The organism is Tessaracoccus terricola, from assembly GCF_054776555.1.
On sequence record NZ_BAAHBS010000005.1, the window covers coordinates 56,555 to 171,897 of the forward strand.

Genomic DNA, 115,343 nt, shown 5'->3' on the forward strand with positions numbered 1-115,343 from the left:
GCGGTCGCTCGGGTCCGGGGCGCGCTCCACCAGGCCCTTCTCCTCGAGCTGGTCCACCACCTCCGTCGCGGACCGGGGTGCGATTCGGAGCCGCTCGGCCACCACGCCCAGGCGCACGCCGTCGCCGATTCGCATGATGGTGTGGAGCGCCCGCCACTGGAACGGGGTGACCTCCCACGGGGCCAGCTGTTCCGTCCAGGAGTGGCGCAGGCCGCGGAAGGCGGCATGGAGCAGCGAGCCGAGGTCGGTGGGACGCTCGTCGTGGGCGTGGTCAGCGGGCATGGGATCACCCTACCAACTTGACCATCAGCCTCATTGTGAGGTAACCTCAGTAATGCATGTGAACCAATCCATGCCGATCTTGCAGGAGGTGATGCCTCATGGCAGCTCCTAACCACACTTCAGGCGAGGGCCGCGACGGCGGCGGGCGAGGTCCCGCACGAGTCAGCCAGGCCGACAAGCGCCAGCTCAAGCAACACCCCGTGGACCTGCGGCGCATCGCCGCACTCTTCGGGCCCCACAAGTTCACGATCCTCGTGGTCGTGCTCCTCATCAGTGCGTCGTCGGTGGTCGGCCTCGCGCAACCCTTCCTCGTGCGTGGCGTCATCGACGACGCCCTGCCCAACCAGGACGTCGGCCTGCTCGGCTGGCTCGTCGGCGCGATGGTCGCCGTCGCCGCCGTGACCGCCGTCATCGGCGTCGTCCAGACCTGGCTCGCCACCCGCATGGGCCAGCAGGTCATGCACGCCCTGCGCACCAAGCTCTTCACGCACCTCCAGCGCCAGTCGCTGGGGTTCTTCACCCGTACCCGCGGCGGCGACGTCCAGTCCCGCCTCACCCACGACATCTCCGGCATGCAGTCGGTGGTCACCAGCACCGCCACCTCGGTGGCCTCGAACCTGACGACGGCGGTGGCGACGGCCGTCGCGATGGTTGCGCTCTCACCCCGGCTGTCCCTGATCTCACTGGTGGTGCTGCCGCCGGCCATCTGGCTCAGCCGCCGCGTCGCCCTGCTGCGCCGCGACATCACCAGCAAGCGCCAGGCCGAGCTCGCCAACCTCCACACGCTGGTGGAGGAGGGGCTCTCGGTCTCCGGCATCCGGCTGGCGAAGACGCTGGGCACCACAGACCGAAACGCGGGCCTGTTCACCGACTCCTCGGACCGGCTGATCGGTCTCGAGATGCGCTCCCAGCTCGCCGGCCAGTGGCGGATGGCCACCATGGGCATCGTGTTCGCGGCCATCCCCGCCGCCATCTACCTCGCCGCCGGGTTCCCCGCCGTCTCCGGGGGCATGACCATCGGAACCCTGGTGGCGTTCACCGCGCTGCAGGGCACCATCTTCCGGCCCGTCATGGGCCTGCTCAACGTCGGCGTCCAGTGGGTCACCGCCATGGCGCTGTTCAGTCGGATCTTCGAGTTCCTGGACCTCGTGCCCGAGGTGCAGCCACCGGCCAACCCGGTACGCGTCGACCCCGCCACCGTGCGTGGCGAGGTCCGCTTCGAGGGCGTCCGGTTCTCCTACGGCGACGGCGCGCCCGTGCTGCGCGGCATCGACCTGCGGATCCCCGCCGGCACCAGCACCGCCGTCGTCGGGCCCACCGGATCCGGCAAGTCCACACTGGCCTCGCTGGTGCCGCGCCTGCACGACACCACCGCCGGCCGAGTCACCATCGACGGCGTCGACGTGCGGGACCTGCACCCCGAGGACCTCGCCGGCATCGTCGGCGTGGTCAGCCAGGAGACCTACCTGGTGCACGCCACCGTCCGCGAGAACCTCCTCCTCGCCGCCCCCGATGCTGACGACGAGCAACTCTGGGGCGCGCTCGCCTCCGCCCGGATCGCCGATCTGGTTGGCAGCCTGCCCGAGGGGCTGGGCACCATGGTGGGTGCTCGCGGCCACCGCTTCTCCGGGGGCGAGCAGCAGCGCCTCGCGATCGCCCGGACCATCCTGCGCAACCCGCGCGTCCTCGTCCTGGACGAGGCCACCAGTGCCCTGGACAACACCACCGAGGCCGAGGTTCAGGCCGCACTCGACCGCCTGGCCGAGGGGCGCACCACCCTCACCATCGCCCACCGCCTGTCCACCGTGGAGAACGCGGACCAGGTGGCGGTCCTCGAGGCCGGCACCGTCGTCGAGCGCGGCACCGCCGACGAACTGCGCGCCTCCGGTGGGGCCTTCGCGCGGCTGGCCGCCCGCCAGAGCGCCGACGACGAGGCACTGGCCGCAGCCTGAGCGGGCCCGAAGGGGTGTGACAGGGCTCCGCGACACGCCGTGTTCAGGCTCTCCAGAGCCTCGAAATCGCTTTCGTGCGGACTGTGGTCACGCCTGCCCCTTGCGGCCGGGCCCGGGGCGAGGGATCCTGAACGCAGCCCCCGAGAGGAACTGCGATGAAGAAGGTCCTGACCGTCCTGGTCTCGGTGTTGGTGCTGGTCACAGGCATCATCACCGCCCCGCCCGCCTCCGCCGCGACGGCACAGTGGCGCTCGTTCTGGGTGGACACCCTCAACCCGGGGCTCTTCAACGCCCAACAGGTGAAACAGGTGGTTGCCGACGCCAAAGCGGCCAACGCCAACGTCCTGATCGTGCAGGTGGTGCGACGCTACGAGTGCTTCTGCAACAGGTCCGACTTCCCCCGCGCCACCGACACCGGGCTCGCCGCCGGCTTCGACCCGCTCGCCGAGGCCATCAAGCAGGGCCACGCCGCCGGGCTGGAGGTGCACGCCTGGGTCAACGTCGGCACCATGTGGAGCGCCTCCGCCGCACCCGCCAGCCCCAACCACGTGTTCAACACCAACGGCCCCTCGGCCACCGGCGCCAACCGCTGGATGAACAAGCGCAACGACGGGGTGGAGCGGGTGGGTGGTTCGGCCGCATACCTGGACCTGGGCAACCCGGGGGCGCAGGACTACGTCGCGTCGAGGGTGGCCTCCATCGTCGAGAACTACAACGTCGACGGCATCAACCTGGACTACATCCGCTACCCGGACCACAGCACCGGGGGAGTGAACCAGTGGGGCTACTCCGAGACTTCGCTGCAGCGGTTCCGGGCCGCCAGCGGCACCACCGGCACCCCCGCCGCGAACAACGCGGCCTTCTCCAACTTCCGCCGAGACCAGGTCACCGCCACCGTCACCAAGATCAAGCGCGCCATCGACGGGGTGGCGCCGTCGACGGTCCTTTCCGTCAACGGCATCTCCTACGGCCACGGCCCCTCCAACACCCGTAGTTGGGAGTCGACCGACCCGTACGCGGCGGTCTTCCAGGACTGGCGCAAGTGGGCCCGGCAGGGGCTCGTCGACGTCGTGGTGCTGATGAACTACAAGCGCGAGGCGAACGCCACCCAGGCAGATCAGTTCCGCTCGTGGAACGAGTTCCTCGCCCGCGTGCAGCGGGACACGGGCCGCCTGATGGTCTCCGGCCCGGCGCTGTACCTGAACTCCGTGGCCGACTCGATCAAGCAGGCCAACGCCATCACGGCGCTCGGCATCGGCTGGTCCGGGTACAGCTACGCCAACCCCAGCGCCGCCGGGTATGCCTCCAACTCCAGCTCGGTGAAGGCCGCCGAGCGGCGCACCCTAACCAACGGATTGGTGGCGGGGCCGTTCAAGGAGTGGGCCGCAGTCCCGCTGATGGCCTGGAAGCCCGACGCGGCCCGCGACCTGTACGTGATCCCTGGCCACCACCAGGTCAACGGTCGGGAGTGGCGCACGGACTGCGAGCGGTACTCCCAGACCCGCCGCTGCCGCACGGACATCAAGGCCACCACGGTCACCTTCGAGGGCGGTCGCTACGTCAAGAAGTTCGACTGGGTGTTCAACAACCTGACGTACCTGCCGCTGATGACGCGCGCCCAGTGGGGCACCAACCCGCTGGCGAACAAGGGGGAGTTCACGTCATCGGGCCGGCCCTGGCGCACCGAGTGCGACACTCCCGCCACCGGCAGGGGAGGCTGCCGCAGCTACGTGCGGACCTACGGCATGGTGCACTCCGCCCAGAACGCCGACGGCACCTGGCGCTACTACCGCGCCGACGCGTGGGTGTTCAACAACATGGTGCGCTTCCTGGACGGCTGAGGAATCAGGCGCCGGTGACGAGCCAGGACCCGCTGCGCTGCCGCAGCCACAGCGCCAGCGCCCGGGCCCCCATGAAACCGAGGCCGTAGGCCGCCCACAGCCAGGCCAGGCCGGCGGCTCCTTCGGGACCGACGTAGGCGACGAGGATCGCCAGCGGGGCGTAGACCACCAGCGTGAACACACCCGCGCGGGCCAGGAACGGACCGTCGCCGGCGCCGATCAGGACGCCGTCCATCAGGCAGACGTAGGCGGTGAGGGTGAGGGTGGCGCCCACCACCACGAGGGACGCGGCGACGGCGTCGCGCACCTCCGCCTCGGGGCTGAAGAGCCGGGCGATGGGGTGGCGGGCGAGGATGGTCAGCAGGCCCAGCACCACGCCCGCGCCGAGCGACCACCACATCATCCGACGGGTCACCGCACGTGCCTCGTCGACGTCGCCCGCGCCCAGCGCCATCCCGATCAGGGTCTGGCCGGCGATCCCGAGCGCGTCGAGGGCGTAGGAGAGGAACCCCCACACGTTGTAGGTGACCTGGTGGCCCGCCAGCGCCACCGCGCCCTTGTTGGCGGCCACCCAGGTGGTCAGCACCAGGGCCAGCCGCAGCGTCAGCGTGCGCATCAGCAGGGGAGCGCCGACGGCGAGGCTGGAACGCATCCCCGAAGGGCTGGGGCGCAGCGACGCCCCCTCCCTACGGGCCCCGCGCGCCACCACCACGGCGGCGGTGGCACCCATCAGCGTCTCGGCGACGGCGGTGGCGAACCCGGAACCCGCCACCCCCATGTGCAGCCCGAAGACGAACACCAGGTCCAGCACCACGTTGATGGCCGCAGCGGAGACGGCCAGCACGAGCGGCGTCCGGGCGTCCGCGAGCCCGCGCAACGTGCCCGTGGCCGCCAGCATCAGCAGCATCCCGGGCAGCCCGGGAAGAGACCAGTGGGCGTAGGCGACGGCGTGCCCGTGCACCTCGCCGGTGGCACCCAGCCACGTCACCAGTTGGGGTGTCGCGAGCCACACCAACCACGCCACCGCGCAGGCCAGGACCACCGCCAGCCACATCGCCTGCACGCCCAGCTCGAGCGCACGTCTCCGGTTGCCGGCCCCGAGCTGGCGCGAGACCACCGCCGTGGAGCCGTAGGCCAGGAAGATGGCCAGCCCCACCACAGTCGACGTGATGGTGGCGCCCGCCCCGAGGCCCGCGAGGGGCAGCGTGCCGAGCCGTCCGACGATGGCGGTGTCGGCCAGCAGGAACAGCGGCTGGGCCACCAGCGCCGCGAACGCGGGCACCGCCAACGCCAGAATCCGCCGGTTGAGGCCCTTGGTTCCCATCACGCTCCGAATCTGCTCGACGGCGACGATTCTAGGCCGGGCGTCCGACGGCGGCCGCGCTAACCTGCGGGCATGAGCCTCGCAGCCGCGCCCGTGGTGGCGCACGTCATCCGCAGCGGCTTCCTCGAGTCCGTGCACCACGGACTCGCGGTGGTCACGGCCCCCGACGGGACCGTCGAGTTCGCCGTCGGGGACGCCGCCACCCAGGTGTTCCCCCGCTCGGCGAACAAGCCGATCCACGCCGTCGCGGCCCTACGGGCCGGCGCCGAGCCGTCCGCCGAGGCGCTCGCCATCGGGTGCGCCTCCCACATGGGCGCATCCGTCCACCTGAACGCCACCCGCAATGCCCTGGCCGCCGTCGGGCTCGACGAGTCGGCGCTGCGCAACGTGCCGGGGCTGCCGGGCGACGGCGAGTCCGCGGCTGGGTGGATCCGCGCCGGCGGCGGTCCCGCGAGCATCACCCAGGGCTGCTCCGGCAACCACGCCCTGATGCTGGCCGGGACGGTGGCCGGCGGCTGGGACGCCGCCTCCTACGACCATCCCGAGCACCCCTTCCAGGAACTCGTGCGCCGGACCACGCACGAACTCGGAGGCGAGCCGGTCACGGCCACCGGCGTCGACGGCTGCGGTGTTCCCGTGTACGCGTTCGCCATCGCGGGGCTGGCCCGCACCTACGGGCGGATCGCCGGGGCCGAGGACGGGCAGTTGCGACGGGTGGCCGACGCCATGCGCGCCAACCCCGAACTGGTCGCCGGCAAGGGGCGACGCAGTACCCAGTTCATGCAGCGGGTCCCCGGCCTGATCGCCAAGAGCGGCGCCGACGGCGTCTTCGCCGCAGGCTTGGCGGATGGCCGTGGCGTCGCAGTGAAGATCGCCGACGGCGGCGACAGGGCCGCGGGCGTGGTGCTCGCGGCCCTGCTCCTGCGCACCGGCGCGACGACGGCCGAACAACTGGGCGATCTCACCAGCGAGCCCGTGCTGGGCCACGGCGAGACCGTCGGCAGCGTCGTCGCCGCACCTCACAAGTTCGCCTGAGGTGCGGTGACGCAGTCCCAGTTCACCAGTTCCCCTGAGGTGCGGCGACGCAGTCGACGCCTCGAAGGGCCCCTCAGCAGCCGTCCCACAGCAGCGCGTCGTCAGCCTCCCGGACCAGGATCATCTGGATCGGGTCCAGGGCGTCGGGCTGTGCCGTGTCCTCGAACGAACCCATGAAGATCATCTCGTTGGGGCCCTGGTCCACCACGTAGGTGTAGACCGGCTGGTAGCCGTCCTTGACGTCGGCGTGGAACGGACCGAAGCCGTCGGCCGCGTCGTAGGTCACCTGCGCCTGCTCGAACGTGTGCCCCACCCGGGTGCCGAGCGTGGTGTTCACGTCCTCGGTCACCGCCATCACGATGTCAAGCGTGTCGCCGAAGGTGATCATGTTGATGCCGGCGTCCAGCACCTCGCCCGAGACCTCCCAGAAGTCACACACCTCCGAGGTGTTGTGCTGCACGTAACCGAGCCGCTCGAGGTCCACCAAACTGGTGCCCAACTGCAGCGGGCCGTACCCGGTGTGGCTGAGCTTCGCAGTCTCGATCACACTCGGCGGCACCTCCGTCACTGGCGGCCGGGAACCGGTGGAGAACACCACCAAGTTGTTGAACACCCACTTGGTCTCCACCGAGTACGCCCAGCCCGACGGGGTCGCCGTCGCCGAGGCCACCCGCGCCCTCACGAAGCTGCGGCACGCGTTGCTGCCGGTCTCCGCGGTGTCGCAGACCGTGCGCCACTGGCGTCCGTCCGCGGCGGTCCACTCGCCCGGGTTGCCCAGCGGGTTGTCGGCCCACTGCGTCCGTGGCGACGGCAGGTAGGTGAGGTTGTTGAACGCCCAGTCCGTCACGCGCACGTAGCGCCCGTCGACGTACTTGACCTGCGTGGCCCAGATCTCCGTGCGGCAGCGCACCACACTGGTGGAGTACATGGAGCACTCGGTCTGCCACAGGCGCCCGTTGACGATGTGGCCGCCCGGTTCGGTGTAGACGTCGGCCCTTGCGGTGTTGACCGCGCCCAGTGTGAACAGGGTGGCGGCGGTGGCGAGGATCGCCAGGATGGTTCGCGAAATCTTCACAGTCATCCTCCTCGATGCTGTGGGGACCCACGGCCGCGGACCCCCGAATCCTTTCAATCACGCTACGTCGGCCAACCGTGGGTGGCAATAGGTGGATGGCCTCTGCGTGAATTCGACGGGTAGTCTTCGCCCATGCCCGACCGCCTCGTCCCCGACGACACCGTTCCGGGAGCCTTCGCCGTCAGGTTCGGCGACACCTCGCAGTCCTGGGTGGACCCCGCCCGGCCAGACTTCCTCGCGTTCGAGTACGTCCAGCACATCGCCATGGTGCTGGACCACACCATCCTCGACGCCCCCGCCGACGAACGCCTGCGCGTCATCCACGTCGGCGGCGCCGGCATGTCGATTCCCCGCTGGGTGGCGCACCGACGCCCCGGCACCGCCCAGATCGTGTGCGAGCCCGACGCCGAACTCACCGCCGAGGTGCGACGCAAGGTCCCGCTCCCGCCCCGCTCCGGGATCAAGGTCCGTGACGTCGATGGCCGCACCGGCGTCGCCGCCATGCCCGAAGGCTACGCCGACGCCGTCATCCTCGATGCCTTCGCCGGCTCCCAGGTGCCCGGCGAACTGTTCACCGCGCAGGCCTTGGACGACCTCCGCCGCATCGGCCGCGGCCCCGAGGTGCTCGTCGCCAACGTCACCGACCGCGCCCCCTTCCACTGGGCCAAACGCGCCGCCGCCGGGATCGCCGAGCGCTGGCGGCACGTGATCGTCGGCGCCGAAGCCCCCGTCCACAAGGGCAAACGCTTCGGCAACCTGCTCATCGTCGGCTCCACCAAGCGCGCCGACCTGTCCGGCATCCGTCGCGAGTCCGGCAAGCTGCCGTTCGGGTACCGGTGGTTGGATGGGCGTGAGCTGCGCAACTGGATCAGCGACGCCGAGCCCTTCACCGACGCCGACGCCGAACCCTCGCCCGAGCCGTCGGGGAGCAAGTTGTGGTTCTCGTAGTTGCTGGGTTGGTGCGGGTGCGCGGAGTTGGGGTTCAGGGGCCCTGTTGTTGCGTTGCTGGGGAGTCTGCGTCGGGGGTTTCCGCAGTTTCAAGATCTTTAGGCCCATGAACCCCAACTCCGCGCACCCGCTTCGTGACCAGTCGCCATGAGCCTCGAAGGGGCCTGCGGTCAGGCTCGCTGTAACCGAGGGCTGGGACAGCCAAGTCCTCGGTTGCACCGACGTCAGTTGGTCTGAGGTGCGAGCGGCAGCGAGCCTCGAAGGCCCCGGCACGCCCGCCGGCGGGTGCAGGGGCGGGACCCGCTCCAATATGGTGGGTCCATGACCCGAGCGCGCCGCAGCAGCCCCCGCGGTGTTTCGCCGTTGCTGGTGCTGGGCATCGCGCTGCTGGTGGCAGTGCTCGGTGTGGCGGGTTGGGGCACCTGGCTGTACTGGGGGAGCACGTTCCCGGCGCAGGCTGCGGCCGACGATGCGGTCGCCGAGGTGCAGCAGCGCTGGGAGGCCGCCGAGCCGCCCGTCGATCCGGAGACCCCGACCCTTGTCGCCAACTCGGCACCGGGGGAGGCGCACTGGCTGATGCGGATCCCGGCGCTGGGTGAGGTGTGGCAGTGGCCCGTCGTGGTGGGCGTCGACGACGAGGCGCTCGGCCACGCCGTCGGCTGGTACCCCGGCACGTCGCAGCCCGGGCAGGTGGGCAACTTCGCCGTCGCCGGTCAGTGCATCACCGGAGCGCAGCCCTTTCGTCAACTGCACCAGCTGCAGGTGGGCGACGAGGTGCTCGTGGAAGGCGTCCACCAGGTCTTCACCTACACCATCAACTCCGCCCCGGCGGACCTGACCGTCGCGGCGGGGGACGCCTGGGTGCTGGACCCGGTGCCCGGCCGCGACGACCTCGAACCCACGCAGGCGCTGATCACCCTCACCACCTGTGAAGACCTCTACCCGACGCCGGACCGCTCGGTCGGATTCGGCGTCCTGACATCCATGGAGAACAAGACAGATGACTGACAAGCAGACCCTCATCGATGCCGTCGGCGAACTCGCCGTCGTCCGCGGCCGCGTCACGCTGGCCTCCGGCAAGGAGGCCGACTACTACGTCGACATGCGCCGCGTCACCCTCGACGGCGCGGCCTCGCCCGTCGTCGGCCGGGTCATGAACGAATTGGTGGCCGACCTCGAGTTCGACGCCGTGGGCGGGCTCACACTCGGCGCGGATCCCGTCGCCACCGCCATGCTGCACGCTCGCGCCGCCGCCGGGGGCCGGCTCGACGCGTTCGTCGTGCGCAAGTCCGCCAAGGAGCACGGCCTGCAGCGCAAGATCGAGGGCACCGACGTCGCCGGCCGCAAGGTGCTCGTGGTCGAGGACACCTCCACCACCGGCGGCTCCGCCCTCACCGCGGTCGAGGCCGTCCGTGAGGCTGGGGGCGAGGTGGTTGCCGTGGCAGTGGTGGTGGACCGGGACACCGGCGCCGCCCAGAAGGTGGCCGAAGCCGGCCTCGAGTACCGCTACGCCTTGGGTCTGGAAGATCTCGGGCTGTGAACCGGTGCTCCCAGTACGCTTGCACTGATCCATCCGTTAAGGAGTTGTAATGGAAATCATCTTGGGCATCCTCGCCGTGGTCGTGATCATCGGCCTCATCGGAGTGTTCTGGGGATTCAGCGTCTACAACGGCTTCATCAAGGGCCGCAACCTGATCCAGGAGTCCTGGCGCCAGATCGACGTCGAGCTGAACCGCCGCTACGAACTGATCCCGAACCTGGTGGAGACCGTGCGCGGCTACGCCGCCCACGAGCGCAACACGCTCGAGCAGGTCACCTCGCTGCGCAACAGCGCCGCCGCCCTGGCCAACCAGGCCCACGGCGCCCCGAACCAGCAGCGGGCCGCCATCGAGGGTGAGCTGTCCAACGCGGTGCGCAGCCTGATCGTGTCCGTCGAGGCCTACCCCGAGCTGAAGTCCAACGTGAACTTCCTTGAGCTGCAGCGCGAGCTGACCGACACCGAGGACCGCATCGCCGCTGGCCGCCGCTTCTACAACGCCAACGTGCGCGACTACAACACCAAGATCGAGACGGTCCCCAGCAACATCATCGCCGGCTTCGCCAACTTCGAGAAGGCCACCTACTTCGAGGTCAACGACCCGCAGGTGCGGCAGGCTCCCGGCGTCAACTTCGGCGAGATCTCCCAGCGCCCCGCCGGCCAGGGCCAGAACCAGCTCCCCAACCCCGGCCAGTTCCAGCAGCAGCCGTACTCCGCGCCGTCGGCCAACCCGGTGCCGCAGCCGCAGTACCAGCAGCAGCCCCAGTGGCAGCAGCAGCAGCAGCCGCAGCAGGGCCAGCAGCCCCCGCAGCAGGGCGGCTACCAGCCTCCCTACCAGCAGTGACCCACTGACCGACGGCCCGCTCCCTGGAGCGGGCCGTTCTGTTTGCTCCCGGTAGGCTGTCCGGGTCCGACAGCCCGCCCCGACCAGAGGTGCCATGACCGACGAGCTCACCCCCGCGCCGCCCGACCCGACGGCGCCCACGGTCGGCGTCGGACCGCACCCCGAGCCGTGGCCCGACGACCCCCGCATGGACCCGGACCTGCTGCGCGAAGGCGACCGCCGCAACGTCGTGGACCAGTACCGGTACTGGCGGCTCGAGGCAATCGTCGCCGACCTGGACACCCGCCGCTCCCCGTTGCACGTCGCCATCCAGAACTGGGAGCACGACTTCAACATCGGCTCCATGGTGCGCACCGCCAATGCGTTCAACGTCGCCGGCGTGCACATCGTCGGGCGGCGACGGTGGAACCGCCGCGGCGCGATGGTCACCGATCGTTACCTCCACGTCCACCACCACGAGGACGAGGCCGACCTGTTCCGGTGGCTCGCGGAGCGGGGGATCACGCCCATCGGTGTGGACAACCTGCCGTCCTCGGTCCCGCTGGAGGCGGCAGAACTGCCGCGCGAGTGCTGCCTGGTGTTCGGCTCCGAGGGGCCCGGCCTGACCGACGAGATGGTGGCCGGTTGCGAGCGGCTGGTGGCCATCACGCAGTCCGGCTCCACCCGCTCCATGAACGCGGGTGCCGCGGCCGCCATCGCGATGTACCACTGGGGACTGCAGCACCTGCCTCGCCCCTGACGGCGCTAGCATTGCAGCCATGCTGCCAGAGCGATTCACCGTCGGCCTGACCCCCCTGCCGACGGCCCAGCGGGTGGTGCGCCAGCGATCCGCGCTCCGGTTCCGGATCATCTCCGCCGTCATCTCGCTGGTCTTCCTCACCGCCCTGATCTACTTCTTCAACCCCGGCTGGAGCAGCGGCGTCATCGTCGGCGTCTACGTCGTGTGGGGCATCTCGACGGCGGTCTGGATGACCATCTCCGCCATCGGCCTCACCCGGGCCAAGAAGGACCTCGCCGCCATCGGCGACGGCGACGCGCTGCACATCGACGCCCGCGGCATCGAATTCGTGCACCCCAAGCCGGTACGCGCCGACTGGGCCGAGGTCAGCTCCCTGAAGATCAGTGGCTCCAGCCTCGGCGCCGGACCCAACCTGGTGCTGGAGGTGCGCGGGCAGGTGGCCGCGAAGGTCCCCATGAGCTTCCTCGACGCCATGCCGTCGGCCATCGACTCCGCCACCAGCGCCCGTTCGCTCGGACGGGTGCGGCTCGACGTCAGCGACATGGACCGCATGCTCTGAGCCAACCCGCACGCGACGCGCCCCGCCACCCGCGCCGTCGGCCGTCGCCGTCGACCAATTGGGGTTGAGTTGCGGGTACTCCAACAAAACGACCCCACTGAGCGCCGGGACGCCTGCATGCTGGCCCCGGAAACTCACCTTGAGCATGACGCGATAGGCTGGGGCCGACCCAGTCTCAGTCAAGAAAGAGGGCATCCATGCCAGTTGCAACTCCTGAGGTTTACGCCCAGATGATCGACTCGGCCAAGGCGGGCAAGTTCGCCTACCCGGCCATCAACGTCAGCTCCTCGCAGACGCTGCACGCAGCCCTCCAGGGCTTCACCGAGGCGGGCTCCGACGGCATCCTCCAGGTCTCCACCGGCGGCGCCGAGTACTTCTCCGGCCCCACCATCAAGGACAAGATCGCCGGCGCCGTCGGCTTCGCGGCCTTCGCGCAGGAAGTGGCGAAGAACTACCCGATCAACGTCGCCCTGCACACCGACCACTGCCCCAAGGACAAGCTGGACGGCTTCGTGCGTCCGCTGCTGTCCATCTCCGAGGAGCGCGTGAAGAACGGCCAGCTGCCGCTGTTCCAGTCCCACATGTGGGACGGCTCTGCGGTTCCCATGGAGGAGAACCTGGAGATTGCAGCTGAGCTGCTCGAGCGCTGCGCCGCCGCCAACATCATCCTCGAGATCGAGGTCGGAATCGTCGGTGGCGAGGAGGACGGCGTCGAGGCCGAGATCAACGAGAAGCTCTACACCACCGTCGAGGACGGCCTGCGCACCGCCGAGGTCCTCGGCCTCGGTGAGAAGGGCCGCTACATCACCGCCCTCACCTTCGGCAACGTGCACGGCGTGTACAAGCCGGGTGCCGTCAAGCTGCGCCCCGGGGTCCTCAAGGAGATCCAGGAGGCCGTCGGCGCCAAGTACGGCAAGGAGAGCCCGTTCGACCTCGTGTTCCACGGCGGCTCCGGCTCCTCCGCGCAGGAGATCTCCGACGCGGTGGACTACGGCGTCATCAAGATGAACATCGACACCGACACCCAGTACGCCTTCACCCGCCCCGTCGCCGAGCACATGTTCCGCAACTACGACGGCGTGCTGAAGATCGACGGCGAGGTCGGCAACAAGAAGCAGTACGACCCCCGCGCCTGGGGCAAGGCCGCCGAGAACGGCATGGCCAAGCGCGTGGTGGAGGCCTGCGAGCAGCTGCGCTCCGCCGGCACCTCCGGCAAGTGACGCAACCGCTGATCTGAACCGAACAACTGCGGCCCGCCCCCTGCGAAGGGGACGGGCCGCAGCCTTGTTCGGGGACTAGCTGAAGCGGACGATGTTGTTGAACACCCACTTCGTGGTCCAGCGGAAGCCACCGGCGGGGTTCACCTCGATCACCTTGGACTGCACGTAGCTGCGGCAGCCGTTGCCACCCGTGGTGGGGGTGTTGCACTCGGTGCGCCAGTTGCGGCCGTCCTCGGCGGTCCACTCACCGACGACGCCCAGCGGGTTGGCGCCCCAGAGGGACTTGGCCGAGGGCAGGTAGGTGAGGTTGTTGAACACCCAGGCGTTCTTCGCCACGTACTGGCCCTGCTCCTGCACCACGGTGGTGGCCATGATGCTGGTGCGGCAGCGCACGGTCTGCGAGTAGGGCTCACAGACCGTGAACCACTTGCGGCCGTTCACGTCGTGGTAGCCGGGCGTGGAGTACAGGTCCACCTGCGGGTTGGGCTTGGTGGGCTCCGGCGTCGGCTCCGGCGTGGGCTCCTCGGAGGGCTCCTCGGACGGCTCAGGCTGAGTGTTCTTGTAGCCGAAACCGGGCGAGGTCCACTCCTGCGTGCCACCGTCACCGTCGGCCTCGTGGGCGACGATGCGCAGGGCGTAGTCGCCCGGCTCCACCTCGACGACGAGACCGTCGGCACCCTGCACCCGGCCGTCCCACGTCCACAGGCTGAGCCCGGCGTCGCGGCCGAGGAGGTCTGCGGAGTAGGCCGGCAGGACACTGTCCTCCACCGGGTTGCCGGAGGCGTCGACCTCCAGCACCTGGACCTCGACCTTCAGCACCGGCACCGCCATGTGGAGGGCGATGGTGGGCAGGTCGCGGTCAGCCTCGCCGAAGACGTGGTCCTCGGGCGCGTATTCGAACAGCACCTCGGGATCGATGCACTGCTGCTCGGACCAGATGGTGCAGCCCTCGAGGACGACGATGGCCGGCAGGCCCATCTCCAGGTCCGGGAAGATCTCCAGGTTGCCGTAGTCACCGGCCATGCCGGCGAACGGGACGGTGAGGGGATCGCTGCCCTCGGCTCCCTGCAGCACGACGTAGCCGCTGTACTGCGTGCCCTCGATCGCCACGGCCTCCGGGTCCGCGTCGATGGTGACGTCCACCTGGGCGGTGCCGCCCGCGGGGACGGTGACCGACGGCGCGGAGAACGAGACCTGCGACTCGAACAGCGCGAAGCCGACGGCGTTCTGCGTCGCCTCCGGATCCGTCGGGTCCATGTAGGTGGAGACGGCGTCGACGTGGCTCAGGTCGTAGGTGACCTCGGCGTCGGTGTCGTTGCTGATGGTCAGCGTCTGGGTGAACGGACCGTCCGCGGACTCACCGGTGGAGATCTTGCCGGGGCTGACGCTGGTGGCGGCCTGGATGGCGCGGTCCACCTGGATCAGGCCGGCGCCCTGGTGGTGGGCGGCGTCGAGGATGCCGAGGTCCGGTGCGTAGGAGAACATCGTCGGGGTGGCGGTGTTCTGCAACGCGGTCAGTACCTGTGCGGGCTGCAGGTCCGGGTCGGCCTCGAGCATCAGCGCGATGGCGCCGGCGACGTGCGGTGCGGCCATGGAGGTGCCGGACTCGGTCTTGAAGCCGCCGCTCTCCAGCGGGTAGGTGGAGTAGATGGAGCCGCCGGGCGCGCCCAGGTCCGGCTTCAGCGTCAGGTCGGCCGCGAGGCCCCAGGACGAGAAGTCGGACACGAGCCCGCCGGTGGGGTTCGGGTGGAGGGTGTTGTCGCCGGTGACGGCCGCGGTCGGGACCACGCCGTCGTCGTCGGTGAGGGCGGCCTGGAGCAGGGCGCCCTCGGCCTGGGTGACAGTGACCACGGGGATGGTGATCTCGGTCTCGCCCTCGACGGTGGCGTTGATGTAGCCGGCGTCGTTGTTGGCGATGATCAGAGCGGACGCGCCGGCGTTCTGCGCCACCACCGCCTTCTCGTGGAAGGTGCAGGTGCCGCGGCTGGTGACCGCGATCTTGCCGGTCAGGTCCGCGGTGTCGGCCTCGCAGGCCTCCGGGTGGCTGGTCCAGGCCAGTTCCTGCCCGTTGACGGAATCGTCCAGGGCGGGGGAGCCGGTGGAGGGCAGGTAGCCGATGGACTCGGACTCGCCCTCCGCGTCGGTGACCAGGATCTCGGCGAGCGTGACCTGCGTGTTGTCGTAGGAGGCGACGCCGATCACTTTCTCCCCGACGCTGGGGGAGCCGGTGACCTGGGTGAAGTAGTCACCCTCGTTGCCGGCGGACGCGACGACGACGACGCCCGCGTCGACGAGGCGGTTGGAGGCGACGCCCGTGGGGTACTCGGGCCAGGTCTGGAACGCGGCACCGAGCGACATGTTGACGACGTCCATGCCGTCGGCCAGCGCCCGCTCGAGCGCGTCGAGGATGATCTGGGTGTCGGTGGAGCCGTCGCAGCCGAAGACGCGGTAGGCGCCGAAGGTCACGTTCGGCGCAATGCCGGTGAGTTCGCCGTTCGCGCCGACGATGCCGGCCACGTGGGTGCCGTGGCCGCCGCAGTCGTCGGGGATGGCATCGGGCTTGGGCACGGGTTGGTAGGTGGGGGAGGTGGGGTTGGCGTTGTAGTCGTCGCCGACGAAGTCCCAGCCGTAGGCGACCCGCTCGGTGGGGAAGGCCCCGCCGTCGGTGCCGGTGCCGCCGAGGTCGGGGTGGTCGAAGTCGATGCCCGAGTCGATGATGCCCACCTTGACGCCCTCACCCGTGAAGCCCAGTTCGCTGCGCACGGTGGTGGCGCCGGTCATGTCACCGGCGGAGTAGAGGTCCTGCGAGATGTCCTGGGGTTCGGGACGGTCCACCGGGAACACCGGGTAGACGGCGACGACGCCGGGCAGGTTCTGCAGCGCTGCAGCACCCTCGGCGTCGGACTCCACGGCCAGACCGTTGAAGAGGTCCTCGTACTTGCTGTTCACGGTGATCGGGATGGTCTTGCGTTCCACCTCCTTGAGGAACTTGTCCTGCTCCGCGCGGATGGTGCGCTCGGAGCCGCCCGAGGTGGTGGGCTCGCTCTCCAGTTCGACGAACCACTTCCCTGTGGTGGCGAACCTGGTGGTCAGATCGGGGGGTGTCACGTGGTCCCGGGAATCACCCAGGTCTGTGTCTGCGGCTGCGAACCCGAGGGGGGTCATCAGCGCACAGGCCGCGGCCACTGCCGCAACTCGACGCCATGTCTTGGGCATGTAGGTCTCCTCAACCTTTGAAGTAGATGGATTGGATACTAGGGCGGCATGGGGCCAGGCGCCGATGAACCAGAAAGGCCCGGTCCGCCGAGTTGGCGGCCGGGCCTGTTCGGCTCCGATCAGGCGATGCCCTCTCGCTGCAGCCAGGCGAGTTCCTCGGGGCTGTCCTCGAAGAGTTCGTCGCCCTCGAGCATGTAGGCCGACGTGTAGGCCTCCAGCGCCTGCGGGTCGCGACCCTCCGCCTTGTGGGCGTCGCCGAGCCGCAACCAGACGTAGCCGTTGCCGCGCCCGCCGGGGGACTGCAGCGCCAGTTGCAGCGCCTCGTAGGCATCCGCCCAGCGGTCCAGCGCGCCGAGGGCATCCGCGAGTGCCGTGTACAGCAGCGTCGCGGCCTCCCACTGGGTGCGCGGGGTGGGGAGCAGTTCGAGCGCCTTGGTGTGGCACTCGACCGCGGCGTCGGGGGCGTTCAGGTCCTCGTAGTTGGCGCCCTCCTGGAACAGGCGCGTGACCTCCGCGTGGACGTCGTCGGGGAGGTCGCCGCCGGTGGGGGCGCCGTCGCCGGCCTCCGGGACCGCCGACAGCGTGGTCCCGCCCGGTGCGGTGCCGCCGGTGGAGGCTTCGGGAGCGACGCCGCCCGCGGCCTTCGCGGTCTCGTAGAACTGCCAGTACTCGGCCGGCTCCTCCTTGAAGCTGCGTTTGCCGCTGGCCTTGTAGTCGGCGTCGAAGTAGGCGTAGGCCAGCTCCTGCTGGCCTGCGTGGTAGTAGAGCTTCGCCTTCTTGAACCCGATGAGTGCCTGCGATGCAAGGCTGCCTGAGCTGTAGGCCTTCTCCGTGCGTTCCAGCCAGGTGGCTGCCTCGGCCAGACGGCCGGCCTCGATGGCCCAGTCGCACATGTTCTGGGACAGGATCTCGGGGTAGTAGTCCCAGCCGAGCTTGGGCTCGGGCAGGCCCTCCCAGACCTCGTCACCCAGTGCCAGGGCTCCGGTGAAGTCACCATCGGCTGCGAGGTCCTCCGCGGAGTCCAGCTTGGCGTAGAGGACCTTGTCCAGTTCCTTGGGGATTTCGGGGCGTTGGTTCACGCTTCAGATCCTATCCGGGCTCATGGGACTGGGTCCCCCTTGAAGTTCTTCAGTTGTTCGAGGATGTCGGTCTCGAAGTCCTTGATGTCCACGCCGTCGGGCAGCGTCACCGGGGGTTGGTAGGTGAACCCCGAGTTGCCCATGATGCGGCCGTCGGCCTGGTTGATGTGGCTGGGCTGGAGCTCGTAGTTGTTCGGGTCCGTCATCCAGTCTCGGACCTCGTCGCTCTTCGGGCCGTGGTAGCGGCCCACGTTGTTCCAGTAGGTGACCGCATCGATGGGCACATGTCCCATGTCGCAGTCCTGCAGCTTGTACCAGTTGCCGTCCTCGCCCAACACCTTGACCTTGCTGAGCTCCGACGGGTTGTCAGGGTCCCAGCCCCTGATCTTGCCCTGGCCGTCCATCCTGCGGATGACGTCCTGGCCCACCTGCGACTTCTTGCTGGGCGTGGATCCGACGTAGGCGTTGCGGCGGCCCGTGATAGGGTTCTTCGCGGCCAGGTCGTCGCCCTTCTTGTGGGCCTTCTCGATGCTCTCCCTGGTGGCCTTGCTGAAGTGGAAGTGCTTGGCCACGACGCGCTTGAAGATGCCGCCGTTGGCGAGGTCCACGATCTTCTTCGGGTATTTCGCCATGTCAGGCCGCCAGGATCTGTTCGACTGCGATGTTGATGGCCGCCTCGATGGCCCACTTGGCAGCCTGTCTGGCGGCCAGCGCTGCCCCGGAGGCCAGCCCCGCAGTGGCGATGGCCGACGCGATGGCCGCCGCCAGGATCACCAACTGCGCAATGACTGCCAGCTTCATGGTGAGCACGATCCCGGCCGCGACGCCGTGGGCGCCGGCCACGTTCATCGCGCCCTGCCGGAAGTCGACGACGGCCTTGAGGTTGGTGTCCTCCCCGCCGAAGTGCGCGGCGAAGGCCTGCGCGGCCGGGCCCTGGTTGGCGGCGGCCACTACCTGGGTGCCCTGCTGCACCTGCGAGATCACCTGGGTGCACTCATTGGCGAGCGTGTTCCACTGCTGCGCCCAGTCCCACAGCACCGACTCGTCGGTGGCGGGCCAGTCGTAGCCGACGTACTCGAGGGCCTGGCGCAGCCAGCCCGGAAGTTGCATCCCCACCTCAGACTCCCTCGTTGATGGTTGCGGCGGTCGCGGTGTTGGTCTCTTCCACGGTGCGGTAGTTGGTGCCGGTGACCTGCATGTTGCCGGCCTCCTCGGTGAGCCCCTCGGAGATCCCGGCGACCGTCTCGGTCACGGCCTGGAACAGGGCGGGGAAGATCATGGACAGCGCCGCGTCGGCGAGGGTGCCGCCGTTGTTGCAGCCGAGCCGGCCCAGGTCCGTCACGCGCCCGAGGGTCGCGTTCGCCGTCGCCGCGAAGTCCTGGGCACCGGCGGAGACGCGGCGGGCGCCGTCGTCCCAGCTCTGGGGGTCGAATCTCACCTCAGTCACGGGCGATCCCCCTGGTGAAGTCCTCCAGTTTGGCCATCTCGACGCGGTAGGAGTCGAGGACCTCGCCCTGCAGTGAGCGCAGCCCCTCCTGCACCTCGGCCAGGTCCGGCATGCCTGCGAACTGCTCCATCGCCTGCTCCCGCGCCGCGGCGAGGGCCTCGTTGGCGGCCTCGGTGACCAGTGCGGCGAGTTCCGCGGCCGGGACGCGGATGGGTTCGGTGATCTCGATGGCGAGGATCTCGTCGGTGGCTGCCCGCACGACGACGGAGCGGTCGTTGCGGCTGGCCTCGGCCTCGACGGGTTCGATCTCGGCACCCTGCCTGATGGTGTTGCCGGACTGGGCGGTGAACTCGATGACGCGGGCGACGGTGTCAGACAGCGTGGCTCCCGCGGGGCGGTCAGGGGACTGGGACATGTGGCCTCCTCACAATCGAGAAGGTAGTGCCCGATGGGATCACGACACGCGGTGGTTCGCGCACGACCTTCCGGCCCCGGCTGAGGGCGTCAACGGCTGGTTGATGGCGGGCTTGCGGACCGGGTCCCGGGTCACAGTTTGGTAACCCCTACTTCCATCCGCGGAACCAGAGTGCTAGCGTTAACACCAAGCGATGGCAGCGTTAACACTGAGGTGGTGCTGCCGGAGCCGGACCAGCAGTGCAGCGGACGTACGAAGGAGTGCGAGTGACCAAGACTTTGCTCGAGCTACGTGACATCAGCAAGACCTTCCCGGGTGTCAAGGCGCTCCAGAACGTCAGCCTCGACCTGCGGGCCGGTGAGGTGCTCGGGCTGTGCGGTGAGAACGGCGCCGGCAAGTCCACGCTCATGAAGGTGCTCACCGGCATCTACACCCACGATCCCGGCGGCGAGATCTGGCTGGACGGCAAGCAGGTGGAGGTCACCGGCGTGAACCACGCCCGCGAACTCGGCCTGTCGATCATCCACCAGGAACTCAACATGGTCCCGGACCTGACCGTGGCCCAGAACCTGTTCATCGGCCGCGATGGCAGCCACAAGGGTGGCTGGATCAACGACGCCGCGCTCAACCGGCGCGCCTCCGAACTGTTCGAACGGCTCGGGATGCACATCGATCCGAAGACCCGCGTCGGGGATCTGTCCGTCGCCCGCCAGCAGATGGTGGAGATCGCCCGCGCCCTGTCGTACGACTCGCGGATCCTCGTCATGGACGAGCCGACGGCGGCGCTCACCGTCGCCGAGACCGAGGCCCTGTTCGGCATGATCCGGGACTTCATCACCCCCGAGACCGGCCTGATCTACATCTCCCACCGCATGCCGGAGATCGAGGAGATCACCGACCGCGTCACCGTCATCCGCGACGGCGAGTTCGTCGGCACCGTCAACACCGACGAGGTGGAGATGCGCGAAATCATCTCCATGATGGTGGGCCGCGAGGTCTCCGCCGAGGCGCGCCCCCGCAACGTGCGCCAGTCCGACGAGGTGGTGCTGAAGGTCACCGGGCTCAACACCCGCAAGCTCCTGCACGACATCAACTTCGAGGTCCGCAAGGGCGAGATCCTCGGCTTCGCCGGCCTGATGGGCGCAGGCCGCACCGAGGTGGCGCGCTGCGTGTTCGGAGCGGACCCGCGCACCAGCGGCGAGATCGAACTGCACGGCAAGCCCGTCAACATCCGCACCGCCGCCGACGCCGTGCGCAACGGCATCGGCTACCTCTCGGAGGACCGCAAGCACTTCGGGCTGCTGCTGGACCAGGACATCAAGGCCAACACCGTGATGGCCGCCATGAACGACTTCCACGTCGGCGGCTTCATCCTCGACGGCAAGATCAAGACGGTCGGCACCGAGTACTCGGACAAGCTGCGGGTCAAGACCCCCTCGGTGAACCAGCTGATGGGCAAGCTCTCGGGCGGCAACCAGCAGAAGGTGGTCATCGCCAAGTGGCTGGTGCGCAACTGTGACGTGCTCATCTTCGACGAGCCGACGCGCGGCATCGACGTCGGCGCCAAGGAGGAGATCTACGAACTCCTCGAGACCCTGAGCGCGCAGGGCAAGGCCATCATCATGATCTCCTCGGAACTGCCGGAGGTCCTCCGGATGAGCCACCGGATCGCGGTCATGGCCGCCGGACACATCACCGGCATCCTCGACAACGAGGACGCCACCCAGGAAAACATCATGGAGCTCGCCACCGTCGGCCGGGCCCAATTGGCAGGAGACGCAGCGTGAGCGAGAACAACAACACGGACACCAAGCAGGCAGCAGCGACGGCGGCCGCGCCGTCGGCGATCTCCAGGATCCTGCGTTCCTCGCTGCAGCAGATCTTCGTGTTCGCCGCGCTGGTGGGCATCTACATCTTCTTCATGATCGCCGCCCCCAACTTCGCACAGTTCGGGATCGCGCTGGACATCATCCAGCAGTCCGCCTACATCGGCGTGATGGCCCTCGGTGCCACCTTCGTCATCGCCACCAGCGGCATCGACCTGAGCTCCGGCACCGGCATGACGCTCGTCGCCGTGATGGCCGGCGTCTTCCTCTCGGGGGAGTGGCTGAACCTGCCCCTGGGCGGTGGGCTGATCCTGATCCTGCTCGTGGGTGGTGTCCTGGGCCTGGTCAACGGCGTGAACATCGCCTATCTCGGGCTGCCGCCGTTCATCGCGACGCTGGCCACCATGATGGTGGCCCGCGGCCTGGCGCTGATCATCTCCGACAAGGCGTCGATCTCCATCAAGAACCCGGGCTACGGCTGGCTCGCCAACGGGCAGTTGATCCCCGGCATCCCGAACGCGGTGCTGTTCTTCGTCGTGCTGGCCGTCATCGCGGCCGTCCTGCTGAACAAGACCCTGCTGGGCCGCTACGCGCTGGCGATCGGCTCCAACGAGGAGGCCACCCGCCTCTCGGGCGTCAACACCAAGCTGTGGAAGATGCTCGTCTACGTCGTCGCCGGCGTGTTCATCGCCTTCGGCGCCATCCTGTACTCCGCCCGCTTCGGCTTCGTCCAGCCCGCCGAGGGCCTGGGCTTCGAGTTGAACGTGATCGCCGCCGTCGTCATCGGTGGCACGTCGCTGGCCGGTGGCCGGGCCAACATCCTCGGCACCGTCGTCGGCGCCCTGATCATGGAGACCCTGAAGAAGGGCCTGCTGATGATGGGCATCGCCCAGGAGTGGCAGTTCGTCGTCACCGGCATCGTCGTCATCATCGCCGTGTTCGTCGACAACCTCCGCCGCCGCCGCGCCGCCGCGGCCTGATACCCCCCCGCACAACTGAATAGCCACCACGGAGCGCCTGCTCCCGGTAACCCAAGAGCATCGCTGCTCGAATGAAAGGAAGGACAAGAATGCGTCTTCTACGTACCGCCATCGCGGCCACGTCGCTGCTGGCCCTCGGCCTCACGGCGTGCAGCACGTCCACACCCACCGACACCGCCGAACCCGAGGACACCACGGCGGCCGAGACCACCGCTGCCGAGGAGACCACCGCGGCAGAGGAGACCACCGGAGCCGAGGAGACCACCCCCGCGGGGGACGGCGAGATCCCGATGGGCAACGGCGAGACCATCTACCTCGTCTCGAAGGGCTTCCAGCACCGCTTCTGGCAGGCCGTCAACGAGGGCGCCTCGCAGGCCGGCGAGGAGTTCAACTACGACATCCAGTTCGTCGGACCCGACGACGAGACCAAGGTCACCCAGCAGCTCGACCAGCTGCAGACCGCGCTGGACTCCAACCCGATCGCCATTGGCTTCGCCGCACTCGACACCGGCGCCGCCGAGCCGATCCTGCAGGAGATCGAAGCCGCGGGCATCCCGCTGGTGGCGTTCGACTCGGGCGTGGACTCCGACCTCCCCGTGACCACCATCCAGACCGACAACACTGCCGCTGCCGCCGAGGCAGCCAAGCACATGATCGAGCTGACCGGCGGTGAGGGTCAGGTGGGCGTCATCTGCCACGACCAGACCTCGCAGACCGGCAAGCAGCGCTGCGACGGCTTCGTCGACTACATCAAGGAGAACGCACCCGGTATCACGGTCCTCGAGCCCCAGGTTGCCGGCGAGGTGGGCCTCGCGGCCAACACCGCCAAGGCGATGATCCAGGCCAACCCGGAGATCGTCGGCATCTACGGCACCAACGAGGCCGCAGCCTCCGGCGCCGTCCAGGGTGTGACCGAGTCCGGCGTCGAGGACCTCGTGGTCATCGGGTTCGACTCCGGCAAGACCCAGATGGATGCCATCCGCGACGGTCGCATGGCCGGCGCCATCACCCAGTCGCCGGTGAAGATGGGCTACGAGACCGTCGTCGCCGCCATCAAGGCCGTCAACGGCATCGAGCAGCCCGAGATCATCGACTCCGGTTTCGCCTGGTACGACGCCAACAACATCGATGACCCGGAGATCGCCGCCAACCTCTACGAGTGATCCCCTGACGAACGCAGCGGCACCGTCCCACAAACCGGGCGGTGCCGCTGCCCACGCACCACAAGCCAAAGTTTTCTCCCCGACACGTGAGAGGTGTTACCTGCATGACCAACTACCCGAAGATCGGTATCCGTCCCATCATCGACGGCCGTCGCCGCGGAGTGCGTGAGAGCCTCGAGGCCCAGACCATGGGCATGGCCGAGCGCGTCAAGGCGCTGTACGAGTCCGAGCTGAAGTACCCCGACGGCACCCCGGTGCAGGTGGTCATCGCCGACTCCACCATCGGACGCGTCCCGGAGGCGCAGGCCGCCGCGGAGAAGTTCCGTCGCGAGAACGTCGGCCTCACCCTGAGCGTCACCCCCTGCTGGTGCTACGGCTCCGAGACCATCGACCTGGACCGCTCCATGCCGCACGCCATCTGGGGCTTCAATGGCTCCGAACGCCCCGGCGCGGTCTACCTGGCCGCCGCGCTCGCGGGTCACGCCCAGCTGGGCATCCCCGCCTTCGGCATCTACGGCGAGGAGGTGCAGGACGCCGACGACGAGACCATCCCCGACGCCGTGCGCCAGCGCCTGCTGGACTACGCCACCGCCGGCCTCGCCGTCGCGCAGATGAAGGGCAAGTCCTACCTGTCCATCGGCGGCGTCTCCATGGGCATCGCCGGTTGCGTGGTCAAGGAGGAGTTCTGGACCCCCTACCTGGGCATGCGCAACGAGTACGTGGACATGGTGGAGATCGAGCGTCGCATCAAGCTCGAGATCTACGACAAGGACGAGTACGAGGTGGCCTACAAGTGGGTCCGCGAGAACCTCGTCCAGGGCGAGGACTTCAACGAGGACCAGTTCAAGGCCACGGCGGAGGACCACGAGGAGTGGTGGCCCTACGTCACCAAGATGGTGCTCATCGGCCGCGACCTGATGGAGGGCAACCCCAAGCTGGCGGAGCTGGGCTTCGAGGAGGAGGCGCTCGGCCACGGCGCCCTGATCTCCGGTTTCCAGGGCCAGCGCCAGTGGACCGACTACCTGCCCAACGGCGACCTGATGGAGACCCTGCTCAACACCACCTTCGACTGGAACGGCAAGCGCCAGCCCAGCCTGATGGCCACGGAGAACGACAACCTCAACGGCGCATCCATGGTGTTCAACCACCTGCTCACCAACCGGCCGCAGATCTTCTCCGACGTGCGCACCTACTGGAGCGCCGACGCCATCGAGCGCGTCACCGGCCACCGTCCTGAGGGACTTGCTGCCGGCGGCGTCATCGACCTGCGCAACTCCGGCGCCACCACTCTCGACGGCACCCTCGCCGCCAAGGACGCCGACGGCAACCCGACGATGAAGCCCTGGTGGGAGGTCACGGACGAGGACATCCAGGCGATGATCTCCGAGACCACGTTCCACCCCGCCAACGGCGGCTACTTCCGTGGCGGTGGCTTCTCCACCCACTTCCGCTCCGCCGGCGACGTGCCCGTGACCATGACGCGCATCAACTGGGTGGACGGGCTGGGCCCGGTGATCCAGATCGCCGAGGGCCACACCGTCGAACTGCCCGACGAGGTGGCCAAGACCATCGAGCTGCGCACCGATCCCGGCTGGCCGACCACCTGGTTCGTCCCCACCATCACCGGTGAGGGCGCGTTCACGTCGGTCTACGACGTGATGAACGCCTGGGGCTCCAACCACGGCGCCATCTCCTACGGTCACATCGGCCACCAGCTGATCACGCTGGCCTCGATGCTGCGCATCCCGGTCAACATGCACAACGTGTCCAAGGAGCGGATCTTCCGCCCCAAGAGCTGGATGGGCTTCGGCACCTCCGACCTCGAGGGCGCTGACTACCGCGCCTGCGCCACCTACGGTCCGCTCTACGGCTGACCGTCCGTCCGTTGGTCTCGACCAGCGTGACAAACCGTTGGTCGAGTAGGACGCCCCGCGTCCGTGTCGAGACCTCCCTCACCGGTGGTCTCGACACGCCGGCTCGTTCCTCGCCGGCTACTCGACCAGCGGAACCACCCCGTTGGTCTCGACCAGCGGAACCACCCCGTTGGTCTCGACAAGCGGAACCACATCCATCCCCCGACCAGGAGTCCCCAGAACATGTCCACCACCGCACTCGCCGTCGACCTCGGCTCGTCGTCCGGCCGCGTGATAGCCGGCACGCTCGCCGACGGTGTGGTCACCGAGGTGGAGATCCACCGGTTCGCGCACCGCGCGGAGATGACCGACGGCCACCTGTGCTGGGACCTGGACCTGATCTGGAACCAGGTGGTGCTGGGGCTCAGGGAGGCGGTCCGCCGGTTCCCGGACGCGGCCAGCGTCTCGGTGGACACCTGGGGCGTCGACGTCGTCCCGCTCGACGCCGAGGGCCGCCGCCTCACCCCGGGCCGCGCCTACCGCGACGAGCGCACGGTCCGCACCTTGGACGCATTCCGGGAGCGGCTCTCCGACGAGCGGGCGTGGGCCCTCACCGGCATCGCACCCGCCACCATCAACTCGGCCAACCAACTCTTCGCGTTCCTCACCGAGGAACCCGAGGTGGCGGCAGCGACGGACCAGGTGCTGTTCCTGCCCGACTACTTCACCTTCCTGCTCTCCGGGCAGCGCCGCTGGTCCCGCTCGCACGCCTCCACCTCCGGACTGTGCGCGCCCGGCGCCGACGACTGGGCCACCGACGTGTTCGACACCCTCGGCATCCCGCGCACCTGGATGGGGGAGCTGACGGCCGAGCACGACGTCGTCGGCCCCTGCACCGTCGAGGGACTGGAGCAACTCACCGTCGTGCGCGCCGGCGCCCACGATTCGGCCTGCGCCGTCCACGCCCTGCAGCGCGCCGAGGAGGGCGAGACGTTCTTCCTGTCCTGCGGCTCCTGGTCCGTGCTCGGGGTGCTGCGCGACGAGCCGCTGCTCTCCGACGAGGCCCGCGCGCTGGGCCTCACCAACGAGGCCCGCGGCGACGCCGGCGTGCGGCCTCTGTTCAACATCACCGGCCTGTGGATCCTGCAGGAGTGCCAGCGCGACTGGGAGGCCGCGGGCCGGCCCAGTGACATCGTCGAACTGGTCGCCTCCGCGGAGCAGGCCGAGTCCCTGGGCCTGCTGATCGACCCGGACGAGCCCGGCTACGCCGAGCCGGGCGGGATGGTGGCCCGGGTCACGGCGGACCTCGTCGCCCAGGGCGGGCCGACGGAGATCAGCCAGGGGCAGCTGGTGCGCACGCTGCTGGAGTCGTTCGCCGCCCGCTACGCCCGCGGGGTGGCAGACCTGGCGGCGCTCACCGGCAGCCCGGCCAGCCAACTCAACCTCGTCGGGGGAGGCTCGCGCAACGAGCTGCTGTGCCGCCTCACGGCCGAGGCTCTCGGTGTTCCCGTGGTGGCCGGCCCGGCGGAGGCCTCCACGCTCGGCTCGCTGCTGGCGCAGTTCGAGGTGATGGGCCAGTTGGCGCCCTCGCAGCGAGGTAGCGTCATCGGCGCCACGGCCGCCACGAGGAAGTACCTGCCATGACCACGCAATCGCACCCGAAGCGGGCCAGCCTGGCCGACGTCGCGAAGCTCGCCGGCGTCTCCAGCCAGACGGTCTCCCGCGTGGTGCGCGGCGCGGGCGTGGTGGCCGACGACACCCGGCAGCGGGTGCTCGCGGCCGTCCAGCAGCTGGCCTACCAGCCCAATCTGGCGGCGCGCTCCCTGTCCCGGAGCCGCACCGGCGTGGTGCACGTCATCAACGCCACGCCCCTGTACCACGGCCACGCCCGCACGTTCCTGGAGATCGTCGGCGCCCTCGGGGAGCTGGGGTTTCAGACCTCGTCGTCGCTGGTGCCCTTCGACGAGGAGATCAATCTCAGCAGGCTGATCCCGATCGGCGTCGACGGCGTGGTCATCCTCGGCGGCCACAGCCGCTCCAGCCAGTGGGCCGAGGCCGCCCACGCGCACGTGCCCGTGATCTTCGTGGGGCAGCGCTACGGTCTGCCCGAGTCCGTGTCCACCGTCGCCGTGGACCAGCGCCACGGCGCGTGGCTGGCCACCCGCCACCTGATCGAGAGCGGCCGCAGCAACCTGCTGCACCTGTGCGGACCGGCGGACTGGCTGGATGCCCGCGAGCGGCGCGACGGCTTCCTGATGGCGTGCGCGGACGCCGAGATCGGGTACGAGAAGCTCTCCAGCCCGACGTGGGACGCCGAAGACGGACACGTCCTGGCCGCCGACGTCCCGGACCACATCGACGGCATCTTCGCCAGCAACGACCAGCTGGCGCTCGGCGTCATGCGCCGCCTGCACGAGCAGGGCCGCCGCATCCCCGACGACGTGGCGGTGGTGGGCTTCGACGACGCCGACGGCTCGTACTGCTTCTGGCCGCCGCTGACCACGGTGCGGCAGCCGTTCAGCGAGGTGGGCCACGCCGCCGTCGCCCAACTGAAGAACCTGATGGACGGCGGCGCACCGGACCACACCCTCATCAACCCCTCGCTGGTGGTGCGCTCCAGCACCCCCGCACCGCCGAAGACCCGTAGGGCATCGAAAGGAACGAAATGATCAACGGACCGATGATCCACCCCCCGCTGCTGCGCGCCCTCGCCGGCGCGGGGCACGGGGCGAAGATCCTGATCGCCGACTCCAACTACCCGCACGAGACCCTCGCCAACCCGCGCTCCACCGTGGTGTTCCTGAACCTCGCGCCCGGCCTCATCAACGCCACCGACGTCCTCGACGTCGTCAAGGCGACGGTGCCGATCGAGGCCGCCGAGGTCATGGTCCCCGCACCCGAGACCGGCATCACCGAGGTGCCCATCCTCGACGAGTTCCGCACCGCCCTCGACGGTGTGCCGTTCACCGAGCACGGCCGCTGGGAGTTCTACGACTCCGCCAAGGCGGACAACGTCGCCGTCGTCATCGCCACCGGCGAGGCCCGCATCTACGCCAACGTGCTGCTCACCATCGGGGTCCGCAACCCCGGCGAGTGAGCCGCACCCCGCCGGTTGAGCCGGGCCGGCGAGCTCTGCGAGCAGCCCGTGTCGAAACCATGGTGAGATTCCCTGCTGAACCTCACCATGGTCTCGACACGGTCCGGCTCGTTCCTCGCGCGGACCTGCTCAACCGGCGGTGGGAGGTGCGGGGACGCAGTCGCCGCCTCGAAGGGCCTGGTGAGGGTTACTGGGTGGCCACGGCATGATCCTTCGAGGCTCGCTGCCGCTCGCACCTCAGGACGACTGATTCGTCAGCGGCCGGCGACGGTGCAGACGCAGGCGCGGTTGCCGTCGGCGTCGGCCAGGACGGTGAAGGACGGCGCCTCGGAGTCGTCGACGATCTTCCCGCCGGCGGCCACCGCCGCGGCGATCCGGGCGTCGGCCTGCGCCGGCGGCACCCAAACGTCGAGGTGGAAGCGCTGGTGGGGCACGTCGTGCTCGTCGCTGTCCTGGAACCACAGCAGCGGCACCTGCCCGCTGGGGTCCACGACGTCGGGGCCGTCGACGTTTCCGGCGTCACCCGTCAGCAGCGCCGCCCAGAACGGGGCGATCCGCTCCTTGTCGCTGGTGTCCAGCGCGAGTTCCACCACCTGCGGCACGGCCGGGTCCGCGCTGATGCCGAGCTCGGCGGCGAGGTCGCTGATGCGGCGCGCCATGCGCAGGTCGCGGTCCGTCACGGCGCCGACGTCGTGGCTGATGAACCGGACGTCCAGGTAGCCGTAGCTGAGGCCCATGTCCGGGTGGTGGTTCGCCTCCTCGGCGGCCGCCCCGACCCGGTTCACCAGTTCGAGCCCGGACACGAAGTCCCCGCTCAGGTAGCGCGTGCGGATGCCCTCCGGCAGCACCTGCCAGTCGGCCAGGGCCGCGTCGGCGAGCGCGTCGAGTAGTTGCTGTCCGCTGTAACCGGTCATTCCTGCACACTACGCCGGGCCGGTGCCCGGATTGTGGGGAGTGCACAAACTTCTTCCGCCACCCTTGGACACCGGCCGGTTGATTCGGGGCGGTCCTCGGCGTGTTCGTCGTGGCGACTCGCCACAGGGCCCGGATCGGTGGAAGATTCATCGTTAGCCCTCGCGGCTGCAGTTTCGTCTGTCCACAGGAGGTCCACGTGTTCCAGCGCATCGCCATCGTCAACCGGGGCGAGGCCGCCATGCGGCTCATCCACGCCGTCCGTGACCTGAATGCGGAGCACCGGGACGCCGATCCAATCACCACCATCGCGCTCTACACCGACGCCGAGCGCTCGGCGATGTTCGCCCGCGAGGCCGACGAGGCCTACCCGCTTGGTCCCGCCTCCGAGCGCCCGTACCTGAACCACGAACTGCTCGCCCGCGTCCTCACCGAGGCCCGCGCCGACGCCGTCTGGGTGGGCTGGGGCTTCGTCGCCGAGGACGCCGCCTTCGCGGACCTCGTCGAGGGCCTGGGCATCAAGTTCATTGGCCCCTCCGGCGACGCCATGCGCAAGCTGGGCGACAAGATCGGCTCCAAGCTGATCGCCGAGGAGGTTGGGGTGCCGGTGGCGCCGTGGTCGCGCGGGGGAGTGGACACCCTCGACGACGCCCTCGCCGCCGCGGACCGTGTTGGCTACCCGCTGATGCTGAAGGCCACCGCCGGTGGTGGCGGCCGCGGCATCCGCAAGGTCACCTCCGCGGAGGAACTCACCGAGGCCTACCAGCGCACCCGCGACGAGGCCGAGCGCGCGTTCGGCTCCGGCGTCGTGTTCCTGGAGAAGCTCGTCACCGGCGCCCGCCACGTCGAGGTGCAGCTGATCGCCGACTCCCACGGCAACGCCTGGGCCCTGGGCGTGCGGGACTGCACCGTGCAGCGTCGCAACCAGAAGGTGATCGAGGAGTCCGCCTCCCCGCTGCTCACCCGCGAGCAGACCGACGAGGTCAAGGCATCGGCGGAGCGGCTGGCGCTGGCCGTCGGCTACGAGGGCGCCGGCACCGTCGAGTTCCTCTACCACCCGGGCGAGCAGCTGTTCGCGTTCCTCGAGGTCAACACCCGCCTGCAGGTGGAGCACCCCATCACCGAGGTCACCAACGACTTCGACCTGGTCAAGGCCCAGATCGCCGTCGCCGCCGGCAAGTCCCTCGAGGAGCGTCCCGTCGAGTTCGGCCACGCCGTCGAGGCCCGCCTCAACGCGGAGGACCCGGACCGTGACTTCGCGCCCGCGCCGGGCCTGATCGCACGCCTCGACCTCCCCACCGGCCCCGGCGTCCGCGTCGACACCGGCGTGGCCGAGGGCGACGTCATCCCCGCGGACTTCGACTCCATGATCGCCAAGGTCATCGCCTTCGGCCGCACGCGCCGTGAGGCGCTCGGCCGGCTGCGCCGCGCCATGGCGGACACCACCGTCGTCATCGAGGGCGGCGCCACCAACAAGAGCTTCATCCTCGAACTCCTGGACCGGCCCGAGGTCACCGGCGAGGGCGACGACGTGGCCTGGGCGGACACCGGCTGGATCGACCGCGCCCGCGCCGACGGCGGCCTGGTGGCCGACGAGCACGCCGGCGTCGCGCTGGTGGTGGCCGCCATCGAGGCCTACGACGAGACCACGGCGCGCGAGACCGAGCGGCTGCTCGACACCGCCCACGGCGGCCGCCCGCAGACGCAGCACAAGTCCGGGGTGTCGGTGGACCTGAAGCTGCGCGGCGTCGCGCACAAGGTCACCGCCTACGCCACCGGCCAGGACCGCTACCGCGTGGTGGTCGACGGCGTCACCGCCCTCGCGGAGGTGCAGCGGCTCGACGACGTCCACGGCCGCATCACCGTCAACGGCGCCCGCCACCACATCGTCACCGCCACCCACGGCCCCATCCACCTCGTCGAGGTGGACGAGGTGGCCCACCGCATCTCCCGCGACGAGGGCGGCATCCTGCGCTCGCCCGCGCCCGCACTGGTGGTGGCCACGCCCGTCGCCGTCGGCGACGAGGTGGAGGCCGGGGCACCGGTGATCGTGCTCGAGTCCATGAAGATGGAGACGGTCATCCCCGCCCCGTTCGCCGGCCGCGTCCGCGAACTGCTGGCGGTCACAGGCTCCCAGGTGGAGACCCTCGCGCCGCTGGTCCGGCTGGAGGCCGTCGGCAACGGCGGCGACGCCGGCCCGGTCTCCGACGCCGCCCCCGTGGAGCTGCCCGCGCTGCCCGCCGACGACACGGACCCCCTCGCCCGCATGGACCGGCTCCGCTCCGAGCTCTCGGCCACCCTGATGGGCTTCGACGTCGACCCCTCGGCCGCCGCCGTGAACCGCTACCTCGCGGCCCGCGACGACGCCCGCGCCGCCGGGCACGACGTCCTGGCCGGCGAGATCGAGCTGATGGAGCTGTTCGCGGACCTGGCCGAACTCAGCCGCAACCGCCCCTTCGGCGAGGACAGCCGCAGCGAGCTGCGCATCCACTCCGACAGGGAGCACTTCCACCGCTACCTGACCACCCTCGACGCCGAACGCGCCGGCCTCACCGAGAACTTCGAGGCCCGCCTGATGCGGGTGCTGCGCCACTACGGCGTCGACTCCCTGGACCGCACCCCGCAGCTCGAACAGGCCGTGTTCCGGATCTTCCTCGCGCAGAAGCGGGTGGCCACCGACGTCCAGATCGTGCTGGCCATCCTGGACCGCTGGATGTCCGAGCCCACCTGCGCCGAGGCCCTCGCCGGCCCCGCCCGGGCCCAGCTGGAGCGGCTCGTGCGCACCACGCAGCTGCGCTACCCGGCGGTCGGTGACCAGGCCCGCTCCGTGCGGTTCCGCTGGTTCGACCAGCCGCAGGTGGACACGGAGCGCACCTCCGTCGTCGCCGGCGTCGCCGACGAGGTGGACGCGCTGGCCGCAGATCCGGAGGCACCGGACTACGAAGAGCGGATCCGCGCCCTCGCGAACATCCCGGAGTGGACCGCGAACTTCCTGGCATCCCGTCTGGGCCGCGGGGTCCCCGCCGTCGAGCCGATGCTGGAGGTGCTGCTCCACAAGTACTACGCCGAGTACGGGCTTGAGAACATCGAGCGCTCCGTCGACGGCGGCCGCGCCGTCGTGACCGCCGACTACGTCCTCACCGGGCCCGAGCGCCCCACCCGGTTCATCTCCACCGTCGGCACCTCCGAGGAACTGGCCGCCGGCGGCGCCCTGCACCGCATCGTCGAGCGCGAGGTGGCAAAGCGCAGTGACTCCCAGGAGGCGGTGGCCGAGCTCTACGTCGCGTTCCCCGACGACGCCGACAACGACGAGGTGGGAGCGTCGCTGGCGGGCATCCTCGACTCGTGGCAGCTGCAGGGCAGCGTACGGCGCATCGCCGTGGCCATCTGCAAGGCCGACGGCAGCCTCGACTACCGGATCTTCCGCTTCCAGACCGGCAGTGCCGTCGAGGACGAGCGCATCCGTGGGTTGCACCCCATGTCCACGCGCCGCCTGGACCTGTGGCGGCTCGAGAACTTCGACATCACCCGCCTGCCCGCGCCCGCCGAGGTGCTGCTGTTCGAGGCCGTGGCGCGCACCAACCCCGAGGACCGCCGCCTGGTGGCGATGGCGCAGGTGCGGCAATTGGCCGCCGTCCACGACGCCGAGGGCCGCCTCGTCGGCCTCCCGCACGCCGAACGCGCCGTCGAGCGCTGCCTCGAGGCCATCCGCCGCACCCGCGCCGCCCGCGGCACCGCCGGCAGCAAGCTGGACATGAACCACGTCTGGATCCACGTCTGGCCGGAGGTGCGCCTCAATCTCGAGGACATCGTGCCGCTGAAGGACAAGATCACGCCGCTGTCCGACGGCGCGGGCATCGAGGAGGTCCTGTGCCAGGGCCGCTTCGCCCAGGCCGGCGGCACCCCCCGCGCGCTGGCCGTGCGCTTCCACGCCAAGGCCGGGGCCGTCACCGCCACCGTCTCCGGGCGGCCGGCCGAGCCGCTGCAGCCGCTGGACGACTACGCCACCAAGGTGCTGCGGACGCGTCGTCGCGGGCTGGTCTACCCGTACGACTTCACCGAGGCCCTCGCCGGCCCCGGCGGCACGCTGGTGGAGCTGGACCTGGACGACGACGGCCGCCTCGTCGACGTCGACCGTGCACCCGGCCGAAACCGGGCCGGCATCATCTGCGCCCGCGTCACCACCATCACCGACCTCCACCCCGAGGGCATCACCCGCATCGCCCTGTCCGGTGACCCCACCAAGGGGCTCGGTGCGGTGGCGGAGCCGGAGTGCGCCCGCATCATCGCCGCCCTGGACCTGGCCGAGGAGATGGGCGTCCCCGTCGAGTGGTTCACCGTCTCCTCCGGCGCCCGGATCGCCATGGACTCCGGCGTGGAGAACATGGACTGGGTGGGTGCGGCGCTGCGTCGTATCGTCGAGTTCACGCAGGCCGGCGGCGAGATCAACGTCGTGGTGGCGGGCATCAACGTCGGCGCGCAGCCGTACTGGAACGCCGAGGCCACGATGCTGATGCACACCAAGGGCATCCTCGTCATGACCCCGGACTCCGCCATGGTGCTGACCGGCAAGCAGTCGCTGGACTTCTCCGGCGGCGTCTCCGCCGAGGACAACCACGGCATCGGCGGCTACGACCGCGTCATGGGCCCCAACGGCCAGGCGCAGTACTGGGCGCCCAACCTCAGCGCCGCCCTCGGCGTGCTGATGGGCCACTACGCGAAGACCTACGTCGCCGCCGGCGAGGACGGGCCCCGCAAGGCCCCCACCTCGGATCCGGTGGACCGCGACGTGTCCAGCTTCCCGCACGAGGCGGCCGGCACCGAGTTCAAGACGGTTGGGGAGATCTTCTCCGCCCAGCACAACCCGGACCGCAAGAAGCCGTTCGACATCCGCACCGTGATCGCCTCCGTCGTGGACCAGGACCACGAGCTGACCGAGCGCTGGGCCGGAATGGCCGAGGCGGAGACCGCCGTCGTCATGGACGGCCGGATCGGCGGACACTCCGTGTCGGTGATCGGCGTCGAGTCCAAGCCCGTGCCGCGTCGGGGCTTCCCGCCCGCCGACGGGCCCGAGACCTTCACCGCCGGCACGCTGTTCCCGCGCTCCAGCAAGAAGGTGGCCCGCGGCATCAACGCCGCCTCCGGCAACCGCCCCGTCGTGGTCCTGGCCAACCTGTCCGGCTTCGACGGCTCACCCGAGAGCATGCGGAACCTGCAGCTCGAGTACGGCGCAGAGATCGGCCGGGCCGTGGTGAACTTCCAGGGCCCGATCGTGTTCGTCGTCATCTCCCGCTACCACGGCGGCGCGTTCGTGGTGTTCTCCAAGCGGCTCAACGAGAACATGACGGTGCTTGCCATCGAGGGCTCCTACGCCTCCGTGCTCGGTGGCGCCCCGGCGGCCGCGGTGGTGTTCGCGGGCGACGTGCGCCGTCGCACCGAGAACGACCCCCGCGTCGTCGAGCTGGACTCCCGCCTGCGGGGCGCCTCGCCCGAGGACCGCGGCGAGATCCAGCTCGCGCTCGCCGACCTGAAGCAGACCGTGCGTGCGGAGAAGATCTCCGAGGTGGCCGCCGAGTTCGACGGCGTCCACAGCATCCACCGCGCGGTCGAGGTCGGAGCGGTGGACCGGGTGATCCAGCCGTCGGAGTTGCGTCCCGCGATCGTCGAGACCATCGAGGCGTTCCGCCCCGGGCTCAGCTGAGGGCCCGGAATCCGGCGTCGACCAGCAGCACCAGTGCCGTCAGGATCGGGAACAGCAGCGCAGTGACCCACTGGGTGCGGCCACGTGGGGCCTTGCCCGAACGGGGGTCCTGCACCGGGTCGGGCCGTGACACGTACCGCCAGGTCCAGGCGACGCTCCCGGCCAGGAGCACCACACCCAGGGCAAGCACCGCCAGCGGGGTGATCCCCGCGACGACCTGGCGCAGCAGCAAAAGGGCCGGGACCAGTGCGGCAAGCAGGAGGACGCCGACCAGCCACACGAGCGAGAACTTGGCGCGGGCCAGCCACGGCAGCACCTTGCGTGGCAAGGCGAGCACGGTGGCGGCCAGACCCAGCGTGATGCCGAGTGCGGCGACGTCGCCGATCGTCACCGAGACGTCGGTGCCGGCGGACAGGGCAGTCACGGCGCGTGGCACAGTGAGCAGGCCGAGCAGCCCGGCGAAGATCCCCGCGGCGAAGGACATCTGCAGACCTTCTGCTGGTTCGGGCGCGAGCGAAAGGGCGTAGGCCTCCGGGTCGCCGAAGGACTCGGCGGCGGTCTCGCCGGCCTCGGCGCAGTGGGCATCGACGGTGGCGAGCGCGTCGCCGATACGCTCGCCCGGCACGTCGGCCATCCGCATCGCGAGGACGAAGTCATCGCGCCACTGCTGGTCGATGTTGGGGGTGGTGCTCTCGGCCATGGTTCAGGCCCTTCCTTGGTTGGGGGTGTCTTCGGTCAGTGATCTCGTGACGGCTGTGAACCGTGCCCACCTGCCTGCCTGGGCGGCGGCCTCGGCGCGGCCGGCGTCGGTGATCGAGTAGTACTTGCGCCCGGGGCCGCCCTCGCCGGGACGCCACTCGACGTCGACCCATCCCGAGTCCTCGAAGCGGCCCAGCAGTGGGTAGAGCGTCCCGCCCTTCACCGTGCCGAGCCCTCCCGCGGCCAGCCTGGCGGCGATCTCGTAGCCGTACGTGGGTCCGTCCGCGAGGATCCTCAGGATGCAGACCCCGAGCACGCCGCGCAGCCATTCACTGGGCCACGGCAAGTCAGTTTCCATACCTAGATCGTATGCCTGACTAGTCTGCGCGTCAACCTACTCGGCTGGTTGCGGGCGATCTGCTTCCCCGGGTGCACACCGCTCCCCAACATGGAAGACGCCCCGGATGAATCCGGAGCGTCTTCCAGCAAGAGGAGCGAGCTCCTGGTGGGACCCCTCAGTGCTCCGGGGCCGCGAGGTGGCTGGCGAACTCGACGTCGATCGCCTCCGACTGCGTCAGGGAGAACGGCGTGCCGGGGTTCCGGTACAGCGCCAGTGTCGCCTCGGCGTGGGCCTGGACCTTGGGGTCCGAAGTGCGTGCCACGACGGACTCGAGCATCGACTCGATCACGCAGGCGCCGGTGGCGTCGTCCCAGGCGGCGGCCCTGTCGGTGAGCACGACGACGGCCCGCGCCAGCGAGCGCATCGCGTCGTGGTCCGAGCGGCCCAGCTCCTTCAGCAGCTCCGTGGCGAGCCAGCGCACCTCCTCGTCCGGGACGACGGCCGCGGCGACCCGCCAGGCGGGCACGGCAACGACGTCGTCGGGATCGTGGATGTGGTCGAGCGTGATCCACTCCCAGATCTCGGGGTCACCGATCTTGGACAGCGTGTGCAGCGCCTGGCCGCGTGCCTGGGCGTAGCTGGAGCCGAGGTCGACGCGCAGCTGTGGCACGACGTCGGCGCGCGGCTGGTGGATCAGTGCCCACGTCAGCATGTCGCGGACGTAGAAGTCCGGCTCGACGCCACAACGCTCCAGCAGCAGCTCGATGAACTCCACCTGCGGGTGGGTGCCTGCCGCCAGCGCGGCCCTCAGGCGCACGGCGGTGTTCGGGTGTGCGAGCCCCCGGCCGAGCTTCTCGACGCGGTCAGTGGTTGTGGTCATGGCCATCTCCTTCCTACCGCACCAATTAGAGACCCTCACGCAACGTGAGGGTCAAACGAGTTCGTCGCCAGCAGAACCCCTCGCCGCCGGCTTCTCGGAGTGACGCCAGCGCGTTTGTGACGCGGAAGGCGGGGCAGTCGACCCCTTGCGCGTTACATAGGCGCAGGCGTCACGGCGTCCGGCTCACCCCTGGCGCGGTCGGAGCGCGATCATGCCGCCGTCCACCTCGATGTAGCTGCCGGTGGTGGAACTTGCGGCGGGGGACACCAGATAGGCGACGGCGGCAGCCACCTCGGCGGGGGAGACCAGCCGCTTGTGGGGCTGGCGGGCCTCGAGGGCGGCGCGTTCGGCGGCCGGGTCCGCTGCGGCGGCCAGCAGGCGGGAGACCCAGGGCGTGTCCGCGGTGCCGGGGTTCACGGCGTTGACGCGGACGCCGTCGCGCAGATGATCAGCTGCCATCGCCCGGGTCAGGGACAGGACCGCGCCCTTGGAGGCGGAGTACAGCGCGCGCTGCTCCAGCCCCGCGGTGGCCGCGATGGAGGACACGTTGCACACCGCCGCCGACGGCGAACGCCGCAGCCAGGGCAGTGCCGCCGCGGTGACGCGGGCGATGCCGGTGACGTTCACCGAGAGCACCCGCGCCCACTCGTCGTCGTCATTGGCCGTGACGTCTCCGGTGGCGCCGATACCGGCGTTGTTGACCACCACGTCGAGCCTCCCGAACCGTTCCGCCACCGCTGCGACGGCGGACGTGACACCGGCGCGGTCGGTCACATCGGCCTCGAAGGCGGGGTGCGGGCAGCCGTCGACGGAGCGGTCCAGGACGGCGACGGTGGCGCCGTCGGTGTGCAGGCGCTGCGCGATGGCGGCGCCCAGCCCGGAGGCGCCGCCGGTGACGACGGCCACCAGCGACTCCATTGGGCCGCCCATCACGCACGCTCCCAGGCGCGCAGTTCCTGACGCTGGCGGCCGAGACCGTCGATCTCCAGTTCCACGACGTCGCCGGCACTCAGGTACGGGAACCGGCCGGACAGGGCCACGCCCTCAGGGGTGCCGGTCAGCAGCAGGTCTCCCGGCTCCAGGGTCAGGTACTGCGAGAGGTGCCAGATGATGTGCTCGACGCTGAAGACCATGTCCGCGGTGGCGGAGTCCTGTCTGGGGGAGCCGTTCACCCAGCTGCGGAGGCGGAGGTTGCCGTGGTCCACCTCGTCGGGGGTGACCAGCCACGGCCCGGTGGGGGTGAACCCGGGCGCGCACTTGCCCTTGGACCACTGCCCGCCGGAGTGGTCGATCTGGAAGGTGCGCTCGGACAGGTCATTGACCAGGACGAACCCGGCCACGTGGTCGAGGGCCTGCGACGGCGAGTCCAGGTAGGCGGCCCGGGTGCCGATGACCACGCCCAGTTCCACCTCCCAGTCGGAGCGGGTGCTGCCGCGGGGGATGGTCACCGGATCATTCGGGCCGCCCACAGTGTTGGGGGTCTTGAGGAACATGATGGGGATCCGGGGCGGTTCTGAACCGGATTCCGCGGCGTGGGCGGCGTAGTTCATGCCGATGCAGATCACCGCACCCGGGCGGGCGATGGGCGTCCCGATGCGCAGGGAATGGGCGTCGGCCAGCTCAGGCAGCTGGCCGGCGTCGCGCGCGGCGGTGATCCGGCCGCGGAAGTCGTCGGTCAGGAGGGCGCCGTCGATGTCTGCGGTGAGGGGCCTCAGGTCAAGCGTCCGGCTGCCGTCCAGCAGGACGGGGATCTCAGCTCCGGCGGGTCCAAGTCTGGCGAGTCTCATGTTGCTCCACTTCGTCGAGGGCATTGCTAGCGATTATCGATTAGTGTAGCGTCGACGTCGTCCACCGGGTCAATCCCAGCGGAATCACCAACTCATCGAGTGCCACACCGATGTTGGCGCTCCGACGAAGATCGGAACTATCGCAATGAAGCGAATCCTCTCATTACTGGCAATCTCAGGGTTGCTGGCCGCAGGCGGCGCCGCTGTCGCACATGCGGATCCAGCTGCCCCCACACAGGCAGGCCTGGTCCTGCACGTCGCCCCCGGAGGCAGTGACTCTGCCCCGGGAACCCAGGAAGAACCGCTGCTCACCCTCGAGGGTGCGCGTGACGCCATCCGGGAGATCCGGGCCTCCGAGGGCCTGCCCGACGGCGGGATCACCGTTGACCTCCACGAGGGCACCTACCCGCGCACCAGCTCCTTCGAGCTGGGCGAGCAGGACTCCGGCACCGCCGACGCCCCCATCACCTATCGCTCCCACCCGGGGGAGACCGCCCACATCTCGGGCGGCGTCCAGCTGGCCCGCGACGAGTTCCAGCAGGTCACCGACGCCGCGGTCCTGGACCGCATCATCGAGGAGTCCGCCCGGGGCAAGGTGCTGGGAATTGATCTGGCGGCCGCCGGCGTCACAGACCTCGGCGAGGTCAGCCGCCACGGCTACTGGAAGGCCAACGACGTCAGCACCACCCCGCCGATGGAGCTCTACGTGGGCGGCCAGGGCATGACGCTGGCCCGCTGGCCCAACACCGGCACCGTCCGCATGGGCGAGATCCTGGATGCTGGCCCCACCGTCAAGGATCCGGACCTGCAGGAGCGCGGCGGCACCTTCAAGTACAACTACGACAGGCCCCAGTACTGGACCGAGGCCGACGACGTCTGGCTGGACGGCATCTTCGGGTACAGCTGGGAGTGGTCCTACAACAAGATCGCCAACATTGACACCGAGGCCCGCACCATCACCCTCGCCTACGGCGAGATGTCCGGCCTGATGACCACCTGGTTCGAGGACTTCCACTTCGCCGAGAACCTCCTCGAGGAACTGGACGCACCGGGGGAGTACTTCATCGACCGCGGCACCGGCATGCTCTACTTCATCCCCAACACCGCCTTCGCACTGGGGGAGGAGGACATCACCGCCACCGTCCTGGATGAGCCGATGGTGCGCCTCACCGAGGCCTCCCACGTGAACTTCGACGACCTCGTCCTGGAGTACGGCCGCGCCACCGCCGCCGTCGTCCTGGGCGGCAGCAACGTCACGTTCTCCAACAGCGACATCCAGAACTTCGCTGACGGCGGTGTGCTCATCAACTCGCCCGGCCGCTACACCTACGACGGCATCCCCGTGAACCGCGGCGGCCACGACCACGCCGTCGTCAACTCCCACCTGCGCCACATCGGCGGTGTCCCCGTGGTGCTGCAGGGCGGCAACGAGGAGACCCTCGAGCCCGGCAACAACCGGGTGGAGAACTCCCACATCCACGATTTCGCGTACTACCACAAGGCCTACAACCCGGGCGTGATGTTCGCCGGCGTCGGCAACATCGGCCGCCACAACGAGATCCACGACGCCCCGCACCCCGGCATCATCGTGCACGGCAATGACCACCTCATCGAGGGCAACGAGATCTACGACATCTGCAAGACGTTCCAGGACCTCGGTGCCATCTACATGAACGCCGGCAACACCCCGCAGCAGCGGGGCACCGTGATCCGCGGCAACTACTTCCACGACACGGGAGTGGGCCGCCTCGGCGTCGAGGGCATCTACCCGGACAACCTCACCATGGGCCTGACCATCGAGAACAACCTGTTCGTCCGCATGGGTAACGCCGCCATCAAGAGCGGCTCCGGTGACCGCATCACCACCACCAACAACGTCTTCGTGGACACGCACGTGCCCTACGACAACTACGAGATGTGGATGGGCGACGGGCCGGGCAACACCGTGGACACGAAGTACCTGCCCGGCTGGCTGGAACTGTTCGAGGAGAACAACGGCTTCGTGGACACCCCCTACGCCGAGCGGTACCCGGAACTGCTGGGCTTCCTCGACGAGAACCACTACTACCCGGAGCTCAACTTCTTCGAGCGCAACCTGGTGTGGAACCCCACCATGAACCGCTCCGGCGACGTCAACGGCCAGGGTGCCCGCGACGTGCATGACCTGATGAACTACACCGACAACTGGGTGGCTGACCAGGACCCGGGATTCGTGGACTGGCAGAACGACGACTTCACCCTCCGCGACGACGCCCCCGCGTTCGAACACATCCCCGGCCTGGAGGCGCTCGATTTCGCCAACATGGGCACCGTCGGGAAGGTGGGGCAGTCCAACAGCCCGGACAGCATCGCCCTCGTCGGGCTGAAGTTCCCGTCCTCGACCCTCACCATCGACATGGGCAAGCGGGCCGCGTTCGCGGCCGAGGTCCTGCCCTGGAACGCCACCCTCCAGGCCGTCACGTACGCCAGCAGTGACCCCGCCGTCGCCACCATCGACGCCGACGGCACGGTGGAGGCGCTCACCCCGGGTGAGACCACTCTGAGGGTCACCTCGACGGCGGACCCCACCATCACCGACGAGGCCGTGCTGGTGGTTGCCGACGGCGACGGCATCATGTACTTCACCGATTTCGAACAGGGCGGCAACGGCTGGGGCACGGACCCGTACCGCAGCATCGTCGCCGACGACGACGGAAACCACTGGTACCGGATCCGGGGCGGCGCCAACTCGCAGCTGGACCGGCAGTTCGGTGAGTACGAGCTGGAGTTCGACGTCCGCACCACCGACGACATCCCCGAGGGCGCCGTCATGCTCATCTACGACCGCAGCGGCGGCACCCCCGCCGGTCACATCGAGTACCGCGCCTCCGCGGCGGGTTCGAGGTGGACCATCTACGACGGCGTCTGGGGCACCGTGAACCGGGCCGACGCCACCGCCGCCACGCAGCTGCAGCCGGGCACCACCCACCACATCCGCATGGTGGTCTCGGGCTCCAGCATCAGCGTCTTCATCGACGACGAACTGGCCGTCGACGGCGCCAACCCCATGCCGGCCAAGACCGGCAAGGTGGGCTTCTACGTGAACAACTTCACCCACCTGGACTTCGACAACGTCAGCTTCGGGATCCTGAGCGTCCCCGTCGAGGGCATCGAGCTGAACGCCTCCGAGGCGCAGCTGGAGCCGGGCGAGCGCAGGCAGTTCGAGGCCCGGATCACCCCGGCCGACGCCACCCACCACAAGGTCACCTGGACCTCCGACAACCCGGACGTGGCCACTGTGGACGCCTCGGGAATGGTGCAGGCCGTGGCGCCGGGCATCGCCGTGGTGACCGTCACTTCGGCGGCGTTCCCGGAGCTCAGCGCCAGCGCCACGGTGGCGGTGGCAGAGGTGGAGCACCCCGTCATCGAACTGGGCGCCCAGCTCACTGAGGCCGCCGGCTGGCCGCAGGACCCCGCCGTCGACTTCGACGAGGGCCACGTGCGCATCTCCCAGGAGGGCGTGCGCGGCTACTCCGCCGAGCAGTTCGGCAGCGGTCTGCTGAAGTTCAAGGCCGATTTCGGTGCTTTCGACGGCGGCTGGTACGGCTTCTCCGTGCGCTCCGACGCCGCCAGCAAACCCACCTGGGAGGGCGGCAACAAGGGCTACCTGGTGGTCATCAAGGAGGACCAGATCGAGTTCCAGAGCTGGAAGCCCGGACAGACCATGATGGACATCATCCCCAACACCGTAATCGCGCCCGGATCCGAGCACGAGATCGAGTTCGGGGCGGTGGCCGTCGACGGCGGCAACCGGCTGGTGCTGCGCGTGGACGGCGTCACCGTCTGGAGTGGAATGGACGCCGACTCCGAGCGCAACGTCGCAGCGGAGGGCTACTTCAACGTCTACCACTATGGCCGGACCAACTCCATCTCGCTGAGCCCCGTTCAGGAGGACGACGGCGCCGTCGCGCCCCCGTCGAGGGCGACGCTCTCCAACACCAGCGGTTGGGCCCACGGCCTCCATGACGGCAATTACGATGTGGTGATGAACCTGTGGTGGGGTGTGCCCGGCAGTTCGCTGCGGCTGTACGAGAACGGTGTGCTCCTGGAAACCGTGCCGCTGACCGTGGACGGCTCCGGGCAGCAGCAGGCGAGGGTGGCGGTGGCCGGCAGGCCCAACGGCACGTACGTCTACACCGGTGAACTGGTGAACTCGAAGGGTGTCACCGCCACCAGCAGCACCACCGTGAAGGTGCAGCACGCCGCCCCCGCGGCCCCCGTCGTCAGCCACGACAACTGGGACCGGGACGGCTCCTTCACCGCCACCGCGAACCTGTGGTGGGGCACCAACGCCACCAGCTACCGGTTCGAGCTGGACGGCGTGGCCGTGGCGGACGGGCAGCTCACCGCCGCCAGCCCCGCCGCGCAGCGCGCCAGCGTGCAGCTCGACGGCGTGGCGCCCGGTCAGCACCAGCTCGTCGCGGTGTTCGTGAACGAGTTCGGCGAGACGGCCTCCAAGCCGGTGACCGTGACGGTGGCCTGACATGACCCAACCCCAGGGAACCAGGATGGTCTTCTTCGGTGACTCCATCACCGATTCTGGACGGGACCGGGATGATCCCGGTTCTCTGGGGGACGGGTACGTCCAACAGGTGGCCGCTGAACTGGCGGACCGCGGTGACCCGGCCCGGGTCACCAACGTGGGCATCTCCGGCAACCGGGCAGTGGACCTGGCAGCACGCTGGGACGCCGACGTCGAACCGCTGCTGCCCGACGTGCTCACCATCTTCGTGGGCGTCAACGACACCTGGCGCCGCTTCGACCAGGGGCTCCTGACCCCGGCCGACGCGTTCGCCCAGACCTGCCGGGGCCTGGTGGCGCGGGCCCGGGCCGTGGGTGTGGGGCGCCTGGTGATCATGGAGCCCTACCTGCTGCCCGTCACCGACGAGCAGTTCGGATGGCTGGATGACCTGGCCGGCAAGCGGGCAGCGCTGCGTGAGATCGCCGCCGAGGCGGGTGCGCAGTTCATCGGCCTGCACGGCATCCTCACCGCGGCAGCGGAAACAGCGGGCGCGGCAGCGCTGGCCCCGGACGGGGTCCATCCCAGCCGGGCCGCCGTCGATCTGATCGCCCGCAGCTGGCTCCGGTGCCACGACCAGCCAGGCCTGACGATTCTCGATTATTGATAGGCTTTCACCCATGAATGACTCACTGAGCACGGTCCCCGGGCTGCAGCACGGGCTGCTGTCAGACCAGATCTACGTGATGATCAAGGCGATGATCAAGGACGCCACCCTGTCACCGGGTGAGCAGCTCGTGGAGTCCAAACTGGCCAGACAGCTCGAGGTGAGCCAGGCCCCGGTGCGCGACGCGTTGAAGCGGCTCGCTCACGAGGGCCTGGTCACCCACAAACGGCACCAGGGCAACACCGTCGCCACCTACACGCAGGAGGAGGCGGAGCAGGCCAAGGTGGTGCGGGCCGAACTGGAGGCCCTCGCGGGCAAGCTGATCTGCGGGCATCTCGCGCCCGAGGCGCGGGAGCACCTGGCGGGCATCGTCGACGAGATGCACGCCGCGGCTGCCGCCGTGGATCTGGTGGCGTTCCGGGAACTTGACTTCGTGTTCCACCGCCGCGTCATCGAGGAGAGCGGCAACGACTACCTGCCCCGGATGTGGGACCTGCTGGAACCTAGCCTGCGTTCCCTGCACGTGCTGGGTGATCCGCTCTTCGACGGCGACTGGCACCAGGTGGCCGACTGGCACCTCCGGCTCCTCGAGGTGCTGGAGGGCGATGACGCAGCCGCGGCCGCAGACCTGTTCCGTTCGCACGCCGCCGGCACCCTGCTGCCGCCCGAGAACTGAGGGGCTACTTGGCCGGGCGTGACAGGGGGATCCGACACGCCTCGAGCCTGGCTCTCCAGAGCCAAAACCTCGGCGTGTCAGATCCTCTGGTAACACGGGCCCGAGTAGCCGCCGCTCAGATCCGGTAGATCCGCCTCGCGGTGCCGCCCCAGAACTGGGCCGCGGCCCAGCTGGTCAGGGGTGGCAGTGCTGCGGCGGTCCGCGCCAGCACGTCCTCGTAGGTCAGGCTCCTGACCGACATCGGCCAGTCGCTGCCGAACAGCAACCGGCCCGGGCCGAAGGCCTCGAAAGCCGCTCCCACAAGGGACGTCAGTTCTTCGGCGGCCCGGGTTTCGGGCGCCAGCCCGGAAACCTTGGCGGCCACTCCCGGCGCCTGCGACAGCTCTGCCAGCCCCGCCCGCCACGTGGCATCGGCGGGTCGGTTGCCCAGCCCCAGGTGACACACGACGACGCGGAGCCCGGGGTGCGCTGCTGAGAGCTCGGCCACGGCGGGAAGCTGCTCGGGACGCACCAACAGTTCCATGACCAGCCCGGCGCGGGTGAGGCCCTCGGCCAGCGCGGTCAGACCCGGGACGTCGGAGAGGTCCGTCGCGCCCGACGGCGTGGCCACCCTCACCCCGACGACGGGACCGGCGCCGGTGAGCAGTTCCTGGCTGGCGCCGCCCCAGAGCCCGGGGCGCGGTTCGTACTGCAGCACCAGCCCGCGGAGCAGCGCATGGCCGCGCACGTGGTGGGCCAGCCACAGGGCCTCCTCGACGGTGTCGGCGGCCTGGACAGCGAGGGCGCCCGTCACCGGCGTGGGCCGGGCGGCGTCCTCCAACGCCTCCACCACGGCGCGTTCCGGGAGGCCCAGCTCCGGGCGGAACCAGGACAGCCGCACCTGCGCCATGTCCCACAGGTGGGTGTGGGCGTCGATCACCTCGGGCGTCACGCAGGCACCGTGGCCGCGTGGACCGCCTCCAGTGAGGGCCACAGCTCATCGGGGAGCTCAACCATGAGACCCTCGACGAAGTCCCGCACCTCGCCCGGGGTGCGTGCCCCCACCACCACGGCCTCCACGCCGTCGCTCAGGAGGGGGAACCGGGTGGCGGCGTGCCGCAGCTCGACGCCGAACTCCCGGCAGACCCGCTCCATGGCGAGGGCTTCGGAGACCAGCCGGGGCTCGGCCGGGTAGTAGTCGAACAGGGGGCTGCCCTGCGGGTCTGCGAGGATGCCGGAGTTGAACACTCCCGCCGCGAGGATCCCGATCCCGCGCTCCCGGGCCAGGGGGAGGAGTTCGTCGGCGGCGGAGCGGTCAATGAGGGTGAGCCGCCCGGCCTCCATGATCACGTCGGGACCGGCCTCGCGCACATACCGGATCAGGGGAGCGGTGCGGACCATGCCGATGCTGATGGCGCGCACCACCCCCTGCTCGCGGAGTTCCGTCAGCCCCACCATCGCGCCCTGGAGCGCGGCGTCGACGTCCATGGCGTCGTGCAGGTGCAGCAGGTCCAGCCGGTCTGTGCCCAGCCGCAGCAGGCTCCCTTCCACGCTGCGCCACACCCCGTCGCGGCTCAGGTCCGCGACGGTGTCGGCGCCCACGGCCCCGGCGGGCGCTGGCCTCCCGTCAGCGTCGACGACGGCGCGGCCCACCTTGGAGGCGATCACCACCTCGTCGCGCGGGAAGCCCTGCAGCCCCAGCCCCAGCCGGCGCTCGCTGGCGCCCGCGCCGTAATGGGGCGCGGTGTCGAAGAACCGGATGCCCAGCCGCAGCGCCTCGCGGACGGTGGCGACGGCGTCCTCGTCGGCCACCGGGGTGTACAGGTTCCCGATGGGGGCGCAGCCCAGCCCGGCGACGGTGTTGTCCCCGGGGCCCGGGGTCAGCGGGCGGAGGCTCGGGCGGAGAGCCACGCTTGGTACTCCTCACGGGTGTCTGGTGTGAGTGGATAGTAGTCGCTCAACCGGGCCCCCTCGTCCAGCCGGAACCGGCTGAACTCCTCCCACGCCTCGTGGTCGCGGGCGGAGGTGGAGACGGCGTCGGCCATGTGCTGGGGGATGATGACGGGGCCGTCGTCGTCGGCCACCACCAGGTCACCGGGCATGCACAGGGCGCCGCCGACGGCCACCGGGACGTCGTAGGCCCAGGGGAACAGTTCGCTCTGGGAGGCGTAGTGCGGCGTGTAGCCGGTGGACCACACAGGCAGCCCCATGCTGATGATCCGGCCGGAGTCCCGGATGCGGCCGTCGACGACGATGCCGACGCCGCCCTTGCTGGCCAGGTAGCGGGCCAGGATGTCCCCGACGCAGCCGGAGAAGCGACTGCCGTAGGCCTGGACCACCAGCACGTCGCCGGGCTGGATGGTCTCCAGCACCGCCCAGAGCGCGCTGTGCCGTTCCGCGTACTCCTGGCCCTTGCCGGATGCGAGGTCCTCGCGCTGGGGCATGAACTGCAGGGTCACGGCGGAGCCGACGATGCGCTGCCCCGGCTGCAGCGGGCGGGGGCCCTCGACGAAGCTGCGGCGGATGCCCAGTTCGTGGAGTTTGGCGCAGGCGGTGGCGGCGGTGACGCCGGACATGCGTGCGAGGGTGCCCGCGTCAGCCCGCCTGAACTCGCCTCCCCTGACGGGCAGCTCGAACTGTGCGGCGGCAGGGCCGGCGACGGCGTTGGACATGGTGATTGCTCCTTGCTCGGGGTGGTTGGTGCTGCCGTTCCTGGTCATGGCCGGTTCCCCTTGCTGGCCGGCTGACCTTCGGTGTTGCGGGTGTGGTGTCTGGGGCGTTGGGTGGCGGGCACCAGGTGCAGCACCAGCTGGGTGCTGTGCGCGGGGGCCAGTTCCACCTCGAGTTCTCCGGCGTGCAGCGGCGAGGTGCGCGACGCTTCGGCGCCGGGGCCCGACGCGTAGGCGGTGGACGCACCGGGGTACTGCTCCCCGGTCCGGCCGCGGGACGTGACCTCGGAGATCTCCCACTCCCCGAACCGGCCCGCCCTGAGACGGACCCTCCGGGTTTCGGTGATGGAGGTGTTCACCAGTTCCAGGGCCACCGCGTTGGGCTCCAGCCCGGTCACCAGAGCGGCGACGTCGGGCGGCAGGCCGGGGCGGTGGGCGTCGGGGTCCTCGTAGCTGACCGCGGCGAACGGCAGGCCGCCGTTGTAGAGGATCTGCGGGGTGCCGGAGATCAGCTGTCCGAGCACCTCTGTGACCACCGGGTTCACGCGCTGCCAGAAGTGGAGGTGCACGTTGTCCGGGTCCTGGGCGTCGGCCGCCATCAGCGCCACCCTGCGGGCCACCTGCCCCAGCGCCATGGACAGGGCCTGGGTGGGGTAGTCGGGGAGGTCGCCGTGCAGGAACGCCAGCCAGGGGGCCTCGTGGCCTGCCTCTGCCTTGTCTCGGAACGGCATGACCTCGTGGGGGAGTTGGGGGAGGCCGTCGAGGACGCGCTGCACGCGCTGCCAGTCGGCGTCGCTGCGGGTCCACCACCACAACCAGACGGCCAGTTCCACGGGGACAGGCCCGTGGTCGAACCAGCCGTGCTTCCCGAAGCGGTGCGGCACCAGGGTCATCGGGGTGGCGGCGGCCTCGCCGAGCCTGCCCAGCGCCCCGGCGCGGAGGCTGAACGGGGTCTCGGTGACGGTGGCGGTGATGGCCTCGTCGAGCACCTTGTCCAGCATGGTGCGGGTGGCGTCGAGGTGGCTGTGGTCTCCGCTGAGGAACGCGGCGTTGATGCCCGCCACCAGGGCGCCCATTCCCACCGACGGCAACCCGTGCGGCCAGCTCCAGCCGTAGTGGCCGCCGAACCAGCGGCCGTCGTGCAGCGAGCCCACCTTCCCGTCGGGCCCGACGTTGTCCGGCAGCAGCCCGCCGTTGTCCCGGGCGCGCTGCCACCAGCCCTCGGCGTAGCGCAGCACCCAGGCGGCGGAGTCCTCGTCGCCGTCGTAGAGCCACCGGTTCACGGCGAGGCTGGTGGCGGCCAGGTTCACGGGCACGTCGCCGACGGCGCGGGCCTGCATCTGCTGGCCCATCAGGTCCGCGTTGGCGGGATCTGCCAGATCATCCCAGGACTCGATCCCGGGCAGGTATTCCAGCGGCAGCCCGTAGGGCCGCATCTCTGTCTGGGTGGGAAGGTAAGCCTGCCACTGCGGGCTCAGGCCGACGAGCGGCCCCTGCGCCCCGTTGTGCGGGGCCCGGATGATGTTGAGCTCGCCGTCGTAGTTGCCGGCAGCGGGGTCCGTGTAGAGCTGCGCGAACCTGTGGGCCCGTTCGGCGAAGGCCTCGTCGTCCGGGTCCGCCGCGCACAGGGCGTAGAAGAACAGCAGCGATTCCCCCTGGTGGAACCAGTCATAACCGTTCTCGTACTCGCCCGTGAGCATCCCGGCCTCGGTGAGCTGGGCGGTCACGCCCTCCCAGTGCAGCTTGGCCGCGTCGAGGACGTCGGCGCTGCCACCCAGGGCGTAGAACGTGGGCCAGTTGAAGAACGGTTCGTAGAAATCGTCCACGCCGTCGCGGTCATCCAGGCTGCCGCTGAACCGCAGCCGGCCGTCGGGCTGGGTGTAGCGCTCGGAGAACAGGCGCTGGGCCCGGTTGATCTCGTCGATGAGGCGTCGCTGGAGCACAGCCCAGGCGGGGATCTCCCGGAGGGCGCTCGTCAGCACTGTCGGGGGCACTTGTCAGCCTTTCGTGGCACCGGCGACCAGGCCGCCGATTATGTGTCGTTGCATGAGGATGAAGAAGATGACGGCGGGGGCCACGGCCAGCAGCAGCGTCGGGAAGACGGTGGTGTAGCTGGTGGAGTACTGCCCGACGGCGGCGTAGACGCCGGTGGTCACGGTGTAGATGCCGGAGCTGGGCCCGAGGATGATCTGCGGGCTGACGAAGTCATTCCAGACGCTGATGGAGTTCAGCACCACGATGGTGGCCACCACCGGCCGCATGATGGGGAAGATGCAGGACCAGAACGCCCGGATCCTGCCCGCGCCGTCCAGGGCGGCGGCCTCGTCGATGTCCCGCGGCACCGTGCGCAGGTACGCGGTGAACAGGAAGATGGTCACCGGCAGTGTGGCCGCGGTCTCGAACAGGATGAACCCGGGAATGGTGTTGATCAGGTTCAGCAGGCGCAGCACGAACACCACCGGGATCAGGGTGACCTGACCGGGGATGAACAGTCCGGAGACGAACGTGAGCAGCAGCAGGAGGTGCCATTTGGAGCGGCCGCGGGCGATGACGTGGGCCACCGGTGCAGCCAGCACGATGCCGAAGAAGTTCACCAGCAGCACGAACAGGAGGGTGATCCCGTAGGCGCTGATCACGTTGAACTTCTCGCTTGTGACGGCAGCCATCAGGTACTCCAGGGTGAACGTCTCCGGAGACACCGAAAGCGGGCTCCGGATGATCTCCTCCTGGGGCTTGAAGGCGTTGACCACCATGATGTAGAAGGGCACCAGCATCACGAGAGAGCCCAGCCCCAGCAGCAGCCACTTGGCCGTGAGGCCCGTCAGTGCCAGCGGGCTCCGGGGCGGACGGGGGCGACGGCGCTGCCGCGGCTTCGCCGTCGGATCAGCAGGGGCGACGGCGCCCTCAGCCTGTGCGGTCACGGCCGGGTGCCTGGTTTCCTGGGTGGTGGTTATCACTGGGTCACCTTCTTGTCTGCGTTCTGACGGGCCAGCGTGACGCCCAGCCCGAGGACGGCGGTGACGATCAGCAGGATCACCGACTGGGCCGCACCGAAGCCGAGCTTGGCCTGGGCGAAGGAGTCCTTCAGCACCTGGTAGACGATGGTCTGGGTGGAGCCCGCCGGGCCGCCGTCGGTGAGGGCGAGCACGACGTCGTACACCTTCAGCAGGCCCACAAGCGTCAGCACCAGGTTCACGGTGACCACCGGTGCGATCAGGGGGAGGGTGACGTTGCGGAACTGCTGCCAGCGGGTGGCGCCGTCGATGGTGGCGGCCTCGTAGTACTCTGTGGGTACTGACTTGATGCCGGCCAGGTAGAGGATCATGTTGAAGCCGAACTGGGACCACACGATGGTGGCGATGACGCTGGCCTTGGCGTAGTTCACGTCAGTGAGGAACGGGATGGTGTCGAACCCGATCTGTGTCAGCAGGCCGTTGATCACGCCCTGCGGGGCGAGCATCGCGGACCAGATGAACCCGATGATCAGCGAACTGATGATGTAGGGGTAGAAGAAGATGGTCCGAAGCACCGTGTTGGCCCTCCCCGGCGCGGAGATCAGCACCGCGACGGCGAGGCCCAGCACGTTGCAGGCGAACGTTCCCACCAGCGCCACCAGGCCGGTGAACACGGCCGCGTCGATGGTGCGGGGATTGCGGAACGCCTGCTGGTAGTTGTCGAACCCGATGAAGTTCAGGTTCAGGCTGTAGCCGTTCCAGTTGGTGAGGCTGAGCACGAACGCGAGGATCATCGGGACGATGAACATCGCCACGAACACCAGCAGCGCAGGCCCACCCATGAGCATCCCGGGCAGTCGACGGCGCCAGCGCACGGCTGCCGGCACCTTCCGGACGGACTGCGGGTGCCCGGTCCGCGTGGACACAGACGTGGACGTCATGGGGGGCCTCCATCTGGGGGGACTGGGTGGGAGGGGTCAGCTGATGTTTGCGCTGAACCAGGAGTCCATGGCGCTCAGCACGTCGGCGGGAGCCGCGCCCCCGAGCAGCGCCTGGGTCTGCGCGTTGATCTCATCGGAGTAACCGGAGGGGAGGGTGCGTTCGCCGTAGCCCTGACCGGTGGGGGTGTAGTCGGAGGCGGGGGTGTCCGCCACGATCTCGCCCAGCTCGTCGCCCAGCGCTGTGGTCTCGTAGGAGTAGCCGTCGCGGAAGTTGCCGTCCACCTTCAGCTGGTCCACGACGGCGGTCTCGTCGGTGGTGAGGAACTCCACCAGCTGCGCGGCTGCTTCCTGGTGTTCGGAGGACTTCATGATCAGGTACGGGCTGGCGATGTTGGCGCCCATTGCGGGGTTGCTGACGCCGTCGGCGGCGGGGGCCCGGAAGACGCCGATCTCAGGGGCGTCCGGGGTGTTGGCCTCGGTGCCCGCGAACCAGCTGCCCATCGAGTAGATGGCGCTGTTGCCGGCGAGGAAGTTCTGCTCCGCGTCCGGGTACTTCACGCCCAGATCGTCGGTGGGGATGTAGCCCTGGGCCACCCAGTCCGCGTAGCGCTCGACGGAGCTGCCGTAGGTCTGGCTGAACGTGAGTTCGCCGGAGCTCATCTTCGCGAACCAGTCCTCGTTCTCCGCGATGACGGTGGGCAGCCCGATCACTTGGAGGAGGTGGCTGGACATCCAGTCGCCGCCCGTCTGCAGTGGCGTCCAACCGGCGGCCTTCAGTTTCGCGAGCGCGTCGTCGAGCTCGTCGAGGGTGGTGGGCGGGGCGTCGATGCCGGCTTCCTCGAATGCGGCCTTGTTGTAGAACATGAGGCTCTGCAGCTGGATGCCGATGCCCGCCATGTAGTGCTTGCCGTCGATGGAGTACTGCTCGGACAGCGGACCGCTGCTGGCCCACTCGTAGCCGGACAGGTCCACCAGTTCGGGGGCCAGTTCCGTGGTGGGCGGCAGCGACTGGACGATGTCCGGGGCGTCACCCGAGGCCAGCAGGCGGGGGATGGCCGCGGCGACGCCCTCCGCGCCGGGGTTCTGGATGATCACGTCGATCTCGGGGTGGGCAGCCTCGAAGGGCGCCACCAGTTCGTTCCACCACTCCTCGGTGAGGTTGGGCGTGACGTTGACAATCATGCTGAGCTCGGTCTGCTGCCCGGGCTCATCGGGACTGGCCGGCGTGGAGCAGCCGGTGGCGAGCAGGCTGACAGCAGCGATGCCGCCGAGTGCCTTCAGGTAACGCTTTGCGATCATCTTCGATCCTCTCGTGGCCACAACAGTGTGGGTCAGGTGTAACTACGAGGCTACACTAATCGATAATCGTTAGGAAGGACAAGAGGTGGCCACTTCAGAGTTTCCCCGGGACGCCCACACGCTCCGGTACAGCACGCCAGCGGGCTCCTGGGACGAGGCCCTGCCCCTGGGCAACGGCTGGCTCGGGGCGATGGTTTCCGGCGACGTCGCGCGACTGCGGCTGCAGCTCAACGACGACACAGCCTGGTCCGGCTCCCCACTTTCCGAGGAACGTGACCCGGTGGTCTCCCCTGAGGTGGCGCGCGAGGCGCTGGCGACGGCGAGGGCTGCGGTGGCCGTCGGTGACCATGCGGAGGCCGAGCGGCAGGTGCAGCGGCTGCAGCACCGGCACTCCCAGGCCTATCTGCCGTTGGCCGAGCTGGTGCTGGGGGTTTCCGTGTCCGGTGGTGGCAGGGCCGGCGGGGACGGCCAGGTGGCAGGGTTCCGGCGTTCGCTGGATCTGGCCACCGCCACCCATGAGGCGGCCGGGCGGATGGGGCAGGTGACGGTGCGGCACACCACCTGGATCAGCGCACCGCACGGGGTGCTGGTGCATGAGATCAGTGCTGATGCGCCGGTGGACGTCGAATTCGGTCTGGGCACGCCGTTGCGCCTCATCGGGCAGCCGCGGTTCACTGCTGACGGCGAGGGGCAGTTGCTGCTCACGATGCCCACCGACGTCTTCCCGCCACACACTCCGTCGGAGGCGCCCGTCACCTGGGACGGCGGTCTCGCGCTGCGAGGGGCGGTGGCGCTCTCCGTGCGGCATGACGGCAGCGCAGCGGAGTCTCAAGGTGTCCTCCGGATCCTGCAGGCGCGCCGGATCCTGGTGGTGCTGTCTGCTGCCACCACGTTCCAGGGCATCGGCGTCCTGCCTTCCGGGGACGAGCGAGATGCGCTCGCCAAGGCTCGTCAGATGGTCCAGCGCGCCTTGTCAGAGCCTATCGAAAGTGTTCGCGCCGCTCAGGTGAAAGACCATGCGGGGCTGTACCGGCGCGTGGAACTGGACCTCCGGCCCGGCACCGGGGCCGCAGGGGACACCGCCGCACGGCTCAGCGCCATCAACGACGGCGAACGCGCCACCATCGCGCGGGACCCGCAGCTCGCAGCGCTGCTGTTCAACTACGGCCGGTATCTACTGATCTGCTCGTCGCGCCCCGGGACGCTCCCGGCAAACCTGCAGGGCATCTGGAACCAGGAGATCCGGCCACCTTGGAGCTCCAACTACACCACCAACATCAACACCCAGATGAACTACTGGGCCGCGGACGTGGCGGACCTGCCCGAGACCATCGAGCCGCTGTTCGACCTCGTCGACGCCCTCGCCACCCGCGGCACCGAGACTGCCCGCAGGCTCTACGACGCCCCCGGCTGGGTGGCGCACCACAACACCGACGCCTGGGCGTACACCAATCCCGTCGGCCACGGCTCGCACGACGCCAAGTCGGCATTCTGGCCACTCGCCGGTCTCTGGCTGGTGCACCACCACGTCGAACACGCCGGGTTCGTGGAGCCCGGTCCAGCACTGGCCCGCGCATTCCCGCTGCTGCGTTCGGCCGCCGAGTTCGCCCTGCACCTGCTGCAGCCCACATCCGACGGCGGTCTGGGGGTCTCGCCGTCCACGTCACCCGAGAACGAGTTCGTCGGCGCCGACGGCAGCCCGGGGGCGGTGGGGGCGTCGTCGACGGTGGACAACACGCTGGTGCGGATGGTGCTCGAGGACCTGTTGCGGGCCGCCGAGGTCACCGGGGCTCCTGAGGATGAGGTGCTGCGCAGGGCTGGGGCGGCGCTGCGACGCATCCCGGGGGTACCGATCGGCTCCGACGGCGCTGTGGCCGAATGGTTGGCAGACCCCGCCCTGGTTGACCGCGGTCACCGGCATCTCTCACCCCTGCTGTCCGCCTACCCGGGGACAGCGGAGTTGGGGCCGGGCGTGGAGCAGGCGGTGCGCCGGTTCCTCGAGAATCGCGGGGATGAGTCCACCGGGTGGTCCCTCGTGTGGAAACTTGCCCTTCATGCCCGACTGGGGGACAGTGCGGCGGTGGAGCGGCTGCTCGGGCTGGTGTTCAGGGACATGACCACCGACCGGGGAGAGTGGGTGGGCGGTCTCTACCCGAACTTCCTGTGTGCACATCCCCCGTTCCAGATCGACGGCAACCTGGGCTACGTCGCCGCCGTCGCCGAGGCGCTGCTGCAGTCCCACCGCGGCAGGCTCGAGCTGCTTCCGGCCTGGCCCGCCACGCTCGGTCCCGGCCGGGTGCGGGGACTGGTGGCGCGGCCGGGGATCTCGGTGTCCATGCGCTGGGACGTCGAGGCAGGGGAGCCCCGCGTGCGCGAGGCGAGGTTCACCGCGCGCACAACCGCGGCCGTGGGCGCGCACCGGGTCAGGGCCGGCAGCGCCGAGGTGGATCTGGTTCTCCCCGCAGTGGGTGCTGTGGTGGAACTCCGATTCGGCTGAAGGGTCAGGGGCGCGGCCGGCCAGGGGGTGTCAGGGTACGCGGCGGGTCCACTCGTCGTTTGAGAACTTGGTGTTCACCAGTTCCCGCGCGCGGGCGAGTTCGTCATCGGTGTAGGTGCGGCGGCGGGTGTTGTAGCGGCTCTCGAAGGCATGCAGGAACGAGGCGATGATCTCGTCGCGGGGGAGTTGGGTCTGCGAGCGCAGTGGGTCCACGCGCTTGTTGGCGGACTTGGTGCCCTTGTCAGACATCTTCTCCCGGCCGATCCGCAGCACCTCCAGCATCTTGTCCGCGTCGATGTCGTAGCTCATTGTCACGTGGTGCAGCACCGTGCCGCCGGTGAGGCGACGCTGGGCCGCGCCTGCGATCTTGCCCTTGTCGCTGGCGATGTCGTTGAGGGGGACGTAGCGGGCGTTTACCCCGAGGTCGGCCAGCGCCCCCATCACCCACTGGTCCAGGAACTCGTAGCTGTGCTCGAAGCTCAGGCCCTCCACCAGCGACGTCGGCGCCACAAGCGAGTAGGTGACGCAGTTGCCGGGTTCCATGAACATGGCCCCGCCGCCGGTGATGCGGCGCACGACATCGATGCCGTGCCGGGCAGCGCCCTCCTCGTCGATCTCGTTGCGGTAGCTCTGGAACGAGCCGATCACCACCAGGGGCGAGTCCCAGTCCCACAGTCGGAAACTGGGGCCGGAGCGGCCGCGTGCCGCGTCGGTGGCGAGCACCTCGTCGAGCGCGACGTGCATCCGCGGGTCCATCCGGACGGGCTCGATGACGTCGAAGACGTGGTCCTCCCAGCTGGTGGCCCGGCCCAGGGCACGGCGCACCGCGATGCCCACGGCCTCGGCGTCGAAGCCGATCATGTTGGCGCCCGGCCGCAGGTGGGAGGAGACGGCGGTGGCGATGTCGTCGACGGTGGCGGACTCCGGCAGCCCGCGCAGGGCACGGTTGATGTCGTCGAGGGCCTCGTCGGGCTCCAGGAAGAAGTCTCCCGAGACGGCCGCGCGGGTCAGGTAGCCGTCGGCCACCTCCACCTCGACGGCGACGAGCTTCCCACCGGGCACCTTGTACTCACCGCGCATGGCGCGAGCCTACCGCGCGGCAACTCCGGCCACGCGGGGCCCCTCCCGCTCAGGCGAGCGGCAGGCCCGTCGGCAGCGGGCCGGGCATGACCTCGTCGGTGCCGTTGTCGTCGGCGTTGACCATGAAGTGGGCGGCGCGGGTCAGGTAGTCGCGCATCTCGATGTCGTCGATGGGCGACAGCTCGAGGGTGTCGACGGCGGCCAGCATGTGGTGCAGCCAGCGGTCGCGCTGGGTGGGGGTCACCCGGAACGGCGCGTGGCGCATCCGCAGGCGGGGGTGGCCGCGGGTCTCGCCGTAGGTCTTGGGGCCGCCCCAGTACTGCTCGAAGAACAGCAGCAGCCGCTCCTCGGCCGGGCCGAGGTCCTCCTCCGGGTACATCTCGCGCAGGGGCGGGTCCTGCGCCACGCCCTCGTAGAACTTGCGCACCAGTTTCACGAACGTCTCGTGCCCGCCGACGCGTTCGTAGTAGGTCGGGGGCGTTTCCTGCTCACTCACGCCTGCCAGTGTTCCAGACGCGTGCAAAGCTTTGCCCCACAGGTAAACCATCATGGTCCCTGACTGCGTTGTGGGGTGCATGGAGGGTGTCATGACAGCAACACCGGCGACGGTGACGACGCTCGGGTTCGAGCGCTTCGTCTCCGACCGTGGGCGCAGGCTCTGGCGGGCGGCGTGGCTGCTCACCGGGGACTCGCAGCACGCCGAGGACCTGGTGCAGACGGCGTTGGCCAAGTGTTACGGCCGCTACGACGCCATCGGCGACGACGAGGGCTTCGAAGCCTACGTCCGCACCGCCATCTACCGGACCTTCGTGTCCTGGTGGCGGCGGATGAGCTGGCGCAACGAGTCGCCCGCCGAGACGCTCCCCGAGACCGGGACCGCCGGCTCGGGGGAGACCTCGACGCTGCGCCTGGACCTGGTCCGGGCGCTCGAGGGACTGCCGCGCATGCAGCGCGCCGTCCTGGTGCTGCAGTACTTCGAGGACCGCAGCATCGCCGACATCGCCGAACAGCTGGGCATCGCGCCCGGCACCGTCAAGGCACACTCCTCCCGCGGTCGCGCGGCCCTGCGCGACTCAGTACATCTCGCAGACCTTGAGGTGACCCCATGACCGACGACCAGTTCTCCAAGGCGTTCAAGCAGATCGTCCCCGACTCGCCCTCGCCCGAGGGCTGGGCCTCCGGGGCCCTGCGCAAGCGCCGCAACCGCGCCGGCATCGTCGGCGGCACCGTCGGTGTGCTGGCCGTGGCGCTCGCCATCCCGCTGGCCGTGAGCCTGTCCGGGACGCAACTGATGGCCAACCCGGAGCAGGACGCCGCAGAGAACGGCGCGCCGAACCCCGCCGAGCATGCGCCCGAGGACTCCGACGGCGGCTCCCAGCCCGATCCCGGCCTGCCCGGCGCGGCGGCCTGCTTCGACGAGGACGGCGAGCGGGTGCAGCCCACCACCGACGACGTCGAGCTCGAGCCCGGAGCGGTGCGCGCCTGGCTGTGCGGCGACGCGACGGTCTCCAACCCGTTCGGCACCATCGGCCCGCTCGAACCCCTCGAGCAGGGCGTGGACCAGGTGGTCGAGTTCGTGGAGGCCCAGCCGGAACTGGATCTCGCCACCATCACCTGCACCATGGAGTACTCCCTGTCCTACCTCGTGGTCCTCGAGTACCCGGACGGCAGCCTCGCCCACGTCACGGCCGAGACCCACGGGTGCCAGGCCATCATGGTGGGCCAGACCGCCCACTCCGGCGGCGTCGAGTTCCTGGGCCACCTCACCGGGTTGTGGAGTGCGCAGCGCGACTCCGTGAGCGAGCCCGAGCCCGTCGGGACCACACCCGCCTGCCCCGTGCCGAACACGATGCTGGTGCCGAGCCTGGAAGACATCGTCTCCGGCGTGGTCTGTGTCGGTGACCCGGAGACCGGCCAGTACGGCCGATCGCTCCTGGCACCTGAGGACGTCGAACGCGTCGTTGCCGACATCCGCGCCAATGCCGTAGAGGGGGAGGCGTCGGGTTGGGACGCGACGCTTGCGCTGGTCGGCTCCTGGGGCGACTGGCTGCGGCTGGTGGCCTCCGAGGACGGCTCCAGCTACTGGTTCGTCGACGCGGAGGGCACCAGCCGGGTCTGGACGCCGTCGCCCGAGGTGGCCGAACTGCTGGCCGTCGCCGCCGACCACCCGGACATGCCCTCGCAGCCGGGTACCAAGGACCCGGAAATGCCGGTCAACCCTGATCCCACGCAGGTGATCTTCGAGCCCGACGGCTGCGTCGGCGTGCAGGCTGGTGAGCTGATCACCTCCGAACTGCCCGACGGTGTGGTTCCCGCCGATCCGACGGCCGTCTGGCTGTGCGGCAAGGGACTCGACCAGGCCACCGGCCCCGCGGGTCCCCTCGAGCCGCTCGAGGGTGGGGCGGCCCAGAGCGCCGTCGACCTCTACAACGCCCTCGAGGTGCCCGATCCGGACCGGGCCTGCACCGAGGAACTCGGACCGTCCTACTTCGTCGTCCACCAGTACGCCGATGGAACCCGGCTGCCCGTCGAGATCCAGGACTACGGCTGCCGCGTCGTCGCCGCAGGAGCGGACCTGCGCGGTGGTGGCGTCGACTACCTCGACGCACTGGTGGGGCTGTGGAACGAGCAGCGCGAGGCCACCGGAACTCCGACGGAGCGGCCGGCCCCCATCTGCAGCCTCACGTCCGCGATCATCCCGGTGGACGCCGCCGCCGGTTTCAGTGACGCGTTCGCCTGCACCAACATCTTCGACGACGGCCAGGGCGGTGAGCGGGGCGAGGAACGACTCTCGCCCGAGCTGCTCCAGGCCCTGTCCGAGATGCTGGCCACGAGTTCCTTCCCGCTGCCCGCCGACACCCCCTACGTCGTGCCCACCAACGACGCAGTGGTGGCGCTCAACCAGTACGGCGACCCACTGGCGCTGAGCCGCATGGAGGACGGCACCTACGAGTGGCGGGACGGGGACCGGTGGATGGTCTGGGAGCCGCCGAGCGCCGTCGCCGTCGAGCTGGACGAGTTGCTGGCGCGCTGATCCCGGCGCGCTGTCAACCAAACGGGGGCCCGCACTCGTTAGGTTGGGCGACAGGAACCAGTCAGACGCAGAGGTGGCCAGTCCGTGACGGACGAGGAGTTCTCGAAGACACTCAGTAATGCAGTTCCAGCCACCCCCTCCACAGGGGGATGGTTGGACGGCGCGCGCCGGAAACGCCGTCGACGCCAAGGCACCGCGGCAGGGGCGGTGGGCGTCGTCGTGCTCGCGCTGGCGGTCCCGGTGGGGATGAACCTCACCGGTCCGCGGATCGACGCGCTGCCCGCGGACCCGGAGACCGCCCACGCCGTCGCCCTGTGCAACTCGGCGAACGTGCTGGAGCCGGCGGTCGACGTGGCCGGCCCGGAGGCGTTCGCCCGCGGCGCGGTCTGCACCGGCACCGTCCTGGGGGAGGACCCGCAGGAGATCGAACTGCCCGCGGAACTGGTGCGGGAAGTGGCGACGTCGGTGCTGACGGACTCCCGCGCTGACGCGAGCGGTGGCTGGTCCTATGAGGACTCCGCCCTGGTGCTGGCCACCGCTGACGGGGGTGTGGCCGAGCTGTGGCAGATCGTCCTGGGCCCCGGTGAACTGACCTATCTGTGGAAACGTGGTGACCAACTTATGGTCTGGGTGCCCGAATCGCTCGTGGCTTCCCAGCTCCGGGAGTACCTTGGCGTTGAATAGTGCCATGACGCCGGAGGGTGCGATGGTGGACCAACGCGGTCTGGAGCGGTTCATCTCCGACCGCGGCACCAGGCTTTGGCGCGCCGCCTGGCTGCTCGTCGGGGACCACCAGCACGCCGAGGACCTGGTCCAGACCGCATTGAGCAAGTGCTACTTCCGCTACGAGTCGTTCACCGACGACGGCGAGTTCGAGGCCTACGTGCGCACCGCCATCTACCGCACCTTCGTGTCCTGGTGGCGGCGCAAGAGCTGGCGGGGCGAGTTCACCGTCGAGCACCTGCCCGAATCCGGCGACGGCGACGGTGATGCCCCGCTGCGATTGGACGTCCTCCGCGCCCTCGACGAGCTGCCGCGGATGCAGCGCGCCGTGATCATCCTGCAGTACCTGGAGGACCGCAGCGTCAAGGACATCGCCTCGGAGCTCGGCATCACCGTCGGCGCGGTCAAGACGCACTCCAGTCGCGGGCGCGCCGCCCTGCGCCGCTCCGGCCACCTGGCCTGAATCTGGGTAGGTGGCGCGTTCGGCTCCGTCTCCGGTGCCGAACGCGCCAGCCGAGTGCGCCACCCTATTTGAGTGGCGCACTCGGCTCCGTCTCCGGTGCCAAGTGCGCCACCAACGCGGATGGCAACGTGTCAGACCGTGACGCTCAGGCTCCAGGTGACTCCGAAGCGGTCGGTGAGCATCCCGAATCCGGCGCTCCAGGCCGAGGCTGCGAGGGGTTCCACGATCACGGCACCGTCCGCGAGCGCGTCCCAGTGGCCCTGCAACTCCTGCAGCGACTCCGCACCGAGTGACACGAACAGCGCCTGGTCGGTGACGGTGGTGTGGTTCTCGCGGTGGGTCGAGCCGCCGCCGGCGATCCGACCCTCGCTCCGACCGGGGATGTCGTAGGCCATGATCCGGAAGCCGTTCTCCGCTGCCACGAGCCCGAACACCACCTTGTCGGCACCGGGAGCCTCGGCCGGCATTCCGAAATCGGCGTAGGTGTTGATGACGGTGTGGCCGCCGAAGACGGACCGGTAGAACTCCAGCGCCGCACGGGCGTCGCCACGGAAGTTGAGGTGGGTGGTTGTCTGGACTGTCATTTCTGCTCCTTCGTCGAAGCCGGCCCGATCGGCCCGGCGGAGCAAACTCTGGCAGTGGTCCAGGACTGATTCTGTCCTAGATGGTGACTAGTGTCAGGGGTGTGACCACCACCGAGCGACTCCTCAACCTGTTGTCGCTCCTCCAGACGCGACGCGAGTGGCCGGGCCCGGAATTGGCGTCCCGGCTCCGGGTCGGCGACCGCACGGTCCGAAGGGACATCGACCGGCTCCGCGAACTCGGGTACAGCATCCGCGCCACGCTCGGGCCCTACGGCGGGTACCAGCTGGACGCCGGTAGCGAGCTCCCGCCACTGCTGTTCGACGAGGACCAAGCCGTCGCGATCGCCCTCGCCCTGCAGACCGCCCCGGTGATCGGGGCGGGCACCGAGGAGGCGGCAGCCCGGGCCCTCGCAACCATCCGCCAGGTGATGCCGGCGCGGCTGCGCCACCGCCTGGACGCGCTCGAGGTGACGGCGGTCGGGCGGGCCGGCGACCGCGCCCCCATGACCGTCTCCTTCGACGTCCTGGTCACCCTCGCGAATGCCATCCGCGCCCGCGAGGCCCTCCGCTTCGACTACGCTGCCCGGGACGCCGCTCCCGGCAACCAGCCGCCCCTCGCGCCGCGACGCACCGAGCCCTGCCACCTCGTCGCCTCCCATGGGAGGTGGTACCTCCTGGGGTGGGACCTGGACCGCGCGGACTGGCGGCTCTACAGCGTCGACCGCATCCGACCGCGCACCCCCAATGGCCCCCGCTTCGCGCCGCGAGCGGTGCCCGGCGGCGACGTGGGCGAGTTCGTCGCCGCGAGGTTCAAGGGATCGGACGTCAACCAGTGGCCCTGCCGCGGGACGGTCATCCTCGAACTGCCGGCGCGCGAAGTCCTCCCCTTCGCGGGCGACGGCACGGTCATGGCCATCGACGAGCACAGGTGCACGCTGGAGGCCGGCTCCTGGTCCTGGGGAGCGCTGGCCGCGTCGTTCGGCCGCTTCGAGGCTTCGATGGAGGTGGTGGGCCCGCCGGAACTGGCCGCGGCCTTCGAAACCCTGGCGGCGCGCTACCGGAGGACGAGTCGACGAGTCACGGGGCCAGGTCCAGCCCCAGGTCCAGCACCGGCGCCGAGTGGGTGAGCGCACCGACGGCGATGAAGTCGACACCGGTCGCGCCCACCTCGGCGGCCCGCTCCAGGGTGAGCCCGCCGCTGGCCTCGGTGCGCACGCCCGCCGCCCGGCACAGCGCCACGGCCGCGACGGTGTCTTCGAGGTTGAAGTTGTCCAGCAGCACCAGTTCCGCACCGGCGTCGATGGCCTCCCGGATCTGGGTCAGGGTGTCGCACTCCACCTCCACCTCGATCCCCGGCGCGTGCTCCTTCACCGCCCGGTAGGCGGCGGCCACGGACCCGGCCGCGGCCACGTGGTTGTCCTTGATGAGCGCGGCATCCCCGAGCGCCATCCGGTGATTGGCGCCGCCGCCGCAGACGACGGCGTACTTCTGCAGCGCCCGCAGCCCCGGCACGGTCTTGCGGGTGTCCCGCACGACGGCCCCGGTTCCGGCCAGGGCATCGGCCCAGCGGGCGGTGGCGGTCGCCACCCCCGAGAGCTGGCCCAGGAAGTTCAGCAGGGTGCGCTCGGCGGTCAGGAGGCAGCGCAGCGGGCCGACGATGCTGAGCACGACGGCGCCGGCGGCCACGCGCGAGCCGTCGCCCCGCACCACCACCGTCGAGGCCTGCACCCCCATCCGGGCCGCCACCTCCCGCAGGACGGCGGCTGCCACGTGGACCCCGGCGATCGTTCCCGCCTCTCGGGCCACCACGTGCGCGGTGCCCACGGCGTCGGCGCTGACGGTTGCCAGCGTCGTGACGTCGGGGCCCAGACGGAGGTCCTCGTCCAGGGCGACGTCGATGAGCCGGCGAACCTCGTCCGGGTCGACGGCGTTCCAGGGGTCGGTCATGCTGCTGTCCTCTCGGAGCTGACAAGGGATTCGGTGGTGAGGTGGACACGACCGTCCACCAGCGTGGCGACGATCCTGGCCTCCCAGACCGGCGAGGTCTCCGGGAAATCGGAGCGACGGTGCGCGCCGCGGGACTCCGTGCGCTCCACCGCGGCCGCGGCCAGCACCGTCGCCACGGTGTGCAGGTTGGAGGCGGTGAGGGAGGCGTCGTCGATGGGACAGGCGGTGCGCGGCAGGGCCCCGAGTTCCGCGGCGAGTTCGGTCAGGCCCGGTCCCGAGCGGGAGACGAACGCGTGTCTCTGCACCGCTGCCCGGATGGCGGGCAGGGCCTCGGCGGAGTTCCCTGGAGCGGTGGGCCGGGGGATTGCGCGGCCGATCGTGGGCCGGGTGGCGGCCAGCAGCGCACCCACCCGGTCGCCGGCCACCAGGGCCTCCGTGAGCGAGTTCGACGCCAACCGGTTCGCCCCCTGGACGCCGGTCGCCGCCACCTCGCCGACCGCGAACAACCCCGGCACCGACGTCCGCCCGTCCAGGTCCGCGACGACGCCGCCGCACGCGTAGTGCGCCGCCGGGTGGACCGGGATCGGCCGGGTCACCGGGTCGATGCCGCGCTCCCGGCACAGGCGCAGGATGCCGGGGAAGTGCTGCCGCCACTTCGCCTCGCCGAAGCCGGTGGCGTCGAGGAAGGCGTGCGGCTCACCCGTGCGCTCGAGGTGGGCGATGATCGCGGCGGAGACGACGTCGCGCGGGGCCAGGTCGGCCAGCGGGTGCACCCCGGCCATGATCGGGGTGCCCGCGCCGTCGCGCAGGACGGCGCCCTCCCCGCGCACCGCCTCGCTGACCAGGACGCCGCGGCTGGTGGCGGCGTCGTCGGCCAGGACGGTGGGGTGGAACTGCACGAACTCGAGGTCGCGCACCGCCGCCCCCGCGCGGAGGGCCGCGGCCACGCCGTCGCCCGTCGCGCCCGGCGGGTTGCTTGTCACCGGCCAGAGCTGGCCGATGCCGCCGGTGGCCAGCACCACGGCGTCGGCGAGCACCTCCCGGACCGCGCCGTCGGCCTCCAGGAGCCGGACCCCACAGGCCCGGCCAGCCGCGTCGGTGAGGACGTCCAGCAGGCGCGAGTTCTCCCGGACGCTGGTCCGTGAGCCCTCGAGCGCCGACGACAGCGCCGCCCAGAGCGAGCGCTCCACCTCCGCGCCCGAGGCGTCGCCGTCGGCGTGGATGATGCGGCGGGCGCTGTGGCCCCCCTCGAGGTGGAGGTCGATGGCTCCGTTGGCGGTCAGGTCGAACTGGGCGCCGAGGTCGATGAGGCGGAGGATCGCCCCGGGCGCCGCGGCGACCAGCTCCCGCACGGCCGCCTCGTCGCACAGGCCCGCGCCGGCGACGAGCGTGTCGGCGACGTGGGACTCCAGGGTGTCGGACTCGTCCCAGACCGCGGCCAGCCCGCCTTGGGCCCACGCGGTCGCGGAATCGGTGACTGCGCCGCGGGTGACTGCGATGCAGTCGACGTCGGCCGCGGCCAGGTGCAGCAGCGCCGAGAGCCCGGCCGCCCCCGTCCCGACCACCACGACGTCCGTGCGCTCCACCCCGTTGGGGGAGGGTGCCGGGAGCATCATTCGCCACTCCCGGGGTTACCGATGGCCACCATCCGCTCCACCGCCAGACGTGCCCTGGCGGCGATGTCGGCAGGCACGTCCACCTCGTAGCCCCTCGTCAGGGCCGGGTCGCCGAGGCAGGCCTCTAGCTTGGCGGGGGTGTTGAGCTTCATGAACGGGCAGGCGGCCTCGGGGTTCACCGGCTGGAAATCCGTGTTGGGGTTGGCCAGCCGCAGCTGGTGCAGCATCCCCACCTCGGTGGCCACCAGCACCTGCCGTGAGGACTCGCGCCGGGCGGCGTCGAGCATGCCGCCGGTGGACAGGACGTGTGTGCGCTCCTCGGGCAGCTCGCCGGACTCTGCCAGCCACAGCGCGCTGGTGGTGCAGCCACACTCGGGGTGGACGTAGAGGTCCGCCTCGGGGTTGTCGCGGACGGCATCCACCAGGTCCGTGGGGGAGATGTCGGCGTGGACGTGGCACTCGCCGAGCCAGACGTGGATGTTCTTCCGGCCGGTCTGGCGGCGGACGTGGGCGCCGAGGAACTGGTCCGGCAGGAACAGGATCTCCTGGTCCTCGGGGATGGAGCGCACGACGTCGACGGCGTTGGAGCTGGTGCAGCAGACGTCGGTCTCGGCCTTCACCTCGGCGGTGGTGTTGACGTAGCTGACGACGACCGCGCCCGGGTGCTCGGCCTTCCAGGCGCGCAGCTGGTCCGCGTCGATGGTGTCGGCCAGCGAGCAGCCGGCCGCCTGGTCCGGGATCAGGACACGCTTCTCGGGGGAGAGGATCTTCGCGGTCTCGGCCATGAAGTGCACGCCCGCGAACACGATGGTGGAGGCGTCGGAGGTGGCGGCGATCCGGGAGAGTGCCAGCGAGTCACCGACGTGGTGGGCGACGTCCTGGATGATCGGCGACTGGTAGTTGTGCGCCAGGATCACCGCGTCGCGTTCCCGCGCGAGTGCGTGGATGCGCTCCTGCCACGCCGAGATCTCCGCCGGGCTCCAGACTGCCGGGTCAATGGTCAGGGTCATGTCCTGCTCCTTCGGTTATCGCCTATCAGGCTAAAACTGTTTGAACAGTAGCATGCAGCCATGACCTCCAAGAACCCGATCCGCGATGCGGTCGGCGTCCCGCTCTACCGGCACGAGGCGATCGGGGCCGTCCTGCAGGTGCGACGCGACGACGACGCGGGCTCGCCCGCGCGGCTGGCTGTGCTACTGGCGCGGCGGGTCAGCCCGCCGTTCGAGGGGCTGTTCGCCCTACCCAGCGGCCCCGTCGAGCCGGGGGAGACGCTGGAGGAGTCGGTGCTCCGGCACCTCTCGGAGAAGCTCGACGTCGACGGACTCACCCACCTGGAGCAGCTCGGCACCCAGTCCGACCCGGACCGCGACCCCGCCCAGCGCACCATCGCCACCTTCTACCTCGGGCTGGTGCCCACCACGGTGGACCGCGAACTGCCCGCCCACGCTGCGTGGGTGGACGTCGACCACCTGCCCGAGATGGCCTTCGACCATGCCGACGTCGTCGCCGAGGCCGTCGTCCGGCTCCGCGCCAAGCTCAGCTACACCAACCTCGGGTTCGCGCTCATGCCCGCCGAGTTCACCATCGCCGAACTGCGCGACGCCTACGCCGCCGCCCTCGGCTACGACGTCGCCGCCACCAACCTGCAGCGCGTGCTCACCCGCCGCGGCCAGCTGGTCAACACCGGCACCATGTCCGAGCCCGGCTCCAAGGGCGGCCGCCCCGCCCGTCGCTTCCGGTTCCGCGACCCCCACCTCGTGGTTACGGACCCCTTCGCCGTCTTCCGGCCCGACGCCTGATCTCCGCGGGCCGTCCCGTTCGCAAGTGCCTTGCGGAAGGGTTGGTCTACCGACCCTTGCGTAGGACCCTTCCCGTTGGCCCGGCCGACCCAACGCAAGAGACTTGCGAAGGGGTCGGTCTACCGACCCCAAAGCCAGCGACTTGCGTTGGGGACAGCCGCTCGACGCTCATGGTCCGCAATGATTGGCCACAAACTCCTGGGGTGGTGCATCAGAATCGCTGCGCCACCGCGTATGGAGGGCATGGAGGCAGCTGTGGTGGGGATCGCCGGGGACTCGGCCGCCGCGTTCGACCGCTACGTCGACGAGCGCGGCGGCGAGCTGTGGTGGGCCGCCTGGCTGCTGACGGGGGATGAGCAGCACGCTGAGGACCTGGTCCAGACGGCCCTCGCCAAGACTTGGGCCCGCTACCCGACGTTCGACAACGACCGTCACTTCGAGTCCTACGTCCGCACCACCATCTACCGCACCTACGTGTCCTGGTGGCGGCGCCTCAGTTGGCGGCGGGAGGTCCCGGCCGAGATCCACACCGACGCCGTCACCATCGTCGACGACGGCCACGCCCAGCGCGCCGACCTGCTCCGGGCGCTGGCCAAGCTGCCTCGCATGCAGCGGGCCGTGCTGGTGCTGCGCTACTTCGAGGACCGCACCGCCAAGCAGGTCTCCGAGGAACTCGGCATCCCGATGGGCACCGTCGCTTCGCACACCCGACGCGGCCTCGCCTCCCTGCGCCTCTCCGACCATCTCGCGGACCAGGAGGAACCAACATGAACCCCGAAGAGTTCTCCGAAGCCATCGACGACGCCCTCCCGCCCCCGCCCGCCACCAAGGGCTGGGGAGCCATGGCGCGACGGCGGAGCCGCAATCGTCGCGCTGCCGCAGTGACCGGCGTGGTCGGGGCGGTGGCCGTCGCCGTCGTCGCAGTGAGCAGCCAGCTCAGCGGCCAGCCGACGATGACCGCCACACCCGCACCTGCGGACTCCTCACCGCAGGGTCCGACGCCGCTGGTCCCAGAGATCTGTCAGGGGATCCTCGAAGAGCCGTACCAAGAGCTTCCGGACGACGGGCGCATGCCCGAGGGGGCCGAACAGGTCTGGATCTGCGGCGGCAAGGGGCTAGGTCAGTGGGGCGACGTCAACCTCGTCGCGGTTGCGGAGCCACTCACAATGGACGTGGAGGAGGCCGTGGCCGTGTTCAACGCGGAACCGACCGCCACGATGGCCATCGACTGCGACGGCGTGCAGAGCGAGATGTTCGACGTCGTCTATGCCTACCCCGACGGGACGCGCTACGTGGCCCAGACCCATGTGGGGCGTACCCCGGACGTCGGGTGCAACCACGTCTCGGTGGGTGGTTGGCTCCGGTTCGAGCCGCAGGCATTCGTCGCTGATCTCGCCGAGCTGTGGGAGCAACAGCGCGCAGCGCAGGGTGCCGCGTTCGTGCCGGGCGACGACGTCTGCCCGGACGGTGCGTCTGTCTTCGACGTCTCGCCCAAGGACGCCGCCAGCGGCTTCGTCTGCCTGCTGACCGACGACGGCACGGGCGAGGCGGTGCAGATCCGGCTCTCCGATGGCTTGGTCGCCGACATCGCAGCCGAGATCGAGGTGACCGGAGATGGGCCCGAGCCGGGTCTCGAGCGCTCCGCGCCCAGCCTGGTCCTGCAGAACGAGCACGGAGACCCGTTCACCATCTTCGGCACCCCGGAGGGCGGTTACCACTGGTACCCGCCGCGTGACGCCGGCGGCATGCAGACCTGGATCCCGAGCACGGAGATCAGGGACCGGATGCTGGCCGAGATCGACGCGGGCCTGGCCGAGGAACCGGTCGGACCCGCGGACTCACCGTCGCCGACCACCCCGGTCGTAGCCACGACGACGTCCGGAGAACCGGCCGAGTCGCCCACCCGGCCGGAGCCCGACCCGGCAGCCACCGGATCCCCTGACTCGTACACCGAGCAGGAACTCCAGTTCGCTCTTCGGGCGTTGCTGAACAACCTGAACGGGGAGGACCCGGGGGCGTTCATCGTTGTGGTCTCACGGGCGACGTTCCGGGACGCCTGGAACATCGCATCCTCCGACGTGGTCCTTGGCGAGTACCCGCTCCCCGATGATGCCCCCGTCCTGGTGGTCCGCATCAGCGGCCCGGTGGAGGGCTCCTTCAACCGGTTCGACAACACGACCAGTCCGGGAGCGGGCCTCCTCCTGCTCATCGATGCCGCAACAGGAGCAGGGGTAGGTGGGGGCGCGCACTACCTCTTCGACGACGAGGGCAACCCGGGCGGGCCGCCGCCGGTCGATACCTCGATCGAATCGGATGTGATCGACCTGGAGGTCCCCGATACGACGGGGGAGCGTCCTTTGGACCTGCAGGGCCGGGCTGCTCGGGAGTGTCACAGCATCATGACAGACACAGACACATGGAGCCCCGCTCCCACCGACGGCTCCCTTCCCGAAGGGGCCGAGTCGGTGTGGCTATGCCTCGGATTCCTGAGTTTCCAGACTCTGGGCGTGCCGTGGACGGGCTATGGCGTCCTCACGGGGTCTGCCGACCTGACGGCGGCAGCAGTGCAGCAGTACAACAGCCTGCCGGCTACCGGAGATCCCTGTCCGGGCGGCTGGGGAGGCTATGTGGTCTATGACTACCCGGACGGTTCCCGCTACGTGGTTGCGATCCGCGACAAGTCCCAGTTCGAGCCGGGTGGCTGCCTTGGGGTGAACCTGGGTGAGCATGAACGCACTGGGGCGGAGGGGTACGTCACCGAACTGCGGCAGCTCTGGGAGGAAGCGATTGATGCGTAGTGATTCGGAGATGGCCGGGCCGAACCGGAACCCGAGGACGCTGACCTGAGACGGGCATTGACCGAGCTGCCGGCTGGCCGTTGACCCCAGCGCAACAGTGTTGCGTAAGGCGTCGTCTACGGCCCCTGGCGCAACACTGTTGCGCGCGGACCAGCCCGCCAGCCACCAAACCGACCCCGAACCAGCTGATTCAGCCCCCAACCGGCCCGATGGCAACCGAAACGCGTCCCTGCCGCGTGTAGGAGGCAGGAGAGCGGACTGACGCCCCCGGCCGGCCCGCCCTCCGCCGCAGGACACCCCGCCGGCGGCAGGAACCAGTAGGAGGCGACGATGACCGAGAAGGACATCTCCGAGATTCTGAAGAGCAGCGCACCCGGCGCTCCGCGGATGGCGGACCTGGGTGATCGCGTCCGCAAGGGCCACCGTCGCCGTCGCACCATCCAGGTGGCCACGGCCGGTGTGGCCGTGCTGGCGCTGGGTGTCCCTGCCGCGATCCAGCTGAGTTCCGTGCTGGCCGGGCCGGACCGGGCCGAACCGCCCGTCATCAACCCGATGGACCCGTCCGAGACCCCCACGGAGACGCCCGGCCCGGAGCCGACGCAGACCCCCACCGGCCAGGAGGATCCGAACCCGGCCACCACCGTCGCCGATCCGCAGCACCTCCTCCCCGATGCCTGTGAGCAGAACCTCGGCCTGGTGACCCAGACCGATGAGGCCCTCATCCCCGAGGGCGCCACCAAGGTGTGGCTGTGCTCGGGTGACCAGGAACCCAACCCGCCCCAATACGGCGCCCCTGAGCCGCTCGTCGCCAACATCGACGACATCATCCGCGGGCTGAACGCGCAGCCGCTGACCGACTTCCAGGAGCCCTGCGGCCCCGGCGACTTCTTCAACTGGTCCTACATGATGGTCCTCGAGTACCCGGACCGCGAGCCGTTCGTCCTGGGCTCGGAGACCGACCCCTGCATCGGCGTCGTGAACAACGGCACCCAGCAGCGCGGCGACGGCCGCCAGTTCTTCCTGGACGTCCGCGAGCAGTTCTTCATCCAGCGCCAGGAACTCGACTACTCCTACGCCGGCCAGGACATCCTGTGCCCCGACGCGACGTCGATGATGAGCAAGTCGATGTACGACGGCTGGACCCGCGGCGTGGCCTGCGGGGTCGCGCCCGAGGCGGAGAGCATGGACGAGGACGTCATCGCCAAGGGCGTGCCCAATGAGGTGGTGACCCGCATCATCGAGGAGGCGACGGCGAACGCGGAGGTCGCCGAGGCCCACGGCTTCCCGCCCGTGACGCAGACCCTGCAGCTGGCCAACCGCTTCGGTGACCCGTACACGATGTATCGGATGCTCGACGGCTCCTTCCTGATGCCGGAGGGCGCCGGATGGATGACGTGGATGCCGTCGGAGGAACTGGCCTCGGAGTTGGCCACCTACTGGGAGGGCACCCGCACCGAGCCGTTCGACGACGACCCGTTCGTCAGCATCTGCCTCGACCCGGACACCACCTACGTCGACTTCCCCGTGGCCGAGTACGCCCAGTTCGGTGCCTGTGTCACCGACGCCGACGCACAGTACAGCTTCCTGCAGGCCGGCACTGACCAGGGAGCGGTGTGGGCTGAGGAGATCGAGGCAGCCGGCCGTGTGATCACCGTGGAGGAGGAGCCCGATTTCACCGGCAGCTACCTGATGGTGGAGGACGCGGATGGCAGCTTCGCCGTCGTCTACGTCGCCACTGACGGGACGCTGGTCTGGGACACCCCGGAGCGGTCCGAGGCCGACGAGCGAATGGCCGCGACGCCGAGCGAATCGCTCCTCGAATGGATCCGGGAGGTGGGGATCGATGTCCAGTAACGCGATCCGATTCGCGCAACATGTTCCCGCGCCGCGCGGCGGTGCTCCACGGACTGTCGGAACTGCGTGGCAACCTAACGGCAACGCCACAGCGTTGGAACAGCAGGGGGTGGAGATGGCCGAACTGCACGTCGGCGGCGAGGCCGGCTTCGACGGCTTCCTGCGCCAACGCTCCGCCCGCCTGTGGCGTGCCGCGTGGCTCCTCACCGGAGACTCGCAGCACGCCGAGGACCTGGTCCAGACCGCCCTGGTCAAGACCTACGGCAAGTACAAGTCAATGAACGACGACGACCACTTCGAGGCCTACGTGCGCAAGACCATCTACCGCACGTTCTGCTCCTGGTGGCGACGCCGGAGCTGGCGGGGCGAGTTCGCCGTCGCCGAACCCCGGGAGGACTCGGGGCTAAGTGTGGCCGACCCGGAACTCAGCGTCGACGTCGCCCGGGCGCTCGAGGAACTCCCTCGGATGCAGCGCTCGGTGGTGGTCCTTCGTTACTTCGAGGACCGTCCCGTCTCCGAGGTGGCCGAGCTCCTCGGCATCTCGCAGGGAACGGTCAAGTCGTACGCGCACCGCGCGTGCGAGTCCCTGCGGGGATCCCTGCACATCACTTCCCGGGAGGAATGAGGCGCCATGTTCACGTCGCTCGATGCCGCGCGACACCGTCGAACCGAGCGGCCACAGCGCCCCAGCGCGCTGCGGCTGGCCATCCAGGCGGCCCCGGACTCGCGCTCGGCCTTGTTCAACAGACTGCTCCGGGCCGCGACGGTGCTGCTCGCGCTGGTGTCCGCCGCACTCATGGCCGCCGCCGTCCTGCTGCCCTGAGGGCACAATGGTGCGGGTGCACCCAACCCTCAGCTCGCTGCTCGACGCCACCCGCTCCGGCGTGATCGCCGTCGACGGGCCCTCCGGGTCGGGCAAGACCACCTACGCCGACGTCGTCGCCGACGAGTTGGCCGATCGCACCGGAACCCGCCCCCAAGTGGTGCACATGGATGACATCTACCCCGGCTGGGAAGGGCTCGCCGAAGCGGTCGGCCTCGTGACCCGTTGGGTGCTGGAGCCCCTGACCGAAGGCCGCGACGGTGGCTTCCGCCGCTGGGACTGGGTGGCCGGCGAGCGGGGCGAGCTCATCGTCGTCCCGCAGGCCGAGTGGGTCATCCTGGAGGGAGTCGGATCCGGTTCGACGGCCTGCCGACCCCACCTGAGCGCGCTGATCTGGATCGATGCCGACGCAGGCGTGCGCATGCGTCGCGGGATCGAACGCGACGGCGAGGCCTACCGCCCGTTCTGGGAACGGTGGGCACGGCAGGAACAGCAACTCTTCACCCGCGAGGGCACCCGCGCCCACTCGGACCTGGTCATCCAGACGTAGGACTGGTTTCGCCCGGGTTTCAGAAGCGGGGACGACTGCGGCGCTGGCGCGGTTCCTCGGCCTCGGCGGCGGCCTTCTGCTTGGCGAGCATGTCCGCGGCCCAGTCGTGGGGTGCGGGCGGGCCGGCGGCGTTCAGCGCCTCTTCGAAGTACTCCAGCGTGGAGACCAGGGTCTCCGACGGCAGCGGGGAGGCGATCCCGAGGCAGGCGAGGCCGTGCACGCCGGACCAGAAGGCGAACCCCATCGCGAACAGGCCGGGGTCGTCAGGCTCGCGCCCATGGATCTCGGCGAGGGTCTCGAGCAGGTCGGGGAACTTCGGCCCGTGACCCTCGGGGGCCAGCTTGCCGGCGCGGGCGAACAGCACCATGTAGGCGTCGGGGTGCTCGTAGGCCCACTTCACGTACTCGCGCCCGTGCTGGTGCAGGCGCTCGTGCGGGTCCTTCACCTTGGAGATCTCGGCGCGGATGCACTGGGCCCAGTCCTCGAAGGCGCGGCCGCTGGCGGCGAGTTCGAGGTTCGAGAGGTCCCCGAAGTGGTGGTACAGCGTCGGGGGAGTGCACTTGGCGCGTTCGCAGACCGCAGCGATGGTCAGTCGCTCGCCCGGTTCGTTCTCCAGCAACAGCTCCCAACACGCGTCAAGGAGGCGAAGTCGGCCGTCAGCACTGTCGCCCGGTGGTCTTCCTGCCATGGTGTTCCTCCTGCCAGGACCAGAGTCATCAACTATACGCCGAGAACGTACAGGATCTACAGGAGTCGGAGCCGCCGTCGCGGCCGACAGGTGAGCAAAATCCATTGAGACACATCTGCATCGGAATTTTCGATTAGGGGGTTGCGCACCTTTCGATGGCTGGGTGTATCGTTAGGGTTGCGAAAGCAATTCGAAAGCCAGATTCGAAAGCAGGTCAGTGGTGACAGTGGAGCGGACGGAGCGCGAGGGTGCGATCATGTCGCGGCTCGCCACCGACGGCGAACTCACCGTTTCGCTGCTCGCCGCCGAGCTGGGCGTCTCCGAGGTCACCATCCGAGGCGACCTGCGCGGCCTCGAGCAACAGGGCATGCTCGTGCGCACCCGCGGCGGCGCCCGGCCCACCACCATCAAGCACATCCTGCAGCGCCAGGGCGTCAACACCGACGCGAAGGAGCGGATCGCCGCCGCTGCCGCAAGCCTCGTGGTGGACGACGACACCATCATGATCGAGGCCGGCACCACCACCGCCCTGATCGTGCGTCACCTCGCGGGGCGGCGCGGGGTCCAGATCGTCACCAACTCCACCCTCGTGTTCACCAACGCCCGGTTGAACCCGGCGCTGATCACCATCCTTACCGGCGGGGTCTTCCGTCGTGACACCGAGTCCCTGGTCGGGCCGCTCGCGGAGCGGGCCATCGCGGACTTCAACACCCGGATCGCCTTCCTGGGAACCGACGGGTTCTCCCCTGAACGCGGTCTGACAACCCGTTTCGTCGAGGGTGGTCAAGTGGCCACCGTCATGCGCGACCGTGCCGAGGAGACCTGGCTCGTGGCGGACTCGTCGAAGTTCGGCCAGGCGGGATTCGTGAGTTTCCTGCCGCTGGACGGCATCACCGGGATCATCACTGATTCTGGTCTGCCGCCCGAGGCCGCCGAAGAACTGCAAGAACACACGCAGCTGCGTGTCGTCTAGGAGGAACTGAAACCAATGGCTTCCATCGTGGTGATGCCACAGCTCGGCAACAGCGTCGAGTCCTGCCTGATCGTCTCGTGGGCGGTCTCCGAGGGGGACTCCGTCTCCGAGAACACCGTCCTGTGCGAGGTGGAGACGGACAAGGCCTCCATGGAGGTGCCCTCCACCGCCGCCGGCACCGTGCTCAAGCTGCTCTGGTCCGAGGGTGACGACGTCCCCGTCATGGACCCACTCGTCGTGGTCGGCGAGCCGGGGGAGGACCCGGAGCCCGCGCTGCGCGAGGCCGGTTGGGGCGCAGGCGAATCCACCGAGTCCGCCGACGGCGAGGCCGGCTACGAGGAGACCGACGCCCGGCCCGCGAGCGGCGCCGAGCCCGTCGAGACGCTCTCCAAGGCGCCCGAACCCACGCCCGATGCACCGGCAGCAGGTGCACCGTCGGACCGCGGCGTCAGCCCCCGGGCACGCAACCTCGCCGCCGCCAAGTCCCTCGAGGTGGACGCCATCGCCGAGGGCACCGGCCCCGGCGGCCGCGTGATCGAGCGCGACGTCCAGGCCGCCCTCGCAGCCGGCCCTGAAGCCACCCGCGCGGCAGCCCGCGACGGCGGGGCGGGCCGCGCCGACACCGTCGGCACCGGGCTCGGAGGCCGCGTCTCCACCGCAGACCTCACCCCGGCAGCAGCTGCTGCGTCCGAAGCGCCCGCAGCCGCCCCCACGCAGACCGCCGCCTCCGGCGACTTCCCCGGCGCCGTCACCGAGACGCCGCTCAAGGGCATCCGCAAGGTGATCTCCGAGCGCATGATGGCCTCCCTGGCCGGCAGCGCACAGCTCACCTACAACACCACCGCGAAGGCCCAGGGCCTGCTGGACCTGCGCAAGAAGTTCAAGAACTCGGACCCGGCGCTCGGCATGAACGGGGTGACCATCGGGGACCTCGTCGGATACGCCGCCGTGAAGACCGCGGCCAAGCACCCCAGCCACAACGCCCACCTCGCAGACGGCGTGCTCAAGACCTTCGAGCGCGTCCACATGGGCTTCGCCTGCGACACCCCCCGCGGGCTGCTGGTCCCGACGGTGCGCAACGCCTCGCAACTTAGCCTCGGCCAGTTCTCCGCCATCAGCAAGCAGCTGGCCGCCGAAGCGATCGAGGGCAAGATCAACCCAGACCTGCTCGCCGGCGCCACCTTCACCGTCTCCAACCTTGGCTCCTTCGGGATCGAGAGCTTCACCCCCATCCTGAACGCCCCGCAGACCGCCATCCTCGGCGTCTCCGCCATCACCCCACGGGTGGCGCTGAACGAGAAGGGCAAGACCGTCGCCGAGCAGCGCATCGGGCTGTCCCTCACAGCGGACCACCGCGTGATCGACGGCGCCGACGCGGCCCGCTTCCTGCAGGACCTCGTCGCGTTCATCGAGAACATCGACCTCGCGATCCTGAGCTGACAAGGACCATCAATGACTGATTTCGACGTCATCATCCTGGGTGGCGGGCCGGGCGGCTACATCGCCGCCGAACGGCTCGGCCACGCGGGCAAGAAGGTGCTGCTGATCGAGGAAGTGGCCCTCGGCGGCACCTGCCTCAATGTCGGCTGCATCCCCACCAAGACCCTCCTGAACGCGGCCAAGACCTACGAGCACGCCGTCCACGGCGCACCCTTCGGTGTGCTCGGTGGAGACGTCACCGTGGACTGGGACAAGATGCAGGCCTGGAAGGCCGAGGTGGTCTCCAAGCTCGTCGCCGGCGTCGGCGCCTCCGAGAAGAAGGCCGGCGTCACCGTCGTGAACGGTCGCGGCACCTTCAACGGCCCCGGCAGCGTCACGGTGGGGGAGCAGACCTACTCGGGCGAGCACGTCATCCTCGCCACCGGCTCAGTGCCCGTCATGCCGCCCATCCCCGGCACCGAGGACAACCCGGCCCTGGTGGACTCCACCGGGATGCTGGCCGTCGAGTCCATCCCCGAGCGCCTCACCGTCATCGGCGGCGGCGTCATCGGCCTCGAGTTCGCCAGCCTGTTCGCCACCCTCGGCAGCAGCGTCACCGTCGTGGAGATGCTGCCTGAGATTGCACCGTTCATGGACTCCGAGATCGCGGGCCAGCTGCGCGGCGCCTTCGAGGGGATCGACTTCAAGCTGGGCTGCAAGGTCACCAGCCTCGACGGCGGCACCGTCAACTACACCACCGCCGACGGTGATCAGACCTCCGTCGACGCCGACGTCGTGCTCATGGCCGTCGGCCGCCGCCCCGCCGTCCAGGGCTGGGGCGCGGAGGACTCCGGCCTGGAGCACTCTGGCAAGGGCATCGTCGTCGACGACAGGATGCGCACCAACCTGCCGAACGTGTGGGCCGTGGGCGACGTCACCGGCCGCAGCCTGCTCGCCCACGCCGCCTACCGGATGGGTGAGATCGCCGCCGCGAACATCCTCGACGCCGACGCCCACCGCCGCGGCGAGGTGATGCGCTGGCACACCGTCCCGTGGGCCGTGTACTCCATCCCCGAGGTGGCCGGCATCGGCCTGTCCGAGGACGCCGCCCGCGCCGAGGGTCGGGAGGTCCTCACGCACACCGTCCCCGGCTACATGTCCGGGCGGTTCGTCGCCGAGAACGGGTTCCGCGCGCCCGGGGCCGCCAAGATCGTCATCGACGCCGCCACCCACCGGGTGCTGGGCCTCACCGTCCTGGGCGCCTACGCCGCCGAAATGATCTGGGGCGCCTCCGTGGTGCTCGAGACCGAACTCGACATCCGGGACCTGCGCCAGATCGTGTTCCCACACCCCACAGTCAGTGAACTCATCCGAGAGGCCGCCTGGGCCATCGACGCCTGAGCGAGCAGAAACAGGAGAAACAACAGCAATGCCCAAGTCACTCATCGTCGACCCGAGCAACGTCCGGGCCACCAGCTACATCGAACCGCCGCGGATCCCCGTCAACGCCTACCAGGCGGACTTCGCCAAGGAACTCGCCACCCACGGCGAGCAGGGCCTCATCGACATCCTGCACGACATGATCGCCGTGCGGCAGTTCGAGACCATGCTGAACTCCATCAAGACCACCGGCTCCTGGAACGGCGTCGAGTACAACCACCGCGGCCCCGCGCACCTGTCCATCGGGCAGGAGTCCGCCGTCGTCGGCCAGGCCTCGCAGCTGGACCCCTCGGACTTCCTGTTCGGCTCCCACCGCAGCCACGGCGAGATCCTCGCCAAGTGCTTCTCCGCCGCCCGCAAGCTGGACCCGGCCGAGCTCGAGACCATCATGAAGGAGTTCCTCGACGGCGAGACCCTCGGCTTCGCGGAGCAGATCAGCAACGACGGCCTCGCCGACGTCGCCGAGAACTTCATCTTCTACGGCACGGTCGCGGAGACCTTCGCCCGCAAGGCCGGCTTCAACCGCGGCCTCGGCGGCTCCATGCACGCCTTCTTCTCCCCGTTCGGCTCCATGCCCAACAACGCCATCGTCGGTGGCTCGGCGGACATCGCGCTCGGCTCCGCACTGTTCAAGCGCATCAACCGCGAACAGGGCATCGTCATCGCCAACATCGGTGACGCCTCCATGGGCTGCGGCCCCGTCTGGGAGGCCATGGGCTTCTCCTCGATGGACCAGTTCCGCACCCTGTGGAAGGACGGCGTCGAGGGCAACCCGCCCATCTGGTTCAACTTCTTCAACAACTTCTACGGCATGGGCGGCCAGACCGCCGGCGAGACCATGGGCTACGACATCCTCGCTCGCGTCGGTGCCGGTGTGAACCCCGAGGCGATGCACGCCGAGCGCGTCGACGGCCTCAACCCCCTCGCAGTGGCCGACGCCGTCGCCCGCAAGCGCGACCTGCTCGAGTCCGGCCGCGGCCCCGTCCTGACCGACACCATCACCTACCGCTTCTCCGGCCACTCGCCGTCGGACGCCTCCAGCTACCGCTCGAAGGAGGAGGTGGAGCTGTGGGAGGCCCACGACGGCCTGAAGAACTACGCCACCTACCTCATCGAGAACGGCGTCCTCGGCCAGTCGGACGTCGACGACATCCAGGCCAGGATCGACGAGCGCATCACCAAGGTGATCGCCCTCGCCACCAAGGACGAGGATGTCTCCCCGCGCGTCCACATGGACTTCATCGAGACCGTGATGCACAGCAACGGCAACAAGGAGAAGCTCTCTGACCGCCAGCCCGAGCTGCTGCAGCCGCTCGAGGAGAATCCCCGCGTCAAGTCGCTGAAGAACAAGGTCCGCACCGCCCGCGACGCCGACGGCAAGCCCGTCTCCAAGGCCAAGGCCTTCTCCTACCGCGACGCCCTGTTCGAGGCCATCGCCCACCGCTTCGTGACCGACCCGACGCTGGCCGCCTGGGGCGAGGAGAACCGCGACTGGGGCGGCGCGTTCGCCGTCTACCGCGGCCTCACCGAGCTGCTGCCGCACCACCGCCTGTTCAACTCGCCCATCTCCGAGGCCGCCATCATCGGCGCCGGCGTCGGCTATGCCCTCTCCGGCGGCCGTGCGCTGGTGGAGCTGATGTACTGCGACTTCCTCGGCCGCGCCGGCGACGAGATCTTCAACCAGGCCGCCAAGTGGCAGGCCATGTCCGCCGGCCTCCTCGAGATGCCGCTGGTCATGCGCGTGTCCGTCGGCAACAAGTACGGCGCCCAGCACTCGCAGGACTGGGCCGCGCTGTGCGCGCACATGCCCGGCCTGAAGGTCTACTACCCGGCCACCCCGTACGACGCGAAGGGCATGATGAACCTCGCCCTGCGCGGCACGGACCCGGTGGTGTTCTTCGAGTCGCAGCTGCTCTACGACAAGGCCGAGGAGTTCGAGGCCGACGGCGTCCCGGAGGGCTACTACGAGGTCCCGGAGGGCGAGCCCATCGTCCGGCGCGAGGGCACCGACGTCACCATCGCGGTGCTCGGCCCCACCCTCTACCGCGTGATGGAGACCGCCGACATCCTGCAGGAGACCCACGGCATCTCCACCGAGGTGATCGACCTGCGCTTCGTCGCACCGCTCAACCTGGACCCGATCGTCGAGTCCGTGAAGAAGACCGGGCGCCTGCTCCTCACCTCCGACGCCGTCGAGCGTGGCTCGTTCATGCACACCGTCGCCTCCCAGGTGCAGACGCTGGCCTTCGACCACCTCGACGCCCCCGTCACCGTCGTCGGCTCCCGGAACGCCATCACGCCGGCGGCCGAGCTGGAGGAGGAGTTCTTCCCCCAGCCCAGCTGGCTGATCGACGCCATCCACGAGCGGATCCTCCCGCTCGAGGGCCACACCCCGACCACCAACCAGACCGGCGCCGAACTCGCCCGCCGGACCCGCAACGCCGTCTGACCCAGCCAGCGCCCACCCCGCTGATCGAGTAGGAGCCCGCGAGGAACGAGTGGGCGACGTGTCGAGATCCTCTGGTCTCGACACGCAGCTCGTTCCTCACGGCTAACCCGAGGAGAACCGATGATTGAAACCATCAACGACCCGACCGCAGCTCCGGACGCCCGCGTCGCGGCACTTCGGGAACTGGTGGACGCGGGCCACGAGGTGCCGGAGTTCACGGTCGAGTCCAACAACCACATCCACACCATCTACAGCTTCAGCCCGTACACGCCGTCGATGGCCTGCCTGAAGGGTCGCGAGGCGGGGCTGCAGGTGGTTGGTTCGGTGGACCACGACTCCATCGGGGCCGCCGCGGAGATGCGCGACGCCGGAGCCATCCTGGGGTTGGGGGTGGTCACCGGATTCGAGATCCGCGTTACGCTGCACACCCCGGCCGAGGTGGCCGCCGGCACTGCGACGTTCGCGGACCGCAAGCTGAACAACCCGGACTCCGAGGGCGTGGTCTACATGACCGTCCAGGGCATCCCGGTCACCTCACGGGCGGCGGCGGAGGAGTTCCTGCGCCCCATCCGGGAGCGCCGGCTGGAGCGCACCCGTCGGATGGCGGCTGCGGCCAACGAGATCCTCGCCAAGCTGGAGGCGCCGCAGTTCGACTTCGAGCGCGACGTCATCGGCATCTCCCAGTACGCCACCGGCGGCACCGTCACCGAACGGCACCTGCTGTTCGCGATGTCGGAGGCGCTGATCGCCGGCTTCGGACGGGGGCATTCGCTGCTAGACGGCCTGTCGGGCATGGGCGTCACCGTCCCGGAGAAGCTCGCCGAGGTCCTGGGCGATGGGCAGAACCGCTTCCTGCCCTATGACCTGCTCGGCCTCCTCAAGGCCGAGTACCTCGGCGAGTTCTACGAGCAGCCGAGGCACTGGGACGAGGGGGGTGAACTCCCCGATGCTCGGACCGTCGTGGAGTTCGCCCTCTCCATCGGCGCCATCCCCTGCTACGCCTACCTCGGCGACGTCTCCGCCTCGCCGACCGGCGACAAGAAGGCGGAGAAGTTCGAGGACGACTACCTCGACGAGCTGGTCGTCACCCTGCGTGAGATCGGCTTCCCGGCCATCACGTTCATGCCCCCGCGCAACACCCCCGAGCAGTTGGACCGGGTCTCCCGGCTGGCGTCGGAGAACGGGCTGATCGAGGTCTCGGGCGTCGACATCAACCAGCCGCGCCAAGTGTTCGCCTGCCCGGAGCTGTCCGAGCCGCGGTTCGCGCACCTCAACACCTCCACCTGGGCGATGGTGGCCCACGAGGAGCTGAGCAACGCTGACCTCACCTTGGGCCTGCTCCACCCGGAGAACCCGCTGGCGGAGCTGCCGCTGGCCGAGCGGATCCAGCGCTACGGCAAGGCCGGTCCGGAGCTGGTTGCAGGGGCTGAGCCGGGCGACGTCGCCCAGACACTTCGCATCGGAGGATTCTCGTCATGACCGTGGAACTCACCCAGTTCGAGCTGCTGCCCCTGCTGCGGGGCGCGCTCATCGCCCGGAGCAGCACCCCCGTCGTGCTCCGGCCCTCCGAGGCCGAGCCCGTCGCGGCGATCACCGCCGACGGCGACGACGTCGCCGCGGTGGCGGCCGCCATCTCGACGGCGCTGCCCGCGGAGCTCACGCTGCCCGCCGTCATCAGGGTGTCGGCCGGCGGAGTGGAGGCCGTCGTCGAGGCGTCCGAGGTGGGCGGCGCCGTCGCGGTGCCGTCGTCGCGGTCCGCGGAGGCCGGGCACGCGTCGTCGCGCGGTGCGGTGGTCGCCGGTCGGGTGGCGCTGGTCACCGGTGGGGCGCAGGGCTTCGGCGAGGAGATCGTCCGCTCGCTGCACGCCTCCGGCGCGTGGGTGTTCGTCGCGGACCTCAACATCGACGGCGCCACCCGCCTGGCCGAGGAGCTGGGGGAGCGGGCCACCGCCATCGAGGTGGACGTCGCCGACGAGGGGTCGGTGCGCGCCATGGCCGAGCGGGTGGTCGCCACCACCGGCGGCATCGACCTGGTGGTCTCCAACGCCGGCATCGCCCGGGCCGGATCCGTGCTCAGCCAGGACCTCTCCGCGTTCCAACTGTCCACCGACGTCAACTACGTCGCGTTCTTCCTGGTGACCAAGCACCTGGGCCGGGTGCTGCGCAGCCAGCACGTCGCCGCTCCCGAGTGGAGCACCGACATCGTCCAGATCAACTCCAAGTCCGGCCTGGTGGGCTCCAACCGCAACGCCGCCTACGCCGGCTCCAAGTTCGGCGGCATCGGGCTGGTGCAGAGCTTCGCGCTCGAACTGGTGGACTACCGCGTGAAGGTCAACGCCATCTGCCCGGGCAACTTCCTGGACGGCCCGCTGTGGTCCGACCCGGACAACGGCCTGTTCGTGCAGTACCTGCGCTCCGGCAAGGTGCCCGGCGCCAAGGACGTCGACGACGTCCGCCGCTTCTACGAGTCGAAGGTCCCGATGGGCCGCGGCACCCACGGCGCCGACGTGATGCGGGCGCTGTTCTACATCGTCGAGCAGGACTACGAGACCGGCCAGGCGCTACCCGTCACCGGCGGACAGGTCATGCTCAGCAGCTGAGCCATCCGGCCGGGCGTGACCAGGATCCGCGACACGCCGCGTTCAGGCTCTGGAGATCCCCGATGGGGTGTCTAGCGGATCGCTGTCACGGTGCCCCTTGGGGCCCGGGCCGCTCAGGCGCCAATAGGGGCGATTTCCACGCCCAGGTGTTGTCACGGGCGGCGACAGTGTTGTCGATCCTGCCCGACGTGTTGTCAATGCGAATCCTCACCCTTACCCCTTTGCTCCCGGTGTGCCGCAATGAGGGAATGGGAATCGAAGACGTTCTGGCTGCGGCTCACGGAGTGGTGCGGTTGGCGGAGCATCGTCCACTCCGCTCGTCATGGTCCAGGGCAGTCAAGGCCGGACGGCTCGTGCAACTCCTGCCCGGGGTGGTGATGGATCCGGGTCTCGTGAACGATCCGGCGGCATGCATACGTGCGGTGACGATGTGGAACCCCAACGCGATCATCGGTGGACGCGCGGCCGCAGCCCTCACCTTCGATCCTGAGATCGATCTGAAGACCGTGGACGTCTACGCAGAATCCCACCTGACCGCACGGGGCGCACTCCGGTTCCACCGGGACACCATCGACCCCGATCTCACCAAATGGGAGGATGACGTCCGGGTCACCGAAGCCGCCGCGACGGTGCTGACAGCTGGAATCCTGGGGGACCTGCACGTCGGAACCCGAGCACTGAAGCTAGAGGCGACCACGCCGAAGGAGATCGAGAAGCATGCAGGGTGGTTGACCCTTCGGCGCGCGACGGCGGCGAGAGGAGTGGCGTTGGCGCTGAGCCGGAACCCGTGGTCCGTTGCCGAGGTGGATGCGCACGCGCTGTTCAGGGACGCAGGTCTGGAGGGCTGGGAGGGCAACCGCCCGATCATGATCAACGGCAAGGAACTCATCCCTGACATCGGGTTCCACGATGCCAGGATCGCCTTCGAGATCGACAGCTTCGAGTTCCACAGTGCGAGGGAGGCGATGGAACGCGACGGGTCCCGGCGGAACCAGTTCCACTCCGCCGGCTGGCGTACCTACAGCCTCACACCGCGTCAGGTCCGTGAGCATCGAGCCGAGACCATCGCCTTCGCGCGGAGTGTGGTCTGGGAAAGGCACCGTAGGGGACGTCCGATTTGGTGAGGCGTGACCAGGATCCGCGACACGCCGCGTCCAGGCTCTGGAGATCCTCAAGGCAGCACCTCGCGGATCGCTGTCACGGCCGCGCCGGGGCCGATGCGGACGCCACCTGCGCACACCAACGGGCGCGCTGCGCGCGCCCCCGCGGTAGTGACCCCCTCCCTCGATTTACTGTTCGCGTCGAATGTTCTTCATCGAGGGGATGGAAATGAAACTCAAGAGGTGGGTGGGCGCTGCCGTCAGTGCCGTCATGATTGCGGTCGGAGGGGCAGCGGTGGCGGCCCAGCCGGCGGCGGCAGCTGATTGGTCGCCCCAGAGTCAGGCGCTGTGCAACAACACCAACCATTGCGGGATCGGGTTCCCCACGGGCCAGACGCTCGATGGTTACACGCAGGGCCAGCCGTTCAAGGTGAACGTCTCGGGCCGGTACGGTCACACCACCCAGATCCGTGCCTTCGCGGTGCGCTGGTACGGCACCGGGCAGAACGATTTCGAGTTCACGCCCATCTCGGACCCGGTGTCGGTGACGCTCAACGAGGGCACCAGCAGCTACGGCTTCAAGACCGTTAACGTCACGGTGAAGCAGCCGCCGGCCGGGTTCGACGGCCACCAGGTCTACGTCCAGACCGCCGACTTCAAGAAGGGGAATGCCTTCGTCGGCCAGCACTGGACCAACCAGGACAGCCAGGAGGCCCAGCACATCGAGGTCAAGACCGTCCGCGGCTACGACAAGGGGTTCTCCCAGGAGAAGTTCAACGGTCACTCGTTCCTGCGCACCGTCGTCTCCGCCTACCCGGGTGATGCCTACAGCGTGCAGATGCTGCGAGGCGGGAAGTGGGTCACCATCGACGACCCGAAGCAGAAGAAGGCCACCGCCAGCAGCAGCGGCATCGCGGTGATCGCGGGCTGGGTCCCCGACGACCTCCCAACGGGAAAGTACCGCACCCGCATCGTCAACACCACGCGCGGCATCTCGGACCTGACGCCTGACCAGAACTGGGCGTACTTCACGTGGAGCCGCACCCCGCAGCCGGGTGACAAGGACTTCGACGTCTACACCCAGGAGGGCACCTGGAACCACAACGGCCGCTACTGGAAGACCAGCTGCGAGCCGTACTCCAGCACGGAGCGTTGCCGCACGGAGATCTACGCCACCCAGGTGATCGTCAAGGACGGCAAGTTCTACAGCTCCAACGACTACTTCTTCAACAACCTGACCTACAAGCCGTCGCCGCGCTCCCTGTGGAAGAACAACCCGCTGGGCGGGTTCGGAAAGGCCAACTACAAGGGGTCCTGGACCGCCGACGACGGCCGCAAGTGGCGCGTCGAGTGCGACACCGCCGTCTCGGGTCGCAACGGGTGCCGTGCGTACAACGTCGCGAAGGTGGTCGAACCGTACAAGACCAGCAACGGCGCCACCTCGTACCGGGTGGTCTCGAAGGAGATCTTCAACAACATCGTCCGTTTCGGATGACGAGGCGGCGGGCAGCCTGACCCGCCGCGGGACCGAGTGGGGCTGGTGCACGTGCTGACGTGCGCCAGCCCCGCTTCGTCTCCGGGCTCGCGAGCGGTGTTGAGCGGGTATCAATCGGTCGCACTGCGTGATCCGGGGGTCTGCGTTGACGTCAGACGTCTCGGCGAACGAGCATGAGGCGGTACTCAACGAGGAGAGGGCTATTTCCCCATGCTGAAACGCAAGCCATTGCTGCGGGCCGCAGCACTGTTGGCGGTGCCGGCTCTTGTCGCCACCACCATCATCACCGGTCCGCTGGCCGCATCGGCCATCGACGTCGGTGACGACCGCCACGGCACCACCGCCATCGCGCCCGACCGGGTGACCCCGGAGGTCCCTGTCGAGGCCAACGGCACCACCCTCGGTGCCATCACCGGGGTGACCACCGACGGTGGCTCCGCCACTCTGACCGCCGCCAACGGAAAGTACCGGGTCACGTTCCTGGACGAGACCACATTCCGGGTGGAGGCCACTCGCACCGAGTTCGCGGACCCCGCCAACACCCCGCAGAATGACCCCGAGCGCACGGCCAACATCATCGTCGGCACCGACGACTTCGACGGCGCCACGGTGACCGCCACCGACGGCGAGACCATCGTCGTCTCGGCCGGCGGCGCCAGCGTCGAGGTCGAGAAGGCCACCGGCAAGATGACGGCGAAGAACGCTGACGGCGACGTCATCTGGGCCGAGAGCGCGCCCCTCAGCTTCGGCGGCAACTCCACGACGCAGCACCTCGCCATGGGCGCCGACGAGCAGGTGCTCGGTGGCGGCATGCAGAACGGCCGCTCCATCCACACCGACGCCAGCATCAACATCGCGGCCAACTTCGACTGGGACGACGATGGTTACCCCAACGCGGTGCCGTACTACATGACCTCCGGCGGCTATGGCGTGCTGCGCAACACCTTCGCGCCCGGCACCTACGACTTCGGTGAGGGCACCACCACCCACCGGGAGCAGCGCTTCGACGCGTACTACTTCGCCGGTAACTACAAGGAGTCGCTGGACGGCTACACCAAGCTCACCGGTCGCCCGCACATGCCGCCGGTCTACGCCCTCGAGTACGGCGACGCCGACTGCTACAACCGCAGCAGCCCCACCTATCAAGGTGCTCCCCAGGAGGGGAAGAACCGCACCCCGGAAGCCCTGGAAGTCGCACTCGACTTCGTCGAGAACGACATGCCAGCCGGCTGGATGCTCGTCAACGACGGCTACGGCTGTGAGTACGTCGAGTTGCCGGAGACCGTGGACAACATCGAGGAGCAGACGGGTCTCAAGACGGGTCTGTGGACCCAGCGCTCCCTGACCGAGCAGCCCTACGAGATCGGCGAGGCAGGCATCCGGCTGCGCAAGCTCGACGTCGCATGGGTCGGTTACGGCTACCGCATGGCCCTCACCGGGTGCGAGGCCGCCTACAACGGTTTCGAGGACAACTCCGACGCCCGCGGCACCGCGCTGCTGGTGGAGGGTTGGGCCGGTGCGCAGCGCTGCGGCATGGTCTGGACCGGCGACCACTCCGGCAACCTGGACGCCGTGCGTTGGCAGGTCTCCGCGCTGATGGGCTCCGGCAACTCCGGCCAGCCCTTCGCCACCGGCGACGTCGACGGCATCTTCGGCGGCTCGCCCGAGTCCTACGTCCGCGACCTGCAGTGGAAGGCCTTCGCGCCCGCCCTGTACTCCATGTCCGGCTGGGCCTCGGTGGACAAGCGCCCGTGGCTCTACGGTGAAGAGGCCACCGAGATCAACCGGTACTACCTGCAGCTGCGCCAGCAACTGATGCCCTACATCTACTCGCTTTCGCACAACGCGCACGCCACCGGCACCCCGGTGATGCGCTCGCTGGCGCTGGAGTACCCGGAGGACCTCGGCTCCTACTCCGTCGAGGCCAACAACCAGTTCCTGCTGGGCACCGACTACCTCGTCGCGCCGGTGTTCACCTCCACCTCCGTGCGCTCCGGCATCTACCTGCCGGCCGGCGACGACTGGGTGGACTTCTGGACCGGCCGCGTCCACGAGGGCGGTCAGGTCCTGAACGGCCACCCCGCCCCGCTGGACAAGCTGCCGATCTTCGTGCGGGCCGGCGCCGTGGTCCCGCAGGGCATCATCGCCCGCAACGCGTCCCTGGTTGCCGAGGACTCCGCCATCACGCTGGACGTCTACCCCAGCGGCGAGTCCAGCTACGACCTATACGAGGACGACAAGGTCACCCGCGCCTACCGCGAGGGTGAGCACAGCTCGCAGACCGTCTCGGTCAGCGCACCTGAGGAGGGCGCCGGCGACGTCACCGTCACCATCGGTGAGCGCGTGGGATCCTACGAAGGCATGGCCGACTCCCGGCCCTACACCGTCGCCGCCCACACCCACTCGGAGCCGGCACGGGTCACCGTCGACGGCACCGAGACCACCGACTGGACCTTCGACGCCGCCACCGGTGTCGTGACCGTCCAGGTGGGCCAGGTGGCTTCCGGCACCTCCGCCGTGGTGGTGCTCGAGGACTCCAGCGCCATCGGCGGCAAGGACCCCGACGCGATGGCCGCCACGCTGGTCGGCGCCATGCCGGACCGCGTCTACCGCGGTGAGGAGACCAGCATCGAGGTCACCTTCGCCAACACCGGCGACGCCGCCAAGACCGGCATCGACGTCGACGTGGAACTCCCCGAGGGTTGGGAGCTCGTGTCCGCCTCGGACGTGCCCACGACCATCGAGGGTGGTGACTCCGTGACGCAGACGCTGGTGGTCCGCCCCGGCGCCGACGCCGTCGCGGGTGCCATCAGCATGCAGGTCACGGCCACCTACGTCGACGCCTCCGGCGACGCTCGGACGCTGCTCACGTTCGTCGAGACCGAGCTCACCTACGGCTCCCTCGCCGACGCCTTCAACGCCGTGTCCATCACTACGGTGGAGAACGCAGCACTGGGCAACTTCGACGGCGGCGGTGCCACCTTCGCCGACGAGCAGCTCCAGGAACTGGGGATCGTCGCAGGCGAGGAGTTCACCGTCGACACCGGCGATGCCCCCGTCACCTACACGTGGGATGCGGTGGCGGACGAGGCCAACTCGGTCGCGGTCAGCGGCCAGACCGTGGCGTTGTCGGGGCAGGGCACCCACTTGGCCATCGTCGGTTCCTCGGCCTCCGCGGCCGGTGTGACCGGTGAGTTCACCATCAACTACACCGACGGCACCACGTCCACGGGTGGCGCCGGCTTCCCGAACTGGCTGTACCAGGCGCAGCACGGGATGCTCGGTTCGACCATTGCGATCACCACCAAGGGACGCAACAACGTGGGCGGCTACGAGTACCCGAACGGTTCCTACCAGATGTACCAGAGCCTGGTGACGCTGAACCCCGCCAAGACGGTGGAGTCGGTGACCCTGCCGGGTGAGTCGACGCTGAAGCTGTTCGCGTGGACCATCGTCGAGAACGAGATGCCCGAGGTGCCCACCGAGGACGTCTACGCCTCTGACTGGCCCTGGCTGTCGGCCACCAACGGTTACGGCACCATCGGCCTCGACGTCGACAACCTGGACCCGGGCATGACCCAGGAGGACGGCACTCCGCTGGAGAGCAACTACATCGACCCGGAGACCGGTGAGAACCGTGTCTACGAGAAGGGCCTCGGCGTGCACGCCAACGGCCGCATCACCTACTACCTCGGGGGCCAGTGCTCCGCATTCACCGCCGAGGTGGGCATGGAGAACGGCTTCGCCGGCCCGGTCATCTTCACCGTGACCGCCGACGGGGCGGACCGCTACCAGTCGCGCACCTTCGTGCCCGACATGGACCCCGAGTCCGTCTCCGTGGACCTGACCGGTGTGCAGTTCGTGGACCTGGCGATCCGCTACCCGTCCAGCGCTGCCGGTGCCCACGGGATCTGGGGTGACGCCCTGTTCCACTGCGGCGAGAGCACCGACCCGACGGAGGAGCCGACGGTGACGCCGGATCCGTCCGAGGAGCCGACGGTGACGCCGGACCCCTCGGAGGAGCCGACGGTGACGCCGGATCCGTCCGAGGAGCCGACGGTGACGCCGGATCCGTCCGAGGAGCCGACGGTGACGCCGGACCCGACCGAGGAGCCCACGGCGACGATCCCGCCCAAGGGTGACCTCTACTCCACGCCGGGCCTGCACGTCGTCAACGGCCGGCACTGGTGGACCGAGTGCGAGGACTACTCGCAGACCCAGCGCTGCACCACGCGGATCTGGGCGACGTCGGTCAAGGAGACAGGTGGGACCTTCGCCAACGTCAGCGGCTGGGTGTTCAACAACCTCACCTACCTGCCGCTGATGACCCGTGCGCAGTGGGCGGGCAACCCGCTCGGCGTGACGGGGGAGTGGACGGCCGACGACGGTCGCAAGTGGCGCACCGAGTGCGACACGGCGGTCAGCGGTCGCAACGGCTGCCGCACCACGGCTCATTCCCAGGTGCTGCAGCAGGTGCGCCACGCCGACGGCACCATCAGCTACGAGTGGCAGTGGAAGTGGGTGGTCAACAACATCGTCCGCTTCAAGTGAGTCGATGCTGACCGGACCACTCCGGTGGCCGAGGCCCCGTTCCCCGTGGTGAGTCACGGGGGCGGGGCCTTGGCGTCCCGCGCCGAGGTAGGCGTGGACAAACGCGCAGTCTGCATGCTCGTGCCGGCCCACTTCCTCGGGCTCGCCACCAATCTGCTGTTAGCGTCGGGGCGACGAGACGATGCCGTCCGTTCGGCCGCGAACGCCGTGGCCAGAACCTGTTTCCCCCGTTCTACGACAGCATGAGGAGATTGCACGATGACTACACTTCCAGGGCCGTCCCGCCGGGGATTCCTGGCCGGGACCATAGGTGCCGGAATAGTGGTTGCGGCCGGAGCCGCAGCCCTCAAGGCCCACGGTGACACGCAACGGCCGATCGGCCAGAACTCCATGGTGGGCGTCCCCTTCGAGCAGCGTGACACCGTCCGGGTGGGCACCATCGGCCTCGGTGCCCGCGGCCACAGCATGACGCTGGGTTGGGCGTCGCAGCCGGGGGTGGAACTGGTCGCCGTCTGCGACATCAGGCAGGAGCGGGCTGATCGCACCGCCGACGCCGTCGCCGGGCAGGAGGGGACCAGGCCTGCCGTCTACGGCGGCGGCGCCGACTCCTACAAGCAGATGTACGCTGACCTGGACCTTGACCTCGTCTACGTCGCGACTCCGTGGGAGTTCCACTACGAGCAGGGACGCGATGCCATGCTGGCCGGGGCGCACGCCATGGTCGAGCTGCCGGTGGCCATGGAACTGGCCGAACTGTGGAGCCTCGTCGACGTCTCGGAGCAGACTGGCAGGCACCTGATGCTGGCGGAGAACTGCAACTACGGCCGAAATGAACTGGCGATTCTGAAGATGGCCCACGAGGGAGTCTTCGGCGACGTCACCAACGGCCACGGCGGCTACCTGCACGACCTGCGCTCGCTGCTGTTCGGCGACTACTACACCGACGACTGGCGCCGGAAGTGGCACACGCGCAGCACCGCGAGCTTCTACCCGATGCACGGCCTGGCGCCCATCGCCGCCGCGATGGACATCAACCGTGGTGACCGGTTCGTCAGCCTGTCCGCGACGGCCACGCCGCCGAAGGGGTTGGCCGACTACCGCGAGCGGCACATGCCGCAGGGGCACCGCTCCTGGGGCGAGACCTACGTCAACGGCGACCTGATCACCTGCATGATCACCACTGACCACGGCCGCATCATCCGGGCGGAGCACGACGTGTCCACGCCGCGCCCGTACAGCCGCATCAACAGCCTGGCGGGCAGCCGTGGCCTGTTCGAGGACTACGTCGGAACGGGCGGCACGGGGGCACGTGTCTACATGGAGCCCGACCACACCAACCACGCCTGGCGGGACTTCCAGTCCTACCGCAACGAGTACGACCACTGGCTGTGGACCGACGTCGGCGGCCAGGGTGGCCACGGCGGCATGGACGGTCTCATGCAGTGGCGCACCATCCAGCTGATCCGTACGGGCGGCCTGCCCGACATCGACGTCTACGACTCGGCCGCCTGGTGCTCGCCGGTGCCGCTGAGCGTCGCCTCCCTGGAACTGGGCGGTGGTCCCGTGGACGTTCCCGACTTCACCCGTGGGGAGTGGAAGCGGCCCAGACTCGGGCTGGATTCCGTGCCCGGAACGATGCCGGGGGCCTGAGGGAGATGACTGAGACCATGCAGAAGCGCACCCAGCTGACCCGCCGCGCGAAGGCGTTCCTCGCCGTCGTGACGGTCGCCCTCCTCGCCCTCGTGGCCACCCTCGTCCCCAGCACGACCATGGCAGACGGCAACGGCCCCGCCGTCAGCCTCTCCATCGCGGAAGTGGACCTCGAGGGCCCCGCCATCTCAGACATCACCGTGACCGTGACCAACGTCGGCGGCGCTGCCGTGACCGACGTGACCGTCGAGGTGGGCGGCCCAATCAACTGGACCCTCTACCCGGCCACCCACACCATCGAGGAACTGGCCGACGGGGCCTCCGTCGAGGTGGTGACCGAGATCCACGTCCCGAACAACCCGTCGCCCACCACCCTGCGGAAGTTCACCGCCTCGGCGACGTACCTCACCAGCGCCGGCGCGCGCGAGTCCGTCGACACGATCCGGCTCCAGCAGCTCGAGCTGGGGGAAACCGGCACCATGGCGGAGCTGCGCAACAACGTGGGCACCACGACGCTGGAGACGGTCGCCGCCGGCGACTACGACGGCGACGGGAACTCCTTCTCCCGTGAACTCCTCGCCGAACTCGGGGCCACACCCGGCGCCACTGTCGAACACCTTGGCGCCACCTTCACCTGGCCGGACGTTGCTCCCGGGGAGCCGGACAACGTCGTCGCCGCGGGCCAGAGCGTGGAGCTCGAGGGCAGTGGCGGGGCACTTGCGGTCCTCGGCAGCGGCCTCGGCTCGGGGGTGTCGGGGCAGTTCGTCATCCACTACTCCGACGGGTCGGCCTCGACGGGGAACCTCGGCTTCGCCAACTGGTTCTCCGCCACTCCCGCGTTCGGGGAGACCGTGGCGTACAAGATGAACGGTCGCAACACGCCGGCCGGCCTGGCCAACACGGAGTATGCCTACGGGATCTATGTCAGCACGATCAACATCGATCCCCGCAAGACGGTCTCCGCCGTGACGCTGCCGAACGCGGAGGGTTTGCACATCTTCGCCATGGGCTTCGCGCCCTACGTCCCCGGCCCGGAGCCGACGGCGGAGCCCACGGAAGAGCCCACCGGTGAACCGACCGAGGAGCCCACCGGCGAACCGACCGACGGCCCGACGGGGGAGCCGTCAGACCCGCCGGCCACGCAGCAGCCGTCGAAGTCGCCCAGCAGCGCTCCCGGCAAGCCGACGCTTCCCCCGGGCACGGACCTGTACACGACGCCGGGCAAACACCACGTGGGCGGCAGGGACTGGTTCACCAAGTGCGAGGCCTACTCGCAGACCTTCCGGTGCCAGACCGACATCTGGGCGACGACGGTGCTGCGCGACGGCGCGGGTTACGAGCAGGTGACCGGTTGGGTGTTCAACAACCTGACCTACCTGCCGATGATGACCCGAGCGCAGTGGTCCGACAACCCGCTGGGGTACAAGACGGCCTGGACGGCCACGGACGGTCGGAAGTGGTACACCGACTGCGACAGCGCCGCGACCGGTCGCAACGGCTGCCGCAGCTACGTGTGGGCGAACCTCGTCGAGGTTGTCAAGGACGCAGACGGTGCCACGAGCTACCGGACCGTCCACAAGTGGGTGTTCAACAACATGGTGCGGTTCAAGTGAGCCGACCGGTCTGATCCAGCCACGACGAAGAACCCGCCCCGAGGCAAGCCGCTCGGGGCGGGTTCTGCGCGCGTGCGGATTTGGCCCGGGGAGCGCTCTCCTGGTAGCGTGCCCCCGACTGCTCAACTTAATAACTGGATCGGACGTTGTGGCGTCCGGGCGAGGGGGAACTCGGACAATGAACAGCAGACAACCAGATGCGCAACGCGTTGCTGGCCGAAGGAGCATTCGCACGCTCGTGCCAGTGCTCGCGGGGGCCCTGACGCTGGGTACCTTCCTGGTGGGGGCGACCTCCATGGCCAGGGCGGCGACGGAGTACTTCAACCCGTTCGACGTCAACGGCGGGTTCTCGATCCTCGCCCAGGGCGACGTGACGCTCGGCAACGGTGAGCTCGAGGGTTCGGTGGCAGCCACCGGCGCAATCAACTCCAGCAAGCAGAACTACCCAGTGCTCCACCACGTGGGGGGCATGGCCGACTACGAGGTACCGCGCATCGACGGCGTCCCCGTCCGGATCCTGGCGAACGAGTTCGCGGGCGTCCCCGCCGGTGAACCCGCCATCGAGCAGACCAACAGCGGCGCCGTCCCGGGATCGCCAGAGGACCTCGCCTCCGCCAAGTTCGTCGTCACCGAGAACCTGCGTGGCAGCGTGCGCGGCTCCAACTTCCTGCGCGTCACCAACGACGACTCAGGCGTCCTGGACCTGACCAAGGTGTCCTACTCCGACGACGCGATCGCTGCTCTGAAGACCGACCGGGCTTCCGTCGATGCCTACTTCCCGGACATGGATCAGCGGATCGCGGCGGCGAGTCAGTGCCTCGCCGGCTACGTGCCCGGGAACGACCAGGTGAACTTCCCGACTCTCTCGGGTGACCCGCTGACGCTGGGTGGCTGGGCCTCGGACAGGCCGAACGTGATCAATTATGAAGACATCGAGGGTGCCAACGCCATCAAGCCCGAGGGCTACTTCCCGACGGCGGATGCCCCGCTGGTCATCAAGTTCCCGGCCGGCACCACGGAGATCGGTGTCCTCAACTTCGAGGGCTGGAGCGCCTCCGGTGCCCAGCAGGCCTACGCCCGCCACATCATCCTGGACCTCTCCGACGTCACCGGCACCGTGCGCTTCGGCGATCACGAGATGGGGGCCGTCTGGGCGCCCAACGCCAACCTGCACTTCACCGGCTCCCGGTCCACCAACGGCCAGTGGGTCTCCCAGGACTTCACCACGACGGCCGGCAGCGGCGGCGAACTCCACCACCACACCTTCGCCGGACTGCTGCCCTGCGGTGAGACCGATGAGACGCCTGAGCCGAGCGAGAGCCCCGCGCCCAGCGAGTCTCCTGAGCCGAGTGAGTCGCCTGAGCCGAGCGAGAGCCCCGCGCCCAGCGAGTCGCCCGAGCCGAGTCAGTCGCCTGAGCCGAGCGAGAGCCCCGCGCCCAGCGAGTCTCCTGAGCCGAGTGAGTCGCCTGAGCCGAGCGAGAGCCCCGCGCCCAGCGAGTCTCCTGAGCCGAGTGAGTCGCCTGAGCCGAGCGAGAGCCCCGCGCCCAGCGAGTCTCCTGAGCCGATTGAGTCGCCCGAGCCGAGCCAGAGTGTCGGCCCGAGCCACAGTGTCGATCCGAGCGAAACTTCCGATCCGGATCCGACGCCCACGGTGACGGCGAGCTCCGGCCCGGTCCCGACCAGCGCCCCGCAGCAGACCCACAGGCCGGGGCCCGGGCTCCCGTCGACGGGTGGGCAGGCGGACGGCGGCGTGATCTGGATGACCGCCGCGGCGCTGGCCCTCGCTGCCGCCGGTATCGGCGTCGGGATGCGACGAGCCACGAACTGATCGCGGTGGGGGAGTGACAACCCCTACAGGAGAATCGGGCGGTTGCCGAGGAAACTCGGCACCGCCCGATTCTGCATCTGGGCCATGTTACCGGGACCCTGCCCGGACCTTATGTGGGGGGTGCCCCACATCTGGCCTTGGGTAGGTGTTTTGATTGTCACATGAGTCCACGAAAGATCGGCGTCACCGAGCTGGCACTCCGCGACGCGCACCAGAGTTTGATGGCCACGCGCATGGCTACCGAGGACATGGTCGATGCATGCGCCGACATCGACGCGGCCGGGTACTGGTCCGTCGAGTGTTGGGGTGGTGCGACCTTCGACTCCGCGATCCGGTTCCTCAACGAGGACCCCTGGGAGCGGCTCCGCACGTTCCGCGAACTGATGCCCAACTCGCGCCTGCAGATGTTGCTGCGCGGCCAGAACCTCCTCGGCTACCGCCACTACGAGGACATGGTGGTGGACAAGTTCGTCGAGAAGTCCGCCGAGAACGGCATGGACGTGTTCAGGGTCTTCGACGCCCTCAACGATCCCCGCAACATGGCCCGTGCCATGGCTGCGGTCAAGAAGGTCGGAAAGCACGCCCAGGGCACGATCTGCTACACCGTCTCCCCGGTCCACACCGTCGACGGCTACATCAAGCTCGCCGGCCAGCTGCTGGACATGGGCGCGGAGTCCATCGCCCTCAAGGACATGGCCGCCCTGCTGCAGCCGCAGCCCGCCTACGACATCGTGCGCGGCATCAAGGAGACCTACGGCGACGTCCAGATCAACGTGCACTGCCACTCCACGACAGGCGTCACCCTGGTCAGCCTGATGAAGGCGATCGAGGCCGGTGCCGACGTCGTGGACACGGCCATCTCGTCGATGTCGCTCGGCCCGGGCCACAACCCGACGGAGTCGCTCGTCGCGATGCTGGAGGGCACCGACTACACCACGGACCTGGACATGGAGCGCCTGCTGCGCATCCGCGACCACTTCCGCAAGGTGCGCCCGAAGTACGCCGAGTTCGAGTCCAAGACCCTCGTGGACACCGACATCTTCTCCTCCCAGATCCCCGGCGGGATGCTTTCCAACATGGAGTCCCAGCTGAAGGCGCAGGGGGCAGGGGACAGGATCGCGGAGGTGATGGCCGAGGTCCCGCTGGTGAAGGCCGACGCCGGCCAGCCGCCGCTGGTGACCCCGTCGTCGCAGATCGTCGGCACCCAGGCCGTGTTCAACGTCCTGATGGGCCGCTACAAGGTGATGACCGGCGAGTTCGCCGACCTGATGCTCGGCTACTACGGCGAATGCCTCGGCGAGCGCAACCCCGAGGTGGTGGAGCTGGCCCGGGCACAGGCGAAGAAGGACCCGATCAGCGTCCGCCCCGCGGACCTGCTCGAGCCCGAGTGGGACACCCTCGCAGCGCAGGCCACGGCACTACCCGGCAGCAACGGCAGCGAGGAGGACGTCCTCACCAACGCCATGTTCCCCGGCGTCGCACCCGCGTTCTTCACCACCCGCGCCGAGGGGCCGAAGAGCGTGGCCAAGTCCGAGGCGCAGTTGAAGGCCGAGAAGGAGGCCGCCGGCTCCGCGCCCCGCGGCATCACCGGTCCGATCAAGTACAACGTCACCCTCGACGGGCGCAGGCACAGCGTCGCCGTCGAGCCGGCCTGAGGAGCATTGGATGAGCAAGCAACACACCATGGCCGAGCGCCTGGAGCAACTCGCCGAGAGGCGCGCCAAGGTCGAGGCCGGCGGCGGTGAGGCGAAGCTGGACAAGCAGCGCGCCAAGGGCAAGCTGACCGCACGCGAGCGGATCGAGTCGCTCATCGACCCGGGCTCCTTCCAGGAGACCGGCGCGTTCCGCCGCAACCGCACCACCACCTTCGGGATGGACAAGGCAGACATGCCCGCCGACGGCGTGGTCACCGGCTCCGCGTCGGTGCTGGGCCGCCCGGTGCACCTGGCCAGCCAGGACTTCACCGTCGTTGGCGGTTCCGCCGGCGAGGCGCACTCCATCAAGGTCACGGAGATGCTGAACGCATCACTCGCCACGGGCACGCCGTTCATCTTCATCAACGACTCCGGCGGCGCCCGTGTCCAGGAGGGCATCGACTCCCTGTCCGGCTACGGCAAGGTGTTCTACGCCAACGTGCTGCTGTCCGGGGCCGTCCCGCAGATCTCCATCATCTCGGGCCCCTGCGCCGGCGGCGCGGCCTACTCGCCGGCGTTGACCGACTTCATCATCCAGACCCGCAAGGCCCACATGTTCATCACGGGCCCCGGCGTCATCAAGCAGGTCACCGGCGAGGAGGTCAGCCAGGACGAGCTCGGCGGCGCCGACGCCCACATGTCCCGCTCCGGCGTGGTGCACTTCGTGGCCGACGACGACGAGCAGGCCATCCTGATCGCCAAGAAGCTCCTCAGCTTCCTGCCGCAGAACAACACCGAGGACGCTCCGATCGTCGATCCCGACGACGTGGTGGAGCCAAACCCGGTGCTCCGCGACGTCCTGCCGGAGCAGGCCAACAAGGGCTACGACGTGCGTGACGTGATCGCGGAGATCGTGGACCACCGCGACTTCCTCGAGGTGCAGGCCGGCTGGGCGATGAACATCGTCGTCGGCTTCGGACGGATCGTGGGCCGCACCGTCGGTTTCATCGCGAACCAGCCGTCGGTGATGTCGGGCGTCCTGGACATCGACTCCTCGGACAAGGCGTCGGCGTTCATCCGGTTCTGCAACGCCTTCAACATCCCCGTGGTGAACCTCGTCGACGTCCCCGGCTTCCTGCCCGGCGTCGCCCAGGAGCACAACGGCATCATCCGCCACGGCGCCAAGATGCTGTACGCGTACTCGGCCGCCACGGTCCCCAAGATCACCGTCGTGATGCGCAAGGCCTACGGCGGCGCCTACCTGGCGATGTGCTCCAAGGACCTGGGTGCTGACAAGGTGTTCGCCTGGCCGACGGCGGAGATCGCCGTCATGGGTGCCGAGGGTGCCGCGAACGTGGTGTTCCGCCGCGAGATCGAGGCGGCCGAGGACAAGGAGGCCAGGCGGGCCGAGCTGGTGGAGGAGTACCGCGAGACGTTCTCCACCCCCTACATGGCCGCCAGCCGCGGCCTGGTGGACGACATCATCGACCCGGCCGACACCCGCCGCGAGATCGCCATGGCGCTCGAGCTGCTCGTCGGCAAGCGGGAGATCCGCCCCGCCAAGAAGCACGGCCTCGGCCCGGTCTGATCGGAGGAAATGGCATGGATACCAACGAGGAACTGCTGGCCAAGGTCGCGGCCCTGCTGGACAGGGTGGAGACCCTGGAGGCACGCATCGCAGACCTCGAGTCCGAGCAGGAGATCCCGGAGGAGGACCTGGTGGCCATCGGCGCCGCCGTGGCCGCCTACTTCGGGCACAAGGCCAAGGTCCGTGCCGTCAGGTTCGGCCGGCAGGCCAACTGGGCCGCGGCCAGCCGCGAACGGGTCCACGACCGCACCGTCCCCCACATCCGTTGACGAGCGCAGGAGAACCATGATGAAGCTGAAGGTGACCGTCAACCAGACGGTGTACGAGATCGACGTCGAGGTGGAGCAGGAGGAGCCCAAGGGCCTCGGCCCCATCATCATCGGCGTCAACGCCGGGTCCAACCAGATCCCGACCAAGGCGTCGGTGTCCGCGGTCAGCTCGAACGCCGTCGTGGCGCCGCTGGCCGGGTCCGTCGCCAGGATCCTCGTGGCCGAGGGCGACGAGATCGAGGCCGGGCAGGTGCTGCTGATCCTCGAGGCCATGAAGATGGAGACCGAGATCACCGCCCCCGCCGCCGGCACGGTAGCACGCATCCTCGTCGGCCCCGGCGAGGCCGTCCAGGGTGGGCAGGCGCTGATCGAACTCTGAGCCCAGAGCACAGCGACCTTCAGGGTTTCCCCCGACGCGCGGCGACGCCGAAGCTGGCTTGACTGGCCCGGTGCGGGTCACGGGGACCCGCACGCGGCCACGCCGCGACACGTTGAGGGGTCACCGCGATGCACGTCAGAGGCACCAGATGGATCAGCGCCGTGGCGGCGCTCGGGTTGCTGCTCCTGTGGATCTCGCCACCGGGTCTCGCCCGGGCGCTCGAGGTGGAGATCGACACCGATGGCTTCGCGGTCATCGAGGTCCCGGCAGTGCCCGGCGCCGTCGGCCTGTGGCTCGACGTGGAGGCCCCCGGCCTGGTTGCCGCCGACGTCGTGGCGCTGCTCGACGGCGTCCCGGTCCCGCTGCGGGACACACCCCTCGGGGCGGGTGCCGTGGTGGAACACGACGGCGCAGCCGCCACCCTCGCGGTGAGGGTGGGGATCGCCGCCGAGCCGGACATCGCGATCACGCTCGTCGATGCCGCGGACCGCATCCTGCTGGCCGACTCGGCACGGGTGGAGTTCCCGACGGGCGCCGACGGTGAGCCGCCCGCGACACCGGAGCCGACCCCGACGCCACCGTCCCCCGACCCGACGCAATCGACGCCGGACGGAGGCCAGACGGCCGCCCCGACACGCCCGGGCCTCCCGAGCAGCGGGGGTGACCTGTGATGAAGCGCATCCGCAAGGTCTTCGCGGCGCTCGGGCTGTCCACTGCGCTCGTGCTCGGCTTCGTCAGTGCCGGCCCCGCCAGCGCAGCTGACTTCGCCACCGACGGCGCCCCCATCCCGGTGAGCTTCCCCGACACGGTTCCGGCCCTGGACTCGGCCGTCGGACAAGGTGCCCCGCTGGGGGCGGGCACCCCTGTCGACGTCCCGGTGGGTGCGGATGCCGCCGCCGCGCACTCGGCGCTGGTGCGGATCAGCGCATTCGAGCCGGCCACCGACGCCGTGGTCGCCGTGGCGGGTGCGCCGGCGCTCACCGTGGCGGCGGGCACCTCCGCCTCCACCGTCGTGCTGGTGCCCGTGGCGAACCAGCACTTCCGCCTGCTCGCCTCCGCCGACGTCGACGTCCGCGTCGAGGTGTTGGCCGGCTTCGAAGGGACCGCCGCCGCCGCGGGCTCCACCGTCGCGCTCCCGGCAGCGGTGGCCAGGCCGGCGGACGGCCGGCCCATCGCCGTCGCCCCCGGTGCGCCCACCGTCGTCGGGCTGACCGGCCTCGGGGGAGTGCCGGTGAGCGATGTCCGTGCGGCACACGTGAGCCTCACCGTCGAGGCATCGTGGGCCACTGTCGTGGAGGTCGACGGCCAACCGCTCCCGGTCCCCGCGGGCCGGGCCACGCTCAGCACCGTCGTCACGCCATCAGCTTCGGGCGACATCGAGATCACCGCCGCGCAGGACGTGGCCGTCGAGCTGGTCGTGCGCGGTTACGTGGCGGAGGCGGCGGAGTACTCAGACGCCCTCAACGGGCCGGGCTCCTACCTGCCGGGATCTCCCTCCGAGCCCGTGACCCATGCCGTCGACGACAGCGGCCCCAGCGCCGTCGATGTTGGTGGCCAGGCCGACGCGAGCCACGTCCTCGCCCTCCTCTGGGTGGATCCGGCCCGGGACCTGACCACCCTCGAGCTCGGAGCCCCGTACAGCGGACGGGCCAGGGGAGCGGTGGTGGACCCCGCCAGCGGCGCACAGCCGCAACTGGCCCTCGTTCCCGCCGACGACGCCAACCTCACACTGCGCCGCGGCGCGGCGACCGCGCACGTCCTGCCGCTCGGATCCCTCGTGGGTGCCGAACCGGTGGCACCATCAGCGGCGGCGGCCATCACCGTCGACTCCCCGGCGCCGGGTGCGGTCGAGCTCGAGGACGAGATCACCCTCACCTTCGAGGGCGGCCTGGAACTCGGTGACATGACCCCGCTGCGCATCGAGGTCACCAGGAACGGACAACCCCACGGCGTCGCGAACCTTGCCTCCGGCGAGGACGGACCGGGCTGGTCCTTCACCACCGGCCTGGCGCAGGGTGGGAACTTCACCTATGGCTTCGAGCTGATCGGGCGGGACGGCACCACGGCCTCCACCCAGTGGAGTGCCGAGATCGAGATCCCCGGCCCCGACGATGTCATCATCGCCGAGGACGTGGTGGTGCTCGGTTGGCCGGGCTCCGATGCCGAGATCCTGGCCACCGACGAGGGTCACGTGGACTTCGCGACTGACCCGGGCCTGGCCCCGGGGGAGGTCATCACGGGCGGGGTCACCGACGGTTCCCCGGTGGGCCTGCTGCGGCGGGTCGTGGCCGTCGACGCCACGGAGGACCGGTGGCGGGTCACCACGGAGCCTGCCACGTTCACCGACGTCTTCCTGCAGGTGGAACGAAGCGACATCCAGCCGCTGTTCCAACCCGGTGACGAACCGGAGCTCGAGGTCATCGCGCCGGCGGACCCGGCGCGTTCCGGCAACCACGAGCTGCTGTCGACGGAGCTGTTGGACGTCGAGGACGCGGACCTGGGACCGCTCGAGTTCGAGGCCGAGCCCGTGGCCCGTGACGACGACGCCATCCACATCACGGACCCCTACGAGCCGTTGTCGCTGAACACCACCGCGCGCTCCGGCGGCTTCGCGCCCATGGCGATGCCGGTCCCGAGGCAGCCGCGGATCGACGAGCCCAGCGGTCCGTCGTCGCCGCCGCCCGGCAGCACGCCCGTCGGTGGGGAGTCGAAGGCGGCCCACAAGTGGGAGCACAAGTTCGAGGACGAGGCCAGCGTCGGGGACGTGGACTACTCGCTGCTGTTGCACGGCGAACTGGCGATCTCGATGTCTGTGGTGTTCACCCTCAAGATCAGCGTCGCGTGGACCGACTGGTGGGGCCCGATCCCGCCGCTGCCGTACCCCGTGGTGCGGCACCTGGAGACCTATGTGAAGTCCACCACCAACGCGGAGGTCACCGGTTCCGTGAGCGTCTCCGGCGAACTGGAGGGCATGGAGTTCGAGGGCCACGTCATCAAGTACAACCTGTCCCCGACCACCTTCTTCATCGGCCCTGTGCCGGTGGTCATCACCTACGACATCGGTCTGGTCTTCAAGGCCGCACTGAAGGCCTCGGCGGAGCTCTCCATCGGGTTCACCACCAGTGTCCAGGGGCTCACGAAGTGGGGCTTCGAGGTGGACGACGGCGGTGCCAAGGAGATCAACGAGGCCAAGTGGACCTACGCGGGTCCCGAGTTCAACGACTCGGTGTTCACCGGCGAGGTGGCCGCCTCGGTCGGGCCGGAGTTCTCCTTCAACCTGATGCTCTACGACGCCGTGGGCCCGAGCATCGGATTCGGGTTGCAGGCCGGGGCATCCTTCGAGGGGAGCCTGGACGGTGACGGGATCGGCATCGAGGCCAAGATCTACCTGACCGGCAACATCTTCGTCAGGATCAAGGTGACCGTCCCGGTGGTCAACTACAAGCTCAACGACATCACCATCGTCAACGAGAAGTTCCGCTGGGACATCGCCGAGTTCTCCTACTCCTCCGAGCCCGACGACGAACCCTCGGAGGAGCCGTCGGAGGAGCCGTCGGAGGAGCCGAGCGAGGAGCCCTCCGAGGAACCGAGCGAGGAGCCTTCCGAGGAGCCGTCGGAGGAGCCTTCCGAGGAACCGACCGAGGAGCCGTCGGAGGAACCAACCCCCGGGGACGTCATGGACGCACTGGAGTTCGCCCGCGCCATCAACACCACCGAGTTGTGGTGGGATGGGGAGTACGACCTGCGCTTCCTACCGGTGGAGATCACCGGCGCCCAATGGGTCCACGGTCCGCCCGCTGCGGAAGCCGTCGGCATCGTCGAGGGCGACTTCCCGATGCCGGACGGGCCCGGTGGAGCCCACCCGGTGATCTCGACGGGGAACCGGACCTCGTTCTTCGACGAGTCGCCGGGTGAGTTCGAAACCAGTGCAAGCCTGGGGGACGACGTCTGGGACGCGACGATCCTGCGGATCGACTTCGCCCGCCCGGCGGCGGCGCAGTGTGTGGAGATCTCATACCTGTTCGGGTCCGACGACGTGTGGGACGACGACAGGGGCGATGCGCTGGTCTTCGAGTGGGGCCGGACCACCTGGAGCAGCGACGGCTCCGGGAACGTCACGGCACCGGACAGCGTGATCCGGCAGGTCAACTCGGACGGGAACTACTACTCCGACGTGGTCAGGGCTGAGAACGACACGTTCTACAACTACTCCGACGACGCCCACAGTTTCAGGTTCCCCGCCACCGCGGCCATGGTCACCGGCTTCCAGCTGCCCGAGACCAGCTCGTCGCTGTACGTGTCCCTCGCCGACCTCAACTCCCCGGCGGGCGCCACGGCGGTGGCGCTCCAGTCGATCACCTTCTACCCGGAGTACCGGTGCGGGAGCGAGTCGGAGATCACCAGCACGGTGCAGAGCTTCTACAACCAGGGGTGAGCCGCGCCGGACTACGATCACCTCAACGGGGTGGTTGGGAGGAGCGCGCGTGGAACCGGTGGGCCGCGAGGTGGAACTCGGTGTGATCGCCTCCGCCCTTGACGGGGCTGCTGGGGACTCGCCGTCGGTGGTGTGGGTGGAAGGTGAGGCGGGTTCCGGCAAGACCACCCTCGTGGACGCGGCGGTGTCCGCCTTCCGGGCCTCCCCACGGGGTGCCGACGCCGTGGTGTGGCGGGTCGCCGCCGACGCGGAGGAGCAGGTCCTGGAGCATGCGGTGTGCGACGAGTTGCTCCGGTTGGCGGGGATCGACGACGTGGCCGCAACCACCGAACCGAGCCGCCGGGCGATGCTCCTGCTGTCAGTGCTCTCCGGTCTCGCCGCACGGACGCCGGTGCTGGTCGTGCTGGACGACCTCCACTGGTGCGACCACTCCTCGCGCCAGATGCTGCGCTTCCTGCTGCGCAGGCTCGACGGCGTGGCCGTCGGATTCCTGCTGGCCCACCGCCCCATGGGGACCTGGCCGGCCGACGTCCGGCACGCGACTCCCTCAATCGAGCCCGTTACCATCCTGCTGGAGGGGCTCGCCGTCGCCGACGTGCGCAGCCTGATGGCGGCCCGGGGGATCGCGCTGACGCCGCGCGCCGGTCGTCGCCTTCACGAGCACACCGGCGGCAACCCGCAGCTGCTCACGATGCTCGCCGACGAACTCACCGCCGAGGAACTCGCCTCCGGCGAGGGCCCGCTGCGCGCACCCAGGTCCTTCAGGGACTGGGTCAGGCGCGCCTACGAGGAGTCGTCGGAGCCGGTCCGGGCCGTCGTCGGCGCGGTCTCGGTGCTCGGCCAACCCGCCGGGCTCGCCGAACTCGCCGAACTGACCGGCATCGACCGGCCCGAGGCCGCCGTCGACGAGGCCATCGCGAAACGCCTGCTGCGACAAGTGCCGCGCGGGGCCGCCCGCACGGTGGACGTGGAGCACGCCCTGGTGCGCGCCGCGGTCAACGAGGCGATGGGTTTCGAGGACTTCGCCAACTTCCACCGCCGGGCGGCCCGGCTCACGCAGGAACCGCAGAAGGCGATGCGGCACCGGTTGCTCGCGAGCCCCGGGTTCAGTGCCGAGCTCTCGGCCGAGGCCATCGCCCTTGCCGAGGCCAGCGCCCGGGAGGGGGCCTTCCTCGCCTCGGCCCGGATCCTGGCCTTGGTCGGCAACATCATCCCCGCCGGACCCGGGCGCTCCGACGTCTGGGTCCGGGCCGCCGAGCGGCTGCTGGTGGTGGGGGAACTGCGCTGGGCCGAGAAGCTGCTCGCCGACGTCGCGGAGGCGCGCACCGGCGGTCCCTCCGCCCACGAACTGCTGGTCACGGGGCAGTTGGCGCTCCAACTCGGGGCCAGCGAACGGGCCCGCACCGCCGCGAACCTCGCCTGGGAGATGGGCGGCGACCCACGGGTGGCAGTCGGCGCGGCCGAGCTGCTCGCCTACCTCGGCATGGACTCCGGCGACGGCGATGCCGCCATCAAGTGGGCGGCGCGGGCGATCGAGACCGCTGACGACGCCCGGGTGGCGGTCCAGTGGGCCGGTACCGTGTTCGCCTCCGGTTGTGCCCTGCGCGGTGACCTGCGGCCGGCCCGTGAGTTCCTCGAGCGGCATTCGGTTCGGCTCCGGGGAAGCGCGAGCGAGCCGGACATCCGGCTCGGGCTGGCGCTCACGCTGCTGTGGAGCGGCCGGCTGCTGGCGGCGGCCGAGACGTTGGAGCCGCTGCGACTGCGCCTGGCCGATGGGGCGACCGTCCTGCGCTCCACGGCCCGCCTGGCGGTGGCCGAGGTGGACTTCCGGCGTGGCAGCTGGGACGACGTGCTGGCCACCACCGACTCCGAACTCGCCCTGGTCGACGAGGGGTGGGAGTCCCGCACCGCACCGATGACCCTGTCGGTGGGCGCCTACGTCTGCGCCGCCCGGGGGCAGGAGGCGCGAGCCCTGGACTTCGTCGCCCGCGCCGAGGCGCTGCTGGAGAGCGAGGCCAACCTGCCCGCGAGGATCATGGTGGCCGTCGCGCGCGGCAGGATCGCGACGGCGCTCGGCAGGCCCGAACACGCAGTCGAGGCGCTGGAGGCACTCCACACCGGAGAGTTGCCCAGCGGCGTCCCCGAGGGCGTGCACGCCTGGCGGGCAGACCTCGCCGAGGCGCTGGTGGCCGTGGGCCGACTGGACGCTGCCCGCGACCTGCTCGCCGACCCGGGGGTCCTCGTCGGGGACCCGCACGCCTCGTCCGGGATCCTGCGGGCCAGGGCGACCCTCGCCGCCGCCCGTGGCCACACCTCCGAGGCGCAGCGGCTGCTTGAGGAGGCCGTCGCGCCCGGACCCGACGCCTGCGGGGCCTACGTCCACGCCAGGGGGATGCTCGCGCTGGGTTCGTTGCTGCGACGCCGCGGCCACCGTCGCCGCGGCGCCGACGCCCTGGAGGCGGCGCTTGCCGTCCTGACAAGGCTGGACGCTGCCCCGGCCGTCGAGCAGGCACGCCGCGAACTGGAGCTGTGCGCATTGCGCCGGACTGCCCAGGACCCCTCGGCGCTGACACCTGCGGAGGCGGCGGTGGCCAAGCTCGCCGTCGGCGGCCACACCAACCGGGAGATCGCGCAGTCGCTGACCGTGAGCGTCAAGACGGTGGAGACCCACCTCGGACGCATCTTCAACAAGCTGCGGGTCCGCAGCCGGGTGGAGCTGGTGACGGCGCTCACCGAACGCGCGGCCGCGACGTCGCAGGTCCGAAACATCGACTAGTGGAAGCAGGCCCGTCACCGGGGCCGGAACCACTTGTCGGTTCGCTCCAACGCGGACCGGGGGCGCAGCAGGGTCAGATCGGGATCCGGCGCGGTGGGTCGGCGAAGGTCCGCAGCATGCGGCCGGTGGCCGGGTCCCAGGCCCGGATGCCGCCGCGGCCGGTGCTGGTGTAGAGGACACCGTCGCGCGAGAACAACGCATGGGTGGTGTCCGGGCGGGGGAGCGCGACGATCTGGCGCAGGTCCGAGTCGTTGATCCGGCCCATCCAGATGCCGCGCGACGACAGCGCCGCCAGGAAGCTGCCATCGGGACCGAAGACCACGTTGCGCGGTGAGGCAACCGCGGCCTCGACGGTGCCGAGTTCGCCCTTTTTCTCCAGGGTCATCGCGTCCAGCAGCAGCGCCGGCCCACCCGCCCGCGGGACCACCAGTTCGTCACCGGAGGGGGAGAACGCGATCCGGCGGGCGACCACGCGCGGACCCAGGTCGGTGCGGGTGACCTCCGCGCGGGTGGTTGTGTCCCAGCGTCGGATGCTGTGGTCCGTGCCGACGCTGATCACCCAGTCCCCGTCCGGGCTGAAGACGGCGTCGATGATCCCGTCGCCGGGGGCGCTGCCGTCGTGGCCCACCAGCTCGGCCCGCACCTCGTCGCGCAGGGGACTGCGCAACAGCAGCCGACCGTCGCAGGTGCTGGTCAGCAGCGAGCCGCCGTCGGGGCTCCAGCGCAGCAGCGGCACGAGGCCCTCGACGGTCCCGACGAACCGGTCCACCTCGCCGGAGTGCGCGTCCCAGACCACGATCCCGTCCATGTGCACCGCGGCGAGTTCGCGGCTGTCGGCGGAGATGGCCAGCGGGGAGACGTAGTGGATCCGGGGATCGACGTCGTGGTCGACCCGGCCATCGGCGTCGCACAGCGACCGCATGCGGAAGGTGTGCACGCTCACAGCTGGTCCACGAGTGCCTCGAACTCCTCGAGGGTCATGTGGTCGGTGTTCCACGCCCCGGCGCGCCTGGCGTCGACCTCGACCGGCCGCTCGGTGTAGCCCTTGTCGCGCACGTAGCCGGCGTTGCGCTCGGTCATGCGGGCAGCCTCCTCGGTGGTGACGCCGTACTTGTCAACCATCGGGTCCGGAACGTCGCCGTTCAGGATCGCCTCCAGCTCGTCCGGATCGACCGCGATCACGGCGTACTCGTCGCGGACCGCCCACTGCCAGGCGTGCTGCATCTCGTGGACCGCGGTGTGGAGCAGTTCCGGAGTGTCCAGCAGGTCCGGGTTCAGGTGCAGGGACCCGTCCCACATGCCGCGGCCGGTGGCGTCCCAGTTGATCGGGGCGCGCGGGATGCCCATCTCGTCGGCGTGCTGGTCGGCCAGCAACTGGAGGAGGTCCCGCCGTTCCTGCGCGGTCAGTTCCGCCCACGCCGCCTCGATCTCCGGCGGCACGACGCCACGGCTCTCGCCGTCGGTGATGGTCAGGGGCGACGGCATCGAGATGGAGGCGAACGCCCCATCCACCTGCGCCAGCATCTGCCGCTCCAGCTTCGACAGCCGAGACCTGGCGCCCTGCACGGCAGCGGCGTATGCCTTGAAGTCCGGCGGGAAACGCAGCAGGGCCCCCCGGATCTGCTGGACGGCCACAGCCGCTGCGACGTCCATGGCGACGGTTCCGGTGGCGATGGCCAGCGCGGCGGTGCGGTAGGCCAGTGCGGTGCTCTGCGCTGCGTCGCTGAGGAGGTCCAGCTGGTCCGACGCCGAGCCGTGCCCCGTCGTCGCGTTGACGAACGCGTCGACGGTGGGGCCCTCGTTCGCGGCGGCCACGGACTTGGTGGCTGCGGCGGCCTCCGCCGAGGCGGTGGCGGCGGCCTTGGCCAGGCGCGCATAGGCGGCGGCGAGCGCTCCCAGTTCGCCCGGATCCAGTTCCGGGCGTTCGATGCCGACCATTTCGTAGATGCCCATGGCTAGCTCCAGAACCTGTCGACGGCGCTGGTGCCGGATTCCTCCATGGCCGCGTAGTTCGTGCCCGTGGCGTCCATCTTGGAGGCGTCGCTGTTGAGCTGCTCGGTCACGTTCCCGACGAGCTCGTACCACTCGATGTTGAGGGCGCCGTCGTACCGGATGACGGCCGCGTCCACCGGCGAGCCGCTCGAGGAGGTGAGTTCCCTGGCCACGGTGACTTCGTGGGCGCCCGTGTAGAAGGTCTCGGTGGTCTCCTGCAGGGCCTGGGAGGCGGAGGTCCAGGAGCTGGGGTCGAAGACGATGTCGCTCACAGCAGGTCCTCCCGCTCGAGTCGGCGGATGCGGGAGGCCAGCTCCGCCCAGTCGGGTTCCCCCGGTGCCTCGGGGCCGTCCGTGGCGATGCGCGCGTCGGCGGCGCCGAGGGCCTCGTTGACGGCTGCGACGACGGCGGCCTCCAGTGCGCGGCCGCCGGCCGGCTGGAGCAGGTCCGGCGGGAACTCCAGGGTGGTCAGTCGACCGTCGCCCACGACGGCGCGGACCTGCCCGTCGGCAGCACTGCCTGCGGTGGTGCCCAGGGGCGCGGGGTCGGGCAGTCCTTCGAGGGGGCGCAACTGTGCCTCGAGGAACTCGAGCGCCTCGGCCATGGCCGGACCCGGGACGTCTGGTTCCAGGTCGGCGAGGACGTCGGCACGGTGCCGGACCAGGGCGGCGTCGATGACGGACCGCAGGGCCGGCTCCACTTCGTCGTGGCGCTGCGGGTCCAGGTGGGTGCGGGCGATCTGCAGGGTGGTGAGGACGCCGTCGACCACCTCCACGAAGATCCGGGGCGTGGGGTTGTCGATGCTGGTCGTGACGGGACTCATGCGCTCACCGCCTCCTCGCTGCGGTTGGCGGTCCGCAACTCGAACCAGTGCTCGCGGCCGTCGCTGGTGCGGATCATGTCCAGGTGGACCTCGCCCACCATCACCGCCTGCTGCTCCACGGGATCCCGGCGCAGGGCCTTGATCATGTCGTACTCGTCACTGACGCGCAGCACCCGCCACGGGTTGGTCCGCGTGCCCTTGCCGGAACTGATGATGGCCAGCACCGCCATCCGGGACAGGCTGGCCTCGGTCTCGGCCTCCTCGTGCCTGCCGAGCGCGGTCAGTGCCTCGGACATCAGGGTGTGCGCGCAGGGGCTCAGGAACGCGCCGGGCATCCACGAGTCGATGACGTCGATGGCGGCCTGGAACTGACCGCCACGGAGCAGCGGGGAGGCCTCGCGGATGAACTCGGATCCGGGGGAGTAGCTGCGGGAGGCGCGGATGGCCTCGTGCAGCTGCTCGAGGTGCAGCTTGCTGGGGGCACGGAGGTAGCGGTCCGCCGCCTCGCTGAAGCCCATCGCAACCTCCCCGTCCATCGTCGTGCCCGAGCAGCCTATCGAGTGACGGTGCCAACTCGGGCCCCGCGCCCCCGCACGGACCACGTGCGGGGGCGGGGAGTCATTCCAATAGACTTCCGGGCATGGCAGAACGCACTCGGGACGAGCAGGCCCCCCACGGGCGCCCACCCGGATCCCCGGCGTACCTGTCCGGGCTGTTGCTGCGGGACCGTGACGTCCTAGTCGTCGGCGCGGGCAACGTCGCCGCCCGCAGACTGGGTCGTCTCCTCGAGGTCGGGGCCCGCATCCGCGTCGTGGCGCCCGAGGCCTGCGCGGCCGTCGAGGCGCTGGACGCCGAGGGTCGGATCGCCTGGCGGCGCCGCCGGTTCGTCGACGAGGACCTGGACGGCGCCTGGTACGTGTTGGCCGCCACCGACTCCACCGACGTGAACGCCGCCGTGGCCGCCGGCGCCGAGGCCCGCCACACCTTCTGCGTCCGATCCGACGAGGCCCACGGCGGATCCGCCTGGACCCCCGCCAGCCGCAACTTCGACGACGTGACCGTGGCCGTCGTCGCCAACCGTGACCCGAAGCGCTCCAAGCACGTGCTGGGGGTCATCCAGGAAGCACTCGGAGGTGCCCCCGAATGAGGTTCGAGATCCTGCCGGGAACGGTCACCCTCGTCGGCGGGGGGCCCGGTGACCCCGGGTTGATCACGGTCGCCGGGCTGGAGGCCATCCGGCAGGCTGACGTGCTGCTGCACGACCGGCTCGGCCCCGTCGAACTGATCTCCGAGGCGCCCGACGGGGCCGAGGTGGTCAACGTCGGCAAGATCCCGCACGGCCAGTTCACCCCCCAGGAGGAGATCAACCGCCTGCTCGTGGACCATGCCCGCGCAGGTCGGCGGGTGGTCCGGCTCAAGGGCGGGGACAACTACGTCTTCGGTCGCGGCGGCGAGGAGTGGCAGCACTGCGCCGCCGCCGGGGTGCCCGTGCGGGTGGTGCCGGGTGTGACGTCGGCGGTGTCCGTGCCCGCAGTCGCCGGCATCCCCGTCACGCATCGCAGCTTGTCGCAGGGGTTCTGCGTGGTCAGCGGCCACGTCGCGCCCGGTGATCCCCGCAGCACCGTGGACTGGGCCGCCCTCGCGGCGTCCGGGCTGACCCTGGTGATCCTGATGGGAGTCAAGCAACTGCCCGCCATCACCACCGCGCTCGTCGCCGGCGGGCTGGCCCCCAGCCTGCCCGCCGCCGTCGTCGAGGACGGCACCACACTGGAGCAACGCGTGATCCGCAGCACCTTGGCCGACGTCGCCGCAGCCACGGCCGCCTCCGACGTGCGCCCGCCCGCGATCATCGTGGTGGGGGATGTCGCCGGCCTTGACCTGACGGGCGCCGAACACTCGGGTTGATCGGTTCGCCAGATCGCGCAGAGACATCGGACCTCTGACCTATCCTTTTTGGTGGTCCGTCGCAACGATGCCAGGAGTCTCTCAATGCCCCACGCCTTCCGCTCATCCCGTACGCTCCTCGTCGGGCTCGTCGCCACGTTGGTGGCCACGACAGGGCTGGTCCTCCAGCCGGGAACCGCTCCGGAGGCGGCCGCCGACCCGGTGACCTCTGCCACTGCCGGACCCGCCGACGGGCTGGCCGAGGGCCTCGAACTGGTCGACCTGGCCAACCGCGGCGAAGGCTGGTTGCGCTACCGCATCCCCGCGCTCACCGTCGCCCCGAACGGCGACCTGCTCGCCTTCTACGACGGCCGCCCCAGCATGGCCGACCTGCCCAGCAACATCACGATGCTGATGCGCCGCTCCACCGACGGCGGCGCCACCTGGCAGGACCAGCAGGTGGTGCGCCAGGAACCTGCCCCGAAGGGCTTCGGTGACCCGTCGGTCCTCGTCGACCGCGAGGAAGGCCTCATCTTCCTGTTCTATGCCGCGTCCTTCAACCAGGGCTATGCGGGCGGCGGAACCGGGAGCGATCCCGACGACCCCAACGTCCTGCACGCCGACTACTCCGTCTCCGACGACGACGGCCTGACGTGGACCCACCACCGCATCACGGACCAGATCAAGGACGGCCACACGAACTGGGCCGGCATGTTCGCAGCCTCCGGCGAGGGCATCCAACTGCGGCAGGGCGAGCACGCGGGCCGCCTCATCCAGCAGTACACGGTCCGGATCGGCGGCGGCAACCACGCCGTCTCCGTGTACTCCGACGACCACGGCCAGACCTGGAACGCCTCCGAGCCCGTCGGGCCCGGCGCCGACGAGAACAAGACCGTGGAGCTCGCCAACGGGGACGTGCTGCTGAACTCGCGCGCCGCGCCCTTCCGCCGCACCGCGGTCTCCAGCGACGGCGGCGAGACCTACACCCCGTTCGTCGAGGACGCCGAGCTGCCGGACCCGGCCAACAACGGCTCCGTCATCCGCGCCTTCCCCGACGCCGAGCCGGACGATCCCAAGGCGCAGGTGCTGTTGTTCTCCAACACCGCCAACCCGAACGTCCGCCGCAACCTCACGGTCCGGATGTCGTGTGACTCCGGCGAGTCCTGGCCCGTGGCCAAGGTGGTCCAGACCGGGGCGAGCGCGTACTCCACGCTGACCCCGCTCCCGGGCGAAGACGGCACCCTCGGGGAGGGCGGCTACGGCCTCTTCTACGAGCGCGAGGGCTACCGCCACCTCTCCTTCACCAAGTTCGACCTCGACTGGTTGGGCGGGGTCTGCGCCGGGGTGCAGGTGGGAGCCATCGGCACCGCCGTCGCCCCCGGTGGGACGGTCGACCTCTCCGTCACCGTCACCAACCAGAGCGGCGCCGAGCTCCCGGCCGGCACCCTCGACGTGGGCACCGATGGCTTCACCGCAGAGCCCACCGCGGTCCCGGCGCTCGCGGCCGGTGAGAGCCAGACGGTCACCCTGCCGGTGACCGTGGGCACGACGGCGGCGCAGCGCACGCACGCAGTCGAGGTCACCTACTCGGGGACGGAGGGCGGCTCGTTCGGTACGGCGAACATCCCCGTCGGCGCCGGTGCGGTGGCCGCGCCGTCGTTCGAGATCCGCCCCGTGCTGGACGCGATCTACTCCAACGAGCCGGCCGGTCTGCTCGGTGACGACATCCAAGCCTGGGTGGAGATCGTCAACACCGGCAACGTCACCCTCACCAATTTCGCCTGGACCGCTCCCGCCGGCGTGAACTGCGCGATCAACTCGCTGGCTCCCGGGGCCACGCACACTTGCCGCAACCACGGCCTGCCGCGCCACCGGATCACGCAGGCCGACCTCGACGCCGGTGAGTGGGCACCCACCTACACCGTCACCGCCACTGCGGGCACCACTTCGGTGACTGCCTCGGCGACGCTGTACCCCGTCGATCTCGACGAGACGCCCTCGTCGGGCCTCACCTCCGTGTGGGTCCCCACCGGGTCCTTCGACACGTCCTCCCTCGAGCGTGCCGTCGAGGTCGGCAACACCGGCCCCGCCGTCGAGAACGTGCCGCTCGAGCTGCTCGTGCCGGCCAACAGCCGCCAGAGCGCCCAACTCGTCGTCTCGTCGGGCCCCGCGCTCACCGACCTCACCGCCACCGTCAGCGCCCTCACCGGTGCCGGCGGGACCCTCACGGACGCCGTCGAGGTCCGCTACGCGCAGTTCATCCCCGACGAGAACACCGGTGGGCGGGTCGCCGACCCGCTGCTGGACGTGGCTGCCGTCGACGTGGCGGCGGGTCACAACCAGCCCGTGTGGCTCACCGTCCGGGTCCCGGAGGGGACTGCGGCCGGTTCCTACACCGGCACGGTCGCGTTCTCCTCGTCGGCCGGGGAGATCAGCAGCCACGAAATCACCGTCGAGGTGCCCGAGCTGGAGTTCCGGGACGTCGCTGAGCGCCCGTTCGTCCTGGACTTGTGGCAGCACCCCGACGCCGTCGCCGACGCGCTGGACCTGGAACCGTGGAGTGAGGAGCACTTCACCGCGCTCGAGCCGTACTGGGCAGACCTCGCCGAGGCCGGCCAGGACATCATCAACATCACCATCACCGAGGACCCCTGGCTGGTCAACCACGAGGGCGAGATCCGCCCCCAGACCTGGAGCCACTACCGCTCCACCGTGGAGTGGCAGTGGGACGGGAGCGAGTTCAGCTTCGACTTCAGCGTGTTCGACCGGCTGGTGGAGGACGCGCTCGCCGCGGGGGTCGGGCCCTCCATCCACGCGTTCGCGCCGCTGCAGTTCCAGGGCCACGACCGCTTCCACTACGTAGACACCCGAACCGGCGAGGGGGTCTGGGAGGACTACACCGTCGGCGGGGCCCGCTACGTCGAGGTCTGGAGCGCCTTCATGACCGCCTTCGACGCCCACGTCAGGGACAGGGGCTGGTACGACGACACCAGGCTCGCGTTCGACGAGCAGCCGCTCAACCGGATGAACGCGTTCTTCGCCGTGCTGGACGACATCAACCCCGACTGGAACGACAAGATCGCCCTCGCTGCCAACTCCCTGGCGGAGGCCGACATCGCGGAGTACATCTCGTTCAACGTGAACTTCCTCTCGAGCGTCTCCCAACAGCTGATCGACTCCCGTCGGGCAGAGGGCAAGCCCACCCTCTACTACGTGTGGAACGAGCCCACCTCGCCCAACACCGTCGTCAAGACGCCGCTGCACAACGTCCGCGTCGTGCCGTGGGTGGTGGAGAAGCGGGACCTGGACGGGTTCCTGCGCTGGACCTACCAGTCCTGGCCGGACGACGTGTACACGGACCCGACCTTCCGCTACGGGCAGGGCGACGAGTACATCATCTACCCGGGTGATGACGGCCCCGTCAGCTCCATCCGCTGGGAACTGTTCAAGGACGGCCAGGAGGATGCCGAGCTACTCGACCTTGCCAAGTCGGAGTTGGGCGAGGGCAATCCGGTGGTCGCCGGCGCCCTGGGCGGCGTGAACGCGGCGAACGCGTGGGGCCAGTCGCAGCGGGCCATGTTGGACCATCGCGCGGCCGTCATCGACGGGCTGGTGAATGCCGAGCTGGTGGCTGGCGCCATCACTCTCGACTCCAACTCCGTGCTGGAGCCCGGTGACACCATCACCGCCAGCACCGAGATCCGCAACCGCTCCGACGAGGACCGCCAGGTCACGCTCGCGGCCACCAGCGCGGGGATCTTCTCCGCCGAGGCCACCACCGTCACCATCCCCGCGGGCAGCACCCAGGTGGTCACCCTCGAGCTGACCGGCGACGGCGTCGGGCTGGAGGAGGTCACCGTGGAGATCAGTTCAGGAGGGACCGGCCTCGGTTCGCAGTCGTTCACCCTGCTCGCCGGTGGCACGTTCCTCTCGGACCTCGAGTTCACGGAGGCCACCAACGGCTGGGGCCCCGTGGAGCGCGACGGCAGCAACGGTGAGCAGGAGGCCGGCGACGGCGGACCCATCACGCTGTCCGGGACCACCTACGCCAAGGGCATCGGAACCCACGCCCGCGCCAACGTCGTCATCCCGTTGCCGGGGGAGTGCTCCGTGATCGAGTTCGACTACGGCATCGCCGACAGGATGCGCGGCGGCGGCAGCGGGGCGAGTGTGCGCCCCTCCATCATCGTCGACGGCACGGCGATCTGGGAGCCCGGGGTCATCACCCCGGCCAGCGGCACCGGCTCGGCAGTGGTCGAGCTGCCCGAGGGCACCCAGCAGGTCACCCTCCACGTCGACCCCAACGGCGGCGTGGGGCAGGACCACTTCGACTGGGCCAACATCTGGGTGAGGTGCGCCACCGACGTCGAGCCGACGCCGCAGCCCACTGTCACCGTCACCGCGCCCACCCCGACGGTGACTGCCACCGCCACCGCGACGGAGACCCACTGGGTGACTCCCACCCCGACGGTCACCACCACCGCGACCGCAACCGCCACGGCCACCGCGACGGTCACCGCCACCGCGACGGCGACGAGCAGCGCCACCCGGACCGTCGTCGTGACGGCCAGCCCGACCAAGGCTCCCACCAGGACGCCCTCCCGACCTGCCGACGGCAGCTGGGTCTACACCACGCCGGGGCAGCACGACGTCAACGGCCGACGCTGGTTCACAACGTGTGAGGACTACTCGCAGACGGTGCGCTGCACCACGGACATCTGGGCCACCCAGATTGTCGCCACCGGCGGCAGGTTCGTCAGCACCACCGGGTGGTACTTCAACAACCTGACGTACCTGCCGCTCATGACCCGCGCCCAGTGGAGCCAGAACCCGCTCGGCCACACCGGGTCCTGGACGGCTGCGGACGGCCGCTCCTGGCGCACCGAGTGCGACACCGCCGCCACGGGCACGGGCGGTTGCCGCAGCTACGTCGAGGCGAGGGTGGTGGAGCAGACGCCGACCGGCTACCGCTGGGTCACCAAGGAGGTCTTCAACAACCTGGTGCTGTTCAAGCGCTGAGGAGGGCGCAGCCGGGGCGCCCACCGCTGGTCGAGTGGGGGCCGCCGTTTCCCGCTGGTCGAGTGGGGGGCCGGTTCCCGCTGGTCGAGTAGGGCGCCCAGCGCCCGTGTCGAGACCTGAGTTTTCCACAGCTCACCCACGGTAGAAGGGCGTACGCTCCCAGCGACGAGGACACTCGACCCATGCCATGGGTTTACATGCTGGAGTGCAGTGATGGTTCGTACTATGTGGGGAGCACCCGAAGTCTGGATGCGCGGGTTGAGCAACACATGTCGGGGAGGGGCGCTGCCTACACCCGCAAGAGATTGCCTGTGAGCCTTGTCTGGGCGTCGGAGACCGAGAACGTCGGCGATGCGTTCGAGCTGGAGAAGAAGATCCAGAAGTGGTCGCGCGCCAAGAGGCAGGCGCTGATCGAGGGTCGGTTCTCAGACTTGCCCGCGCTATCTAGGTCCGCCTACCGCCGCGGTGGTGGCGAGTGATTCAGTGCGCGTGAGGGGGTCTCGACACGCGCTGCTCGTTCCTCGCGGCGCTACTCG

91 protein-coding genes (1 of these 91 cut by a window edge) are annotated in these 115,343 nt (G+C 69.7%); 57 read left to right on the forward strand and 34 right to left on the reverse strand.

What is annotated here, in order from left to right:
- On the reverse strand, nt 1–282 hold the 5' portion of the coding sequence (locus ACYU7G_RS10120; protein WP_461107408.1) for a MarR family winged helix-turn-helix transcriptional regulator. The gene continues 165 nt to the left of window position 1, outside the view; 282 of the gene's 447 nt are visible here — the first part of the coding sequence; it begins with the start codon at nt 280–282; its stop codon lies beyond the left edge, outside the window.
- A 98-nt stretch (nt 283–380) separates the two neighbouring features.
- Here ACYU7G_RS10120 and ACYU7G_RS10125 point away from each other — a divergent pair, with 98 nt between their 5' ends.
- Both ACYU7G_RS10125 and ACYU7G_RS10130 read left to right on the forward strand, forming a co-directional pair.
- Nucleotides 381–2,234, forward strand: coding sequence for an ABC transporter ATP-binding protein (locus ACYU7G_RS10125; RefSeq protein WP_461107410.1), 1,854 nt, complete (start codon nt 381–383; stop codon nt 2,232–2,234).
- Nucleotides 2,235–2,389: 155 nt separating this feature from the next.
- Nucleotides 2,390–4,075, forward strand: a complete 1,686-nt coding sequence (locus tag ACYU7G_RS10130) for a glycoside hydrolase family 10 protein (protein ID WP_461107412.1) — start codon at nt 2,390–2,392, stop codon at nt 4,073–4,075.
- Between the two features lie 4 nt (nt 4,076–4,079).
- On the opposite strand, the gene ACYU7G_RS10135 is transcribed toward ACYU7G_RS10130, so the two are convergent.
- Nucleotides 4,080–5,399, reverse strand: coding sequence for an MATE family efflux transporter (locus tag ACYU7G_RS10135; protein WP_461109559.1), 1,320 nt, complete (start codon nt 5,397–5,399; stop codon nt 4,080–4,082).
- Nucleotides 5,400–5,471: 72 nt separating this feature from the next.
- On the opposite strand from ACYU7G_RS10135, the gene ACYU7G_RS10140 reads away from it, so the two are divergent.
- Nucleotides 5,472–6,434, forward strand: coding sequence for an asparaginase (locus ACYU7G_RS10140; RefSeq protein ID WP_461107414.1), 963 nt, complete (start codon nt 5,472–5,474; stop codon nt 6,432–6,434).
- A gap of 73 nt (nt 6,435–6,507) precedes the next feature.
- On the opposite strand, the gene ACYU7G_RS10145 is transcribed toward ACYU7G_RS10140, so the two are convergent.
- Nucleotides 6,508–7,509 carry a hypothetical protein gene (locus ACYU7G_RS10145; protein WP_461107416.1) on the reverse strand — a complete coding sequence of 334 codons (1,002 nt, stop codon included), beginning with the start codon at nt 7,507–7,509 and terminating at the stop codon, nt 6,508–6,510.
- A 132-nt stretch (nt 7,510–7,641) separates the two neighbouring features.
- Here ACYU7G_RS10145 and ACYU7G_RS10150 point away from each other — a divergent pair, with 132 nt between their 5' ends.
- From ACYU7G_RS10150 to fbaA, 7 genes are all read left to right on the forward strand, one after another.
- Nucleotides 7,642–8,457 (forward strand): spermidine synthase, encoded by an 816-nt coding sequence (locus ACYU7G_RS10150; protein ID WP_461107418.1) that lies wholly within the window; start codon nt 7,642–7,644, stop codon nt 8,455–8,457.
- Nucleotides 8,458–8,778: 321 nt separating this feature from the next.
- Nucleotides 8,779–9,465, forward strand: coding sequence for a sortase (locus tag ACYU7G_RS10155; RefSeq protein ID WP_461107419.1), 687 nt, complete (start codon nt 8,779–8,781; stop codon nt 9,463–9,465).
- Nucleotides 9,458–9,997 (forward strand): orotate phosphoribosyltransferase, encoded by a 540-nt coding sequence (pyrE, locus tag ACYU7G_RS10160; RefSeq protein WP_461107421.1) that lies wholly within the window; start codon nt 9,458–9,460, stop codon nt 9,995–9,997. The genes ACYU7G_RS10155 and pyrE overlap by 8 nt, the downstream gene beginning before the upstream one ends.
- A 49-nt stretch (nt 9,998–10,046) precedes the next feature.
- On the forward strand, nt 10,047–10,838 hold the full coding sequence (locus tag ACYU7G_RS10165; protein ID WP_461107423.1) for a LemA family protein: 792 nt from the start codon (nt 10,047–10,049) through the stop codon (nt 10,836–10,838).
- A 187-nt stretch (nt 10,839–11,025) separates the two neighbouring features.
- Complete coding sequence (locus ACYU7G_RS10170; RefSeq protein ID WP_461109561.1) at nt 11,026–11,577, forward strand: TrmH family RNA methyltransferase; 552 nt, start codon at nt 11,026–11,028, stop codon at nt 11,575–11,577.
- 19 nt (nt 11,578–11,596) lie between these two features.
- Nucleotides 11,597–12,136: a hypothetical protein gene (locus tag ACYU7G_RS10175; RefSeq protein ID WP_461107425.1), complete on the forward strand. Its 540-nt coding sequence runs from the start codon at nt 11,597–11,599 to the stop codon at nt 12,134–12,136.
- Nucleotides 12,137–12,333: 197 nt separating this feature from the next.
- Nucleotides 12,334–13,356, forward strand: coding sequence for a class II fructose-bisphosphate aldolase (gene fbaA, locus ACYU7G_RS10180; RefSeq protein ID WP_461107427.1), 1,023 nt, complete (start codon nt 12,334–12,336; stop codon nt 13,354–13,356).
- Between the two features lie 75 nt (nt 13,357–13,431).
- On the opposite strand, the gene ACYU7G_RS10185 is transcribed toward fbaA, so the two are convergent.
- The 6 genes from ACYU7G_RS10185 to ACYU7G_RS10210 all read right to left on the reverse strand — a co-directional run bounded on the left by ACYU7G_RS10185 (nt 13,432) and on the right by ACYU7G_RS10210 (nt 19,513).
- Complete coding sequence (locus ACYU7G_RS10185; protein WP_461107429.1) at nt 13,432–16,572, reverse strand: S8 family serine peptidase; 3,141 nt, start codon at nt 16,570–16,572, stop codon at nt 13,432–13,434.
- Nucleotides 16,573–16,691: 119 nt separating this feature from the next.
- Nucleotides 16,692–17,651 carry a hypothetical protein gene (locus ACYU7G_RS10190; RefSeq protein ID WP_461107431.1) on the reverse strand — a complete coding sequence of 320 codons (960 nt, stop codon included), beginning with the start codon at nt 17,649–17,651 and terminating at the stop codon, nt 16,692–16,694.
- Between the two features lie 20 nt (nt 17,652–17,671).
- Nucleotides 17,672–18,283: a hypothetical protein gene (locus ACYU7G_RS10195; protein WP_461107432.1), complete on the reverse strand. Its 612-nt coding sequence runs from the start codon at nt 18,281–18,283 to the stop codon at nt 17,672–17,674.
- Between the two features lies 1 nt (nt 18,284).
- Complete coding sequence (locus ACYU7G_RS10200; RefSeq protein ID WP_461109563.1) at nt 18,285–18,761, reverse strand: WXG100-like domain-containing protein; 477 nt, start codon at nt 18,759–18,761, stop codon at nt 18,285–18,287.
- Between the two features lie 7 nt (nt 18,762–18,768).
- The gene (locus ACYU7G_RS10205) at nt 18,769–19,098 is read right to left on the reverse strand and encodes a hypothetical protein (RefSeq protein WP_461107434.1); all 330 of its coding nucleotides are present in this window, start codon (nt 19,096–19,098) and stop codon (nt 18,769–18,771) included.
- Complete coding sequence (locus tag ACYU7G_RS10210; RefSeq protein WP_461107436.1) at nt 19,091–19,513, reverse strand: YbaB/EbfC family nucleoid-associated protein; 423 nt, start codon at nt 19,511–19,513, stop codon at nt 19,091–19,093. Before ACYU7G_RS10210 ends, ACYU7G_RS10205 begins: the two co-directional genes overlap by 8 nt.
- 266 nt (nt 19,514–19,779) lie before the next feature.
- Between ACYU7G_RS10210 and ACYU7G_RS10215 the strand changes: the two genes are divergently transcribed.
- The 7 genes from ACYU7G_RS10215 (at nt 19,780) to ACYU7G_RS10245 (ending at nt 28,432) form a co-directional block, all read left to right on the forward strand.
- Nucleotides 19,780–21,300, forward strand: coding sequence for a sugar ABC transporter ATP-binding protein (locus ACYU7G_RS10215; protein WP_461107438.1), 1,521 nt, complete (start codon nt 19,780–19,782; stop codon nt 21,298–21,300).
- On the forward strand, nt 21,297–22,319 hold the full coding sequence (locus tag ACYU7G_RS10220) for an ABC transporter permease (RefSeq protein ID WP_461107440.1): 1,023 nt from the start codon (nt 21,297–21,299) through the stop codon (nt 22,317–22,319). The genes ACYU7G_RS10215 and ACYU7G_RS10220 overlap by 4 nt, the downstream gene beginning before the upstream one ends.
- 89 nt (nt 22,320–22,408) lie before the next feature.
- Nucleotides 22,409–23,482, forward strand: a complete 1,074-nt coding sequence (locus tag ACYU7G_RS10225; RefSeq protein ID WP_461107442.1) for a substrate-binding domain-containing protein — start codon at nt 22,409–22,411, stop codon at nt 23,480–23,482.
- A 104-nt stretch (nt 23,483–23,586) separates the two neighbouring features.
- Complete coding sequence (locus ACYU7G_RS10230) at nt 23,587–25,356, forward strand: L-fucose isomerase (protein ID WP_461107444.1); 1,770 nt, start codon at nt 23,587–23,589, stop codon at nt 25,354–25,356.
- Nucleotides 25,357–25,578: 222 nt separating this feature from the next.
- The gene (locus tag ACYU7G_RS10235) at nt 25,579–26,979 is read left to right on the forward strand and encodes a rhamnulokinase (RefSeq protein ID WP_461107446.1); all 1,401 of its coding nucleotides are present in this window, start codon (nt 25,579–25,581) and stop codon (nt 26,977–26,979) included.
- Entirely contained in the window at nt 26,976–28,004 is a 1,029-nt protein-coding gene (locus ACYU7G_RS10240; protein ID WP_461107448.1) for a LacI family DNA-binding transcriptional regulator, read from the forward strand. The genes ACYU7G_RS10235 and ACYU7G_RS10240 overlap by 4 nt, the downstream gene beginning before the upstream one ends.
- Nucleotides 28,001–28,432 carry an RbsD/FucU family protein gene (locus tag ACYU7G_RS10245; RefSeq protein ID WP_461107450.1) on the forward strand — a complete coding sequence of 144 codons (432 nt, stop codon included), beginning with the start codon at nt 28,001–28,003 and terminating at the stop codon, nt 28,430–28,432. Before ACYU7G_RS10240 ends, ACYU7G_RS10245 begins: the two co-directional genes overlap by 4 nt.
- Nucleotides 28,433–28,686: 254 nt before the next feature.
- Here ACYU7G_RS10245 and ACYU7G_RS10250 read toward each other — a convergent pair whose 3' ends face one another.
- The gene (locus ACYU7G_RS10250) at nt 28,687–29,346 is read right to left on the reverse strand and encodes a 4a-hydroxytetrahydrobiopterin dehydratase (RefSeq protein WP_461107452.1); all 660 of its coding nucleotides are present in this window, start codon (nt 29,344–29,346) and stop codon (nt 28,687–28,689) included.
- 197 nt (nt 29,347–29,543) lie between these two features.
- Here ACYU7G_RS10250 and ACYU7G_RS10255 point away from each other — a divergent pair, with 197 nt between their 5' ends.
- Nucleotides 29,544–35,045 carry an ATP-binding protein gene (locus ACYU7G_RS10255; protein WP_461107454.1) on the forward strand — a complete coding sequence of 1,834 codons (5,502 nt, stop codon included), beginning with the start codon at nt 29,544–29,546 and terminating at the stop codon, nt 35,043–35,045.
- Here the strand turns inward: ACYU7G_RS10255 and ACYU7G_RS10260 are convergent.
- From ACYU7G_RS10260 to ACYU7G_RS10280, 5 genes are all read right to left on the reverse strand, one after another.
- Nucleotides 35,038–35,745, reverse strand: a complete 708-nt coding sequence (locus tag ACYU7G_RS10260) for a hypothetical protein (RefSeq protein WP_461107456.1) — start codon at nt 35,743–35,745, stop codon at nt 35,038–35,040. The two genes, ACYU7G_RS10255 and ACYU7G_RS10260, sit on opposite strands and share 8 nt — an antisense overlap.
- A 3-nt stretch (nt 35,746–35,748) precedes the next feature.
- Nucleotides 35,749–36,102: a PadR family transcriptional regulator gene (locus ACYU7G_RS10265; RefSeq protein WP_461107458.1), complete on the reverse strand. Its 354-nt coding sequence runs from the start codon at nt 36,100–36,102 to the stop codon at nt 35,749–35,751.
- A gap of 157 nt (nt 36,103–36,259) precedes the next feature.
- Nucleotides 36,260–36,964, reverse strand: a complete 705-nt coding sequence (locus tag ACYU7G_RS10270; protein ID WP_461107460.1) for a HEAT repeat domain-containing protein — start codon at nt 36,962–36,964, stop codon at nt 36,260–36,262.
- A 183-nt stretch (nt 36,965–37,147) separates the two neighbouring features.
- The gene (locus tag ACYU7G_RS10275; protein WP_461109565.1) at nt 37,148–37,894 is read right to left on the reverse strand and encodes an SDR family NAD(P)-dependent oxidoreductase; all 747 of its coding nucleotides are present in this window, start codon (nt 37,892–37,894) and stop codon (nt 37,148–37,150) included.
- Nucleotides 37,894–38,751, reverse strand: coding sequence for a fumarylacetoacetate hydrolase family protein (locus ACYU7G_RS10280; RefSeq protein WP_461107461.1), 858 nt, complete (start codon nt 38,749–38,751; stop codon nt 37,894–37,896). The genes ACYU7G_RS10275 and ACYU7G_RS10280 overlap by 1 nt, the downstream gene beginning before the upstream one ends.
- Nucleotides 38,752–38,896: 145 nt before the next feature.
- On the opposite strand from ACYU7G_RS10280, the gene ACYU7G_RS10285 reads away from it, so the two are divergent.
- Genes ACYU7G_RS10285 through ACYU7G_RS10295 form a run of 3 tightly spaced genes read left to right on the forward strand, consistent with a single transcriptional unit; the run spans nt 38,897 to nt 44,592 of the window.
- On the forward strand, nt 38,897–43,273 hold the full coding sequence (locus tag ACYU7G_RS10285; RefSeq protein ID WP_461107463.1) for an Ig-like domain-containing protein: 4,377 nt from the start codon (nt 38,897–38,899) through the stop codon (nt 43,271–43,273).
- A gap of 1 nt (nt 43,274) precedes the next feature.
- On the forward strand, nt 43,275–43,916 hold the full coding sequence (locus tag ACYU7G_RS10290; protein WP_461107465.1) for an SGNH/GDSL hydrolase family protein: 642 nt from the start codon (nt 43,275–43,277) through the stop codon (nt 43,914–43,916).
- A 13-nt stretch (nt 43,917–43,929) separates the two neighbouring features.
- On the forward strand, nt 43,930–44,592 hold the full coding sequence (locus ACYU7G_RS10295) for a GntR family transcriptional regulator (RefSeq protein WP_461107467.1): 663 nt from the start codon (nt 43,930–43,932) through the stop codon (nt 44,590–44,592).
- A gap of 115 nt (nt 44,593–44,707) precedes the next feature.
- Here the strand turns inward: ACYU7G_RS10295 and ACYU7G_RS10300 are convergent, their stop codons facing one another.
- From ACYU7G_RS10300 to ACYU7G_RS10330, 7 genes are read right to left on the reverse strand one after another with little or no spacing between them, the layout of a single operon-like run.
- Nucleotides 44,708–45,523: an amidohydrolase family protein gene (locus tag ACYU7G_RS10300; RefSeq protein ID WP_461107469.1), complete on the reverse strand. Its 816-nt coding sequence runs from the start codon at nt 45,521–45,523 to the stop codon at nt 44,708–44,710.
- Entirely contained in the window at nt 45,520–46,482 is a 963-nt protein-coding gene (locus ACYU7G_RS10305; RefSeq protein WP_461107471.1) for an aldo/keto reductase, read from the reverse strand. The genes ACYU7G_RS10300 and ACYU7G_RS10305 overlap by 4 nt, the downstream gene beginning before the upstream one ends.
- Nucleotides 46,452–47,291 carry an RraA family protein gene (locus ACYU7G_RS10310; RefSeq protein WP_461107473.1) on the reverse strand — a complete coding sequence of 280 codons (840 nt, stop codon included), beginning with the start codon at nt 47,289–47,291 and terminating at the stop codon, nt 46,452–46,454. Before ACYU7G_RS10310 ends, ACYU7G_RS10305 begins: the two co-directional genes overlap by 31 nt.
- The gene (locus ACYU7G_RS10315; RefSeq protein WP_461107475.1) at nt 47,288–49,234 is read right to left on the reverse strand and encodes a hypothetical protein; all 1,947 of its coding nucleotides are present in this window, start codon (nt 49,232–49,234) and stop codon (nt 47,288–47,290) included. The genes ACYU7G_RS10310 and ACYU7G_RS10315 overlap by 4 nt, the downstream gene beginning before the upstream one ends.
- A gap of 3 nt (nt 49,235–49,237) precedes the next feature.
- Nucleotides 49,238–50,161: a carbohydrate ABC transporter permease gene (locus ACYU7G_RS10320; protein WP_461107477.1), complete on the reverse strand. Its 924-nt coding sequence runs from the start codon at nt 50,159–50,161 to the stop codon at nt 49,238–49,240.
- Nucleotides 50,162–50,193: 32 nt separating this feature from the next.
- A complete protein-coding gene (locus ACYU7G_RS10325; protein WP_461107479.1) occupies nt 50,194–51,135 on the reverse strand; it encodes a carbohydrate ABC transporter permease in 942 nt (313 codons plus the stop codon).
- Nucleotides 51,136–51,171: 36 nt separating this feature from the next.
- Entirely contained in the window at nt 51,172–52,434 is a 1,263-nt protein-coding gene (locus ACYU7G_RS10330; protein ID WP_461107481.1) for an ABC transporter substrate-binding protein, read from the reverse strand.
- Between the two features lie 85 nt (nt 52,435–52,519).
- Here ACYU7G_RS10330 and ACYU7G_RS10335 point away from each other — a divergent pair, with 85 nt between their 5' ends.
- Nucleotides 52,520–54,931: a glycosyl hydrolase family 95 catalytic domain-containing protein gene (locus ACYU7G_RS10335; protein ID WP_461107483.1), complete on the forward strand. Its 2,412-nt coding sequence runs from the start codon at nt 52,520–52,522 to the stop codon at nt 54,929–54,931.
- 30 nt (nt 54,932–54,961) lie between these two features.
- On the opposite strand, the gene ACYU7G_RS10340 is transcribed toward ACYU7G_RS10335, so the two are convergent.
- Together ACYU7G_RS10340 and ACYU7G_RS10345 are read right to left on the reverse strand one after the other, a co-directional pair.
- Nucleotides 54,962–56,011: a lipoate--protein ligase family protein gene (locus ACYU7G_RS10340; protein WP_461107485.1), complete on the reverse strand. Its 1,050-nt coding sequence runs from the start codon at nt 56,009–56,011 to the stop codon at nt 54,962–54,964.
- A gap of 49 nt (nt 56,012–56,060) precedes the next feature.
- A complete protein-coding gene (locus ACYU7G_RS10345) occupies nt 56,061–56,507 on the reverse strand; it encodes a globin (RefSeq protein WP_461107487.1) in 447 nt (148 codons plus the stop codon).
- Nucleotides 56,508–56,598: 91 nt separating this feature from the next.
- Between ACYU7G_RS10345 and ACYU7G_RS10350 the strand changes: the two genes are divergently transcribed.
- From ACYU7G_RS10350 to ACYU7G_RS10365, 4 genes are all read left to right on the forward strand, one after another.
- Nucleotides 56,599–57,120: a SigE family RNA polymerase sigma factor gene (locus tag ACYU7G_RS10350; protein WP_461107489.1), complete on the forward strand. Its 522-nt coding sequence runs from the start codon at nt 56,599–56,601 to the stop codon at nt 57,118–57,120.
- Nucleotides 57,117–59,045, forward strand: coding sequence for a hypothetical protein (locus tag ACYU7G_RS10355; protein ID WP_461107491.1), 1,929 nt, complete (start codon nt 57,117–57,119; stop codon nt 59,043–59,045). Before ACYU7G_RS10350 ends, ACYU7G_RS10355 begins: the two co-directional genes overlap by 4 nt.
- Before the next feature lie 153 nt (nt 59,046–59,198).
- On the forward strand, nt 59,199–59,729 hold the full coding sequence (locus tag ACYU7G_RS10360) for a hypothetical protein (RefSeq protein ID WP_461107493.1): 531 nt from the start codon (nt 59,199–59,201) through the stop codon (nt 59,727–59,729).
- A gap of 4 nt (nt 59,730–59,733) precedes the next feature.
- Nucleotides 59,734–60,231 carry a SigE family RNA polymerase sigma factor gene (locus ACYU7G_RS10365; protein WP_461107495.1) on the forward strand — a complete coding sequence of 166 codons (498 nt, stop codon included), beginning with the start codon at nt 59,734–59,736 and terminating at the stop codon, nt 60,229–60,231.
- 131 nt (nt 60,232–60,362) lie between these two features.
- On the opposite strand, the gene ACYU7G_RS10370 is transcribed toward ACYU7G_RS10365, so the two are convergent.
- Entirely contained in the window at nt 60,363–60,815 is a 453-nt protein-coding gene (locus tag ACYU7G_RS10370) for a VOC family protein (protein ID WP_461107497.1), read from the reverse strand.
- Between the two features lie 101 nt (nt 60,816–60,916).
- Here ACYU7G_RS10370 and ACYU7G_RS10375 point away from each other — a divergent pair, with 101 nt between their 5' ends.
- Entirely contained in the window at nt 60,917–61,942 is a 1,026-nt protein-coding gene (locus ACYU7G_RS10375; RefSeq protein WP_461107499.1) for a helix-turn-helix transcriptional regulator, read from the forward strand.
- On the opposite strand, the gene nadC is transcribed toward ACYU7G_RS10375, so the two are convergent.
- From nadC to nadA, 3 genes are read right to left on the reverse strand one after another with little or no spacing between them, the layout of a single operon-like run.
- On the reverse strand, nt 61,893–62,762 hold the full coding sequence (nadC, locus tag ACYU7G_RS10380) for a carboxylating nicotinate-nucleotide diphosphorylase (RefSeq protein WP_461107501.1): 870 nt from the start codon (nt 62,760–62,762) through the stop codon (nt 61,893–61,895). The two genes, ACYU7G_RS10375 and nadC, sit on opposite strands and share 50 nt — an antisense overlap.
- Complete coding sequence (gene nadB / locus ACYU7G_RS10385) at nt 62,759–64,378, reverse strand: L-aspartate oxidase (protein WP_461107503.1); 1,620 nt, start codon at nt 64,376–64,378, stop codon at nt 62,759–62,761. Before nadB ends, nadC begins: the two co-directional genes overlap by 4 nt.
- Nucleotides 64,375–65,388: a quinolinate synthase NadA gene (gene nadA, locus ACYU7G_RS10390; RefSeq protein ID WP_461107505.1), complete on the reverse strand. Its 1,014-nt coding sequence runs from the start codon at nt 65,386–65,388 to the stop codon at nt 64,375–64,377. The genes nadB and nadA overlap by 4 nt, the downstream gene beginning before the upstream one ends.
- 60 nt (nt 65,389–65,448) lie before the next feature.
- Between nadA and ACYU7G_RS10395 the strand changes: the two genes are divergently transcribed.
- The 7 genes from ACYU7G_RS10395 to ACYU7G_RS10425 all read left to right on the forward strand — a co-directional run bounded on the left by ACYU7G_RS10395 (nt 65,449) and on the right by ACYU7G_RS10425 (nt 72,202).
- Nucleotides 65,449–66,177, forward strand: coding sequence for an NUDIX hydrolase (locus ACYU7G_RS10395; protein WP_461107507.1), 729 nt, complete (start codon nt 65,449–65,451; stop codon nt 66,175–66,177).
- Nucleotides 66,178–66,420: 243 nt separating this feature from the next.
- On the forward strand, nt 66,421–66,948 hold the full coding sequence (locus ACYU7G_RS10400; RefSeq protein ID WP_461107509.1) for a SigE family RNA polymerase sigma factor: 528 nt from the start codon (nt 66,421–66,423) through the stop codon (nt 66,946–66,948).
- Nucleotides 66,945–68,975: a hypothetical protein gene (locus ACYU7G_RS10405; protein ID WP_461107511.1), complete on the forward strand. Its 2,031-nt coding sequence runs from the start codon at nt 66,945–66,947 to the stop codon at nt 68,973–68,975. The genes ACYU7G_RS10400 and ACYU7G_RS10405 overlap by 4 nt, the downstream gene beginning before the upstream one ends.
- A 330-nt stretch (nt 68,976–69,305) precedes the next feature.
- The gene (locus tag ACYU7G_RS10410; protein ID WP_461107513.1) at nt 69,306–70,829 is read left to right on the forward strand and encodes a hypothetical protein; all 1,524 of its coding nucleotides are present in this window, start codon (nt 69,306–69,308) and stop codon (nt 70,827–70,829) included.
- A gap of 115 nt (nt 70,830–70,944) precedes the next feature.
- Complete coding sequence (locus tag ACYU7G_RS10415) at nt 70,945–71,454, forward strand: SigE family RNA polymerase sigma factor (protein ID WP_461107515.1); 510 nt, start codon at nt 70,945–70,947, stop codon at nt 71,452–71,454.
- Nucleotides 71,455–71,460: 6 nt separating this feature from the next.
- Nucleotides 71,461–71,652, forward strand: a complete 192-nt coding sequence (locus ACYU7G_RS10420; protein ID WP_461107517.1) for a hypothetical protein — start codon at nt 71,461–71,463, stop codon at nt 71,650–71,652.
- Nucleotides 71,653–71,668: 16 nt separating this feature from the next.
- Nucleotides 71,669–72,202, forward strand: coding sequence for a nucleoside/nucleotide kinase family protein (locus ACYU7G_RS10425; RefSeq protein ID WP_461107519.1), 534 nt, complete (start codon nt 71,669–71,671; stop codon nt 72,200–72,202).
- 19 nt (nt 72,203–72,221) lie between these two features.
- On the opposite strand, the gene ACYU7G_RS10430 is transcribed toward ACYU7G_RS10425, so the two are convergent.
- On the reverse strand, nt 72,222–72,890 hold the full coding sequence (locus ACYU7G_RS10430) for a TetR/AcrR family transcriptional regulator (RefSeq protein WP_461107521.1): 669 nt from the start codon (nt 72,888–72,890) through the stop codon (nt 72,222–72,224).
- Nucleotides 72,891–73,110: 220 nt separating this feature from the next.
- On the opposite strand from ACYU7G_RS10430, the gene ACYU7G_RS10435 reads away from it, so the two are divergent.
- The 19 genes from ACYU7G_RS10435 (at nt 73,111) to ACYU7G_RS10525 (ending at nt 105,089) form a co-directional block, all read left to right on the forward strand.
- Nucleotides 73,111–73,863 (forward strand): DeoR/GlpR family DNA-binding transcription regulator, encoded by a 753-nt coding sequence (locus tag ACYU7G_RS10435; RefSeq protein WP_461107523.1) that lies wholly within the window; start codon nt 73,111–73,113, stop codon nt 73,861–73,863.
- Nucleotides 73,864–73,878: 15 nt separating this feature from the next.
- A complete protein-coding gene (locus tag ACYU7G_RS10440; RefSeq protein ID WP_461107525.1) occupies nt 73,879–75,303 on the forward strand; it encodes a dihydrolipoamide acetyltransferase family protein in 1,425 nt (474 codons plus the stop codon).
- Between the two features lie 12 nt (nt 75,304–75,315).
- Complete coding sequence (gene lpdA, locus ACYU7G_RS10445) at nt 75,316–76,683, forward strand: dihydrolipoyl dehydrogenase (RefSeq protein WP_461107527.1); 1,368 nt, start codon at nt 75,316–75,318, stop codon at nt 76,681–76,683.
- Nucleotides 76,684–76,711: 28 nt separating this feature from the next.
- Nucleotides 76,712–79,171 (forward strand): alpha-ketoacid dehydrogenase subunit alpha/beta, encoded by a 2,460-nt coding sequence (locus tag ACYU7G_RS10450; RefSeq protein WP_461107529.1) that lies wholly within the window; start codon nt 76,712–76,714, stop codon nt 79,169–79,171.
- Between the two features lie 120 nt (nt 79,172–79,291).
- Entirely contained in the window at nt 79,292–80,650 is a 1,359-nt protein-coding gene (locus ACYU7G_RS10455; RefSeq protein WP_461107531.1) for a PHP domain-containing protein, read from the forward strand.
- On the forward strand, nt 80,647–81,771 hold the full coding sequence (locus ACYU7G_RS10460; RefSeq protein WP_461107533.1) for an SDR family NAD(P)-dependent oxidoreductase: 1,125 nt from the start codon (nt 80,647–80,649) through the stop codon (nt 81,769–81,771). Before ACYU7G_RS10455 ends, ACYU7G_RS10460 begins: the two co-directional genes overlap by 4 nt.
- 248 nt (nt 81,772–82,019) lie before the next feature.
- Entirely contained in the window at nt 82,020–82,895 is an 876-nt protein-coding gene (locus ACYU7G_RS10465) for a hypothetical protein (protein WP_461107535.1), read from the forward strand.
- A 205-nt stretch (nt 82,896–83,100) separates the two neighbouring features.
- A complete protein-coding gene (locus tag ACYU7G_RS10470; protein ID WP_461107537.1) occupies nt 83,101–84,366 on the forward strand; it encodes a hypothetical protein in 1,266 nt (421 codons plus the stop codon).
- Nucleotides 84,367–84,576: 210 nt separating this feature from the next.
- Entirely contained in the window at nt 84,577–88,917 is a 4,341-nt protein-coding gene (locus tag ACYU7G_RS10475) for an NPCBM/NEW2 domain-containing protein (RefSeq protein ID WP_461107539.1), read from the forward strand.
- Nucleotides 88,918–89,175: 258 nt separating this feature from the next.
- Complete coding sequence (locus tag ACYU7G_RS10480) at nt 89,176–90,567, forward strand: Gfo/Idh/MocA family protein (protein WP_461107541.1); 1,392 nt, start codon at nt 89,176–89,178, stop codon at nt 90,565–90,567.
- A 5-nt stretch (nt 90,568–90,572) separates the two neighbouring features.
- Nucleotides 90,573–92,180 carry an NEW3 domain-containing protein gene (locus ACYU7G_RS10485; protein ID WP_461107543.1) on the forward strand — a complete coding sequence of 536 codons (1,608 nt, stop codon included), beginning with the start codon at nt 90,573–90,575 and terminating at the stop codon, nt 92,178–92,180.
- A 238-nt stretch (nt 92,181–92,418) separates the two neighbouring features.
- The gene (locus tag ACYU7G_RS10490) at nt 92,419–94,008 is read left to right on the forward strand and encodes a collagen-binding domain-containing protein (RefSeq protein WP_461107545.1); all 1,590 of its coding nucleotides are present in this window, start codon (nt 92,419–92,421) and stop codon (nt 94,006–94,008) included.
- A 161-nt stretch (nt 94,009–94,169) separates the two neighbouring features.
- Entirely contained in the window at nt 94,170–95,663 is a 1,494-nt protein-coding gene (locus ACYU7G_RS10495) for a methylmalonyl-CoA carboxytransferase subunit 5S (RefSeq protein WP_461107547.1), read from the forward strand.
- 10 nt (nt 95,664–95,673) lie between these two features.
- The gene (locus ACYU7G_RS10500; protein ID WP_461107549.1) at nt 95,674–97,230 is read left to right on the forward strand and encodes an acyl-CoA carboxylase subunit beta; all 1,557 of its coding nucleotides are present in this window, start codon (nt 95,674–95,676) and stop codon (nt 97,228–97,230) included.
- 14 nt (nt 97,231–97,244) lie between these two features.
- A complete protein-coding gene (locus tag ACYU7G_RS10505; protein WP_461107551.1) occupies nt 97,245–97,499 on the forward strand; it encodes a hypothetical protein in 255 nt (84 codons plus the stop codon).
- Between the two features lie 19 nt (nt 97,500–97,518).
- Complete coding sequence (locus ACYU7G_RS10510) at nt 97,519–97,878, forward strand: biotin/lipoyl-containing protein (protein ID WP_461109567.1); 360 nt, start codon at nt 97,519–97,521, stop codon at nt 97,876–97,878.
- Nucleotides 97,879–98,006: 128 nt separating this feature from the next.
- Nucleotides 98,007–98,549, forward strand: a complete 543-nt coding sequence (locus ACYU7G_RS10515) for a hypothetical protein (RefSeq protein WP_461107553.1) — start codon at nt 98,007–98,009, stop codon at nt 98,547–98,549.
- A complete protein-coding gene (locus tag ACYU7G_RS10520; RefSeq protein WP_461107555.1) occupies nt 98,549–102,313 on the forward strand; it encodes a serine/threonine-protein kinase in 3,765 nt (1,254 codons plus the stop codon). The genes ACYU7G_RS10515 and ACYU7G_RS10520 overlap by 1 nt, the downstream gene beginning before the upstream one ends.
- Before the next feature lie 49 nt (nt 102,314–102,362).
- Nucleotides 102,363–105,089 carry an AAA family ATPase gene (locus tag ACYU7G_RS10525; protein ID WP_461107557.1) on the forward strand — a complete coding sequence of 909 codons (2,727 nt, stop codon included), beginning with the start codon at nt 102,363–102,365 and terminating at the stop codon, nt 105,087–105,089.
- Between the two features lie 73 nt (nt 105,090–105,162).
- On the opposite strand, the gene ACYU7G_RS10530 is transcribed toward ACYU7G_RS10525, so the two are convergent.
- The 5 genes from ACYU7G_RS10530 to ACYU7G_RS10550 are packed head-to-tail and all read right to left on the reverse strand — an operon-like array spanning nt 105,163 to nt 108,440.
- Nucleotides 105,163–106,032 (reverse strand): WD40 repeat domain-containing protein, encoded by an 870-nt coding sequence (locus tag ACYU7G_RS10530; RefSeq protein ID WP_461107559.1) that lies wholly within the window; start codon nt 106,030–106,032, stop codon nt 105,163–105,165.
- Nucleotides 106,029–107,042 carry a hypothetical protein gene (locus tag ACYU7G_RS10535; protein WP_461107561.1) on the reverse strand — a complete coding sequence of 338 codons (1,014 nt, stop codon included), beginning with the start codon at nt 107,040–107,042 and terminating at the stop codon, nt 106,029–106,031. Before ACYU7G_RS10535 ends, ACYU7G_RS10530 begins: the two co-directional genes overlap by 4 nt.
- Before the next feature lie 2 nt (nt 107,043–107,044).
- On the reverse strand, nt 107,045–107,353 hold the full coding sequence (locus ACYU7G_RS10540) for a hypothetical protein (RefSeq protein WP_461107563.1): 309 nt from the start codon (nt 107,351–107,353) through the stop codon (nt 107,045–107,047).
- Nucleotides 107,350–107,904: a YbaB/EbfC family nucleoid-associated protein gene (locus ACYU7G_RS10545; protein WP_461107565.1), complete on the reverse strand. Its 555-nt coding sequence runs from the start codon at nt 107,902–107,904 to the stop codon at nt 107,350–107,352. The genes ACYU7G_RS10540 and ACYU7G_RS10545 overlap by 4 nt, the downstream gene beginning before the upstream one ends.
- Nucleotides 107,901–108,440, reverse strand: a complete 540-nt coding sequence (locus tag ACYU7G_RS10550) for a DUF4919 domain-containing protein (protein WP_461107567.1) — start codon at nt 108,438–108,440, stop codon at nt 107,901–107,903. The genes ACYU7G_RS10545 and ACYU7G_RS10550 overlap by 4 nt, the downstream gene beginning before the upstream one ends.
- 104 nt (nt 108,441–108,544) lie before the next feature.
- On the opposite strand from ACYU7G_RS10550, the gene ACYU7G_RS10555 reads away from it, so the two are divergent.
- From ACYU7G_RS10555 to ACYU7G_RS10570, 4 genes are all read left to right on the forward strand, one after another.
- On the forward strand, nt 108,545–109,051 hold the full coding sequence (locus tag ACYU7G_RS10555) for a precorrin-2 dehydrogenase/sirohydrochlorin ferrochelatase family protein (RefSeq protein ID WP_461107569.1): 507 nt from the start codon (nt 108,545–108,547) through the stop codon (nt 109,049–109,051).
- A complete protein-coding gene (gene cobA, locus ACYU7G_RS10560) occupies nt 109,048–109,809 on the forward strand; it encodes a uroporphyrinogen-III C-methyltransferase (RefSeq protein ID WP_461107571.1) in 762 nt (253 codons plus the stop codon). Before ACYU7G_RS10555 ends, cobA begins: the two co-directional genes overlap by 4 nt.
- Nucleotides 109,810–109,893: 84 nt before the next feature.
- Complete coding sequence (locus ACYU7G_RS10565; protein WP_461107573.1) at nt 109,894–114,807, forward strand: glycoside hydrolase domain-containing protein; 4,914 nt, start codon at nt 109,894–109,896, stop codon at nt 114,805–114,807.
- 182 nt (nt 114,808–114,989) lie between these two features.
- Nucleotides 114,990–115,286: a GIY-YIG nuclease family protein gene (locus ACYU7G_RS10570; RefSeq protein ID WP_461107575.1), complete on the forward strand. Its 297-nt coding sequence runs from the start codon at nt 114,990–114,992 to the stop codon at nt 115,284–115,286.
- The last annotated feature ends 57 nt before the right edge of the window (nt 115,287–115,343 follow it).

Coding starts and splice junctions, on each gene's coding strand:
- ACYU7G_RS10280 (WP_461107461.1), bottom strand. CDS start 38,751: ATGAGACTCGCCAGACTTGGACCCGCCGGAGCTGAGATCCCCGTCCTG.
- ACYU7G_RS10235 (WP_461107446.1), top strand. CDS start 25,579: ATGTCCACCACCGCACTCGCCGTCGACCTCGGCTCGTCGTCCGGCCGC.
- ACYU7G_RS10185 (WP_461107429.1), bottom strand. CDS start 16,572: ATGCCCAAGACATGGCGTCGAGTTGCGGCAGTGGCCGCGGCCTGTGCG.
- pyrE (WP_461107421.1), top strand. CDS start 9,458: ATGACTGACAAGCAGACCCTCATCGATGCCGTCGGCGAACTCGCCGTC.
- ACYU7G_RS10395 (WP_461107507.1), top strand. CDS start 65,449: ATGACCTCCAAGAACCCGATCCGCGATGCGGTCGGCGTCCCGCTCTAC.
- ACYU7G_RS10225 (WP_461107442.1), top strand. CDS start 22,409: ATGCGTCTTCTACGTACCGCCATCGCGGCCACGTCGCTGCTGGCCCTC.
- ACYU7G_RS10350 (WP_461107489.1), top strand. CDS start 56,599: ATGACAGCAACACCGGCGACGGTGACGACGCTCGGGTTCGAGCGCTTC.
- ACYU7G_RS10410 (WP_461107513.1), top strand. CDS start 69,306: ATGACCGAGAAGGACATCTCCGAGATTCTGAAGAGCAGCGCACCCGGC.
- ACYU7G_RS10420 (WP_461107517.1), top strand. CDS start 71,461: ATGTTCACGTCGCTCGATGCCGCGCGACACCGTCGAACCGAGCGGCCA.
- ACYU7G_RS10535 (WP_461107561.1), bottom strand. CDS start 107,042: ATGGGCATCTACGAAATGGTCGGCATCGAACGCCCGGAACTGGATCCG.
- ACYU7G_RS10325 (WP_461107479.1), bottom strand. CDS start 51,135: ATGACGTCCACGTCTGTGTCCACGCGGACCGGGCACCCGCAGTCCGTC.
- ACYU7G_RS10210 (WP_461107436.1), bottom strand. CDS start 19,513: ATGTCCCAGTCCCCTGACCGCCCCGCGGGAGCCACGCTGTCTGACACC.
- ACYU7G_RS10565 (WP_461107573.1), top strand. CDS start 109,894: ATGCCCCACGCCTTCCGCTCATCCCGTACGCTCCTCGTCGGGCTCGTC.
- ACYU7G_RS10365 (WP_461107495.1), top strand. CDS start 59,734: ATGACGCCGGAGGGTGCGATGGTGGACCAACGCGGTCTGGAGCGGTTC.
- ACYU7G_RS10200 (WP_461109563.1), bottom strand. CDS start 18,761: ATGCAACTTCCGGGCTGGCTGCGCCAGGCCCTCGAGTACGTCGGCTAC.
- ACYU7G_RS10295 (WP_461107467.1), top strand. CDS start 43,930: ATGAATGACTCACTGAGCACGGTCCCCGGGCTGCAGCACGGGCTGCTG.
- nadA (WP_461107505.1), bottom strand. CDS start 65,388: ATGACCCTGACCATTGACCCGGCAGTCTGGAGCCCGGCGGAGATCTCG.
- ACYU7G_RS10465 (WP_461107535.1), top strand. CDS start 82,020: ATGGGAATCGAAGACGTTCTGGCTGCGGCTCACGGAGTGGTGCGGTTG.
- ACYU7G_RS10175 (WP_461107425.1), top strand. CDS start 11,597: ATGCTGCCAGAGCGATTCACCGTCGGCCTGACCCCCCTGCCGACGGCC.
- ACYU7G_RS10285 (WP_461107463.1), top strand. CDS start 38,897: ATGAAGCGAATCCTCTCATTACTGGCAATCTCAGGGTTGCTGGCCGCA.
- ACYU7G_RS10340 (WP_461107485.1), bottom strand. CDS start 56,011: ATGCGCGGTGAGTACAAGGTGCCCGGTGGGAAGCTCGTCGCCGTCGAG.
- ACYU7G_RS10125 (WP_461107410.1), top strand. CDS start 381: ATGGCAGCTCCTAACCACACTTCAGGCGAGGGCCGCGACGGCGGCGGG.
- ACYU7G_RS10545 (WP_461107565.1), bottom strand. CDS start 107,904: ATGAGTCCCGTCACGACCAGCATCGACAACCCCACGCCCCGGATCTTC.
- ACYU7G_RS10270 (WP_461107460.1), bottom strand. CDS start 36,964: ATGACCACAACCACTGACCGCGTCGAGAAGCTCGGCCGGGGGCTCGCA.
- ACYU7G_RS10265 (WP_461107458.1), bottom strand. CDS start 36,102: ATGGAAACTGACTTGCCGTGGCCCAGTGAATGGCTGCGCGGCGTGCTC.
- lpdA (WP_461107527.1), top strand. CDS start 75,316: ATGACTGATTTCGACGTCATCATCCTGGGTGGCGGGCCGGGCGGCTAC.
- ACYU7G_RS10450 (WP_461107529.1), top strand. CDS start 76,712: ATGCCCAAGTCACTCATCGTCGACCCGAGCAACGTCCGGGCCACCAGC.
- ACYU7G_RS10195 (WP_461107432.1), bottom strand. CDS start 18,283: ATGGCGAAATACCCGAAGAAGATCGTGGACCTCGCCAACGGCGGCATC.
- ACYU7G_RS10415 (WP_461107515.1), top strand. CDS start 70,945: ATGGCCGAACTGCACGTCGGCGGCGAGGCCGGCTTCGACGGCTTCCTG.
- ACYU7G_RS10500 (WP_461107549.1), top strand. CDS start 95,674: ATGAGCAAGCAACACACCATGGCCGAGCGCCTGGAGCAACTCGCCGAG.
- ACYU7G_RS10550 (WP_461107567.1), bottom strand. CDS start 108,440: ATGGACGGGGAGGTTGCGATGGGCTTCAGCGAGGCGGCGGACCGCTAC.
- ACYU7G_RS10460 (WP_461107533.1), top strand. CDS start 80,647: ATGACCGTGGAACTCACCCAGTTCGAGCTGCTGCCCCTGCTGCGGGGC.
- ACYU7G_RS10135 (WP_461109559.1), bottom strand. CDS start 5,399: ATGGGAACCAAGGGCCTCAACCGGCGGATTCTGGCGTTGGCGGTGCCC.
- ACYU7G_RS10515 (WP_461107553.1), top strand. CDS start 98,007: ATGCACGTCAGAGGCACCAGATGGATCAGCGCCGTGGCGGCGCTCGGG.
- ACYU7G_RS10405 (WP_461107511.1), top strand. CDS start 66,945: ATGAACCCCGAAGAGTTCTCCGAAGCCATCGACGACGCCCTCCCGCCC.
- ACYU7G_RS10440 (WP_461107525.1), top strand. CDS start 73,879: ATGGCTTCCATCGTGGTGATGCCACAGCTCGGCAACAGCGTCGAGTCC.
- nadB (WP_461107503.1), bottom strand. CDS start 64,378: ATGATGCTCCCGGCACCCTCCCCCAACGGGGTGGAGCGCACGGACGTC.
- ACYU7G_RS10400 (WP_461107509.1), top strand. CDS start 66,421: ATGGAGGCAGCTGTGGTGGGGATCGCCGGGGACTCGGCCGCCGCGTTC.
- ACYU7G_RS10485 (WP_461107543.1), top strand. CDS start 90,573: ATGACTGAGACCATGCAGAAGCGCACCCAGCTGACCCGCCGCGCGAAG.
- ACYU7G_RS10140 (WP_461107414.1), top strand. CDS start 5,472: ATGAGCCTCGCAGCCGCGCCCGTGGTGGCGCACGTCATCCGCAGCGGC.
- ACYU7G_RS10130 (WP_461107412.1), top strand. CDS start 2,390: ATGAAGAAGGTCCTGACCGTCCTGGTCTCGGTGTTGGTGCTGGTCACA.
- ACYU7G_RS10455 (WP_461107531.1), top strand. CDS start 79,292: ATGATTGAAACCATCAACGACCCGACCGCAGCTCCGGACGCCCGCGTC.
- ACYU7G_RS10275 (WP_461109565.1), bottom strand. CDS start 37,894: ATGGGCGGCCCAATGGAGTCGCTGGTGGCCGTCGTCACCGGCGGCGCC.
- ACYU7G_RS10520 (WP_461107555.1), top strand. CDS start 98,549: ATGAAGCGCATCCGCAAGGTCTTCGCGGCGCTCGGGCTGTCCACTGCG.
- ACYU7G_RS10260 (WP_461107456.1), bottom strand. CDS start 35,745: ATGGCCGAGAGCACCACCCCCAACATCGACCAGCAGTGGCGCGATGAC.
- ACYU7G_RS10240 (WP_461107448.1), top strand. CDS start 26,976: ATGACCACGCAATCGCACCCGAAGCGGGCCAGCCTGGCCGACGTCGCG.
- ACYU7G_RS10150 (WP_461107418.1), top strand. CDS start 7,642: ATGCCCGACCGCCTCGTCCCCGACGACACCGTTCCGGGAGCCTTCGCC.
- ACYU7G_RS10165 (WP_461107423.1), top strand. CDS start 10,047: ATGGAAATCATCTTGGGCATCCTCGCCGTGGTCGTGATCATCGGCCTC.
- ACYU7G_RS10155 (WP_461107419.1), top strand. CDS start 8,779: ATGACCCGAGCGCGCCGCAGCAGCCCCCGCGGTGTTTCGCCGTTGCTG.
- ACYU7G_RS10510 (WP_461109567.1), top strand. CDS start 97,519: ATGAAGCTGAAGGTGACCGTCAACCAGACGGTGTACGAGATCGACGTC.
- cobA (WP_461107571.1), top strand. CDS start 109,048: ATGAGGTTCGAGATCCTGCCGGGAACGGTCACCCTCGTCGGCGGGGGG.
- ACYU7G_RS10310 (WP_461107473.1), bottom strand. CDS start 47,291: ATGACCAGGAACGGCAGCACCAACCACCCCGAGCAAGGAGCAATCACC.
- ACYU7G_RS10475 (WP_461107539.1), top strand. CDS start 84,577: ATGCTGAAACGCAAGCCATTGCTGCGGGCCGCAGCACTGTTGGCGGTG.
- ACYU7G_RS10480 (WP_461107541.1), top strand. CDS start 89,176: ATGACTACACTTCCAGGGCCGTCCCGCCGGGGATTCCTGGCCGGGACC.
- nadC (WP_461107501.1), bottom strand. CDS start 62,762: ATGACCGACCCCTGGAACGCCGTCGACCCGGACGAGGTTCGCCGGCTC.
- ACYU7G_RS10290 (WP_461107465.1), top strand. CDS start 43,275: ATGACCCAACCCCAGGGAACCAGGATGGTCTTCTTCGGTGACTCCATC.
- ACYU7G_RS10330 (WP_461107481.1), bottom strand. CDS start 52,434: ATGATCGCAAAGCGTTACCTGAAGGCACTCGGCGGCATCGCTGCTGTC.
- ACYU7G_RS10355 (WP_461107491.1), top strand. CDS start 57,117: ATGACCGACGACCAGTTCTCCAAGGCGTTCAAGCAGATCGTCCCCGAC.
- ACYU7G_RS10245 (WP_461107450.1), top strand. CDS start 28,001: ATGATCAACGGACCGATGATCCACCCCCCGCTGCTGCGCGCCCTCGCC.
- ACYU7G_RS10495 (WP_461107547.1), top strand. CDS start 94,170: ATGAGTCCACGAAAGATCGGCGTCACCGAGCTGGCACTCCGCGACGCG.
- ACYU7G_RS10570 (WP_461107575.1), top strand. CDS start 114,990: ATGCCATGGGTTTACATGCTGGAGTGCAGTGATGGTTCGTACTATGTG.
- ACYU7G_RS10250 (WP_461107452.1), bottom strand. CDS start 29,346: ATGACCGGTTACAGCGGACAGCAACTACTCGACGCGCTCGCCGACGCG.
- ACYU7G_RS10505 (WP_461107551.1), top strand. CDS start 97,245: ATGGATACCAACGAGGAACTGCTGGCCAAGGTCGCGGCCCTGCTGGAC.
- ACYU7G_RS10370 (WP_461107497.1), bottom strand. CDS start 60,815: ATGACAGTCCAGACAACCACCCACCTCAACTTCCGTGGCGACGCCCGT.
- ACYU7G_RS10430 (WP_461107521.1), bottom strand. CDS start 72,890: ATGGCAGGAAGACCACCGGGCGACAGTGCTGACGGCCGACTTCGCCTC.
- ACYU7G_RS10470 (WP_461107537.1), top strand. CDS start 83,101: ATGAAACTCAAGAGGTGGGTGGGCGCTGCCGTCAGTGCCGTCATGATT.
- ACYU7G_RS10555 (WP_461107569.1), top strand. CDS start 108,545: ATGGCAGAACGCACTCGGGACGAGCAGGCCCCCCACGGGCGCCCACCC.
- ACYU7G_RS10230 (WP_461107444.1), top strand. CDS start 23,587: ATGACCAACTACCCGAAGATCGGTATCCGTCCCATCATCGACGGCCGT.
- fbaA (WP_461107427.1), top strand. CDS start 12,334: ATGCCAGTTGCAACTCCTGAGGTTTACGCCCAGATGATCGACTCGGCC.
- ACYU7G_RS10170 (WP_461109561.1), top strand. CDS start 11,026: ATGGACCCGGACCTGCTGCGCGAAGGCGACCGCCGCAACGTCGTGGAC.